Here is a 113432-nt window from a genome sequence, read left to right as displayed (position 1 = left end):
CGCAGGCCCTGTCTGCGTCGCCAGCTCCGTGCCCTTGCGCCGGAGCTTTTTTCTTGCCCGGTGGTCGAGGCGCACATCGCCTCCGCGGTGTGCGACGCAAACATAGAGGAGTAGGCCATGGCGAACAAGGAAGCCACGGTTGCCGAGCTTGAAGATCTCTTCAAGACCTCGACGGCCGTTCTGCTGACCGAGTACCGCGGTCTCACTGTCGCTCAGCTCAAGCAGCTGCGCACTTCGATCAGTGAGCACGCTACGTACGCCGTGGTGAAGAACACGCTGACCAAGATCGCCGCGAACAACGCGGGGATCTCGTCGTTCGATGACGAGCTCGTCGGCCCGTCCGCGATCGCATTCGTGAGCGGCGACCCCGTCGCCGTCGCGAAGTCGCTGCGTGACTTCACCAAGGCAAACCCTCTCCTGGTGGTCAAGGGTGGTTACTTCGACGGTAACCCGCTGACCGCAGAAGAGGTAGGCAAGCTCGCCGACCTCGAGTCTCGTGAAGTTCTGCTGGCGAAGCTCGCCGGCGCCTTCAAGGCCTCGCTGTTCGGAGCCGCATATCTGTTCAACGCACCGCTGTCGCAGGCCGTTCGCACGGTCGACGCGCTGCGTGAGAAGCAGGAGTCCGCTGCGTAGTCCATCCCCCGGGATGACTGCCACGCGGTTGAGTACACGAAAACACTAAGGAGAAAATCATGGCAAAGCTGTCGACTGACGAGCTGCTCGACGCGTTCAAGGAGCTCACGCTCATCGAGCTGAGCGAGTTCGTGAAGAAGTTCGAGGAGACCTTCGAGGTCACCGCCGCCGCCCCCGTCGCCGTTGCCGCCCCGGCTGCCGGTGGCGCTGGCGCCGCTGCCGAAGAGGTCGAGGAGAAGGATTCCTTCGACGTCGTCCTCGAGTCGGCCGGTGAGAAGAAGATCCAGGTCATCAAGGAGGTGCGTGCCCTCACCAGCCTCGGCCTCGGTGAGGCCAAGGCCCTCGTTGACGGTGCACCGAGCAACGTGCTCGAGGGCGCCAACAAGGAGACCGCCGAGAAGGCGAAGGCTCAGCTCGAAGAGGCTGGCGCCACCGTCACCCTCAAGTAGTCAGTGCCCCATCGGGGCTCTTTCTGCCGCAGGTGACATCGCCTGACGCATAGCGCGACGCGGACTCCTTCCTAACCGAAGCATTCCGCGTTGTGAGGGCGTCGCCCCCGCAACGGGGCGACGCCCTCTGTGCGTTAAGAGACGTCGACGACGCGGATGCCCGACTCCGTCCACCGACCGGTGGGCGGTCATCCCGCGTCCGATCGCGCCTGCGTGCGAGTCATCACTTGCGTGCAGCCGGTGTGCAAGGACGCACATCCAGAAAGAACCACGATGAATACCCATCACTGGCGTGACTACGCCGCATACTGGCGACAGCTCGCTGTCGCCGTCTTCTCCGGTGAGGCCAGGGCGCGCGCCGCGCACCCGCCGGATCTCTACCGCAGCGTCGCCCACTTCGGGCCGAACCTGCGGTAGCCTCCATCCTCACGACAGTGCCCCCGGCCGGTAACCGGGGGCACTCGTGCGTTCTGTCGCCCCCCGCCTCTAGGCTCGGTCACATGTCCGAGCACGCCGATGTCGCCGCCACCCGTCTCGCCTACGACACTGTGGCGTCCGACTACGCCGCGCTCCTGCGCGACGAGCTCGCGAGCAAGCCCCTGGACCGGGCGATGCTCTCGGCGTTCGCCGAAGAGGTGCTGGCCGCCGGTGGAGGCGCTGTCGCCGATCTGGGCTGCGGCCCCGGCCGCGTCACCGCGCAGCTCGTCGAGCTGGGGCTCGATGCCTTCGGGATCGACCTGTCGCCCGGCATGATCGACGTGGCGCGCAGCAGCCACCCTGGTCTGCGCTTCGAGGTCGGCAGCATGGCGGCGCTTCCGCTCGGCGGCGACGAGCTCGCCGGCGCCGTCGCCTGGTACTCGGTCATCCACACACCGCCCGAGCGTCAGGGCGAGCTGTTCGCCGAGTTCGCCCGCGTGCTCCGCCCGGGCGGCCTCCTGCTGCTCGCCTTCCAGGTGGGTGACGACGTCGTGCACCTGACGAAGGCGTACGGGCACGACATCGCGCTGGACGCGTACCGTCAGTCGCCGGCGCGCATCCGGATGCTGCTGGCGGAGGCCGGTCTGGTCGAGACCGTGTGGCTCGAGCGAGCGCCACGCGCCCCCGAGAAGGTGCCGCAGGCCTACGTGCTCGCTGCGCTGCCGGAGTAGTCGGACTCCTCCGCCCGCTCCGCCCGCTCCGCGCGAAGCGCCTGCAGCCGACGCACCCGCCCGCGCACCGCGTACCACCCGGCGATCAGGCTCGGAACGACGACGACGATCGCCGCCCCGAAGGTCAGGGTCCCGTTCGGGTAGTCGAACAGGATGAGCACTCCGACGCCGACCAGGAAGGCGAGCGTGAGGTAGCTCGTGAAGGGCGCGCCGGGCATCCGGAACGCCGACCGGGGGAGCTCGCCCCGGTCGGAGCTGCGCCGGAGCCGCAGCTGGCAGAGCACGATGACCGACCAGGTGGTGAGCGTTCCGATCGCGGTCAGGTTGATGCCGATCTCGAAGGCCTCGGCCGGCACGACCGCGTTGAGTCCGACTCCGAGGAGCGCGACCGCGGCGGTCACCCCGATTCCGCCGTACGGGACCCCGGACCGGCTGAGCCGGGCGGTGAAGGCTGGCGCTGCTCCGCGCAGCGCCAGCGACCGCGCGATGCGCCCGGTCGAGTAGAGCCCGGCGTTCAGCGAGGAGAGGGCGGCCGTGAGCACGACCAGGTTCATGATCGTGTCGGCTCCCTCCACCCCGATCGAGGCGAAGAAGGTGACGAACGGGCTCTCGCCGGCGGTGTACGCGTCGAACGGGAGCAGCAGCGACAGCAGCAGCACCGAGCCGACGTAGAAGATGCCGATGCGCAGGATGACCGTGTTGATCGCTCGCGGCAGCGTCTTGCGGGGGTCGGCGGTCTCACCGGCCGCGGTGCCGACGAGCTCGATCGCGCCGTAGGCGAAGACGACGCCCTGCACCACCAGCACCGTCGGCAGCACTCCATTGGGGAACACCCCGCCGTTGTCGCCGATCAGCGAGAACCCGGGGGAGTGGCCGGCGACCGGGGTGCCGAGGACCACGAACAGGATGCCGATCACCAGGAACACGACGAGGGCACCGACCTTGATGGCGGAGAACCAGAACTCGAGCTCCCCGAAGACGACGACGGGCAGCAGGTTCAGCAGCAGCACGGCGACCAGTGCGAACAGGGCGAACGCCCATTGCGGCACGACGGAGAAGAAGGGGACGTAGCGGCCGAAGAACGAGAAGTAGAGGGCGATGGCGGTGACGTCGACGATCGCGACCATCGCCCAGTAGATCCAGTACATCCAGCCGGTGACGAAGGCGAGCTTCTCCCCGTAGAACTCGCGGGCGTACGAGACGAACGAGCCGGAGTCGGGCCGGTGCAGCACGAGCTCGCCGAGCGCCCGGAGGATGAAGAACGCGAAGACCCCGCACACCGCGTAGACGACGAGCAGGCTCGGCCCGGCGGAGGCCAGGCGCCCGCCGGCCCCGAGGAAGAGGCCCGTTCCGATCGCCCCTCCCACCGCGATCATCTGGATATGGCGGCGCTTGAGGCCGGTGTGATAGGCCGGCCCGTCTTCGAGTTCTGCGAGGCGGACGACGGTCTCGTGCTCAGTCGGGCGGCGCATCCGTGTAGTAAAGCATCGAATGAGAAATATCGCAAACAAGAATACGAACGACTGCTTGATTTGCATAGGCTAGCTATATATAATTGATGCATGCCCGACAACGAACTCCATGAGATCCTCGGCGACCTGGTGGTCGCCAGCCATCGCCTCGCGCGCCTCGCCGCGCGGGTCACCGGCAACACCGAGTCGCCCGCCACCTGGCGCACGCTGAGCGTGCTGCAGACCTCCGGCGCCATGCGCCTCGGCGAACTCGCCGCGAACAGCAGGGTGTCGCAGCCGACGATGACCAAGATCGTCCGCAACCTCGTCGAGGCGGAATGGGTCAAGCGCATCGCCGACACCGATGACGCACGGGCCTGGCAGATCGCGATCACGCCCAAGGGCGCCGCCGCGCTCAAGGCCTGGCGCGATCAGCTCTCGGCCGCGCTCGTGCCGCTCTTCGCCGACCTCGGCGACGACGAGGTCGAGGCGCTCCGCAGCGCCGTGCGCATCATCGGCTCCCGCGTCGACCTCTCGGCCGCCGCCACCGAAGCACTCGCCGGCGCCCGCTGACCGCCGTCCGGCTCACTCACCACACCACACCACGAACGCACATCGGAGCACACGCACCTCTATGAGCCACGACAAGCCCAACAACATCCTCAAACAGCCGACCGCCGTCTGGGCGGTCGCCTTCGCGTCCGTCATCGCCTTCATGGGCATCGGGCTCGTCGACCCCATCCTCCCCGCGATCGCCAAGAGCCTCGAGGCCACCCCGACGCAGACCGAGATGCTCTTCACGAGCTACCTGCTCATCACGGGCATCGCCATGTTCTTCAGCAGCTGGATCTCCAGCCGCATCGGCGCCAAGAAGACCCTCCTGATCGGCCTCGCGCTGATCGTCGTCTTCGCCCTCGCGGCCGGCCTCTCGCAGAACGTCGAGTCGATCATCGGCTTCCGCGCCGGCTGGGGCCTCGGCAACGCGCTCTTCATCTCGACCGCGCTGGCGACCATCGTCGGTGCGGCGTCCGGCGGAACCTCGTCGGCGATCATCCTGTACGAGGCGGCGCTCGGCCTCGGCATCGCGATCGGCCCGCTGCTCGGCGGTCTGCTCGGCAGCTGGAGCTGGCGCGGTCCGTTCTTCGGCACCGCGACGCTGATGGCGATCGGCTTCATCGCGATCGTGCTGCTGCTCAAGAAGAACCCGGAGAAGCCGGTACCGACCTCGGTCTCCGCGCCGTTCCGCGCTCTCGCGAAGCCTGCGCTCGGCTTCCTCGCCGCGGCAGCGCTGTTCTACAACATCGGCTTCTTCGTGCTGCTCGCGTACACGCCGTTCGCCCTCGTGCCGCTCGGCGTCGAAGACGCGATCACGCTCGGCCTGATCTTCTTCGGCTGGGGACTCGCGCTCGCCATCACGTCGGTCTGGGGCGCTCCAGTGCTGACGAGCCGGCTGCCCCGCACCCGCGTGCTGCAGATCGTGATGCCGCTGCTCGCCGTCGACCTGCTCGCTGCGGGCCTGCTCATCAGCTCGCTCGCCGGGCTCATCGTCTGCGTCATCGTCGGCGGCCTGCTGCTGGGCATCCTGAACACCGTGCTCACCGAGTGCGTCATGGAGGCGACCGACCTGCCCCGGCCCGTCGCCTCGAGCGCGTACTCCGGCGTGCGGTTCCTCGGCGGTGCGATCGCTCCGCCCACGGCCACGCTCCTCGCCGGCTCGATCTCCCCGTCGACGCCGTTCTTCGCCGGCGCGGTCTCGGTGCTGGTCGCCACCGCCCTGATCATCATCGGCCACAAGCACCTCAAGCGCGTCGACGGCGTCGAGGAGTCCGCGATCGAGGAGGCCGAGGCGCTCTCGGTCGGTGACGCGAGCTGACGCGCGCCTGACCGCTGTGCGGGTCTCCCGTCGTAGCATCGGACGATGGATCTGGTCTTCGTGCACGGTGCCGCTGCTGCGGGAAAGCTGACGGTGGCCCGCGCCCTCGGCGCGCGATTGAACTTCGGCGTCTTCCACAACCATCTCATCGTGGATGCCCTGACGGCCGTCTTCACCTTCGGAACGCCACCGTTCGTGACGTTGCGTGAGGAGTTCTGGATCTCAACCTTCCGCGAAGCCGCACGCGCCGGCACCTCCCTGATCTTCACCCTCGCGCCCGAGCCCACGGTCCCGGCGGGCTTCGCCGACCGGGCGCGCGCCGCGGTCGAGGACCACGGCGGGCGGGTGTCCTTCGTGCAACTCGCGGTCAGCCCGGCGGAGCAGGAGCGACGGATCGGCCGCGCCGACCGGCACGAGTTCGCCAAGCTGACCGACGTCGAGACGCTGCGCCGGCTCCGCAGCGACGAGGCGGACGGCGAGATCCCTCCCGTCGACCTGCGCATCGACACCGAGCAGCTCTCGCCGGAGGAGGCCGCCGACGCGATCATCCGCGCCTTCGCGCTCGCGCCGTCGGGTGAGCACAGCCGGTATCCGTCCGTGTAGAGGCGGGACGACTCCGTCATCGCACGGTCCTGCGGGCCACACGTCTCCGGCCGCCGGTTCGAAGGGGCGAGAGGCCGCCCCTACCCTAATGGGGGCGGCCCCTCCCGCGCCGTGCCGAAGCCCGAGCGGGCAGGCGATTCTGACGGCCGGCGCGTGACCTCGCGGTCGAACGCGCATGACCGCTCCGACGGGATCGTGACTACCCGAAAGTCGCGCTCCCGTCATCGTCTGCCCGACAATCCTCTCAGGCCGAGAGGCTCCTTCTGTGCCGACGGGCCGGGAAAGCGGCGGCAACCCGCTCAGGATGCGCGGATGCGCACGCGCACGTACTGGCCCCCACGCGTCACGAGGCGGTCGTACCCGCTCGGGCGAGAGCAGGCACCGCCGCCGGTGCGGCCGTTGAGGACCGCACGATGAGGGAGGCCGGCATCCGCACCGAGCGGGTGCGCGGTTCTGCGCCGCCGAGCTCGTCGAGCAGGATGCGCGCGGCGACGGCGCCCTGGTCGAACGGGTCCTGCGCCATCGTCGTCAGCCCGAACGACTCGGCGAAATCGTGGTTGTCGATCCCGATCACCGACAGGTCGTCCGGAACGCGCAGTCCGTGGTCGTACGCGGCCAGGATGGCCCCCATCGCCATCTCGTCGGAGCCGGCGAACACCGCCGTCGGTCGCGGCCCCGCGCGATCGAGCAGCGCGTTCATCGCGGCACGGCTCTCCGGCAGCGAGAAGCCGCCGGGGATGATCCACTCCGGTCGGACCGGGAGCCCGGCATCCCGCATCGCGGCCTGGAATCCGTGCAGGCGCCCGATCGGGACCTGCTTGTTGAGGCCTTCTTCGTCTTCGCCGCCGAGGTGGGCGATGTCGCAGTGACCGAGCTGGATCAGGTGCTCGGTCGCCGTCCGCGCCGTGCCCTTCTCGTCGATGCCGACGCTGCGGAGCCCCTTCACCGGTCCGCCGACCACGATGGTCGGGTGCGCGATGGAGGCCAGCTGATGACGCTCATCCGCTGTGAAGTCGAGACAGAGCGCGAGCAGCGCGTCCGTCCTCTTGCGCAGGATCGAGCGGTGGAACACCCGCTCCCTGTCGCCGCGGTGCCCGCCGAGATTGAACAGGATCATGTCGTAGCTCGCGGAGCGCAGCTCGGCGTCGACGCCTTCGAGCACGCTGGTGTAGAACCAGCGGCTCACCGACGGGACGACGACGCCCATCGCGAGGGTGCGCCCGCTGGCAAGTCCGGATGCGCTCGAGGAGGCGACGTAGCCGAGCTCGTCGGCGGCCCGGCGCACCGCCGCCCGCGTCGTTTCGGAGACGTTGGGCAGGCCACGGAGGGCGCGGGACACGGTCGCCGTCGACACCCCCGTCGCGCGCGCGACCTCATCGATCCCCGTCATCGTCGCGCCTGGTCAGGAGTGTCGTTGCGACGTGTCCGCCACGTGCGCGTCCTCCTCGTCCACCGGCCGGCGCGCCGCGACGATGCGGCGGCGCGCCTGCCAGAGGAGGACGAGCACGAGGACGAGCGCGAGCAGCGTGAGCGCCCAGCCCAGGGCGTCGCCGCCGGTGAGCTCGACGACCCCGGTCACGATCAGGAACGCGAACGCGAAGAATCCGGTGATGCCGATACCGACATCGACCAGTTCCAGCGAATCGTCCCAGCGCATGATCAGCCCTTCACGCCACCGGCGGTGAGGCCCGCCACGATCCGGCGCTGGAAGATCAGCACCAGGATCACGAGCGGAACCGTCACGATGGTGCCGGCCGCCATGACGGCGGTGTACGGCTCCTGGTGCGGCTGGCTGCCGGCGAACGAGGCGATGGCCACCGTCACCGGCTGGGTCGCGTCGCTCGACAGCTGACTGGAGATCAGGTACTCGTTCCAGGAGGAGATGAACGCCAGGATCGCCGTGGTGAACACAGCGGGCGCTGCCAGCGGCAGGATGATCCGCCGGAACGCCTGAGCCCTGGTGCAGCCGTCGATGCGGGCGGCCTCCTCCAGGTCCCACGGCATCTCCCGGAAGAAGGAGGTGAGCGTGTAGACCGTGAGCGGCAGCACGAACGAGATCTCCGGGATGATCAGCGCCTGGTACGTCCCCATCCAGCCGATGTTGGTGAACAGCTGGAACAGCGGCGTGATGAGCGCGACGCCGGGGAACATCGACGCGCCGAGGATGATGCCGAGCACGATGCCCTTGAACTTGAAGTCCAGGCGGGCGAGAGCGTACGAGGCGAACGTTCCGACGGCCAGCGCGATGATCGTGACGCAGACACCGATGAACAGAGAGTTCAGCAGTGCCTGGCCGAGGTGGTTGCCGAGCTGCGTCGAGAACGCCGTGACGTAGTTGTCCCAGGTGAAGTGGGTCGGAACCGGAGTGGTCTCGAACGTGTACCCGACGTCGCGGAACGAGGTCACGACCATCCAGTAGAACGGCAGCAGGCACCAGAGGACGATGACCAGCGCGCTCAACCCGGTGCGGATGCCCTGGTTGCGATTGCGGCTCTTGGTCCTGCTCTTGGTCCTGGTGCGGGGAAGCGCGTTCGCCTCGGCGGTGGCGGCAGCGGGGCCGGCGACGGTGGTCATCACTTCGTTCCCTTCTGCTGGGCTTCCTGCGTTCTCACGACGTTCGTTCCGAGGAACCTCACGAAGATGAACGCGACCAGGAAGATGATGATGAAGGTGATGGTCGAGAGGGCGGAGGCGCTGTTGAAGCCCTGCCTGATCTGGTCGACCACCAGGATCGAGAGCGTGGTCGTGGCATTACCGGTGCCACCACCTCCGCCGGTGAGGATGGCGGGCAGGTCGTAGATGCGCAGCGCGTCGAGAACGCGGAACAGCACGGCGACCAGCAGAGCGGGCTTCACGAGCGGCATGGTCACGCGCCAGAAGCGCTGCCACGTGGTGGCGCCGTCGACCTTGGCGGCCTCGTACACCTCTTCCGGGATGATCTGCAGACCGGCCAGGATGAGCAGCGCCATGAACGGCGTGGTCTTCCAGGTGTCGGCGATGATCACCGCGAAGCGCGACGCCCATTCGTCACTGGTCCAGAGGATGTGCGCTCCGAGGACGGCGTTGGCGACACCGGCGACCGAGAAGATGAAGAACCAGAGCTTCGCGGTGACGGCGGTGGGGATGGCCCACGGCACCAGGATGGCGGCGCGGACGAGGCCGCGGCCGCGGAAGGTGCGGTTCATGATGAACGCGAACCACATGCCGAGGATGGTCTCGAACACGACGGTCGTCACCGTGAAGAAGAAGGTGACGAAGACCGCGTTCCAGAACTGCGAGCCGAGGTTGCCCGGCGGGCAGCTGATCGTCTCGCCGTTCGGCCCGGCGCACTGCTGGAACAGCCAGTGCGCGTAGTTCTGGAATCCGGCGAAGCCGCCCTGCACGAACAGGCCGGTGGCCGGGTCGAGGCCGGCGTCCTTCTGGAACGACATGATGATCGCGCTGACCACCGGATAGCCGATGACGATCGCGAGCAGGATGATCGTGGGAATGATCAGGTAGAACGCCCAGCGACTCTCTTGCTGGCGGTTCTTCTTCACCCCGGCGCGCTTCTCGGGCGACTTGGGGTTACTCGTATCAGGCGGGGCGACGACGTTCGACGTTGACATGTGAGGCCTCCGAAGCAGATGGATCGGGTGAGGGTGGACCGGGCGGCGGGAAGGTTCCCGCCGCCCGGTGACCGTTGCCCGTGGGTTATCCGGCGCTCGCCGTCTTGATGGCGGACGCCATGTTCTTCAGCGCCTGGTCGACGCTCACGTCGCCCTTCAGAGCCGTGTACGCGTTGTCCTGAACGGCCTTGGTGATGGCCGGGTAGAACGGCGAGACGGGACGCGGGACCGCGTTCTCGATCGACGTCTTCAGGGTCGACAGGTACGGCAGCTGGGTGTTCAGGCTGGCGTCGTCGTACAGCGACGAGAGCACGGGTGCCAGCGATCCCTGGGTCACGAAGAACTTCTGGGTCTCTTCGCTCTGCAGGAACTTCAGGAACTCGAAGGCGGTCGCCTTGTGCTTGGAGTAGACGCTGATCGCGGCGTTGTGGCCACCCAGGCTGGAGACGCCCGGCTTGTCGGCGGTCACACCCGGCAGCGGAGCGACACCGAAGGTGGTCTTCACCGTCGAGCTTCCGTCGGTCTTCGCCAGGTTGTACACGTACGGCCAGTTGCGCAGGAACAGGAGCTTGCCCGCCTCGAAGGCCTGGCGTCCCTGCTCCTCCTGGTAGGTGATGGCCTCAGCCGGGATCTGCCCGTTCTTGAAGCCGTCGACCAGTCGGGTCAGTCCCGCGTTGGCCTCAGCGCTGTCGACCGTGACGGTCTTGCCGTCGTCGCCGACGATGGTGCCGCCGTTGGTGTTGATGGCCTCAGCCACGTTCACCGTCAGGCCCTCGTACTTCGCGAACTGGCCGGCGTAGCATCCGATGCCCTTGGCCTTGGCGATGTCGCAGTCCTTGATCATCTCGTCCCACGTCTTCGGCGGGGTCGGCACCAGATCCTTGCGGTAGTACAGGATGCCGCCGTCGGAGGTCTGCGGGGCCGCGTACTGCGTTCCGTTGTACGTTCCGGACTTGACGGTCGGCGCCAGGAGCGCCGAGTTGTCCATCTTGAAGGTGTCCTTCAGCGGCTGCAACCAGCCCTTGGCCGCGAACTCGCCGGTCCATACGACGTCGACGTCGACGACGTCGTAGTTCGCATCCTTGGCCTGGAAGTGCTGCACGAGGTCGTCGTGCTGCTGGTCGGCCTGGTCGGACTGCTCCTTGAAGGTGACCTTCTCGTCCGGGTGGGCTGCGTTCCACTTGTCGATGAGCGGTCGCACGACGTTCGAGTTGTCCTTGCCCTGAACGTAGGTGATCGGGCCCTTGCCCGTGAGGTTCTGGCCGGCGTCGCCGCCGCCGCCGCTGCCTCCTGACCCGCCGCCGGTACAACCCGCCAGGGCGATACCGACGATGGCAACTCCGGCAATCACGGAGAGACGTGCTGCTTTCATTTCACTCCTCGTTGAGCGTGAGCTTCTTGGTGCAGGCGCTCGGATGCGCCCGGTCGAGACGCTACCCCGCGTACGGGGGCAATGCAAGCGTTTACGTCAAGCGCTTGCATCACGGTTGGATCACACGATGGGACACCGTCGTTTCGCCCGTAGCGGAGCGAATACGGCGTCGCCCACCGGCGTCACCGGCCGGGGTTACCCTGAACACATGAGCGGGATGCGCGGAGCGGGCGGCGGTGGCGGGGGTCGCGGTCGCGTCAGCGGAGGCGACGTCGCCGCCCAGAAGGCACTCAATGCGACGGCTCCGAAGATCCCCAATCTGCTGCGCCGCATCGGCGGCCTATTCGCACCGCACCGCACCGCGATCATCGTCACGATGGGTCTCGTGCTGATCGGTGCTGCCCTCTCGGTGGTGCCTCCGCTCCTCACCCAGCGCGCCTTCGACGACGGGCTCTTCCCGAAGACCGGCGGCCCCGACATGCCGGTGCTGATCACCATCGTCATCACGATGATCGTGGTCTTCGTCGGCTCGGCGCTGCTCGGCGTGTGGCAGACGTATCTCACCGCCTCCGTCGGCAACAAGGTGATGGGCGCGTTGCGGGTGCGGCTGTTCTCGCACCTGCAGTCGATGGAGCTGAGCTTCTTCACCAAGACGAAGACGGGCATCATCCAGTCGCGCCTGCAGAACGACGTCGGCGGCGTGGCCAACGTGCTCACCAACACCATGTCGAGCATCCTCGGCAACACGGTCACGGTGATCGCCGCGTTCGTCGCGATGCTGCTGCTCAACTGGCAGCTGACCATCGTGGCGGTGGTGCTCATGCCGATCCTGGTGATCGCGCAGCGCCGGGTCGGACAGGTTCGGGCGCGCATCGCGACGAAGACCCAGGAGTCGCTGTCGGACATGACGGCGATCACGCAGGAGACGCTGAGCGTGTCGGGCATCCTGTTGTCGAAGAGCTTCAACCGGCAGGCCACCGAGGTCGGCCGCTACTCCGACGAGAACCAGAACCAGATCCGCCTGCAGGTGTCGCAGGCGATGAGCGGCCAGTGGTTCTTCGCGATGGTCAACATCTTCCTCTCGTCGATCCCCGCCATCGTCTACCTCGTGTCGGGCTGGCTGATCCTCGGCGGCGCGAACGACATCACGGCCGGAACGATCGTCGCCTTCACGACGGTGCAGGCGCGGCTCCTCTTCCCGTTGCTCGGCCTGATGCGTGTCGCGCTCGACCTGCAGACCTCCGGTGCGCTGTTCGCGCGCATCTTCGAGTACCTCGATCTCAAGCCGGCCATCGCGGACCGCCCCGACGCCGTGCCGGTCGACCCGAACCGCGAGCTCGGGCGCATCGAGTTCGATCACGTGGTCTTCCGCTATCCGGATGCGCGCCCCGAGGAGCGCAACACGCTCGACGACGTCTCGTTCGTGATCGAGCCGGGGGAGTTCGCCGCGTTCGTCGGCCCGTCCGGTGCCGGTAAGACGACGGTGTCCTACCTCATCCCGCGCTTCTACGACGCGACGAGCGGGCGCATCCTGTTCGGCGAGACGGAGATCCGCGCCCTGCAGCAGGAGTCGCTGGTGTCGCACATCGGCGTGGTGTCGCAGGAGACGTACCTGTTCCACGCCACCATCGCCGAGAACCTCCGCTACGCGAAACCGGATGCGACGCAGGCCGAGATCGAGGCGGCGACGCGCAACGCCAACATCCACGACACGATCGCAGGCTTCCCCGACGGCTACGACACCGTGGTGGGGGAGCGCGGCTACCGCCTGTCCGGTGGCGAGAAGCAGCGCATCGCGATCGCGCGCGTGCTGCTGAAAAACCCCGAGGTGCTCATCCTCGACGAGGCGACGAGCGCCCTCGACTCGATCTCGGAGCGCGTGGTGCAGCAGGCGCTCGACACCGCCTCCCGCGGACGCACGACCATCGCGATCGCCCACCGCCTCTCGACCATCGTGGCCGCCGACGTGATCTTCGTGATCGACCACGGCCAGGTGGTGGAGCGTGGAACTCACCGCGAGCTGCTCGGGCTCGACGGCGTCTACTCGCGCCTGTACCGCGAGCAGGTGCAGGGCTCCGAGCCCGCCCTCGACAACTGACGCCCCGCCGCCGCGCTGGGCGCCGCGCCGCGCCGCCGCCGCCGCGCCCCCGCCGCCGCGCCGCGCTGCGCGCGCCATCGAGTCGGGGATTAAGCACGCGCAGGGGCCGTGAAGCGTGAATAATCCCCGACTCGATCGCAGGTCCCGGGCGTCGGCCGGCAGTGTTAGGCTCGGCTAACAATTGGATGAGGGGCATCGAATGGCGGTCGAGGTCGCGCGGCGCACGGGTCGGTCGCGCGCGCGCCTGCTCCTGCTGCTCGGACCGGCCTTCGTCGCCGCTATCGCCTACGTCGACCCGGGGAACGTCGCCGCCAATCTCACCGCGGGCGCCCGCTACGGCTACCTGCTGGTCTGGGTGCTGGTCGCCGCGAACGCGATCGCGGTCTTCGTGCAGTACCAATCGGCCAAGCTCGGGATCGTCACCGGCTCGAGCCTTCCGGAGCTGCTCGGTTCCCGGCTCGGCACGGGCACCCGGCGCGCGTTCTGGGCCCAGGCCGAGCTGGTAGCAGCCGCCACGGATCTCGCCGAGGTCATCGGCGGAGCGATCGCGCTCAACCTGCTCTTCGGGCTCCCGCTGCCGATCGGCGGACTGATCGTCGGGCTGGTGGCCATCGGCATCCTCGCGATCCAGACCAGGCGGGGTCAGCGGCCCTTCGAGATGGTCATCCTGGGGCTCCTCGGCGTGATCGCCATCGGCTTCCTCGCCGGCCTCTTCGTGAGCCCGGTCGACTGGCGGGCGGCGGCGGGAGGCCTCGTGCCGCGGTTCGACGGCGCCCCCACCGTGCTGCTCGCGGCGAGCATGCTCGGCGCGACCGTGATGCCGCACGCGATCTACCTGCACTCGGCGCTCGCCCGCGACCGCCACGGCCACTCGATGTCGCCGGGCACCGTCGGCCGCCTGCTGCGTGCGACCAAGATCGACGTGCTCGCAGCCCTCGCGCTCGCCGGAGCGGTCAACATCGCGATGCTCCTGCTGGCCGCGGCCTCCCTCGGCGGCATCGCGGGGACGGACACCATCGAGGGGGCGCACGCGGCCATCGGCGACGCGCTCGGACCGGTCATCGCCGCCGTCTTCGCGGTCGGCCTGCTCGCCTCCGGGCTCGCCTCGACGTCGGTCGGGAGCTACGCCGGGGCGACGATCATGGCCGGGCTGCTGAAGGTGCGCATCCCGTTGCTGACCCGCCGCATCGTCACGCTCATCCCGGCCATCGTCATCCTCGCGCTGGGCGTCGAGCCCACCTGGGCGCTGGTCGTGAGCCAGGTGTTCCTGAGCCTGGGCATCCCGTTCGCGATGATCCCGCTGCTGCGGCTCACCGGGTCACGTGCGGTGATGGGGGAGAGGGCCGACGGCCGCGGGATGCGCGTACTCGGCTTCGGGATCGCCACCCTGGTCGTCGTGCTGAACGTGACGCTCGTGGTGCTGACGATCGCGGGCTGGGTCGGCGGCTGACCGCCCGGGCCGGAACGGTCAGGCGCCGGTGACCCAGACGGCGCCGGCGGCGGTCGCGCCGAGCACGACTTCGCCGTCGTCGAGCCGCAGCGTCACGTCGCCGGCGAACTCGCGGTGCTCGTCGATGCTCAGCCGGGTGTCGAGCCGGATGCCGCGGTCGGCGAGGTAACGGAGCACGGCCGGGTCGGCATCCGAGATGCGCGAGACCACGAGGGGAACACCTGTTTCCGCAGAGATCAGCGGGCGGGCATCCGGGAGGTGCGGGGTGCCGTCGGCGCTGGGGATGGGGTCGCCGTGCGGGTCGCGCGACGGGAAGCCGAGCCGGCGGTCGATGCGCTCGATGAGGTTGTCGGAGACGGCGTGCTCGAGCACCTCGGCCTCGTCATGCACCTCGTCCCAGCCGTAGCCGAGCTCCTCGACCAGGAACGTCTCGATCAGCCGGTGCCTGCGCACCATCGCGACCGCGTGCCGCCGGCCGGTCGCGGTGAGCTCGATGCCGCCGTACGGCTCGTGCACGAGCATCCCCTGGTCGGCGAGCCGCCGGATGCCGTCGGAGATGGTGGCCGCGCGCACGCCGAGGCGCTCGGCGAGCTGCTTGACCGTGATCGGGGTCTCGGACCATTCCGTCGCCGACCAGATGACCTTCAGATAGTCCTGTGCGACGGTCGAGAGCTCAGACACGGGCATGCGTCGATTCTACGGTGGCGGTCTTCCCGGGCATCCGGGACGGAGGTGGCCGCCCTGCGCACCTGAGCGCCGACACGTAACCCACTGAGCGAATCACCGCTGCGCTGTTACGGTTGGTCGCGTGGATTACGCAGAGACCATCATCGATTTGGTCGGCAACACTCCCCTCGTCAAGCTCAACAAGGTTGTCGACGGGATCGCGGCGACGGTGCTCGTCAAGCTCGAGTACCTGAACCCCGGAGGTTCATCGAAAGACCGGATCGCGACGCGCATCATCGATGCCGCGGAGCGGGACGGTCTGCTGAAACCCGGCGGGACGATCGTCGAGCCGACGAGTGGCAACACCGGAGTGGGACTGGCACTGGTCGCGCAGCAGCGCGGCTACCGGTGCGTGTTCGTGCTCCCGGACAAGGTCGGCGAGGACAAGCGCAACGTGCTGACCGCCTACGGCGCCGAGATCGTGGTGACCCCGACCTCGGTCGCCCCGGATCACCCCGACTCCTACTACAGCGTCTCCGACCGCCTGGTGACCGAGATCCCCGGCGCGTTCAAGCCCAACCAGTACGCGAACCCCAACGGACCGCGCAGCCACTACGAGACGACCGGTCCCGAGATCTGGCGCGACACCGACCAGCGCATCACGCACCTGGTCGCCGGCGTCGGCACGGGTGGCACCATCAGCGGCACCGGGCGCTTCCTCAAGGAGGCCTCCGACGGGCGGGTGCGCATCATCGGCGCCGACCCGGAGGGCTCCGTCTACTCGGGCGGCACCGGACGGCCGTATCTCGTCGAGGGCGTCGGCGAGGACTTCTGGCCGTCGGCCTACGACCCCAGCGTCGTCGACGAGGTGATCGCCGTCTCGGACGCCGACTCGTTCGCGATGACCCGCCGGCTGGCGCGCGAAGAGGGCATCCTCGTCGGCGGATCGAGCGGCATGGCCGTCGTCGCCGCGCTGCGTGCGGCGGAGTCCCTGACCGCCGACGACATCGTCGTGGTCATCCTGCCCGACGGCGGGCGCGGCTACCTGGGCAAGATCTTCAACGACAAGTGGATGCGCTCCTACGGCTTCAGCGACGTTCCCGACGAGTCGACGGTGCACGACGTCATCCGTACCAAGCGCCGCGACCTGCCCGACCTGGTTCACGCGCATCCGTCGGACACGGTGCGGGACGCCATCCAGATCATGAACACCTACGGGGTGTCGCAGCTGCCGGTGCTGACCGCCGAGCCGCCCGTGGTGATGGGCGAGGTGGCGGGCGCGCTCGACGAGACGTCTCTGGTCGACGCGGTGTTCAGCGGCCGCGCCCAGATGTCGGACGACGTGGGCGCGTTCCTCGGCGAGCCGCTCGACCTGATCGGGATCAACGAGTCGGTCAGCGCCGCGCGTGCCGCGCTTGCGACGACGAACGCCCTCCTCGTGACCGAGGACGGCAAGCCCGTCGCGGTGCTCACCCGGCAGGACCTCCTCAACTTCCTCAGCGAATGACCGGCACCACGAGAAAGCAGACGATGAACGACAGCAGTCACGGCTTCAGCACGCGCGCGATCCACGCCGGCCAGGAGTTCGACCCGACCACGGGCGCGATCATCCCGCCGATCTACCAGACCTCGACGTTCGTGCAGGACGGCGTCGGAGGGCTGCGGGGCGGCTACGAGTACGGCCGCGCCGGCAACCCGACGCGCAGCTCCCTCGAGACCCAGCTCGCCGCGCTCGAGGGTGGCAAGCGCGCGCTCTCGTTCGCCTCCGGGCTCGCGGCCGAGGATGCCCTGCTGCGCGCGGTACTGCAGCCCGGCGACCACGTGGTGCTCGGCAACGACGTCTACGGCGGCACGCACCGGCTGATCAACCGGATCCACGGCGCGTGGGGCATCCGGAACACGACGGTGGATCTGACGGACCTCGACGCGGTGCGCGGAGCACTCGGCACGGAACGCACCCGCGTGCTCTGGATCGAGACACCGAGCAACCCGCTGATGAAGATCAGCGATGTCGCCGCCCTCGCGGAACTCGGCCGGTCGGTCGGCGCTCTCGTCGTCGTCGACAACACGTTCGCGTCGCCCGCACTGCAGCAGCCGCTGGCGCTCGGCGCCGATGTGGTCGTGCACTCCACGACGAAGTACCTCGGCGGTCACACCGACGTGATCGGCGGCGCTCTCGTCATCGATGACGAGCAGCTCGCCGAGAAGGTGCAGTTCATCCAGTTCGCCGCCGGCGCGGTCTCGGCGCCCCTGGATGCGTGGCTGACCACCCGCGGGATCAAAACACTGGATGTGCGGATGCAGCGCCACTCCGAGAACGCGCAGGCCCTGGCCGAGCGCTTGGTCGGCCATGCCGGCATCGACGCGGTCTACTATCCCGGACTGCCGGAGCACCCGGGCCACGAACTCGCCGCGCGTCAGATGAGCCGGTTCGGCGGGATGCTCTCGGTGGCGCTCGCCGGGGGAGCGGCGGCCGCACGCCGGTTCGCGGAGTCGACGGAGATCTTCCAGCTCGCGGAGTCGCTCGGCGGCGTCGAGTCGCTCATCGGCTACCCGTCGGAGATGACGCACGCCTCGGTGCGCGGCACCGAGCTCGAGGTGCCCGACAACGTCATCCGGCTCTCGGTCGGACTCGAGGACGTGGCGGACCTGCTGGCGGACATCGACCAGGCGCTGGCCCGCTAGCTGCTCGTCGCGCCGGCCGGGTGATCCTCGGCGGCCCCGTGTCGCGGGTCCGGGGTATGGTCGCGGCATGGAACAGCGCATCTCACTTGTCACGTTCGGCGTCGACGATCTGGCGCGGGCGCGCGCCTTCTACGAGGACGGCCTCGGCTGGACCCCTGCCGCGGCCCAGGACGGCGTCTGCTTCTATCAGCTGAACGGGATCGGCCTCTCCCTGTTCGGCCGCTCCGATCTCGAGGAGGACGCACGGCATCCGATCGACGGAACCTTCAGCGGCGTGACCATCGCCCTCAATGAGCGCTCCGTCGAGGATGTCGACGCGGTGTTCGCGCAGGCGGAGGCGGCGGGCGCGCGCATCCTGAAGGCTCCGGAGCACGTGTTCTGGGGCGGCTATTCCGGCTACTTCGCCGACCTGGACGGCCATGTCTGGGAGGTCGCGTACAACCCGTCGTGGGAGATCGCCGACGACGGCTCGATCGCCATCGCATGAGGTACCTGTTCCTCCCCGGTGCAGGAGGGACCGGTTGGATCTGGCACCTCGTCGTCGAGGAGTTGCACCGCCGCGGACACGACGCTGTCGCTGTCGACTTCGCGGTCGGTGGGACGAACGGACTCACCGAGTACACGCGTCAGACGGTCGAGGCCGCGGCCGGTAGCGACGAAGTGGTGCTCGCCTCCCAGTCGATGGGTGCCTTCACCGCCGCGCTCGCCGCGCAGCGGCTCCCCGTGCGGGGTCTGGTGTTCCTCAACGCGATGATCCCCGTGCCGGGCGAGACGGCCGGCGAGTGGTGGGCGGCGACCGGGTATGGCGACGCGGTTCGTCGTAACGACCTCGCAGCCGGTCGGGATCCGGACGCCGGCTTCGACCTGGAGACCTACTTCACCCACGACCTCACCGCCGAGCAGCGCGAGGAGCTCGGCCACCACGAGGGTTCGGAGGCGGAGGAAGCCTTCTCGACACCCTGCGACTTCGAGGCGTGGCCGGCAGTGCCGACCAGAGTCATCTCCGGTCGCGACGACCGCTTCTTCCCCCTGGACTTCCAGCGGCGGGTCGCCCAGGAGCGTCTCGGCCTTCCGATCGACGAGGTGGACGGCGGGCATCTCGCGAACCTCTCGCATCCGGTGCAGGTCGCCGATCTCGTGCTGTCGCCCGGCCGAACGCTCGACCGCTGAGAATGTTCATATCGCGCCGACAAGCAGGGAGCACCGATGACCGACGTCACGACCGAGATCCGCATCCGCAACGCCGCGCCCGCCGACGCTGCAGCGGTGCTCGGGCTGTTCGATGACGCGATCGCCTGGTTCGTCGAGATCGGCAACGATGCGCAGTGGGGGCGCGAGCCGTTCTCGACGCAGCAGCGGCAGGTCGACCGGGTGACGGGCTGGGTGGCGGAGCCGGGAGCGTGGGTGGCGGAGCATCCGGAGGCCGGGGTCGTCGGTGCCCTCATCCTCGGTGACGCGACCGACTATGTGCCGGCGGCGACGGAGCCAGAACTCTACGTGAAGGTGCTGATCGGGTCGCGCGATCCGCGCGCACGGGGCGTGGGGCGTCGCCTGCTCGCCTTCGCGGACGACGAGGCGCGCGCGGCCGGCGTGGACCTGCTGCGGGTCGACTGCTATGCCGGTGGCAACGGGGACCTCGTGCGCTTCTACGAGTCCTGCGGCTACACACGCACCGACACGTTCACCGTCGGCGAGTGGCCCGGTCAGGTGCTCGCGCGTCGCCTTCCCGCCGAGGCCGGTGCGGCCGGGAACAGGTGAGCGCAGTCGGCCGGGCTCAAGCGCGCATGGCCGCGACCCGGGCGTTCGCCCAGCGCAGCTTCCGCTCCTCCTGGAGCAGCTGGCCGCCCTCGTGTCCGTTGAACGGGTACACGATGATCTCCTTCTCGGCGGGATACCTGTTGTGGGCCGCGAAGACGGTAGACGGCGGGACGATCTCGTCCATCAGCGCCACCGAGAAGAGCGCGGGGGCATCGGCGGTTGCGACGAGGTTCACTCCGTCGAAGTTCGAGAGCGTGTCGAGCACGTCCTCCACCTCGTCGCGGTGGACGCGCAGGTAGCTCGCGATCTCGCCGAACGGGTTGGCGTCGGTGATCACGATGGCGCGCTCGAAGTGGCAGAGGAACGGCACGTCGGGCATGACACCGGCAAGACCCGGCGTGAGCCCGGCGACGGCCAGGGCGATGCCGCCGCCCTGGCTTCCCCCGCTCGCGAAGACGAGACCGGGGTCGACGAGGTCGAGGGAGCGCACGGCCTCCACCGCGCGAACGCCATCCGTGAAGAGCCGACGGTAGTAGTAGTGGTCGCGGTTGCGGATGCCGCGGGTCATGAACCCCGGATGCGCGGGGCCGGCAGCGCCGTGCAGCTCGTCGGCCGTGTCGCCGATGCTCCAGCCGGAGCCCTGCCCGCGGGTGTCCATCACGAAGTGCGCATAGCCGGCCTGGGCCCACGCCGACGGCTCGCTGGCGAGACCGCGCCCGCCGCCGTAGCCGACGAACTGCACCACGGCGGGGAGTGTGCCCGGCTCGCTGCCGTGCGGCACCCGCAGCCAGCCGCGGATGCGGTCGCCGGCGAAGCCGCTGAACTCCACGTCGAACGTGTCGACGAGCACGAATCCGGTGTCGACCGGTGTGAGGGTGACGTCGATCGGATGCTCGGCGGCCTCCGCCAGGGTGCGACCCCAGAACGCGTCGAGGTCGGCCGGGCGTCGCACCTCCGGCGTGTAGGTGCGGAGCTCGTCGAGGGGCAGGTCGAAGAAGGCCAAGGCGTCATCCCATCGCGGTGGTCGGCAATTCTCCGCCGAGCCTATCGCTGCTCGACGGCCGCCAATTCACGCGGCAGGCGGTCGACGATCTCGCCGGCCAGAAAGCCGAGCGTCCCGACCTCTGACGCCAGCGCGCGGCCTGCAGCCGCATGCAGAGCGGTTCCCCAGACCGCGGCCTGCACCGGGTCGCACCCTCGGGCGGCGAGTCCGGCGATGGCTCCGGCGAGGGCGTCCCCGCTGCCCGAGGTGCCGAGGCCGGGGCCGCCGTCGAGGATGTGGAACAGGCGGCCGTCGGGAGACGCGATGGTGCTGTGACAGCTGACGACGGCGTCGTACCGGCGGGCGATCTCGGTCACGTCGCGGTCGGCGCCGCGCGTGCCCTCCGCATCCCGCGAACGCGGTCGCCCGAGCAGCAGCTCGGCTTCGTCGAGGTTCGGGGTCAGGATGCGCGAGCGGGCGCGAGCCACGTGCGGACGGCCGGCGATGGCGCCGAGCGCGAACGCGTCGAGCACCACGGTCGCACGGGGCGCCACCAGCCCGCCCGCGACGCGGAGCATCCGTCTGGTCTCCCGGATGTCGTCGAGTCCCGGGCCGAGGAGCATAGCGTCGGCGCCGGCGAGATCGCTCTCGGCCCGGCGGACGGACCGGCCGACGACGTGACCGTCCGATGATTCCTCGAGGGGAACGATCCCGCTCTCGGGCACCTCGACGGCGACGGCGGTCGCGACCGATCCGGCCACCGCCAGGGTCAGGCGTCCTGCGCCGACCCGCAGCGCGGCCCTGCCCGCGAGCATCGCGGCGCCCGGCGAGCGGGGAGCGCCGCCGACGACGAGCACCTCGCCGCGCGAACGCTTCGATCCGCTCGGCTCCGGCAGCGGCCAGCGGCGGAGGAACGCGTCGTCCACCTCGATCGCGGTGTGCGAGTCAGTTCGCTTCGACACGGGCGGCTCCCTGGTGCTCGGTGGTGGGCAGTCCGGCCTCCTGAAGATGCCGGTCGTCTGAGAAGGTTTCGACCCGCCAGACGGCGGATGCATCGAGCAGCATCGTCGTGACGGACGCGTTGGCCACGACGCGCGTGAGGAGGAACTCCTCGAGCTCCTGTTCGGTGTATCCGAGCAGGATGTAGAGCACCAGGCTGACCACCGCGTCGTGCGCGAACACGACGAGCGTGCTCCCCGACCGGGTGGGGGCCGGGCCGCCGGGACCCCCGTCGACGACGTCGGGACGGGTCGGCGTCAGCGCGTCCCGCAGAAAGGAGCGCAGCCGGAGGGAGACGTCCGTCCACGACTCGCCTCCCGGGGGCCGGTAGTAGAACTTGCCGACCCAGCGACGCCGCGCGGCTTCTGCCGGGAGCCGGGCGTCGACACCTCGGCTGGTGAGAGCGTCGAGAATGCCGAGCTCGCGGTCGCGGAGGCGCTCGTCGATGATCAGCGGCACTTCGGCGCCGAGCGCGAGCTGCGCGGTCTCGATCGCGCGCCGGTACGGCGAGCTCCAGATGCGGGGGCTGTCGTCGACGACGGCGGAGAGCCGCTCCGAGAGGGCCGCCGCCTGCTGTCGTCCCAGGGGTGAGAGGGGCACGTCGGCATCCCGCGTCTCGACCGCGATCGTCTCGAGCCCGGCCGCCTCGGCGGCCGTCGCAGCCACGTTCGCCGTGCTTTCTCCGTGTCGTACCAGAATCACCCTGCTGACCGTCATGGCGGGGAGTGTACGCCCGGCGTTGTCCGGGAAAAGGCCGAGGAAAACGAGGATTGCTTGGCGTTTTCGGGCCGTATGGGCATACTGCTCGCATGAGGACATTCGGCGTCGAGGAGGAACTCCTTCTGGTCGATGCGCGGACGGGGGTTCCGCTGGCGCTGGCCGTCGACGCCCTGAACGCCGTGGGCGAGCAGAGCGATGACGGCCCGCAGATCTCGTCGGAGATCAACCAGGAGATGCTGGAGACGCAAAGCCGTCCGCAGACCTCCGCCGCCGCGCTCTTCGCCGACGTGGTCGCCGCCCGCAGCAGTGCTGATGCACTCGTCGTGCCGATGGGCGCGCGGGCGGTCGCTCTCGCGATGTCGCCCATGCGCTTCCGGCCGCACGCGACCGACGACCTGCGGTACAACGCCATGATGGAGCGCTACGGCGCCACCGCGAGCGGGACCCTCGTCTGCGGCCTGCACGTGCACGTCGGCATCGAGTCGCGCGAGGAGGGCGTTGCCGTGCTCGACCGCATCCGCAACTGGCTGCCCGTGCTCCTGGCGCTCAGCGCGAACTCCCCCTTCGCGAACGGCACGGACACCGGATACGCGAGCTTCCGCTTCACCGCGTGGCATCAGTGGCAGAGCGCCGGCCCCACCGACGTGTTCGGCTCGGTCGAGGCCTACGACGCGTTCGAGGAAATACTCGTGAACACCGGTGTGATCCTCGATGCCGGAATGCTCTACCTGGATGCGCGGCTGTCGCACAAGCAGCCCACGATCGAGATCCGCGTCTCCGACGTCTGCCTCGACGCCAGGGACACCGTGACGCTGGCGGTGCTGGTGCGGGCTCTCGTCGAGACGGCGGTGGAGGAGTGGCGCGCCGGCGTCGAGCCGGTCGCTGTGCCGTCGGCCGCGCTGCGGCTCGCGGGGTGGCAGGCGGCGCTGACCGGCGTGAACGGGCGGCTGCCGCATCCGGTGCATTGGCGTGAGACGCAGGCCGCGGACGCCGTGGCGACGCTGCTCGACCACGTGCGTCCCGCCCTCGCGGCGAACGGCGACGAGGAAGAGGCGTGTGAGGGCGTGCGCCGCATCATCGCCGGGGGCGGCGGTGCCGGGCGGCAGCGTGAGGCGTTCGCACGTCGCGGCCGCTTGCGCGACGTCGTCGCCGAGGCTGTGACGGTGACGCATGCGACCAGTGGCGCGGTCACCGGCGACGGTCTGTTCGTGGCCTGAGCGCCGCATCCTGCGCGCCCAGGACGGGATGCGGCGACCCGACCGCTTCACGGAGGGGGCGGACGCGCCTATCCTTGCGCCATGTCGGGCAAGGAGCTGCTCCACCAGCACGCGGTCTACAGCTACGGCGTGCTGCCGCTGACCCTGATGTACAGCCCGACCGCCGCGGCGGCCTGGGAGGTCTACTACGGGGGCGAGTACCTGGGGCTCGTCGAAGAGGTGCGCACGGCGGGAACGGTGTGGCCGCTGTTCCGCGCGCTGCTGCCCGGCGAAGAGGACGGCGGTCAGGGGCAGGAGGTGCGCGACTGGCGTCTCGCGGTGGAGATGCTCGCGACGCAGGCCGGGCTCTGAACAAACTTCTTGCTTGTGCAGACCACTTTGTGTTACAAAGTACACATGAACGAGAAAACCTCCGGCGACGCGCGGGAGATGCTCGACCTCATCGATGGTCAGCAGCGCCGCGTCGACCGTGAAACGCGCCTCCCCGTCGTCTGGCTGTACGCCGTCTGGGCCTTCGCCTGGCTCGTCGGCTTCCTCGCCCTCTATCTCGCGGTGCTGGGGGTCTTCGCCCCGGTGCCGGCCGGGATCGTGTTCGGCGTGCTCATCGTCGGCTCGATCGTCGCATCCGGGCTCATCGGGTCGCGCATCGGCCGTGGCCTGCGCGGACAGTCGCAGTTCGCCGGCACCGTCTACGGCATCTCGTGGTCGGTGTGCTCGGTGGCGTTCGCGCTGCTCGGCATCGGCCTCGTCTCCCAGGGGATGTCCGGCGACCTCGCCGGCCTCTTCTTCCCGAGCGCGTACGCGCTGATGTGCGGAACCCTCTACCTCGCCGGCGCCGCTCTCTGGCACGACAAAGTGCAACTCGTCCTCGGTATCGCCCTGCTGGTCGTCGGAGGTCTGGCGCCTTTCCTCGGGATCGGCCCCAACCTGCTCGTCATGGCGATCGCCGGTCTCGTCATCTACGGCACGGGCGCGATCGTCACGCTGCGCTCCGTGCGGCGGTGACGGGCGTGGACGAACTCGACCCGGTCATCCACGCGGCCGTGCGCCTCAGGATCACGGCCACCCTCGCGACGGTCCCCGGCGACGGGAGCATGTCGTTCCCGCGGCTGCAGGAACTGCTCGACCTCACCGCCGGCAACCTCGCCACCCACCTGCGCAAGCTCGAGGAGGCCGGCTACGTGACGGTCGAGAAGGCGCACCGCGGCCGGGTGCCGGTCACCTATCTCGCGCTGACCACGACCGGCCGGCGCGCGTTCGAGGACTACACGGCGACGCTGCGGAGCATTCTCGACCCGGCCGGCTGACCGCCCTGACCGCCGCTCGGCGAGAGCCGGACACAGTGGGCTGATAGGTTCGCCCCGGGACCGGCCGCCTGCCGCCGGCCGGGAGGAGGAGCGGTGAGCCAGTCGTCGTCGATCGAAGGGGTGCTGCGGCGGCCCGTCGCCACCGCGGAGTCCGTCGAGTCCGTCGCCCTCGTCATCGGTGCTGCCGTGTTCGTCGTGGGCGGGCTGGTGACGCTGTTCGTCGCCTGGGGACGCGACCTGCCGATCTCCGGCCGGGGCTCGCTCGGCGAGATCGTCTCATACGGAGGCGCGGCCGTGGCGGTTGTCGTCTTCGTGCTCGGGCGGGTGCTGGTGCGCATCCGGAGCGGGTCGGGCGATCGCCGGGCGGCCATGCTCGATCTGCACTGGTTCGACATCGCCGCTCTCGCCTTCGCGCACGGGATCATCGCGCTTCTCGGCTGGATCGGCATCGCCGACGTCGTGGAGCGCAGCTTCATCGGCGCCGTGGTGTTCACCATTCCTGCGGCCGTTCTCGCCGGGGTCGCGATGGCGGTGACCGCCTACGTCGTGTTCCTCTCCTCGGTCCAGCTCACGCCGATGCTGCTGTCGTTCGTGCTCGCGCTGTTCCTCGTCGTCGGGGTGTTCGCCAGCATGCTCAGCTCCTCGGATCCCCATTGGTGGCAGAAGAACCTCAGTGCACTCGGGATGACGGACGACGTCTCTGCGTTCGCCTTCAACCTGACGCTGATCGTCGCCGGCGTCATCGTCACCACGATCGCCCACGCGGCGACGGCGCACCTGACCGCGATTACGGCCGCGGAGCAGCGCGGGCGCCGGCTCGTCGGCACGGCACTGGTGCTCATCGGCATCTTCCTCGCGTGCGTCGGGCTGTTCCCGGTCGACCGGTTCTTCGTGCTGCACAACTCCGTGGCGACCGGGATGGCGGCCGTCTTCGGCGCGCTCGTGATCGCTCTGCGCTGGCTCATCCCGGCGATGCCGCGGGTCTTCGTGCTGCTCGGGTACGTCTACCTGGGGGTGATCGTGGTGCTCGCGGTGTTCTTCGCCGTCGGGTATTACAACCTCACCGCGGTCGAACTGGTGGCGGCAGTGTTGATCTTCAGCTGGATCATCGTGTTCCTGCGCAACGCGGGTGCGGTGGGCGGTGACGAGCGGGTCGGCACCGCAGCCGGCGCGCGGATTGACGCCGTGCCCGCCGCCACGCACGCCGAACATCACGCCCAGCTCGCCGGCGCACAGGACTGATGGTCGCAGCCGGCGCGATCCACTCCTTCATCGGTGGGAGCGTCGGGCAGGCGAACGGGGGGAGCAGCGCCTCCCGCTCGATCGCCGCCTGGGTGGAGCAGAACTTCACCGCGAAGACGGTGGATGGGGTGACGCTCTACGACCTCACCGCGTGGTAACGACGACCGCGCGGTGGGCGATGTCGGGGGCCCGCGCCATCATGGTGACATGACGGATCGCGGGCCCTCGCTGGCGCATGCCCCGGGGCTGGTCGACGAGCCGGTTCCCCACGGCCACCTCGGGCTCGCGGGCGGCACGGCGCTCTACATCGCGGCCGTGCTCGGAACCGGCGTGCTCGTGCTTCCCGCGCTCGCCGCCGCAGTCGCCGGTCCCGGTTCCATCCTCGCCGTCGCCGCCCTCGCCCTCATCTCCATCCCGCTCGCGTCGACGTTCGCCGCACTGTCGCGACGGCATCCGGATGCCGGAGGCGTCGCCACCTTCACCCGTCGCGCGTTCGGGCCGACGGCGGCACGCGTGATCGGCTACTGGTTCTTCTTCGGCACCCCCATCGGAGCCCCGATCGCGGCGTTGATGACCGCGCGCTACATCGTGGCGGTGGTCGGTGGCGACGCCCTCACGGCGACCTTGATCGCGATCGGCCTGATGGTGATCCCGGTGATCGTCACGGCGTTCGGGGTGCGCTTCGCCGGCTGGCTGCAGCTCGTGCTCTCGGCGGCGCTCGTGGGCGTGCTGGTGTTCGTGCTGGCCGCCGCAGCGCCGCACAGCGATCCGTCGAACCTCCAGCCGCTCCTCCCGCAGGGCTGGGAGGGCGTCGGGCTCGCGATGAGCCTCTACATCTGGGCGTTCGCGGGCTGGGAGGCCGTCGCGGGCATCGGCGGAGAGTTCCGCAATCCGCGGCGTGACATCCCGCGGGCGACAGCGCTCGCTCTTCTCATCGTCTCCGCCGCCTACCTCGCCATCCAGACCGTCACGGTGCTGGTGCTCGGATCGACCGCGTCGACGAGCCAGGTGCCGCTGCTCGATCTGGTCGTCGTCTCGACCGGAAAGGGCGGCGGGATCATCGTCGCGGTCATCGCCGCGATCGTGGTGACGGGCGTGTTCAACGCGTACCTGGCCGCGTTCAGCAAGCTCGGCGCAGCGATGGGACGCGACGGCGATCTCCCGCGGTGGTTCGGGCGCGGAGCGGAGAACGGCGGGGTCGCCCGGCGCGGCCTGCTGCTCTCGGCGATCGTCATGGCGGCGTACTCCGTGGTGGTGCTGGCGAGCGGGGACCTTCGGCCGTTCATCCTGATCCACACGAGCATCGCCGCAGCGGTCTACGCGGTCGGTGTCGCGTCGGCGTTGGTGCTGCTGCCGCGCTGGTCGCTCGGCTGGTGGATGGCGCTGCTCTCGTGCGTGTTCGCCGCCGGCCTCCTCGTGCTGGCCGGCTGGCATCTCATCGCGCCGATCGCGCTGGCGCTCGTCGCGGTGCTCGTCGGATTGATCGCCCGCACACGCCGGGTCCGCGCCGCGCGCTCGCGCCGGGTCCGCGCCGCGCGCTCGTAGTTCCGGAACTCCGGCGGCGATCGCCCGCAGAGTTCCGGAGTCGTGCGGGACGCGCCGCTGGTCGGGCGCGATGTTCCGGAATTGTGCTGTCTGATCGATCGATCCGATCGATCCCCGGCATAATAAGGGGAATCAGCCGCCCGGGGGCGTGCGCAACCGATCGGACAGGGTGTCGTGACACACGAACAGCCTCAAGGCAGAGCCGCGAGCATGCGCGATGTCGCGCGCCTGGCGGGGGTGTCGCATCAGACCGTCTCGCGCGTGATCAACGGGCATCCGAGCATCCGGGACACCACCCGCGACCGGGTGCTCAGCGCGATGGACGAACTCCGCTACCGGCCGAACCGCGCAGCGCGTGCGCTGGTCACGGCGCGCTCGAACACGATCGGTGTGCTCGCGGCATCGGCGGCGGCGCTCTACGGTCCGGTGTCGAGTATGGGCGCCATCCAGGATGCGGGACGCGAGGCCGGCTACTACGTGACGGTCGCGCACCTCGGCGACCTCTCGGCCGACGGCATCGCCGCCGGGCTCGAACACCTGATCGCGCAGGCCGTCGAGGGCATCATCGTCATCGCGCCGGCCGATCGCGTGCTCGACGAGATCGTCGCCATCGGCGTCGACGTGCCGTACGTCACTCTCCAGGCCGGCACCGCCTACGCGGAGAACGAGCTGTCGGTCGACCAGGTCGCCGGTGCCAGGGCGGCGACGCGGCACCTCATCGATCTCGGCCACACGAACATCGTGCATCTCTCCGGGCCGACCGAATGGATCGAGGCCTTCGCCCGCCTGCGGGGCTACGAACAGGAGATGATCGCCGCCGGGCTGCCCGTCCCGGAGGCGCCGCGCGGCGACTGGACCGCGGCCCGCGGGTACGAGGCCGGGCTCGCGCTCCTCGCCGACCCCGCGGTGACCGCGGTGTTCGCTTCGAACGACCAGATGGCGCTCGGCCTCTACCACGCCGCCCATGAGCTCGGCCGGGACATCCCGGGCGACGTCAGCGTCGTGGGCTTCGACGACATCCCCGAGGCCGCGCACTTCTGGCCCCCGCTGACGACCGTGCGGCAGGACTTCACCGAACTCGCGCGGCGCTGCGTCGCCCGGCTGCTCGCTGAGATCGACGGGCGGACGGAGCCGACCCCCGGCAACATCCAGCCCGAGCTGATCGTGCGGGCGTCGACGCGGGCGCTGCACGCCTAGCCCTCCGCGGACGCTGCCCGCTTAGCAGTCCGCTGCCGCTGCCGCTGCCGCTGCCAGCCATGCCGGCTGACGGCGATGCTCATCCGCTCGTGGGGTCGCCGTCCAGCCAGCGCCGCGGCCCGGGGCCGTCGGCGCCGAGGACATCCGACGGGTTCTGCAGCACGCACGTGCGCAGGCTCAGGCACCCGCATCCGATGCACCCGGTCAGATCGTTGCGCAGATGCTCCAGGTCCCGGATGCGCGCATCCAGCTCGTCGCGCCAGAGCGGGGACAGCCGCGCCCAGTCCTTCTTGGTGGGCGTGCGGCCCTCCGGGAGCGAATCGAGCGCCATCCGGATGTCGGCGAGCGGGACGCCCACGCGTTGCGAGACCCGGATGAACGCCACCCGCCGCAGCACATCGCGCCGATAGCGACGTTGGTTGCCGGCCGTGCGTTCGCTCGCGATGAGCCCCTGACGCTCGTAGAAGTGCAGCGCCGACACGGCGACGCCGCTGCGGGTGGCGACCTCGCCGACGGTGAGAACGGGCGGCGTCGGAGACATTGACCTCAACCATAGTTGAGGTTCTAGGCTCGCACCATGCCCACTGAGAAGAGCGAGAGCACCACTGCCAGCGCGAACGTCGCCGGGAGCCTGGATACTGGGAGCATGGCGACGCAGACCGGAACAGCACCCGCCGACCTCCCGCCCCCTGGCGGAGTGCTGAACCCGCGTTACCGCTGGGTGAGCATCGGGATGTGCGCCCTCATCATGCTCTCGGCGTTCGAGGCGCTCGCTGTCACGACGATCATGCCGACCGTCAGCCGCGAGCTCGACGGCGCCGGTCTCTACGCGTTCGCGTTCGCCGGCCCGCTCGCGGTGAGTGTCGTCGGCATGGTGCTCGCCGGCGCCTGGTCGGATCGCGGGAATCCCCGCAACGCGCTGTTCGCGTCCGTCGGCCTGTTCGTGATCGGCCTGCTGATCGCGGGCACGGCGACCAGCATGGGCGCCTTCGTCGCCGGCCGCCTCGTGCACGGCTTCGGCGGGGGAGCGCTGACCGTCGCGCTCTATGTGATCGTCGCCCGCGTGTACCCGCCGGTGCTGCACGCCCGGATCTTCGCCGGCTTCGCGGCGGCCTGGGTCATCCCGTCGCTGATCGGACCGGTGATCGCCGGACTGCTGTCGGACACGGTCGGCTGGCGCTGGGTGTTCCTCGGTGTCGTCGCACTCGTGGTGCTCGCGATGCTGATGGTGGTGCCGGCGATGCGGGGCGTGCACGCGCCCGACGCGACCAGCGAGCGGCCTCCGTGGGACATCCGGAGGATCGGCTGGGCCGTGCTCGTCGCGGTCGCCGTGCTCGTACTGAACCTCGCCGCCGACGTGCAAGGAGCAGTGCAGTGGATCGCGCCGGTGCTCGGCATCGCCGTCGCCCTGTTCGCGCTCCGCCCCCTCCTGCCGAAGGGGACGCTGCGGGCTGCACGCGGGCTGCCGAGCGTCATCCTGCTGCGCTCGATCGTCGCCGGTACCTTCTTCGCGTCGGAGGTGTACGTGCCGTACCTGCTGGTGAGTCAGCACCAGGTGAGCCCGACGCTCGCCGGTCTGGCGCTGACCGCGGCCGGTCTGAGCTGGTCGGCCGCGTCGTGGGTGCAGGGGCGGTACCCGCAGATCACGCACCGCGTCACGGCGCTCGCCGGGGCGATCGGTCTCAGTATCGCTGTCGCGTCGCTGCTGGCGACGGCGATCCTCGATCTCGCGCCGGCGGTGGTCATCGTCGGCTGGGCCTTCGCAGGCGCCGGGATGGGCATCGTCTATCCGCGGCTCGGTGTGCTGACGCTCGAGTACTCGACGATCGAGAACCAGGGCTTCAACAGCTCGGCCCTGTCGATCGCGGATGCCATCGGCTCGGCGATCGCGCTGGCCGTGGCGGCGATCGTGTTCTCGGCGCTGGGGCCGCTCGGCGGTGGCTGGCCGTTCGCCGGCGCCTTCGCGCTGGCGGCGGTGCTCTGCGTCGCGGCGTTCGTCGCGGGGCCGCGCATCCTCCGCCGCTGAGCGGGACCGGGCGGCGGCGCAGGTCCGCCGCCCGCACAGACTCGCCGCGCCGACGGAGGTCCGGCTCCCGATTCACGGGACTCGAGCGACAGCCGACCGTCGGCGCGGCGATACACCGGGCACGAGGACGACCGCCGCTGGTATCGTAATGGTCTGCGTGGTATACGAATTGTCTTGATGCCGGGAGGGCTCGTGGAATCGGTCGGACGACGTGCGACGGTGCTGGTCGATCATCTGGGCTACGACGCACGGTCTCCGAAGGCCGCGGTGATCGCGACCGCGGGCGCCCACGTCGCATCCGTTGCCGTGGAGACCGAGCGCGGCGACGCCGTCGCGGTCGACCTCCCGCTCGGCACGCCCGCGCGGGTCGACGCCTGGTCGACCGCGGTCTTCCAGCGTGTCGATCTCACCGGGCTCACCGAGCCCGGCCGTTACCGGCTGGTCGCGCAGGTCGACGGAACCCGCGTGGCGAGCGAGGTGTTCGAGGTCGGCGAACACCGCATCCCGTCGCTCGTCGTCTCGGATGTCACCGCCTACTTCCGGTCGCAGCGGTCGAGTGGAGAGATCGAGCGCAAAGACGCGGCAGCGCGGTTCTACGGCGACGACTCCGGTCGCACCGTCGATGCGCGTGGAGGGTGGCTCGATGCCTCTGGCGACTACAGCAAGTTCCTGAGCCACCTCACCTACACCCGCACGATGAGCCCGCAGCAGATCCCGCTGTGCGCCTGGGCGCTGCTCACGGCCGGCGACGAGCTTGGGCGCGCTCATCCGGATTTCGAGACCAGCCAGTATCCCCGGCTGCGCGATGAGGGACTGTTCGGTGCCGACTTCCTGGTGCGCTTCCAAGCTCCGGAAGGCTACTTCTACACCGGCATCTTCGACGCGCTCACCAAGGACCTCGACGAGCGCGTGATCAACGCACCGCTGCAGGACAGCGTGCGCACCCAGCGCTGGCAGGCGGCCTACCGGCACGGTGGCGGGCTCGCGATCGCGGCACTCGCACTCGCCTCGACAGCGGATGCGCGGGGGGACTTCGACGCGGAGACCTACCTGGCCGCAGCAATCCGCGGGTTCGACCACCTGGAGCAGCACAACACGGAGTATCTCTTCGACGGCGAAGAGACAGTGCTCGACGACTACTGCGCATTGCTCGCGGCGGCCGAGCTCGTGCGAGCGAGCCGGATCGCCGGTGCGGACGTCACGCGGTTCGCCGCAGCGGCTCAGCGCAGGGCTCGCGCCCTCGCGGCCCGGGTGCGGCACGACGCAGCGGACGCCGCCTTCCTCGTGGCCGACAGCGAAGGCAGGCCGTTCTTCCACGCGGCTGAGCCCGGGCTCCCGATCGTCGCGCTGCTGCGGTGGGCGGACGTGCTCGACGAGGGCGGCATCGCCGATCGCGTGGACGACGCCCGATCGGCACGGGCGACGGCGATCACCCTGATGGAGGGCATCCTCGCCCGCACCGACGCCGTCGACAATCCGTTCGGCTACCCGCGCCAGCTCGTGCAGCCGCTCGGTGGCGCACTGCACGATTCGTTCTTCTTCCCGCACGACAACGAGACCGGGTACTGGTGGCAGGGGGAGAACGCGGGCATCTCGTCGATCGCCTTCGCCGCGAGCCGATCAGCGGTCCTCGACGACTGCCCGGAGGGGACACGGGACAGACTCGCCCGGCTGAGCGCCGACGTCACGGCCTGGGTCGGCGGCCTGAACCCGTTCGACGTCTGCATGCTGCAGGGTCGCGGACGTGCCAACGTCGAGTACTCCGGCGTCTACCAGAACAGTCCGGGCGGCATCGTCAACGGCATCACGAGCGGATGGGGCGACGAGCGCGGTATAGCGTTCCTGCCGGCGGACGCGCCGGACGGCAACGAGTGGCGCTGGGCCGAGCAGTGGATCCCGCACTCGGCGTGGTTCCTGCTGGCCGTCTGCGCGGGCTGACGTCCGGCGCGCAGGTCACTGCGCGGGGAGCGGTGCCGGGTCCTCTTCGGAGAAGTCCATCACCGGGGGTTTGTGACGGAAGCCGCCGGTGATCAGCGCGAGGATGACGACGCCGGCCAGCACCCAGATGCCGCCGGCGACGAATGTCGTGATCGAGAGGCTCGTCCAGAGCCAGACCGTCAAGGCGAAGCCGATGGCGGGCGCCACGGTGTAGGCGACGACGGCTTTCGGTCCACGCTGCCTGCGGTCGATCACGTAGTGCTTGATGACGGCGAGGTTGACGAAGCTGAAGGCCACCAGCGCCCCGAAGGAGATGACGGAGGCGGCAACATCCAACGGCAGCAGCAGGGCGCCGACCAGGCCGACCGCACCCACCACGAGAACGGCCAGCCAGGGGGTCTTGAAGCGCGCGTGCACGACCCCGAAGACGCGCTTGGGGAGCTGGCCGTCCCGGCCCATCGCGTACAGGATGCGCGCGACGCTCGCCTGCGACGTCATGGCCGACGCGAAGCTGCCGGCGATGTACGCGGCGGTGAAGAAGGTGAAGAGAGCGCTTCCGCCGATACGGGTCATCACATCGAGCGGCGCGGAGTCGAGGTCGGTGAAGTTCGCGTAATCGGGGAAGACCAGGCCGGCGATGTACGCCGTGACGATGAACAGCAGGCCGCCGGCCAGCGTGCAGAGCATGATCGCGCGCGGGATGGACTTCTTCGCGTCCTTCGCCTCCTCCGACAGGGTCGAGACCGCGTCGAAGCCGAGGAAGGCGAGCGCGAGGATGGCCGATCCGGCCGCGATCGCGGACAGCGGGGTGCCGGCGGAGAAGAACGGCGACAGCAGGTCGGGCAGTTGCGCCGCGCCGGTGAGGTAGGCGATGCCGGTGACGACGAAGACCACGATGAAGACGATCTGCACACCGACGAGCGCGAGGTTCGCACTCGAGACGAGGGTGATGCCGATCACGTTCAGCACCGTGACGAGCACGACGGACACCACGACGAACACCCACGCCGGAATGGCGGGGAAGGCCGCGTTCAGATAGATGCCGATCACCAGGTAGTTCAGCAGCGGCAGAGCGAGGTAGTCGAGCAGCAGCGTCCAGCCGGTCAGGAATCCGAGATGGCGGCCGAACGAGCGCTGCGTGTAGGTGTAGGCCGAGCCCGCGACAGGATAGGCGCGCACCATGTTCGCGTAGCTGTATGCGGTGAACAGCATCGCGATCGTTGTCACCAGGTAGGCGCCGGCCAGGTGGCCCTTCGTGGTGTCGGTCACGAGGCCGTAGGTGGTGAAGACTGCGAGCGGGAGCATGTAGGCCAGCCCGAACAGAAGGAGGGCGGGGGTGCCGAGCGCTCGCCGGAGGCGGGGCTGGCCGGGGCCGGCGGAGCCGGTCGCAGAGCCGGTCGCGGAGCCGGGTGCCGAGGCGGCCGTCGATGGCGTCGTGTGGGTCACGGGTATTCCCTTCGTCATTGGTGGGAAAGCGTTTACCCGTGAATGTACAGCTTTGGTCTCCGATTGGTAAAGGAATTCTTTTCGACCGTCGCCGGGAGCCGATCAGGGGGTGACGACGGCCTTGACGAAGCCGGGGTCCCGATCGGACATCAGTGTGTACGCCTCGTCGACGCCGTCGAGTCCGAACCGATGCGTCACCAGGGGCGCGTATGTGAAGCGCCGGCTTGCGACGAGCCCGAGCGCCGCATCCATCGCCTGCATCACGCGGGGGCGGTCGGGGCAGAAGCCGTTCACGACCGTCGCGCCCTTGTACCAGAGCTCCATGTCGAGCATCGCGGTTCCGGCGTGGTGATAGCCGACGATGCAGAGGGTGCCGAAGGGCGCGACCAGCGGGGACGCCGTCTCCAGGCCCGGAGTGACACCAGTCGCTTCGAGCACCACGTCGGCGCGAGGGTCGGCGGAGCCGACGTCCGGTTGCGACGCAACGTACCCCGCCACCTCATCCGGATGCAGCACGACCTGGGCGCCGAGTTCTCGTGCGCGACGACGGGCCTCTGGATTCGGGTCGACGCCGATGATGGTGCGCGGCGCGCGGGTGCGGGCGAGCTGCAGCAGACCGAGGCCCATGAATCCGAGCCCGACGACGGCGACGCGGCTCCCGGCACCGATCGGGGAGCGGCTGGTCGCCTCCTCGAGGGTGGCGATCGGCTCACCGATCGACAGCGCCGGATCGATCCCGGCAGGAACGGGCAGGAGCCACTCGTCGTCGAGCAGGGCATGTGTGGCGAAGCCGGGGCCGCCCAGGCCGGTGACGAGGTCGCCTTCGTGCCACCGGGAGTTCCGGGAACCGACCGCGACCACTCGACCGGCCGTCTCGTGGCCGAGCTCGATGGGGTCATCGCCCTGCGGCCCCCGCAGCCAGGGGCCGAGATCGGATGTGCAGACACCGCTAGCGAGGATCTCCACGAGCACCTCGCCGCGCGCCGGCGTGGGTGTGGGGAGCTCGACGATGCGGGAGGTGCGGGGGGCGACGACGCGACTGATCAGCATGGCATCAGTGTAGGGCGGTGGTGCCTGGTGGTACTACGTGGAACGCGGCCGTATCGGCTCGAAAACAGCCTCCGGAGTCGTCATTCGCCGTTCACCGCACGTTTCCAGCTTGTGAAATTAAGAACCACCTCTTGTTACCGTTCACTTTTCGTCTTACGCTGGCATCAAGTGGTATTAGTTTGGGATACATCCAGTACCGCGCTCGGCTATTCAAGGGAGAAGAAATGCAGACGTATCGTGCGGCGGTGATCGCCGCCGGAGGCCAGGGTCGCGTGCATGCGGCGGCCTACCTCTCGGACGACCGTGTGCGTCTCAGCGCGGTGGCGGACGTGAACCTCCAGACTGCCACAGCTCTGGCCGGAGAGCTGGGCATTCCCGGGATCTACGACGACTACCGCGAGATGCTCGAGGCAGTCAGGCCCGATATCGTCAGCGTCTGCACTCCTCCCGGCTACCACCTCGACGCGGTCGGGACAGCGATCGACGCCGGCGTGCGCGCCATCCATTGCGAGAAACCGATCGCTCTCAGCTACGGCGACGCCGTCGACATGGCCCGTCTCGCCGAGAGCGCCGGCGTGCAGCTCACCGTCAACCTGCAGCGCCGGTTCGAGCCGGTGCACCGTTTCGCCCGCGAGCAGCTCGCCGCCGGCTCCATCGGCGACCTGGTGAGCATCGAGGGATACTGCCCCAACCTGCTCGACTGGGGCAGCCACATCCTCGACCTCATCCTGTTCTACCGGTCGGATGCGCCCGCCGAGTGGGTCATCGGCCAGATCGACGTCACCACCAATCGCTATGTGTACGGAGCCTTCGTCGAGACCTCGTCGATCACCCAGGTGGCGTGGGCGGACGGCGTGCGTGCGGTCGTCTCGACCGGTCGCGAACCGGCGACGCCGGTCCTCAACCGCGAGAACGGCCTCGGGCTGATCGTGCAGGGCACCCGCGGACGCATCGTGGTGCGCGGCTCGGAGTGCATCGTGCACCGCTTCGGAGAGAAGGACCTGCGGTTCGCCTCTCCCTATGACACGAACTCCGATCACTGGGATCACGGCATCGACCCGGCGATCTTCGCGTGCACTGCAGCGGCGGTCGCCGATCTGGTCGACGGGCTGGAGACGGATCGCGAGCCTGAACTGGCGATGCGTCACGGGCTCGCCGGTGCGGAGTTGATCTTCGCGACGTACGAGAGCAGCCGGTCCCGGCGCCGTGTTGCGCTGCCGCTCGAGACGCGGGACAACGCCCTGCTCAGCGGCCTCGAACAGGGACTGTGGGCGCCGACCGGCGAACTGCGGTCGACCTACTGATGCACACGAAGACGATGACAACTTCCGGGATGACCACACGCACGCCGACGCGCACCGCCCAGGTGGTGATCGCGGGCGACGACGTGTACGAAGACCTCTTCACGGCCAGCGTCGAATTGCAGGATATCCTGGCTGCCGCAGGGTTCGTGGCCCGCGTCCGGATCGGGACGGCCTGTCTCGCCGAGCCACTCGACGACGACCTCGTCGTGCTCTATCGCGCTGCCGGAACGTTCACGGCGGCAGAACGAGCGGGGCTCGCCGCCGCGGTGAGCCGGGGGAGCGGGCTGCTCGCCGTGCACTCCACGGCATTCTTCGACGACGACCAGGAGCTGGCCCGCCTGATCGGCGCGCGCTTCGTCGATCACGGACCGCTGCCGTATGAGAGCCGGTTCGGCGTCGAGCTCGCCGGGCACCCGATCACGAGCGCGGTCGCGTCGTTCGAACTGACCCATGAGCACTACCGGCTGTCGCTCGCCGACGGTGTCGAGGTGGTTGCCGATCGCGTGTCGGCGGACGGGCGCGAACCGCTCGTGACGGCCCACCGTTTCGGGCGGGGGCGCGTGTGCTTCGTGCAGTTCGGTCATGACATGCGCGTCTGGGCAGAGCCAGGGGTGCGCGCCATCCTCACGGGCGCCGCCGACTGGCTCGCCCCCACCAGCATCCACCACACCGAGAGCGAGGATCGAACCGCATGAGAGTGCTTCTGCGGAGAGCCGTCTTCTATGTCATTACGGCATGGGCGGCGATCAGCCTGAACTTCCTGCTGCCGCGCATCATGCCGGGCAGCCCGGCGGACGCACTGATCGCGAAGTTCCACGGCAAGCTGTCACCGCAGGCCATCGAGGCGCTGCGCGTGCTCTTCGGTCAGAGCGACGCGAGCCTGTGGCAGCAGTACCTCGACTACTGGCGCAACCTGTTCTCCGGCAACTTCGGCATCTCGTACGCCTACTACCCGACGCCGGTCGCCGACGTGCTCGCGAGCAGCATCGGGTGGACGCTGATCCTGATCACGGTCTGCACCGTGCTCGGCTTCGTCGTCGGCACCGGGCTCGGCATGATCGTCGGCTGGAAGCGGGGGAGCTGGCTGGACGGCCTCATCCCCGTGACGACCCTGCTCTCGTCGATCCCGTACTTCTGGTTCGCGATCTGCGTCGTCCTGATCTTCTCCATCATTCTGCGGTGGTTCCCGCTCTCCGGTGGCTACTCGGTGACGGAGACGATCGGACTCAACTGGGGATTCATCGGGAGTTCGGTCTATTACGCGACCCTGCCCGCGCTCACGATCGTTGTCGCGAGCATCGGCGGCTGGCTGATCGGGATGCGCAACATGATGGTCACCACCGTCAGTGAGGACTACGTGCGGTTGGCCGAGGCGAAGGGGCTGTCCAAGCGTCGGGTCATGTACACGTACGCGGCTCGCAACGCCATCCTGCCGTCGTTCTCGAGTTTCGCGATGTCGCTCGGCTTCGTGGTCGGCGGCTCGATCGTCACCGAGGTGGTCTTCAACTATCCGGGAATCGGCACCGTGCTGTTCAAGGCGGCCCAGGCCCAGGACTACCCGCTGATGCAGGGCATCTTCCTGGTGATCACGATCACCGTGCTGATCGCGAACATGCTCGCCGACATCCTCTACGTCTTCCTCGACCCACGCACACGAGAGGGCTGACCCATGGCCATCACCACCACGACCGTCGCCGAGGCCGAATCGTCGGAACCCCTCGAGGCCTCCTCCCGGTTCGCCTGGCTGCGCGCGTTCCGGCGTCCGTGGACACTGACCGGCGTCATCGTCGTCTTCATCTTCTGCGTGCTGGCGGTCATCGGTCCGTGGATCGCCCCGTACGACCCCTCGGCGGTGAGCAAGCAGACCCTGATGCCGCCGAGCCCGGAGCACTGGCTCGGAACGACCCAGACCGGGCAGGACATCCTCTCGCAGATGCTCTACGGCACGCAGGTCTCGATGCTCGTCGGTGTCGGCGCGGCGATCGTCGCCACGGTGCTGTCGGTGCTGGTCGGACTCGCCGCCGGCTACCTCGGCGGTCTCACCGACGAGCTGCTGTCGCTGCTGGCGAACGTGTTCCTCGTCATCCCGGCCCTGCCCCTGACGGTGATCCTCGCGTCGTACCTGCCGAAGACCGGCTCGCTCGGCATCATCCTGGTGATCTCCATCACGGGGTGGGCGTGGGGCGCACGCGTCTTGCGTGCGCAGACGCTGTCGCTGCGCAAGCGCGACTTCGTCGAGGCGGCACGGGCGACGGGCGAGCGGACGTCGAGGATCATCTTCCGCGACATCTTCCCGAACCAGATCGCCATCATCGCCGCGTCGTTCCTCGGCACAGTGACGGGTGCGATCCTCACCCAGGCGAGCCTCGCGTTCCTCGGCCTCACGAACGTCACCGAGTGGTCGTGGGGAACGATCCTCTACTGGGCGCAGGTGTCGAGCGCGATGCTCACCGGTGCGTGGTGGTGGTTCGTGCCTGCCGGCCTCGCGATCGCGCTCCTCGGCACCGGGCTCTCGCTGGTGAACTTCGGCATCGACGAGTTCATCAACCCGCGGCTGCGGCAGGCGGGCATCGGGACGAAGAAGGCCCAGAGGGCGCAGGCGAAGGCCAAGCGCCAGGCGATCGTGAAGCGCCCGCAGCGCAAGCGCGGCGAGCGATCGGCGCCGGTGCCGTTCGACCCGGTCACGAGCGATGTGATCCTCGAGGTGCGCAACCTCACGGTCGACTACATCGGCGAGAACTCGGTGACGCCGGCGGTGAACGATGTGTCGCTGACTCTTCGTCGCGGCGAGGTGCTCGGTATCGCCGGGGAGTCGGGAAGCGGCAAGTCGACTCTGGCCTACGCGATCACCCGGCTGCACAAGCCGCCCGCGCAGATCAGCGGTGGTGAGATGCTCTATACGAACGCCGACGGAACGAAGACCGACATCCTCTCGATGAGCGACTCGGAGCTGCGCGACTTCCGCTGGGAGGAGCTGTCGATCGTTTTCCAGTCCGCGATGCACGCCCTCAATCCCATCCTGACGATCGGCGCGCAGCTCGACGACTCGTTGCGGGCGCACCGACCCGACATGACCAAGCAGGAACGGGCCGCCAGGGTGATCGAGCTGCTCGGGCTCGTCGGCATCCAGACCGACCGGGTGAACGCCTACCCGCACGAGCTCTCCGGCGGCATGCGGCAGAGGGCCATGATCGCGGTCGGCCTCGCGCTCGACCCTGAGATCATCGTGATGGACGAGCCGACCACCGCCCTCGATGTGGTGATCCAGCGCCAGATCATCGAGAAGATCATCGAGCTGAAGGAGCGTCTCGGCTTCTCGGTGATCTTCATCACGCACGATCTCTCGCTGCTGATCGAGCTCTCCGACACCATCGCGGTGATGTACGCCGGACGCGTGGTGGAGCTGGCCGATGCCAAGGAGTTCTACCGGAATCCCCGCCACCCGTACAGCCAGGGGCTGCTCGCGTCGTTCCCGACGCTCTCCGGTCCGAAGCACGAGCTCACCGGCATCCCCGGTTCACCACCCGACCTTCGCAGGCTTCCGGCCGGATGCGCCTTCGCCGACCGCTGCCCACTCGCCTTCGACCGCTGCACGACAGTGGTGCCCCCGCTGATCCCGCTCGCCGGGCCCGCGGAATGGCGTCAGCCGGAGGCCGCGTGCCTGCTCTACGAGGGCGACGGTGCAGCCGCTTCCGCTCTCAGCGCCGACGATTCCGACTTCGCCGAACTGGAGGACGCTCGATGAGCGCTGTCGACGCCATGACGAATGCTGCCAGCTCCGAGAGGGGCGATGTGCCCGTGCTGGAGGCCGTGCACGTCACCAAGCACTTCGCGGTGCGAGGGTCGCTCTTCCGGCGGGGCCCGCGCCGCGTGGTGCACGCGGTCGACGACGTCTCGCTGAGCCTGCACGCCGGACGCATCATGGCGCTGGTGGGGGAGTCGGGGTCGGGCAAGTCGACGTTCGCGCGCCTGCTCGCGCAGCTCTATCCGCTCACCGGCGGTGAAGTCCGTTACCGCGGCACGGCGGTGCGCGTGCGAGGAGGCAAGGCGCTCCGCGCTCACGTGAGCCGGGTGCAGTTGATCCTGCAGGACCCGTTCGGGTCATTCAACCCGGTCGCGACCATCGCGCGAACGCTGTCGCGCGCCGTGCGCATCCATCACCCGGCGAAGACGGCGAGAGAGCAGAAGGCCGTGATCGAGGACTTGCTGGCACAGGTCAACCTGCGGCCGGCGCGGCAGTTCACCGAGAAGTTCCCGCACGAGCTCTCGGGCGGTCAGCTCCAGCGGATCTCGATCGCGCGAGCGCTCGCGGCCAACCCGGATGTGTTCCTCGCCGACGAGCCCGTCTCGAGCCTCGACGTCTCCATCCGGCTCGGCGTGCTCAACCTGCTGCGCCGGCTGGTGGAGGATCGCGGAGTCGCGCTGCTCTATGTGACGCACGACATCGCGTCCGCCCGTTACTTCGCCGAGGACACCACGGTGATGTACGCCGGGCAGCTCGTCGAGGCCGGTCCGAGCGAGCAGGTCACCCAGAACGCGGCGCATCCGTACACGCAGCTGCTCATCTCGTCGGCGCCGGATCCGTCGCGCGACGACGATGCCGCACCGCGCGACATCGGTCAGCCACCGAGTCTCATCGATCCGCCCGCCGGGTGCCGGTTCCATCCCCGATGCCCGTTCGCTATGGAGCGCTGCGCGACGCAGGCGCCTCCCCGTTTCGAGCTCGAGAACGGCCAGTGGGCGAACTGCTGGCTCTACGCCGACGACGCGGAGGCCGCCGAAGGGCGCGCCGAGAACGCCGCCGTATACCGCCGCACCGAGGTGCGGCCGGCCGGGCGCATCGTGCGCACCGGCCCCGCGAACGCTCCAACACACACAACACGTACCAAGGGAGAACAGCAATGAAACGCAGAAAGGCAACGCTCGCCCGCACCATCATCGGTGCGACGCTGGCCGCCGGACTGATCGTCCCGCTCGCCGCGTGCTCGTCGAGCAGTGGCGGGTCGGGTGACGGACTGATCCTCAACGTCGCGAGTCAGGCGGACTCGCTGACCCAGTCGTTCAACCCCTACCTGCCGAACACGGCGCAGGGGGCGACCTATACCAACCAGGGCGCCGGCGGGTTCATCTACGAGCCGCTCGTGCAGATCAACAACGTCGACATCGGCAAAGACATCCCGTGGCTCGCGAAGAAGTGGACCTGGTCGAACAGCAACAAGACACTGACGCTCGACCTGCAGCAGGGCGTGAAGTGGACCGACGGCAAGCCGTTCTCGGCAGACGACGTCGTGTTCACCTACGAGCTGCTCAAAAAGTATCCGGCTCTCAACGTCGGAGGCGTCGACTTCGACACCATCACGGCGAAAGACGCGAACACGGTCGTGATGACGTTCAAGGATCCGTCGGAGACGAAGTTCACCTCGCTGGTCTCGGCCGCGATCGTCTCGAAACACATCTGGTCGAAGGTCGGCGACCCGACCACCTATGTCGACAAGAACCCGGTCGGCACCGGCCCGTTCGAGCTCGACACCTTCTCGCCCCAGAGCTTCGTGCTGAAGACGAACAAGGACTACTGGCAGGCTCCGGCCAAAATCGCCGGCATCCGGTTCATCCCGTACAAGGACAACCAGGGTCAGACCAACGCGCTCGTACAGGGTCAGGCCGACTGGAGCGGCACATACATCGCCGACGCCGAGAAGACCTACACCTCGAAGAGCAAGGACAACCACTACTGGGCTCCCGTGGTGGGCTCTGACGGCCTCATCCCGAACCTCGAGAAGTGGCCGCTCAGCGACATCGCCGTGCGGCGGGCGATCAGCCTCGGCGTCGACCGGGAGCAGGTCGGAGCGGCGACGGACTCCCCGGCGGCCACGAGCCAGACCGGCCTGCCGATGCCCGCGTTCGAGAGCGAGGTGGCGAGCAAGTACAAAGACCTGGTCTTCAAGCAGGACAAGCCCGCCGCCGAGAAGCAGCTGACGGATGCCGGCTACACCAAGGGCAGCGACGGGTACTACGAGAAGGGCGGCAAGCGGGTCGAGTTCTCCGTCAGCTTCCCGGCGTCGTACACCGATATCGCGTCCCGCGCCCAGGTGCTCGTGTCGCAGCTGAAGGACCTCGGCATCAAGCTCGACATCGACACCACGTCGGTGAACGACATCAACAAGATCACCGCCGACGGCACCTTCCAGTCGACCATCGGCTACCCCGTCGGGCCGGCGCCGCGCGCGTTCAACATCTACGACTCGATGATGAACCCGAACAAGTACTACCCCATCGGCAAAGCGACGCCGACGTTCGAGAACATCGAGCGGTTCAACGACCCGGTCGCCAAGGAGCTGTTCGCCAAGTACCCGCTCGCCACCTCGGATGCGGAGCGCGCGCAGATCCTGGAGCAGATCGAGGGCATCTGGATCGACCAGCTGCCGATGATCGTCATGTTCTACTGGGGCAACTACGGCGACTGGAGTTCGGCGAAGGTCACCGGCTGGCCGAGCGAGCAGGACCCGTACTTCGCGCCGTACCCCAACCCGGTGGTCGCGCTGAAGCTCAAGCCGATCGCCTGATCGACTGAGACCGACGGCGGGCCGGACGCGAGGGCCGGTCCGCCGTCGGTGCGCCTTACCCTCCCCGCGACGATGAAGAAGAACGAGAGATGAGCGACACGCGCAACGCACTGGTCGTCGTGAACGGCGACGACATCCACCACGACCTCCTCACCGCATCGCAGGTGTTCCAGCAGCTCGGAATCGAGGCGGGTCTGGTGACCCGCCGGGCGATGGGGATGAACCGCTTCGTCGAACCGCGGCCGGAGACGGCCGATGCCGACGTCTATCTGCTGTATTCGGCCGGCGGGCAGTTCCCCACCGCTCAGCAGGAGGCGCTCGCCGCGTCCGTCGCCGCCGGCACGGGGCTGGTCGGCGTGCACGGGGCGAACATCCTGGGCTGGGAGGGCGACCGCATCGATCCCGCCGACCGGCCGATGTTCGAGCTCCTGGGCAACCGCTACCTCTCGCACGGCCCTGGGCATCATGAGGGGCGCCACACGATCGAGATCGTCGCCGAGCATCCGATCACCGACGGTCTCGACGACTTCGATCTGTTCGACGAGTACTACGAGTTCGAGCTCGCCGACGATGGCGTGCACGTGCTCGCGCAGCGTCATCGCGCCGACGGTGCGGTGATCCCGGTGCTGTACACGCGCACCGTCGGAGCCGGCCGCGTGGTGTACCTCGCCCTCGGACACGACATGCGCTCGTGGGGAGAACCGTCGGTGCGCACGCTCGTGCGTCGGGCCATCGCCTGGGCGGCGGGCGCGCTGTGACCGCTCCGATCGCCGTGATGGGCTACACCGTGCTCGAACACGCACTGGCCGACCTCGAGGGCACCCTCGCACGGGTTGCGGGGATCGGCTACCTCGGCCTCGAGACCTATGGGCTCGTCGAGCGATACGGCCCGTCGCGCGTGCGGGAGGCCGCGGCAGCCGCGGGGCTCGCGATCACCAGCGCGCACACGCCGTTCCCGGCCGGCACCGATGCGCAGCGCATCCTGGACGACGCCGAGGAGCTCGGCGCCGACACGCTGATCTGGTCGATGGAGCGCGAGGAGTTCGACAGCCCGTCAGCCATCGAGCGCGGGGTGCAGCGGGTCAACGCGGCCGCCGAGAACGCCGCGGGCCGGGGACTCGGCGTCGCGTACCACAATCATTTCGCCGAGTTCACGAACGCGTTCGACGGGCGGCAGGCGTACGACATCCTGCTCGGCCTGCTCGACCCCCGCGTGACGGTCGAGCTCGACGCCTACTGGGCGCGGATGGGTGGTGCGGATCCGGCCGAGGTGCTCACCCGGCTGGGCGACCGAGCGCAGCGGGTGCACATCAAAGACGGACCCGCACACAGCTACGACGACGACGTGATGACGCCGATCGGGGACGGACGGATGGACTGGTCCGCCATCCTCACCGCGTCGTCCGGTCTGCGTTGGCACATCGTCGAACTCGAACGACTGGACGTCGACACCTTCGACGCACTCGAAACCAGCTACCGCTACCTCGTCGGCAGCGGTCTTTCCCAGGGGAGAACCGCATGAGCACCAGAATCCTTTTCCTCGGCGGAAACGGCATGATCGGCTCGGCGGCCGCGGAAGAGGCCGCCGCTCAGGGCGCCGAGGTGACGATCGTCACCCGGTCAGAGCCGCGTCGCACCGTTCGCGATGGTGTGCGGGCGCTGCACGGCGATGTGCGGGATCCGGAGTCCCTCGGCAAACTGCTCGGTGACGAGACCTGGGACGCCGTGGTCAACTGGGTGGCCTTCACCCCGCGCGACCTCGAGGGGCAGGTCGAACTGTTCCGCGACCGCGCCTCGCAGTACGTGTTCATCAGCACCTGCTCGGTGTTCGGCCGCCCGGTGCCGAGCCTGCCGATCACCGAGTCGAGCCCGCGCAGGCAGCCGGTGTTCGGCTACGGGCGCGACAAGGTCGCGTGCGAGCTTTTCCTCGAAGAGGCCTATCGCGAGAGCGACTTCCCGCTGACGATCGTGCGGCCGTTCCACACCTACGACCGCACGGCCATCCCCGTACTGTCGGGGTGGACGGCCATCGAACGGATGCGCACGGGGCGACCGGTGATCGTGCACGGCGACGGCACTTCGTTGTGGACGTTGATGCACTCCAGCGATTTCGCCAGGGCCTTCTACCCACTGCTCGGCAACCAGCACGCCGTCGGGGAGAGCGTCAATGTGGTCAGCGGTGACATCCTCACGTGGGACCAGATCCATGTCGAGCTCGCGGCCGCGGCAGGGGTGCGCTCGCCGCGGCTCGTGCACCGGTCGAGCGAGTCGATCGCAGCGCAGTGGCCGGGCTGGGGCGAGGTGCTCGAGCACGACTTCCGGCACAGCATGCTCTTCGATACGGCCAAGCTGCGCCGGCTCGTCCCCGGATTCGCTCCCCGGGTGAGCTTCTCGCAGGGTGCCAGGGAGATCATCGCCCACCACGACGCCACCCCGGATGCTCGCGGCGTGAGCGAGGAGCTGTCGGCGGCGTTCGACCGCCTGATCGCGCGCCCGTGAGCGGGACATCGGAATATTCCGAACCGGTTCGGCTCGGCATCGGCTCGAAAAGGTAACGAGTGGTATGAATGAGGCGTGCATGGGGACAGTGGAGGGTGGAACCGATGAGTGAAGCCAGCGGGGGAGCCGCCGTCGCGGCGATCCGTCCTGACTACCCGGAGCCGCTCTGGATCCAGGCCGTGAACCTGATCACGCACGAGATCGCCACCGGCGTGCTGAAGCCGGGCATGCGCCTGCCTCCCGAGCGGGAGCTCTGCCAGCAGCTCAGCATCTCCCGTGTCACTCTGCGCAAAGCGCTCGGGCAGCTCGTCGAGGATGGCGTGCTGAGCGCGTCGCACGGCCGGGGCTGGTACGTGGCGCAGGCGCCGAGTGTCGGCAAGGAGTTCCCCAACAGCCTGGAGTCGTTCACCGAGACCGCCACGAGGATGGGGCTGGTCGCCTCGTCCCGGGTGCTGCGCGCCGTGACCAAGTCCGCGACGCTCGACGAGGCCGAGGAACTGTCCGTCGCCCCCGGCACGCCCCTCTTCCACCTCGAGCGCGTTCGGCTGCTCGACGAGGTGCCGATCGCCGTCGACATCACGCGCATCCCGGCCGCTCTCGCGCCCGACCTGGCCTCGGCCGACTTCGCCGTCGACTCGCTCTACCAGCGCCTCGCCGACGCCGGTGTCGAGCCCTTGCGAGCGGACGCGACGATCGAGGCGCGGAGTGCCCAGGCCGACGTCGCCGCCCATCTCGGGCTGGAGCCGGGGCAGCCGGTGCTTGTCATGCGTCAGGTCGCGGTCGACCGCGCAGAGCACCCGCTGTTCGTCTCGACGATCACCTACGCGGGCGATCGCTACCGCCTCCGCACCTTCTTCGCGCGCACGCGCTGATCACACCGAGGCGAGCAGTTCCGCGACCGCCGGGTCGTCGGTCCAGGCGCGAGCCCAGTGCGATGCGTCGGGTGTCGGCCCGGGGTCGATGTCGGTGATGAGTACCTCGGGGGAGAGGCGGAACCGTTCCTCGTCGATCTCGAAGATCTCCGAGTGCGGGTCGGGCGCTGCGCGCACCAGCAGCTGTGTATAGGGGTGGATCGGGTTCAGGATCACGTCGCCCGATGCCCCGCGCTCGACCACCCGGCCGTGGCGCATGACCACGATCTGCGACGAGAAGTGCCGCGCCGTGGCCAGGTCGTGCGTGATGTAGAGCACCGCCAGATTGCGCTCCCGCTTCAGGTCGTCCAGCAGCTGCAGGATCTCCAGCCGGATGGAGACGTCGAGCATCGACACCGGCTCGTCGGCGATCAGCACCTCGGGACGGGGCGCGAGGGCGCGCGCGATCGCGACGCGTTGGCGCTGGCCGCCGGAGAGTTCGTGCGGGTATTTCGCCAGCACGGCCGCCGCCGGACCGAGGTTCACGGATTCGAGCAGACGGCGCAGCTCGCGCTCCTCCTCCGCCCGGTTCCTCACGATGCCGTGGATGCGCAGCGGGCGCGTGAGATGGTGCCGGATGGTAAGCGACGGGTTGAGCGACGAGAATGGATCCTGGAACACCATCTGCACGCGCGAGCGGTAGCGCGTGGTGGCGGCGCGGCCTCGACCGATGCGCTCGCCGTCGAGCGTGATGTCTCCTGCGGTCGGCTCGATCAGACGGATGAGCATCTTGGCGATGGTCGACTTCCCGCTGCCCGACTCGCCTACGAGGGCGACCGACTCGCCCGGGCGCACCACGATCGACACGTCGTCGACCGCCTTGAGGATCTTGTTCTTCAGGCCGGTTCCTCTGATCTCGTAGTTCTTGCGCAGATGGAGGGCTTCGAGGGTGGTCATGCGGTGACCTCTTCTCCGCTGTCGATGTAGCGGGATCCGGTGAGCGGCACGTCGCCGCGCAGGCTGGGGAAGGAACGGAGCAGGTGCCGCGTGTACTCGTGCGAGGGGTTCTCCAGCAGCACGTCCGGTGTGTTCTGCTCGACCAGGCGACCGGACAGCATCACACCGACGCGGTCGCTGATCTCGAGCAGCAGCCCGAGGTCGTGGGTGATGAACAGTACGGCGAAGCCGAACTCCGTTCGCAGGCGGTCGATCTCCTCGAGGATGTTGCGCTGTACGACGACGTCGAGCGCGGTGGTCGGCTCGTCCATGATGATCAGGCGCGGCCGAAGGGCGAGCGCCATCGCGATCATGACCCGCTGCCGCATGCCGCCCGAGAGTTCGTGCGGATAGCTGCGTAGACGGTCGGCGGGGATGCCGACCGTGCGCAGCAGCTCGGCGGCGCGTTCGCGGCGCTCGCGGCGGTTGAGCCCGCTGCGGTGGTCGATGAAGACGTCCTCGATCTGCGATCCGATGCGGTGAACGGGGTTCAAGGCGCTCATCGCCCCCTGGAAGACCATCGAGATCTCCTGCCAGCGGAATGCCCGCAGGTCCGGCCCGTCGAGCGAGAGCACGTCGGTGATCCCGCCGTCGTCGCGTCGCCACTCGATCGAGCCGCCGGTGATCTCGGCCGGTGCCTGGAGCAGCCGGGTGACGGTGTACGCGAGCGTCGACTTGCCGCATCCGGACTCGCCGGCGAGTCCGACGATCTCGCCGGGGCGGATGTCGAGGGACACGTTGTTCACGGCACGCACGGGAGAGTCCGTCTGGTAGTCGACGGTCAGGTTGCGGATGCTCAGCAGCGGCGCGCTCATGCGGTCGCCCCCTTTCTGCGTGCGCGCTTCACGATGGCGGCGGTGCGCAGGCGCGGGTTGATGCGCTCGTCGATGCTGAAGTTGATCAGGCCGAGTGCCGCGCCGAGGATGGCGATGCAGAGGCCGGGCGGCACGAACCACCACCAGGCGCCCAGAGTGATCGCCTGCGCGTTCTGGGCGAAGAACAGGATGCTTCCCCACGATTTGCCGCCGGGCGCACCGAGCCCGAGGAACGACAGACCGGCCTCGGCAAGGATGGCGCCGAGCGCGCCGAAGACGAACTGCGACGCGATGATGGGCATCAGGTTCGGGAGGATCTCCCGCAGCATGATGCGCCAGTTGGACTCGCTGGCGACGCGGGCCGCGTCCACGTAGTCGCGCGACCTCACGGAGAGGGTCTGCGCCCGCAGCACACGGGCAGCGCCGGCCCAGGAGACGAGGGCGATCACGACCGAGATCACGATGATGTCACGCGACTCGACGTAGTCGGTGACGATGATCAGCAGCGGCAGGCCCGGGATGACGAGGAACACGTTGCTGACCAGCGACGACAGGTTGTCCCAGATCCCGCCGAGGAATGCGCCGCCGATGCCGAAGATCATCGACAGCAGCACGGTGATCGCACCGGCCACCACGCCGATCACGACGGAGCCGGTGGTGCCCGCGATCACCTGGCCGAGCACATCCTGACCGATGTTGGTGGTCCCGAACCAGTGCTCGGCGCTCGGCGGCTGGAGACCGACCGGGCTCGACTGGTTCGGGTTCGGCACAAGGAACGGCGCGATGACGGCCAGCACGGCGAAGAAGGCGCAGATGCCGATGCCGACCCAGAACTTCCAGCCGCGCGAGGTGCTGCGCCTGCCGGATGCGCGCCCCGAGGCGCGGAAGAAGCCGGTGCGGGGCGGGCCGTCGTCGGCAAGGTCCGGTTCGGACCCCGACAGCTCGGGGTCGGCGAGCTCTTGCTGGGTGAAACTCATGGTGCTCTCCTTGGTCGCCTCTCGGCTCAGTTCGCCAGGCGGGTGCGGGGGTCGATGAAGCCGTAGATCAGGTCGACGACGAGGTTGGCGCCGAGCACGGCGAGCGTGATGACGAGGAACAGAGCCTGCATCAGCGGGTAGTCGTTGTTCTGCACGGCGGTGAGGAGGGTGAAGCCGACGCCCGGATACCCGAACACGCTCTCGGTCACGACGGAGCCGTTCACGATGAAGCCGAGCGACATCGCGAAGCCGGCCACCGATGGCAGGAGGGCGTTGCGCATGGCGTACGAGCCGAAGACGCGGCGCGGCCGGAGGCCCTTGGCGCGGGCTGTGACCACGTAGTCCTCCGCCATCGTCGACACCATCATGTTGCGGGTGCCGAGCAGCTGACCCGAGACCGACGCGAGGATGATCGTGATGGCGGGCAGCATGCCGTAGAGGATGACGGACCCGATGAACTCGGGTGTGAAACCGGGGGTGATGGTGAAGTCGTAGCCGCCGCTCACCGGGAACCAGTGCAGGATCGACCCGAAGATGTACACCAGCACCAGGGCGAGCCAGAAGTACGGGATGGCCGAGAAGAAGGTCGAAGCCGGCAGGATCGAATCGGTCCACGTGCCTCGGCGCCACCCGAGCCAGGAGCCGAACACGATGCCGATGACGTAGCTGATCACGGTGGCGAGACCGACGAGGGCGACGGTCCACGGCAGCGCCTGCATCACGACGTCGATGGCGGGGGTGGGGTAGTAACTCACCGAGAGGCCGAAGTCTCCAGTGAAGAGGTTGTGGAGGTACTGGCCGTACTGAACGATCAAGGGCTCGTGGGAGACGCCGAACTGCAGCTCGAGCGCGTGCCGCGCCTCGGGCGGCATCGGGCCGACGCCCTGGGTCTTCGCGAGGATCACGTCGACCGGGCTGCCCTTGACGAGCCGGGGGAGCAGGAAGTTGAGGGTGATCGCGATCCAGCCGGCGATCAGGTAGAAGCCGAGCTTGTTCAGGTAGTAGCGCATAGGTGCTTTCCGCCGGTGTCGGGGCGGGTGGCGGACCGATCGGATCGGTCCGCCACCCGCACGCTGGTTACTTGACTGGTTTCAGCGACTTGGCGACGTAGCCGATGTTGCCCGACAGCCAGTTGGACGGTGTCGCCCAGAGGTTGTCGGTGGTGGGCATCCCGGTGAAGTACTGGTCGCGGTAGGTCGTGACCGCGCCGTTCTGGCTGAGGATGATGTACGGCTGGTTCTCGGCGAAGTACGTGCCGAGGCCCTGGTAAGCGGCGGTGAGCTTCGCCGGGTCGTTGGTGCTGCCGGCTTCGGCGATCAGCTTGTCGACCGCCGGGTCGTTGAAACGCACGAAGTTCGCATTGGCAGGTTTGCCGACGGGCGCCGTCTTGGCGGAGTCCAGGCTGTCGCTGAACTGCTGGAACGGGTTGGGACCGGTGGGGATGCGGTCGTCGAGCAGGTCGAACGTGCCGTTCTGCCGTTCGGTCGAGTACGCGCCGAGCGAGAGCTCCTCCGGTGTGGCTTTCACGCCGATCTTGGCGAAGTCCTGCACCAGCAGCTGGTTGGCCGTGATGGTGTCGGTGTAGCCCGTGACCGTCGTGATCTTGAACGCGACGGGCTTGCCGTCTTTGCCGAGCAGGTCGCCCGATCCGTTGTAGCTGTAGCCGGCTCCGGTGAGGATCTTCTTGGCCTCGTCGACGTTCTGATCGAGCGTCTTGCCCTTGTAGGCGGCGGGGATGTACGCCTCGTCGCGGGGCTGCAGCAGGCTGGTCGGGTTGCCGGGCGTGTCCGTGCCGCCGAACGCCTGCTTGATGATCGAGTCGCGGTCGATCGACAGGCTCAGCGCCTTGCGGAACTCGACGTCGTTGAACGGCGCCTTCGTGAGGTTCGGCAGCAGAGCCTTGATGTCGGCGGGGATGGATGTGTACTTGTTGTGCTTCGGGTCCTTGTCGACGAACGACTTCTGCACATCCTGCAGGGCGATGCCCGCCCAGTCGATCTGTCCGGCATTGAGCGAGTTGAGCGCAGCCGCGTTGCCGGTGGAGGTCACGAGGCGGATTCCGGGGATAGCCGGCTCACCCTTCTCGTAGTACGACTTGTTCGCGGTGAGGGTGACCGACTGCGGAGTGAACTGGCCGAACGAGAAGGCTCCGGTGCCGATGGGCTTCTGGTTCGTGGTCTTCTCCGGGTCGGGGATCGACTTCCAGATGTGCTCGGGGACGATGAACGTCAGGCCCAGCAGGCGGTACTCGTTGGGGTAGTCCGGCTGCGTGAGCGTGATGGTGACATGCGTGTCGTCAACGGCCGTCGCCTCCGCGATCTTGAGGCCGTAGAGGTTGAGGGCCGGCTTCTCCTTGAGCAGGTTGTACGTGTAGGCGACGTCGGCGGCGGTGAACGGCTTGCCGTCCTGCCATTTCACGCCGTCTTTGAGAGTCACCGAGTAGGTGAGCCCGTCGGGCGACACCGTGTACTCGGTGCCCAGCCAGGGGTGCGGCTTCTCGTTCTTGGCGGAGTTGAAGTAGAAGAGCGGCTCGTAGACCGCGCCCAGCACGGCGCCGTTTGCGCCGTAGGCGACGTCGCTGACGAAGGGGTTGAAGTTGTCGGTCAGGTTGCCGGGGTTGCCGGAGAACACGTTGATGTAACGGGAGCTGCTGGAGCTGCTCGCGCCCGAGGCGGAGCATCCGGTGATGATGAGCGTGGCGGCGGCCACGGTGGCGAGTGTTGCGGCGACTCGCATCCTCATTGACTTGCGTGGTTGCACTGCACTTCTCCTCGAATCGGGTGTGGTGGTTGACCGAGAGCATACATAGAGGTCCATAGAGGTAGCAAGAGGTATTTATTTCAGCAAGATTAACTCTGTTGGTGTAGACCAATTGCGTACCACATGGCTACTATGTGGAACACACGAGGTCAAACAGGAGGAAATGTGATTCGAGTCGGTCTTCTCGGTTCCGGATTCATCAGCGACACCTATGCGGATGCGCTGCAGGACGTCCGGAACGCCGAGATCGTCGCCAACTACTCGCGCGACCTCGGGCGGGCCGAGGCCTTCGCGGCGAAATGGGGCCCGATCGCACGTCAGTACGACTCGATCGAGCAGCTCTGCGCCGACCCCGAGGTCGACCTCGTCGTCATCGCGCTGCCGAACGAGGCGCACGTCGAGGCTGTGCGCATCGCCGCCGCCGCTGGCAAGGGGATCGTCTGCACCAAGCCGCTCGCCCGCACAGGCGCAGAGGCGGCCGAGATCCTGCGCATCGTGACGGAGGCGGGGGTGTGGCACGGCTACGCCGAGAGCTCGGTCTTCTCGCCCAACATCGCCAAAGCGCACCAGATGGTCGCAGCCGGGGCGATCGGCGACGTGCTCACCATGCGCGCCAGAGAGGCCCACTCCGGCCCGCACGCTCCGCACTTCTGGGACGCGGAGACGGCCGGTGGAGGCGCCCTGCTCGACATGGGCTGCCACACCGTCGAGTCCGCCAGGCATTTCTTCGGCAAGCACAACCCGGTGGCGGAGGTTTTCGCGTGGGGAGCGACGATGGTGCACGGTGACAAGACGAGCGGAGAGGACACCGCCATCGCGCTCCTCAAGTTCGCCGGCGGGCAGCTCGCGCAGATCGAGTCGTCGTGGATCGAGAAGGGCGGCATGCAGTTGCGCCACGAACTCGTCGGCAGCGCCGGTCGCATCGTCACCGACACGTCGCAGACGCCGGTGTGGGGCTTCATCGAGAACCCCGCCGGCTATCTGGTCGAGAAGGCGGACGCCGACACGGGCTGGGTCTATCCGGTGCCGGAGGAGGCGCGTGCGTACGGCTTCAGCCAGGAGATGCGGCACTTCGTCGACCGCTTCGCGGCGGGCGAGGAACCCATCGAGACCTTCGATGACGGGTTCGTCGTCAACTGCATCCTCGACGCCTGCTACGCCTCGATGAAGAGCGGCGTGTGGGAGACGGTGAGCGTCGAGCGATGACCGTCAACGACACCACGATCCGCACGGACTACCCGGACCCGCTCTGGGTGCAGGCCGCCGACTCCCTCCGCGAGCAGATCGCAGGTGGAACTCTGCGTGCCGGTTCCCGCCTCCCGCCGGAGCGGGAGCTCTGTCTCACCCTCGGCATCAGCCGGGTCACACTGCGGAAAGCGCTGCAGGCGCTCGTCGACGACGGCGCGATCGCGCCGTCGCACGGCCGCGGCTGGTACGTCTCCGGGCACGCCGACGAGCGCAACGAGTGGCCGAACAGCCTCGAATCGTTCAGCGAGACGGCCGAGCGGATGGGGCTGCTCGCCACCTCCCGCGTGCTCACCGCAGAGGTCTCCGCGTCGACGATCGATGAGGCCGAGAAGCTGGGGATCGCCCCGGGCACGCCGCTCTTCCGGCTCGGCCGGGTGCGGATGCTCGGCGGCGTGCCGATCGCCCTCGACTGGGCGCTCATCCCCGCCCTGCTGCTGCCGCAGCCGGAGCGCTTCGACTTCACGACCGACTCTCTCTACCAGGCCCTGGCCGACGGAGGCAACGAGCTGGCCAACGCGGAGACCACGATCGAGGCGCGCGAGGCCAGCGCCGACGTCGCTTCGGCGCTCGACGTCGAAGCCGGTACCCCCACTCTCGTCATGCACCAGGTCGTCCGCGGCCGTGGCGAACGCCCCGTGCTCGCCTCGACGGTGCAGTACGCCGGCGACCGCTACCGCCTGCGCACCTATTTCGCCCGCCACAACCGAACGGAGCTCTAAGTGACCGACACCGCCGCATCCATCGGCACCTCCACCGTCGCCGCGGCGCTCGCCTCATTGCGCCCGGACGAGATCGCGGCTGCGCGCCGGATCCTCGTGCGCGATGGCCTGCTCGGCGAACAGACCCATGTGTCGTACTTCGGACTGCTCGAGCAGGACAAGCGCACGCTGCTGGCCGACGGGGCGCGGCCGGAGGCGCGGCGGTTCCGCGCGATGCTGGTCGACTTCGCCTCGGGCGCCTCCCACGATGTCGTCGTCTGCCCGGCAGAAGACCGGATCGTCAGCGCACTCGAGCTCGATCCCGCCGAGGGACAGGTGCCCGTCGTGCTCGCCGAGTTCGGGCTGGTCGAGGAGATCGTGCACCAGGACGAGCGCTGGCTCGCGGCCATGCGCAAGCGCGGCCTCACCGACCTCTCCACCCTCCGCGTCAATCCTCTGTCCGCTGGGGTGCTCGCCCCGGATGAGGCGGGTCGCCGCATCCAGCGCTGCTTCACGTTCCTGCAGAAGACACCGGACGACCTCGGCTGGGCGCATCCGGTCGACGGAGTCACCGTGATGGTCGACGTCGTGACGCGCGAGGTGCTCGACGTGATCGACTACGTCGAGCTGCCGGTGCCGCAGGAGGACGGCAACTTCCACCTGGCCGACTGGGTCGGGAAGCCTCAGCGCACCGGCCTGAAGCCGATCGAGATCACCCAGCCCCAGGGCCCGAGCTTCAGCATCGACGACGACGGCGTGCTCTCCTGGGCAGGATGGCAGCTGCAGGTGTCGTTCGATCAGCGCGAGGGGCTCGTCTTCCACAACATCTCGATCGCCGACGACGGGGTGCAGCGTCCCGTCGTCTACCGGGCATCCATCGCCGAGATGATGGTGCCGTACGGCGACCCGAGTCCGCAGCGCTGGTTCCAGAACTTCTTCGACTGCGGCGAGTACCTGCTCGGCGGCTTCGCCAACTCCCTCGAGCTGGGTTGCGATTGCGTCGGCGACATCACCTACCTGGATGCGACGCTGGCCGACAATGCCGGAAACGTGCGCGTCATCCCGCAGGCGATCTGCATCCACGAAGAAGACACCGGCATCCTCTGGAAGCACTTCGACAACTGGAACGGCTCGAGCGACTCCCGTCGCAACCGCCGGCTGGTGGTCAGCTTCTTCGTGACCGTCGGCAACTACGACTACGGGTTCTACTGGTACTTCTCGCTCGACGGCAACATCGAGCTCGAGGTGAAGGCGACCGGTGTGGTGTTCACCTCGGCCTATCCCGGCGCCGGATACGCCTATGCCTCCGAGTTGGCCCCCGGGCTCGGCGCCCCGTATCACCAGCACCTGTTCTCGGCCCGCCTCGATATGGCCGTCGACGGACCGGTGAACGCGGTCGACGAGCTCGAGGCCGTGCTCGTTCCGCGCGGCCCGGCGAACCCGACGGGCACGGGGATCACGCAGACCGTGACGCGCCTGCGCACGGAGAAGGAGGCGCAGCGGCTGGCCGACAACGCTCGCGGGCGTGTGTGGTTGGTGTCCAACCCCGGAGTGCAGAACCGTCTGGGCCGGGATGTCGGCTACGTGCTCTACCCCGAGGGCAAACCCGCCCTCTTGGCCGACGAACAGTCGGACATCCATCAGCGTGCGACGTATGCCGCCAAGCATCTCTGGGTGACGGCGTACGAGCCGGACGAACTCTATCCGGCCGGCGACTTCGTCAACATGCATCCGGGGGGCGCGGGGCTTCCCGCCTGGACCGCGGCCGACCGTGCCGTCGACGGTACCGACATCGTGCTCTGGCACACTTTCGGCCTCACCCACTTCCCGCGCATCGAGGACTGGCCGATCATGCCGGTCGACTCCGCCGGCTTCGTGCTCAAGCCGCACGGCTTCTTCGGCGCGAACCCCACCCTGGACATCCCTGAGACCACCAGCGACCACTGCGCGCCGGGCGGTTCCCACCACGAACAGCACAGCGGCGAGCACGCCGCCCTCGGCCACGAAGGACACCACTGATGACGAGCCCCCTGGGCGTACAGCTCTACAGCGTGCGCGACGACATCGGCCCGGATGCGCTGCCGCAGACGCTCGCACGCCTCGCCGGCTTCGGGTTCACGCATGTGGAGCCGTACGACATCCTCACGGATACAGACGGTCTGGCAGCGGCTCTCGCCGCCTCCGGGCTGTCCGCGACGACCGCGCACGCGAAGATCACGGAGCTCGACAGAGACCGGGTGCTCGACGCCGCCGAACGCCTCGGAGTGCGTACGGTCGTCGTGCCCTTCGTCCCTCCGGCGTCGATCGCCGATCGTGCCGGGATCGAAGCGCTGGCCGAGGCGATCAACGAGGCGAGCGCGTACGCGGCGGCGCGCGGCATCCGGATCGGTTACCACAACCACGACTTCGAGTTCGCGCAGACGGTCGGGGGGAGGCCGGTGTACGAACTCCTCGTCGAACGGCTCGACCCCGCCGTCGTGCTCGAGCTGGATACGTACTGGGCCGCCGTCGGGGGTGCCGACGTGTACGAGCTCGTGCCGCGCCTCGGAGACCGCGTGCGGCTGCTCCACGTGAAGTACGACGCCGGCAACCCCTTCGACATCGCCGACGTGCTGCCTCTCGCCGCGAGCCTCGAGCTCCCGGTGGTCGAGGTCGTCGTGCACGAGGGCGACGTCTTCCCCCTGGTGGAGCAGAATGCGCACTACTTCGGCGGGCTGGTGCGGGCATGACCGGCGTCGGCATCATCGGGGCCGGGAACATCTCCGACGAGTACCTGCGGTCGCTGGGCACCTATCCGGATGTGCAGGTCGTCGGCATCGCCGACCTCGATGTGCAGAGGGCGCGAGCGCAGGCCGAGGCCTACGGCGTACCGTTCGCCGGCACGGTCGACGAGCTGCTCGCGCTCGACGCGGTGCAGATCGTCGTCAACCTGACGATCCCCGCTGCGCACGCCGACGTGGCGCTCGCCGCGATCGCGGCCGGCAAGCACGTCTGGGGGGAGAAGCCCCTCACCCTGGACCTCGCCGCTGCTCGCGCCGTGCTCGATGCTGCTGCCGCCGCCGGGGTGGTCGTGGCCAACGCTCCGGACACCATCCTGGGCGAGGGGATCCAGAACGCGCACCGGCTCCTGGCCGAGGGCGCGATCGGAACGCCCCAGACCCTGCTCACCCTGATGCAGGGGCCGGGGCCGGACTCGTGGCATCCGCGCCCGCAGTTCCTGTTCGCCCGGGGGGCGGGCCCGCTGTTCGACATCGGCCCGTACTACGTCAGCACGATGGTGCAGCTGCTGGGCCCCGTCGCCTCGGTCGAAGCGCTCGGCCAGACGCCGCGCACCGAGCGCGTCATCGGCTCAGGTCCGGACGCCGGTACCGTCTTCCCCGTGGATGTGAGCACGCACGTGAGCGTCCTCACTCGCTTCCGCTCCGGAGTCGTCGGCACCTCGGTCTACAGCTTCGACTCGGCTCTGCGACGTCAGACCTTCGAGATCACGGGTTCCGCCGGGGTCCTGGAGGTGCCCGTCAGCGGCTTCGACGGCGCGACCAGAGTGCTCGCCGGCGATGACCGCCTCGCCGACTGGACCGAGATCCCGCCGCCGGGCGTCCACCGCGAGCGCGGGGTCGGAGTGCTCGAGATGGCGCGGGCCATCAGGGACGGCCGCACTCCCCGAGCCTCGGGGGAGCTCGCCTACCACGCGCTCGAGGTGATGCTGGCGATCGAGGAGTCGATCGACTCCGGCGTCCCCGTCGCGATCTCGAGCACCGCTCGACCGGTCGACCCGCTCCCCATCGAGTGGGATCCGACCGCACCAACGGCCCTGGCGGCCACCACCACACCATCGAGGGGAAACCGATGATCGGGTACATCACTTTCGCGGCAGCCCGCGCGACTCAGGCCGACGAGCTCGGCCGGGCCATCCCGCGCATCGCCGACCGCATCGAGGAGCGAAAGGAGGCCGGGGTGCTGAGTGGTCCCGGGCCGATCTTCGTCGGCATCGGGGCGAGCCTCGCCGCCGCGTGCGCGCCGGTCTGGAGCCTTCGCTCACGCGGCATCCACTCGTGGCGCCTGGGGGCCGGCGATCTCCCTCTCCCGTTCCCGGAGAGCGTGCATCCGATCGTCGGCATCTCGCAGAGCGGCCGGAGTGCGGAGACGCTCGCCGTGCTCGAGTCGGTCGCTCCGGAGCTGCGGTTGGCGGTCGTCAACTCCGAGCCCTCGCCGATCGCGCAGCTCGCGTCGACGATCTCGCTCGGCAACCTCTCCGACAGCTACGCCTCCACCCTCGGCTACACGGCCACCGTCGCCGCCCTGGGGATGCTCGCCGATGCGTGGGACGGCGGCCGGATCGACCCGGGGTGGACGACCCTGCACGAGACCTTCGCATCGGTCGAGGACGGGGTCACCGACCAGGTGGTGGGGCTCGCCGGGCTGTTCCGCACCGTCGCCTCCTGCGACTTCGTCGGGGCCGGTCCGGCCGTGGGATCGGCGGAGGCCGGGGCGCTGCTGTTCCGCGAGGTGGCACGCATTCCAGCGACGGCCATGAGCACCCGGCAGTACCTGCACGGGTCGATGGAGTCCGCAGGCGACGGGGTGCACGTCGTGCTCGGCGACAGCCGCGAGATCGACCTCGCGACGACCCTTTCCGATGCCGGCCACCACGTCATCCTGATCACGGGGGAGGATGTCGAGCCGTCGGCGACGCTCCACCCCGTGCGGCTGCCCAAGCTCCCCGCGTCGCAGCGCGCGGTGCTCGAAGCCCTCGTGCTGCAGATCCTCGTCGGGGCGGTCGCCGACGTGCGCGGTGTGGAGATCGAGGAGTTCGTCTTCCACAACGCGGATACGAAGGTTCCGGTCGACGCGGCAGGGGGAGCGGCGTGACCGATGTGATCGTGGGCTTGGATGCCGGTGGCACCAAGCTCGGCGTGCGGGTCGACACTCTCGACGGCTCGCGTATCGCCGACGTCTCCCTGCCGGCCGAAGACTGGAGCGCTTCGCCGGCAGGGAGCGCCGCTCGCTGGCTTGCCGACCGCATCCGCCGCGCGGTGCCGGAGGGTGCGCGCGTGCTCGCCGTCGGTGTCGGCGCGCAGGGCTGCGACACCGTCGAGCACTGTCGTGAGCTCGAGCACGAGTTCGAGCTACTGGGCTACCCGGCCACCGTCGTCAACGACGCCGAACTGCTGGTGCCCGCTGCGGGCATCGAGCGGGGCATCGGCATCATCGCTGGCACCGGATCGATCGCCGTCGGGCGCGACGCCGCCGGCGAGACGCTGTTCTCCGGAGGCTGGGGCTGGGTGATCGGCGACGAAGGGGGCGCGCCGGCCATCGTGCGCGATGCGACCATCGCGGCCCTGCTCGCCCGCGACGAGGGGCTCCCCGACGACGGACTGCTCAACGCGCTGCAGCTCGCCTTCGGAGTGTCCTCGGCGCCCACCCTCGCGCGCGCCGTCAACGACACCCCCACCGCAGAGAACTGGGGGCCGCGCGCCATCGCGGTCTTCGCCGCGGCCGATGCGGGATCCGCCCGGGCGGCGCGCGTCATCGACCGCTCGGCCCAACGGCTCGCCGCCCTGGTCGACCAGCTCGTCCGCCGCGGAGCAGTCGCGGATGCCGTCGTCGCCGCCGGCAGCGTGATCGCGAACCAGCCCCGGCTCTTCTCGGCACTGTCGGCGCGGATCACGCGCGCGCATCCGGCACTCGCGGTGGTGCTGCTCGACGACGCACCCGTCAGCGGCGGCATCGAGCTCGCACGACGCCGCGCGACCGGCTAGTCCTCCGCAGCAGAGACTCGACCGCAGAACACGCCAACCGCAGAACACGCCAACCGCAGAACAAAGGAGTCAGCACATGGCCATCGCCACCGTCAATCCCGCCACGGGCGAGACCCTCAAGACCTTCCAGCCGCACACCGCGGACGAGGTCGAGAGCATCGTCGCCGCCGCCCACGCCACCTACGCGGAGCTCGCCGCGACCACCTTCGCCGAACGCGCGGCCTGGATGCGCGCGGCCGCGGACCTCCTGGACGCCGAGCTCGACGAGGTCGCGTCCCTCGTCTCCACCGAGATGGGGAAGACGATCGGCACCGCGAAGTACGAGGTCGCCAAGTCGGCCCGTGGGATGCGCTGGTACGCCGACCACGCCGAGCAGTACCTCGCCGACGAGCACCCGGTCGAGCCGGGTGACGTCGGGGCCTCGGCGGTGAGCGTGCGCTACCAGCCGATCGGCACCGTGCTCGCGGTGATGCCGTGGAACTACCCCTTCTGGCAGGTGATCCGCTTCGCCGCGCCCGCACTGATGGCCGGCAACACCGGCATCCTCAAGCACGCGTCCAGCGTTCCGCAGAGCGCCCTGTACCTCGGGTCGCTGTTCGCGCGCGGCGGGTTCCCTGCGGGGGCGTTTCAGACCCTGCTGCTCGAAGGCGGTGCGGTGGCGCCTCTGCTGGACGACCCGCGCATCCGCGCCGTGACGCTCACGGGATCGGTCGGGGCGGGCTCATCTATCGCCGAAGCCGCGGGCCGCAACATCAAGAAGTCGGTGCTCGAGCTCGGTGGCACCGACGTGTTCGTGGTGATGCCTTCCGCCGACGTGGCTGCTGCGGCCGCCGCCGGCGTGAACGCCCGGGTGCAGAACTCCGGTCAGAGCTGCATCGCGGCCAAACGGTACTACGTGCACGACGACGTCTACGGTGCGTTCGAGGAGGCGTTCGTCGCCGGCATGGCTGCCCAGAAGGCCGGCGATCCGTTCGACGAGTCCAGTTCGTTCGGCCCTCTCGCCACGGAGCAGGGCAGGCGCGACGCGCACGCGCTGGTCGAGGATGCTCTGGCCAAGGGGGCGACCGCGCTCGTGGGCGGCGAGATCCCGGACGGACCGGGATGGTTCTATCCGGCCACCGTGCTCACCGGCGTCACGCCCGAGATGCGGATCTACCGCGAGGAGTGCTTCGGCCCCGTCGCGTGCCTGTACCCCGTGGCCAGCGCCGAGGAGGCGGTCGAGCGCTCGAACGACTCCGACTTCGGACTCAGCTCCAGCGTGTGGACGAACGACGACGGCGAGGCGGAGCTCTTCCAGAACGGGATCGATGCCGGCGGCGTGTTCGTGAACGGTCTCACCGCGTCGTTCCCGCAGCTGCCGTTCGGCGGTGTCAAGGACTCCGGTTACGGCCGTGAGCTGTCGGCGCTGGGGATCCGCGAGTTCACGAACATCAAGACCGTCTGGCGCGCGTGAGCGCGGCGCTCGGGCGCGCACCGCGATCGGTGCGAGAAGAAGGGTTCGGGCGCGCGAACACCTTCGTCTCGCCCGCATCGTTGGGCGGTGCAGCCCGGGCGCTCGCGCACGAGGCGGTGCCGGCGGGCGTGATGGCGGCCGCGGTGCTGGGAGGGCACACCGCCGGCGCGATGGTCGCGGCAGCGGGCGCCCTGGTGCTGCTCTCGTTCGGCTACGCGCCGCTCGCGCGAACGAAGCACTGGGCGCGCGAGCATCTCGCCGACCTGTGGGCGATGCTGCTCGTCATGGCGACGATGGCGTTCATGGCCACCGGCACGCTGCCGGGCTCGGCGGGCACAGCCGCCCACGCACACCGGATGGGCGGATCCCCAGGGAGTCTCGCGCTGTCGGCTGCGGCCCCTGGCGCCATGCTCGTGGTCGTCGTCGGGTGGATCGCGGTGCGGGCGCTTCTCGCACGACGTGGCTGGCACATCCACTCGGCGGTGTCGGCAGGCGCCTGCGGCGCGGGCCTCGCGTGGATGCTGATGCTGTGACCGCGGTGTCGAAGTCGAGGTGAGACACGCTCGGCATCCGCATTCCCGGCGGTCTGCCCGTTCGCTAGGCTGGAGCGGTGAGCGAACCGCAGAGCGACGAGGGTCCGCGCAGGCCCGTCACGCTCGACGACGTCGCACTGCGCGCCGGGGTGTCCCAGCCGACCGCCTCCCGGGTGCTGAACGGCAGTGCGCGCAAAGTGGCGGAGAGCTACCGGACGAAGGTCTTGGCGGCCGCTCGCGAGCTCGGCTACACACCCAATCTCGCCGCGCAGGTCATCGCCCGCGGCTCCTCCCGCACGGTCGCCCTGATCATCAGCGGAATCTCCGATCCCTACTTCTCGGCGATGGCCGCCGCGATCATGCGGCAGGCCGAGGCCAACGACCTGCGCGTCTCGATCGCCGTCACCGACCGCCGCGTCGACCGCGAGCTCGACCTCGTGCGCGAGCTGCGCGGACAACAGCCGCAGGCGATCATCCTGGCCGGAACCGGCTATGTCGACCCGCCGAGCGGCGGCGAGCTGATCGCCGAACTCCAGCGCTACGAGGAGACCGGCGGCCGGGTGGTGCTGATCAGCCGCACCGACCTCCCGTTCGAGACGGTGACGTTCGACAACCACGAGGGGGCGCGAGAACTCGCCGCCGCACTCGCCGGGCTCGGCTACCGGCGCAGCCTGGTGCTCGGCAGCGCGACGCCGCTGCTCTCGATGCAGCAGCGCGTCGAGGGGTTCGTGGCCGGCATGGCGCAGTCGTCGGCCGGCGATGCCGTGACCGAGGTCGCGTATCCCGAGTTCACCTGGGAGGGCGCGCGGGACCACATCCTGGCGCTCTCCGATGACGAGCTCGACCGGTTGGAGCTGGTGTTCGCGATCACCGACGACATGGCACTCGGCGCGATCGCCGGCCTGCGCGCACGTGGGCTGCGCATCCCCGACGACATCGCCGTCGCCGGGTTCGACGACATCACGACGTTGCGGGATGTGGTGCCGCCCCTGACGACGGTGCACATCGCGCTCGACACGGTGGCCGAGGAGGCGATCAAGCGGGCGCTCAGTCCCGACGGCGACGTGCGCACCGTGCCGGCCTACCCGGTCGTCCGCGCCTCGACTCCGCGTCTTCACGGCTGATCGCCGATGAGCGGGCCGGATAGGGTGACGGTGTGACCGACAACGCCCCCACCCTCGCGCAGGTGGCCGACCACGCCGGAGTGTCGCTGGCCACCGCATCCCGCGCTCTCAACGGGAGCACGCGCAAGGTGAACCCGGAGCTCCAGGCGCGCGTCCTGGAGTCGGCCAGCGCCCTCGGCTACAGCGCCAACACGCAGGCGCAGGCGATGGCCCGCGGCACCAGCAACACGGTGGCCGTGGTGGTCGGTGACATCGCGGACCCGTACTTCTCCTCGATCGCGTCGGGGGTCATCCGGGTGGCCGATGACCGCGGTCTCGTCGTCACGCTCACGGCGACCGGGGTGGAGCCGTCGCGCGAGAAGGCGGCCCTCGCCGCACTCCGGGGACAGCGGCCCCGTGCCGTGATCCTCGCCGGAAGCCGTGTCGTGGACGCGGCCGCAGCGGACCTCGGGGCGCTCGACCGGGTCGCCGTGATCGGCTCGGCGGTCGACGGCGTGCGGTCCGTCGCCGTGCTCAACGCGGAGGGGGCCGCCGACCTCGCCCGTGCGCTCGTCTCGCGGGGCTACTCCGACTTCGTCGTGCTCGCCGGGCCGGAGAACCTCGTGACCGCGCGTGAGCGGACCGCGGGCTTCCTGAGCGTCGCACCGGATGCGCGGGTGCGGCACGGCGCGTTCTCCCGCGACGGCGGTTACGAGGCGATGGCCTCGGTGCTCGCCGAGGACGCCCGGCCGGGATGCGTGTTCGCGGTCACCGACGTGATGGCGGTCGGCGCGATGGCCGCCATGCGTGAGGCCGGAGTGCGCCCGGGCGACGACATCGCGATCGCCGGGTTCGACGACATCCCCCTGGTGCAGGATGTGACGCCATCCCTGACGACGGTCACCCTGCCGCTCGCCGAGATCGGCGCACGCGCACTCGAGCTCGCCCTCGCCGACGATGCGGGCGAGTCGCTCACCGAGCCCGTCGCCGGCGTGGTGACGCTGCGCGCATCGACACCGCTCCGTCCGTAGCCGCGGCGTCCGTCACGGTCGCCGTATCGGCCGGCCCCGCTCGGGCTCAGTGCCCCGCTGCGCCACGTCCGCTCCCTCGCCCTCCGTGCTGGATCGATGGGTTGACACCCCGTTCGATCGGTCTACGGTAACCGTTTGGTAAGCGCTTTCTCGCTAGCGCATCCTGATCACCGTCGATCGAAAGGGCTCTCTCGTGGCTGCAACCGACACCGCACCCACCCGTCTCAACGCCGACCAGCGCAACGCGTTCGTGGCGTCGCTGCTCGGCTGGATGATGGACGCATTCGACTACTTCATCATCGTGCTCGTCTACGCCGACATCGGCGCCGAGTTCGGGGTGCCGCTCGAGCAGATGGCATTCCTCACGACGATCACTCTCGTCATGAGACCCGTCGGCGCGTACCTGTTCGGGCTGTGGGCCGACCGGATCGGGCGCCGCGTCCCCTTGATGGTGGACGTCTGCTTCTACTCGGTCGTCGGCTTCCTCTGCGCGTTTGCGCCCAACTTCACCGTTCTGTTCATCCTGCGCCTGCTCTACGGCATCGGGATGGGCGGCGAGTGGGGTCTGGGCGCCGCACTCACCATGGAGAAGGTGCCGCGGCAGCGTCGCGGGTTCTACTCGGGCATCCTCTAGGCGGGGTACTCGGCCGGCTATCTGCTCGCCGCGCTCGCCTTCCTGCTCGTGCACTCCGTGTTCGGCCTGAGCTGGCGCTGGCTGTTCGCCCTGAGCATCCTGCCTGCGCTCATCACGCTCATCATCCGCTCGCGGGTGAAGGAGTCCGAGGTGTGGGAGAACACGCAGGACAAGATGCGCAAGGCGAACACCTCGATCCGCCGGGTGTTCTTCGACGGCCGGGTGCTCCGCCGGTTCGTGTACCTGGTGCTGCTGATGGCAGCGTTCAACTGGATGAGCCACGGTACGCAGGACATCTACCCGACGTTCCTGAAGGCGACGGATCACGGGGGAGCCGGGCTGGATGCGGCGACCGCCGGCTGGATCGTCGTGATCTACAACATCGGGGCGATCGTCGGTTGCATCACCCTCGGGTCGTTGTCCGACCGCTGGGGGCGCAAGGCGACGATCATCCTGGGCGCTGCGCTGACCCTGCCGATCATCCCGATCTTCGCCTTCTCGACGACGGCCGGTCTGCTCTGCCTGGGCTCCGCGCTCATCCAGTTCACCACCCAGGGAGCCTGGGGAGCGATCCCGGCGCACCTCAATGAGATGTCGCCGAACGCGATCCGCGGGTTCTATCCCGGAGTGACGTATCAGCTCGGCAATGTGATCGCCGCGTTCAACCTGCCGATCCAGCAGGCCCTGGCGCCGCAGCTCGGGTACGGATGGGCGATGGCGTCGACCGTGGGGATCGCGGCCATCGCGGTGATCGTGCTCACCGCGCTCGGACGGCAGGCGAAGGGGATCGACTTCCACGCGGCCGACGCGGTGGAGACGCCCGCCCGCGCCCGAGGTTGACGATCTCCGCAGGCGATGGCTACCATCGGGTAAGCGCTTTCCCGAATCGGGGAACACGCGAACCTGCGGCAGCATCGCCGGCACCCAGAACGAGGGAGTTCCCGTGGCAGAGACCACCACCATCGGCATCATCATGAACGGCGTCTCCGGGCGCATGGGATATCGGCAGCACCTGCTGCGGTCGATCCTGGCGATCCGCGACCAGGGCGGGGTGAGGTTGTCCGACGGCAGCCGGGTGCAGGTCGAGCCGCTCCTGGTCGGGCGCAGTGAGGCCAAGCTGGCCGAACTCGCCGCTCGGCACGGGATCGAGAACTACACGACCGACCTGGATGCGGCCCTGGCCGACGACCGCTGGCAGATCTACTCCGACTTCCTCGTGACCAAGGCGCGCGTTCCTGCCATCACGAAGGCCATCGCCGCCGGCAAGGCGATCTACACCGAGAAGCCGACCGCTGAGAGCTACGAGGACGCCCTCGAGCTGGCGAGGCTCGCGCAGTCCGCCGGAGTCAAGAACGGCGTGGTGCACGACAAGCTCTATCTGCCCGGGCTGCGCAAGCTCAAGCGGCTCATCGACTCCGGATTCTTCGGCCGCATCCTCTCGGTTCGCGGGGAGTTCGGGTACTGGGTGTTCGAGGGCGACTGGCAGGCCGCGCAGCGCCCGAGCTGGAACTACCGCGCGGAAGACGGCGGCGGGATCGTGGTCGACATGTTCCCGCACTGGAGCTACGTGCTCGAGAACCTCTTCGGCCGTGTCGAGTCCGTCTACGCCCGCGCCGTCACCGAGATCCCGCAGCGCGTCGACGAGAACGGTGACACGTACGCGGCGACGGCCGACGACGCCGCCTACGCGATCTTCGAGCTCGCCGGCGGAATCACGGCCCAGCTCAACTCCAGCTGGACCACGCGCGTGAACAGGGACGAGCTGGTCGAGTTCCAGGTCGACGGCACGCTCGGCAGCGCGGTCGTCGGGCTCTTCGGCTGCAAGATCCAGCCGCGGAACGCGACGCCCAAGCCCGTGTGGAACCCCGACATCGCCGACGAGCACGACTACGACGCCGACTGGATCGAGTCGCCGGCGAACGACGTGTTCGAGAACGGGTTCAAGACCCAGTGGGAGGAGTTCATCCGCCACGTGGCCGAAGACGGACCCAATGCCTTCGACTTCCTGGCCGGAGCGCGCGGCGTGCTGCTGGCGGAGGAGGGCCTCCGCTCGTCGCGCGAGGGTCGCCGCATCGAGCTGCCCGAGGTGACCCTGTGACGGCTGACGACCGGCTCGTCCTCCTGCACGCCGACGGAACCACGGGGTCGGCCGCACTCGCCGCAGCGCCCTCCTTCAGTCGTCCCACCACGCCTCTCGCCTCCCGCACCGCCTATGCGGCCGCGCACGTGGTGCCGAAGCCCTGGGCCGAGAACGTGCCGGGCGCGCCGGCCGACATCGACTGGGATGCGACGCTCGCGTTCCGCCGCCACGTCTGGTCGTGGGGACTCGGCGTCGCCGACGCGATGGACACGGCGCAGCGCAACATGGGCCTGGATGCCCGCGCTACGCGCGAACTGATCACGCGGAGCGCGGCGGAGGCGAAGGCCGCCGGCGGTGCGCTGGTGGTCGGCGTCAACACCGATCACGTCGACGACGAGGTCATCTCCCTCGACGCCGTGATCGACGCCTACGTCGAGCAACTGCAGTTCACGGAGGACGCCGGTGCCGGCGTCGTGCTCATGGCCAGCCGGCATCTCGCCCGGGCGGCGTCGTCGGCCTCGGACTACGAACGCGTCTACCGCTCGGTGCTCGAGCGGGCCTCGACGCCGGTCGTGCTGCACTGGCTCGGCGCCGCGTTCGATCCGGTACTCGCCGGGTACTTCGGCTCGACCGACTCCGCGACCGCCGGCGAGACCGTGCTGCGCATCATCGGCGAGAACGCCGATCGGGTGAGCGGCATCAAGATGAGCCTGCTGGATGCCGGGGCCGAGATCGCACTGCGTTCGCGCCTCCCGCAGACCGCGCGGATGTTCACCGGCGACGACTTCAACTATGTCGGGCTGATCGCGGGCGACGAGCGCGGGCACTCGGATGCGCTGCTCGGCGCGTTCGCTGCGCTCGCGCCCACTGCGTCCGCGGCGATCCAGGCTCTCGATGCCGGCGACACCGGACGCTACCGCGAGGTGCTCGGTCCGACCGAGGAGCTCTCCCGCCAGATCTTCGCGGCGCCCACCTTCTATTACAAGACGGGAGTCGCCTTCCTCTCCTGGCTCAACGGGCATCAGGCGTCGTTCACCATGATCGGCGGTCTGCATGCCGCGCGGAGCCTGCCGCATCTCTCCGAGATCGTGCGCCTCGCGAATGCGTCCGGTGCGCTGGAGCGTCCCGAGCTCGCTGCCGGCCGCTGGCATGCGCTGCTGCGGCTGAACGGTGTCGAGGCATGACCGCGCATCCTCGTCTCTCGATCAATCAGGCGACGATCAAGTACGCCGGCCTCGACGAGGCGCTGCGGCTGACCCGCGACGCCGGCGTGCAGAGCATCGGGCTCTGGCGGGAGCCGGTGGCCGAGGTGGGACTCGCCGAGGCGGCCGCGCGGGTCGCGGACTCCGGGCTGCGCGTCTCGAGCCATTGCCGGTCGGGCTTCTTCACCGCTGTGGAGGGACCGGAGCGCCGCGCTTCGATCGACGACAACCGCCGCGCGATCGAGGAGGCGGCGACGCTCGCTGCCGCCGGTGCGCCGGGATCGGTCGCTGTGCTCGTGCTCGTCGCGGGCGGTCTTCCCGAGGGATCGACCGACATCGTCGCGGCCCGCGAGCGCGTGCGCGACGCGATCGGCGAGCTGGAGCCGGCCGCGCGCGCCGCCGGGGTGACTCTCGCACTGGAGGCGCTGCATCCCATGTACGCCGCCGACCGGGCCGTGCTCTCGACCCTCGGTCAAGCGCTCGACCTGGCGGAGCAGTTCCCGGCGGAGTCGGTCGGCGTGGTGGTCGACACCTTCCATGTGTGGTGGGATCCCCAGGTGCTGGAGCAGATCGCCCGGGCGGGGGCCGGCGGCCGCATCGCGAGCTACCAGGTGTGCGACTGGGTCACCCCGCTCGCCGCCGACGTCCTGCTCTCGCGCGGCATGATGGGCGACGGGCACATCGACTTCGGCTCGCTCACGCGCGCGGTCGCCGACGCGGGTTACACCGGCGACGTCGAGGTCGAGATCTTCAACCAGCAGCTCTGGGACGCCGACCGGGCGGCCGTCGTCGACCGCACGGTGAGGGCGTTCGCCGAGAACGTGCCACTGTAGTCGCATGCCGCACACCGTCGTCATCGCACCCGACTCGTTCAAGGGGTCGGCGTCGGCCGCCGCGATCGCCTCGGCGGTCGCCGACGGCTGGGCGTCGGTTCGGCCCGACGACCGGCTGGTCCTCGCGCCGATGGCAGACGGCGGTGAGGGCACGCTCGACGCGTTCGAGCTGGCCGTGCCGGGTTCCGTGCGCCACCGGTTGAGCGTGCTCGGTCCGGACGGCGCGGAGGTCGAGGCGTCGTGGCTGCAACTGCCCGACGGAACCGGCGTCGTCGAACTCGCCGAGACCAGCGGCCTGGCGCTGATGCCGGTGCTCGCACCGCTGGAGGCGCACACGTTCGGATTCGGGCAGGCCATCGCGGCGGCGCTCGCCGCCGGAGTGCCGCGCCTGCTGCTCGCCATCGGCGGAAGCGCCTCCACCGACGGGGGTGTCGGCGCCCTGGCCGCACTGGGCGCGCACTTCGTGGATGCCTCGGGGCGACCCATCCGGCTCGGCAACCGCGGGCTCGGTACGCTCGCCCGCGCCGACCTCAGCGGCCTGCCGCCCCTGCCGCCGGAAGGCGTGCGGATCCTGAGCGATGTGACCAACCCACTGCTCGGGCCGACCGGCGCCGCCGCCGTCTTCGGGCCGCAAAAGGGCGCGGACCCCGCACAGGTGACCGGCCTCGAGTCCGGTCTCGCGCGACTCGCGCGCGCGGTCGGCCGACGACCGTATGCGGTGGGCGCCGGGGCGGCGGGAGGAACCGGCTACGGCCTCCTCGCGTGGGGCGCCACGCTGGCGCCAGGCGCGGCCGCAGTGGGGGAGGCGTTGGGGCTCCCGGCCCTCGTGGCGAACGCGGATGCGGTGGTCACCGGCGAAGGGCGGTTCGATTCGCAGTCGGCCGCGGGCAAGGTGCCGGAGTACGTGTCCGGGCTGGCCGCGGCCGCAAGGGTTCCCGCGCTGCTGGTCGCGGGTGCGATCGACGCACCGGCCGACGCCTTCGTCGCGACGGCGTCACTGAGCGAACGGGCGGGAGGTTCGGCGGCGGCGATCGCCGACGCGCCGCACTGGGCGCGGGCGGCCGGCGCCGCCCTCGCTACCGGATTCTCGGACTGACCGTCAGGCGCGCGCGGCCGCGTACTGCTCGCGGATCACGGGACGCACATCCACCGCGAGCTCCGTGGTGAGCTCGACCGCCCACGACGGCCGCTCGCCCGTGAGCGCCCACGCCGCCTGAACCGCGCCGCCGTCGGCGACGTACTCGCCGGGTGCTGGGACCACGATCGGCGCGTCGAACACCTGGGCGGCAACGCTCTGCACGGCCGGGTTGAGCGCGGCGCCGCCGATCAGCAGGATGCGCTGCTCCTTCACCCCGACCGACCGCACGGCGTCGAGGCCGTCGGCGAGTCCGCAGAGCATCCCCTCGATGGCGGCGCGCGCGAGGTTCGCCGGCCGGGTCGAGGCGATCGTCAGCCCGTGGATACTGGCCGTCGCGTCGGGCAGGTTGGGCGTGCGCTCGCCCTCGAAGTACGGCACGAGCACCACGCCGCCGGCGCCGGGCTCGGCCTCGAGAGCCAGGGCGGCGAGGCCGTCGTGGTCGAGCGAGAGCAGGTCGGCGATCGAGCTGAGCACGCGCGCCGCGTTGAGGGTCGCGATGAGGGGGAGGCTGAGGCCGCTGGCGTCGGCGAAGCCGGCGACCGTTCCCGAGCTGTCGGCGACGGGTGCATCGGTGACCGCGAAGACCGTTCCGCTGGTGCCGATCGACACCACCACGTCGCCGTCGGTCGCACCGAGCCCGAGCGCCGCACCCGCGTTGTCGCCGGCGCCGGGGCCGACGAGCACACCGTCGGGCGTCCGGCCGGCGGCCTCCGACGGGCCGAGCACGCGCGGCAGCACGACGGGCGCTTCGCCGGCCCCGTCGGCGCCGTCGGCGGCACGGGACCCGGCCTCACGCCCGGCGCGCCCGAGCGCCAGCTCGAACAGCTCGGCGTCGTACGCGCCCGAGACGGCGCTCCAGTAGGCCGTGCCGCTCGCGTCGGAGCGGTCGGTCGTCAGCGCTTCGAGGTCGGGACCGAGCGGGCTCTCGCCCGCCGGACCGTAACCGAGCAGTCGCCAGGTGAGCCAGTCGTGGGGGAGTGCGACGGCCGCCACCTTCGCCGCGTTCGCCGGTTCCGCATCCCGGAGCCAGCGGAGCTTGGTCGCGGTGAACGAGGCCACCGGCACCACACCGACACGTCGGGCGTAGTCGGATGCTCCCACCGCGTCGATGAGGTCGAGCGCGGCCTGGGCGCTGCGCGTGTCGTTCCAGAGCAGGGCGTCGCGGATGACGCGACCCTCCGCATCCAGCACGACCATGCCGTGCTGCTGCCCGGCGATCGAGATCGCTGCGACGTCGTCGAGGCCGCCGGCCGCCGCGATCGCGGACTGCAGGGCGTCCCACCACGCCGACGGAGCGACCTCCGTGCCGTCCGGATGCGCGGCGCGCCCCGAGCGCACCAGCGCGCCGGTCTCGAGGTCGCGCACGACCACCTTGCAACTCTGGGTCGACGAGTCGACTCCGGCCACGAGTGTCATCGGGGCTCACTCCTCAGGATCGAAGAAACGTCGTCGAGGGGCGGCGAACGCACCGGATCACTCCGGTGGAAGGTGCGTTCGCCGCCCCTCAACGACAGGGGGAACAGCAGGGGAAAAGCAGGGTCAGCCGCGGGCGCCGATGAGGTGCTCGAGGGCGAGCTGCTGCAGGCGCACGAAGCCGAAGCCCTTGCCGCCGAAGTACGCGTCCGCGTCGAACTCCTCGTAGGCCGAGGTGTCGGCCAGCAGGTCGTCGTAGCTCTCGCCGTCGTTCAGCGTGTTCACCGACAGCTGGGTGACGCGCGACGCTTCGAGAGCCTCCTGCACCTCGGGGTCGGCGCGGAACGCCTGCGCACGCTCCTTGAGCAGCAGGTAGGTGCGCATGTTGGCCGCGGCGGAGTCCCACACGCCGGTGATGTCCTCGGTGCGCGACGGCTTGTAGTCGAAGTGACGCGGACCCTCGTAGGACGGGCCGCCGTTGGGGCCGCCGTTCTCGAGCAGGTCGACGAGGGCGAACGCGTTCTGCAGGTCGCCGTGGCCGAACACGAGGTCCTGGTCGTACTTGATGCCGCGCTGGCCGTTGAGGTCGATGTGGAACAGCTTGCCCTGGTAGAGGGCCTGGGCGATGCCGGCGGCGAAGTTGAGGCCGGCCATCTGCTCGTGCCCGACCTCGGGGTTCACACCGACGAGCTCGGGGCGCTCGAGCGTCTCGATGAAGGCGAGCGCGTGGCCGACGGTCGGCAGCAGGATGTCGCCGCGGGGCTCGTTGGGCTTGGGCTCGATCGCGAACTTGATGTCGTAGCGTTTGTCGGTCACGTACTGGCCGAGCAGGTTCACGGCCTCGCGGTAGCGCTCGAGCGCGGCCCGGATGTCCTTGGCGGCGTCGTACTCGGCGCCCTCGCGGCCGCCCCACATCACGAACGTCTTGGCGCCGAGCTCGGCGGCCAGGTCGAGGTTGCGGAGCACCTTGCGCAGGGCGAACCGGCGGACGGCGCGGTCGTTCGAGGTAAAGCCGCCGTCTTTGAAGACCGGGGCGCTGAACAGGTTCGTGGTGACCATCGGCACGATGACGCCGGTGTCGCTGAGGACCTGCTTGAGGCGGTCGATCTGCTTCTGCCGCTCGGCGTCGGTGGAGCCGAACGCGAAGAGATCGTCGTCGTGGAAGGTCAGACCGTATGCGCCCAGCTCGTTGAGCTTGGTGACGGCCTCGACCACGTCGAGCTGGGGGCGGGTGGGGCCACCGAACGGGTCGGTGCCGTTGTATCCGATGGTCCAGAGTCCGAACGAGAACTTGTCGGCGCGGGTCGGTGTCGTAGTCATGGGTGTTCCTTCAGCGGCGTTGGTGAATGCAGCGATGATTTGTTGCGTGACTCAACATATCATCCGATCGCCCATTCCGAAACCCCGATCGGCGCGACTCATCCCTGACTCGCGTCTCAGCGCGGGTCGCGCGTGCCCGCCCACCTCGTCGAGTCGGGGATTAAGCACGCGAATCCGCCGATCCGCGTGATTAATCCCCGACTCGCGTGCCAGCGGTTGGGCGCGGCCCCGAGCACGCGCACAGCGCGCACGACTTGCGCGGCCGCGCGGGGCGAGGCTACGGTGCAGACCGCCGACGACTGCGAAGGAGCATCACATGAACCGCACAACGAAGCCGACCCTCGGGGTCGCGATGGTGGGCTACGGATTCATGGGAGCCGCCCACTCGCAGGGCTGGCGCGTGGCTCCGCGCTTCTTCGACCTCGACGCCGAGCCCGTGATGCGCACGATCGTCGGCCGGGACGCCGAGCGGGTCGAGGATGCGCGGGTGCGATTCGGGTGGGAGCGCGCGGAGACCGACTGGCGGCGCGTCATCGAGGATCCGGACATCGACATCGTCGACATCTGCACGCCGGGCGACTCCCATGCGGAGATCGCGATCGCTGCGCTCGAAGCGGGCAAGCACGTGCTGTGCGAGAAGCCGCTCGCGAACTCGGTCGACGAGGCCGAGCGCATGGCCGAGGCCGCGGACGCCGCGCGAGCCAGGGGCATCCGGTCGATGGTCGGCTTCAGCTACCGCCGCGTTCCAGCGATCGGCTTCGCCAGGAAGCTCGTTCAGGATGGCCGTCTCGGCGACATCCGGCAGGTGCGCGCGGCGTATCTGCAGGACTGGCTCACCGACGAGGACGGCCCGATGACCTGGCGGCTCGACAAGACGCTCGCCGGCTCGGGTGCACTCGGCGATATCGGCGCACACGCGATCGACCTCGTCGAGCACCTCACCGGATCGCGGCTCGCGACGGTGAGCGGGACGCTCGAGACCTTCGTCACCGAGCGCCCGCTGCTCGGGGAGACCGTCGGCCTCTCGGGGACCGCGTCGGAGGAGCGCGGGCGCGTCACCGTGGACGATGCAGCGTGGTTCACGGCGCGGCTCGCGGGCGGTCACGCCGATCGCGCCGTCGGATCGTTCGAGGCGACGCGCTATGCGACCGGACGCAAGAACGCGCTGCGCGTCGAGCTGAGCGGCTCCCGCGGCGCGATCGCCTTCGACCTCGAGGCGATGAACGAACTGCAGTTCTACGACGCGACCGCGCCGGCGGGGGAGCAGGGGTTCACGCGCATCATCGTGACCGAGCCCGAGCATCCGTACATGGCCAACTGGTGGCCGACCGGGCACGCGATCGGCTACGAGCACGCGTTCTCGCACGAGGTGGTCGACTTCGTCGGAGCCATCACCTCCGGCTCCGACCCTGAGCCGTCGTTCGACGACGGGCTCCACGTTCAGCGCGTGCTCGCGGCCGTCGAGCGCAGTGCCGCCGATGGAAGCTCATGGACGCCGACCGCGCCGTGAGCGATCAGTCGGCGATGCCGGTCGTCACGCCCGGAGGCCGACCCGGCGATCGCCGGTGTTGGCGAGCGCCCCCCGCTCGCTCCCCAGCGTGAACGCACCCGATCCGATGCCGGCACGCACCTCGTAGTCGCCCGCGAAACCGGCGACCGCGATCCGGCCGTCGTCGTCCGTCGTGGCGGTGGTCGGCGACATCCACCACTCGTCCTTCACGAGCCGGCGCAGCGCGTGATAGGCGGGCTTCGGTGTTCCGTCGGCGCGCACCAGCCCGATCGGAGCGCCCAGCCACGCGCCGACGTCGGTGATGCCCCAGTAGGTGATGGCCTCGACGGCGGGATGCCCGACGAGTGAGCGGTAGTGCCGCTCGAGTTCGTCGGCCTGACGGGCCTCGCCGTCGGGTGTGGATGGCCACTGCTCGACCTGGTAATCGTTCAGGTCGACGATGTGCGCAGGCATCAGCTCGCCGGAGACGAGCGAGGTCTCGGTCAGCTGCAGCGGCAGACCGTACCGGGCGAACCGGTCCACGACACCGAGAACCTCGTCTTCGCCTCGGTAGCCCTGGTGCATGTGCGTCTGCAGCCCGATGGCGTCGATCCGGATGCCCGCCTCGAGCACTTCCTCGATCAGGCACTCGTAGGCGCTCGACAGGTCGAAGTCGTTGAGCACGAGGCGCGCCGCCGGATTCGCAGCGCGCGCCTCCTCGAACGCCATCCGGACCATCGGGATGCGCCCCTTCGCGCGGGCGAGCGGGGTGATCGCGTTGTCGCCGTTGTCGAACACCGGCATGATGACGACCTCGTTGATCGCGTCCCAGGTGTCGATGAGGCCGGCGAAGCCGCCCACTTCGCGACGGATGCGCTCGCGCTGCAGGCTCTCGACCTCGTCGAGCGGCAGTCCGAGCAGCCAGTCGGGCTGCACGGTGTGCCAGACGAGCGGATGACCCTTCAGTTCGACGCCGCGCTCACGGAACCAGCGTGCCGTCTGCACCAGCCGCGCCGTGTCCGGCCTGCCCCGCACCGCCTCGAAGCGGGCCCAGTAGAACGGCAGGGTGGCGGTGTTGAAGACGTCGACGAAGAGCTCGGCCAGCTCCGGAGTGCCGACGTCGTCGGGTTCGCCGTTCGCCGCCGCGATGAAGTCGAAACCGATGTTCCCGAAACGGAAGGCGTGCGCGGTCTGCGCGACGACCACCTCGGTGCCGGGCAACGGCGAACCCGCGGGATCCGTGACCGTGATGACGTTCTCGCAGAGCCTGTTCGCCGGCGCCGAGCGTGCGCCGAGCGTGACCTTCTGCATGCGTGCGGAGGGCTTCCTGCTCAGCGGACCGGTGCCGGGCCGGTGCTGCCGCGGACGACCAGCTCGGCGGGGAGATGCACCCGGCTCGGGACATCGCGGCCGTCGAGCAGCTCGATGAGCATTTGCAGGGCCTGCGCGCCGATGTCGTGCAGCGGCTGGGCGAGGGTGGTCAGCGGGGGCGTCGACGTCCTCGCCTCGGGGATGTCGTCGAAGCCGACGATCGACAGGTCGTCCGGCACGCGCAGCCCGAGCTCGTCCGCCGCCCGGATGACGCCGAGCGCCGACATGTCGTTCGCGGCGAAGACGGCGGTCGGCCGATCGGCACGTGTGAGCAGCTCTCGTGCCGCCTCCGCGGTCTGGACGGTCTGGTAGCCGCCGTCGACGACCAGGGCGGGGTCGAACGGGATGCCGGCCTCGGCGAGCGAATCGCGATACCCCGATTCGCGCAGCTGGGCGGATGCGAGATCGCGACGGCCCCTGATGTGCGCGATGCGACGGTGCCCCAGCTCGATGAGGTGGCGGGTCGCCACGCGTGCTCCGCCGAGATTGTCGGAGTCGATCGTCGACGGGCCGCCCTGCCCGGTGTGCGGGTCGATCGCGACGACGGGGATGGAGCTCGTGGGGATCAGCACGGTCGGCGTCACGATGATGGCGCCGTCGATGAGGGTGCCGGCCAGCCGGGACAGCGATCGGCGCTCCCAGCCGACGGGACTGTTGCCGGCGACGAGCCCGGAATACGCGAGCAGTTCATAGCCCGCGTCAGCGGCCGCCGTCGACGCGCCCTTGAGGAGCTCGACGGAGAACGACTCGAACTCGGCGACCAGGATCCCGATGACGTTCGTGCGCTGCCGGCGCAGGCTGCTGGCGACGAGAGAGGTCTCATAGCCGAGAGCGGCCACGACGTCGAGCACGCGCTTCGAGGTGGCCGGCGCGACGCCGTAGCGGCCGTTGACGACCTTCGACACCGTGGGGATGGAGACGCCCGCCTCACGAGCCACATCGCTGATGGTCACTCGCCCCAGCGGCAGCGAGGAATTGACGGGCGCGGACATGTTGTCACAATACAGTGCAGACGCCCGCGCGCCAGGGACCCGGCCGCATTTCGACATCGATATCGATAACGGTATTGAAATCGTTATCGATATCGATGTCGATATCGATTGACAAACAACATATCCGGATGGGAGGCTCTGTCTCGCGGCAGTCGGCTGCCGTGTGTCTCCAATCACTACCAGGGAGTTTCCACAATGAAGAGGAAAATTCGAGTCGCGAGCCTGCTCGCCCTCGCAGCGGGTACAGCATTGCTCGCCACGGGCTGCAGCGGCAGCGGCGACAACAGCGCATCGAGTGACGGCAAAGTCACCATGACCTTCTGGCACAACTCGACGACCGGTCCCGGCGCTGAGTTCTGGAAGACGACCGTTGCGGACTTCGAGAAGGCCAACCCGAACGTCACGATCAAGATCCAGGCGATCCAGAACGAGGACCTCGACGGAAAGCTCCAGACGGCGCTCAACTCCGGCGATGCTCCCGACATCTTCCTGCAGCGCGGTGGCGGCAAGATGGCGGCGATGGCCGACGCCGGCCAGCTGATGGACATCACGGATTCGATCGCAGCAGAGACCAAGTCGGCCGTCGGCGCCGGGGCGTTCAAGGGCGAGTCGTACGACGGCAAGGTCTACGCCATGCCGGTGGACGTGCTCCCCGAGGGGATCTACTACAGCCAGGATCTCTTCAAGGCCGCCGGCATCACCACGCCTCCGACGAGCATGGACGAGCTCAACGCCGCCATCACGAAGCTCAAGTCGACCGGCGTCGCTCCTGTCGCCGTCGGCGCGAAAGACGCGTGGCCCGCGGCTCACTGGTACTACAACTTCGCCCTTCGCGAGTGCAGCGAGGACACCCTCGCCAAGTCGGCCAAAGATCTGAAGTTCGACGCCGACTGCTGGAAGAAGGCCGGTGACGACGTCGCGGCGTTCAACGCCACGAAGCCGTTCAACAACGGCTTCCTCACCACCTCGGCACAGCAGGGTGCCGGAAGCTCGGCCGGGCTCGTGGCCAACCACAAGGCGGCGATGGAGCTCATGGGCGCGTGGGATCCGGGAGTGATCGCATCGCTCACGCCTGACGAGAAGCCGCTGCCCGACCTCGGCTGGTTCCCGTTCCCGACCATCTCCGGTGGCGAGGGCGACGCCCAGGCGATGATGGGTGGAATCGACGGATTCTCGTGCTCGGCCAAGGCTCCGAAGAAGGAGTGCACGGCGTTCCTGAACTACATCACGACCAAGAGCGTGCAGGAGGCGTACTACAAGGCCTTCAACGCGATCCCCGTCAACAAGGACGCTCAGGCCCTCATCACCGAGCCCTACCTCAAGTCCGTTCTCGAGGCCTACAACAAGGCTCCGTACGTGTCGCAGTTCCTCGACACGCTGCTCGGCCAGAACGTCGGAAACGCGATGAACACCGCGGTCGTCGACCTCCTCGCCGGTAAGGGCACCTCGGACGACATCGTCAAGGCTGTCAACCAAGCCGCGGCCAAGGGATAACAAGCACCATGAGCAGTTCCCTCGGCGCGACGTCGTTCACCGAAGACCCATCGCCGCGGGGCCAGCAGAAGGACGGGGACGACGCAGTCACTGCGTCGTCCCCGGCCCGACCGCGGCCCAAGCGAGGCAAGGCGGACTGGCGACAGCGCTTCGAGATCACGATCCTCTCCGGACCGGCGATCATCATGTTCGTCGCGTTCGTGATCTTCCCGGTCGTGCTGGCCGCGTACTACGGCTTCTTCCGCTGGAAGGGCTACGGGGCGCCGACCGATTTCATCGGTCTAGGTAACTACGCCGTCATCTTCACCGACAGCGCTTTCCACGATGCGGTTATGCACAACGGAATCATCGTCGTCCTCTCGCTGGTCATCCAGGGCCCGGTGGCACTCCTGCTGGCGCTTCTCCTGAACCAGAAGATCCGCGGGCGCACCATCATCCGCATCCTGATCTTCGTGCCGTACGTGATCGCCGAGGTGATCGTGGGCACCGGCTGGAGCCTGATGCTCCAGACGAACGGCGCCGTCAACGATCTGCTGCAGACCATCGGCCTGGGCGCGTTGCGCGCCGACTGGCTCTCCGACCCGAACATCGCCATCTGGTCGCTTATGGTCATCATCTCCTGGAAGTACATCGGCTTCGCCGTCATCCTCTTCCTGGCAGGCATGCAGTCCATTCCGGACGAGCTCTTCGAGGCCGCCGCGATCGACGGCGCGAGCTACTGGCAGATCCAGCGACGCATCACCCTTCCGCTTCTCGGTCCGACCGTGCGGATCTGGGCGTTCCTGTCGATCATCGGTTCCCTGCAGCTGTTCGACCTGGTGTACATCATCTGGGGTCAGTACGTCGCCTCCACGGCCGGCACCTCCACCATGGCGACCTACATGGTCGCCAACGGGCGCACCTCGGGCAACTACGGCTACGGCAACGCCGTCGCCGTGGTCATGTTCGTGATCTCGCTCGTGATCGCACTGATTTACCAGCGCTTCGTGTTGCGACGCGACATGGTGGGCGCTGTGACCGAGAGGCAGAAGTAATGTCAGCGACAACCGTCGGAATCGCGCCAACCCCGCTGCGCAAGGCCCGAAAGGGCGAGAAGTGGGGCAGCCCGCTCACCTACTTCATCGCGCTCGTCTTCATCGCGCTCTGCCTCGCCCCTGTGCTCTACATCGTGCTCGGCGGGTTCCGCTCGAACTCGCAGATCACGTCGTCGCCGGCCGGGCTGCCCGACCCCTGGAAGTTCCAGAACTACGTCGACGTGCTCACCGGGTCGACCTTCTGGGTCGAGGTCGGCAACTCGGCGATCGTCGGCATCGTCACCACCGCGGTGGTGGTCGTGCTCGGGCTCATGGTGAGCTTCGTGCTGGCCCGCTACGAGTTCCGCGGCAAGGGCGCGATGTACGCGCTGTTCGCCGCCGGGCTCATGTTCCCGCTCACGGTCGCCATCACGCCGCTGTACATCCTGGTGAAAGATCTCGGGCTGACCAACAACCTGGCCGGCGTCATCCTGCCGCAGATCGGCTTCGCGCTCCCCACCACCGTGATCATCCTGGTGCCGTTCATCAAGGCGATCCCGGTGGAACTGGAGGAGGCAGCGGCCCTCGACGGCGCGAGCAGGCTCGGATTCTTCTTCCGGATGGTGATGCCGTTGTCGATCCCCGGCGTGGTGACCACGGGAATCCTCGCGTTCATCGCGAGCTGGAACAACTACCTGCTTCCCCTGTTCATCCTCAACGACCAGTCGACGTTCACGCTGCCGCTCGGCGTCCAGGCGTTCTCGTCGCAGTATTCGGTGGACACCGCCAAAGTGCTGGCGTTCACCTCGCTCTCCATGATTCCCGCGCTGATCTTCTTCGCGCTGTTCCAGCGCCAGATCGTGGGTGGACTGACCGGGGCCGTGAAGGGGTGAGATCGTGCGTCGCGCACGCGCCGTCCGGCACGCGCGTTCCGTACGGCGCCGCCGTCTCTCGTACCCAACGATGAAAGTGATGATCCCGTGACCGCTGCTGTCCCACCCCTGCCCGACGTGTCCGAGCGTGTCCGCGCACTCCACGCCCGGATGACGCTGGAGGAGAAGCTCGCCCAGCTCGTCGGCTACTGGCTCGACCAGAACGGCGTCGTCGCTCCCATGCAGAGCGAGATGGCCGCCGGGCAGAAGTCCGCGGATGCGCTCGCCGACGTGACCCGCGACGGAATCGGGCACTACACCCGGGTCTACGGCACACGTCCCGTGGATCCGGCGGAGCGCGCCGCGTGGCTCTGGACCGAACAACGACGGCTGAAGCGCGAGACCCGGCTGGGAATCCCGGCGCTGGTGCACGAGGAGTGCCTGACCGGACTGGCGGCCTGGCAGGCCGCGACCTTCCCGACGCCGCTCGCCTGGGGCGCCTCGTTCGACCCGGAGCTCGTCGAGGAGATGGCCGCGGCCATCGGCGGCTCGATGAAGCAGCTCGGCATCCACCAGGGCCTGGCCCCCGTGCTCGACGTCGTACGCGACCCCCGCTGGGGCCGGGTCGACGAATGCATCGGAGAAGACCCCTACCTCGTCGGCACGGTCGGCACGGCCTACGTGCGCGGGCTGCAGGGGGCGGGCGTGCATGCCACCCTCAAGCACTTCCTCGGCTACTCCGGCTCCGCCGCCGGGCGCAACCACGCCCCGGTGCACGCCGGACCCCGCGAGATCGCGGACGTCTTCCTGCCTCCGTTCGAGATGGCGATCCTCGACGGCGGTGCCCGTTCGGTGATGAACTCGTACGCCGAGATCGATGGCGTACCGATGGCGGCCAGCGCCGAGTACCTCACCGGGGTGCTCCGCGAGAAGCTCGGGTTCGAGGGCGTCGTCGTGGCGGACTACTTCGCCGTCGCGTTCCTCGAGGTCATGCACGCCGTCGCCGCCGATCGCGGGGAGGCGGCCGCGCTCGCCCTCGAGGCGGGCATCGACATCGAGCTCCCGACGGGCGACGCGTACCTGCAGCCGCTGGCCGACCGCATCCGGTCAGGGGAGTTCGACGAAGCGTACGTCGACCGCTCCGTTCTGCGTGCACTCGCCCAGAAGGAGGAGCTCGGCCTGCTCGACGCCGACGCCTTCGAAGACGAGCCGCCCACCGACATCGACCTCGACTCGCCGCGGCATCGCGCGCTGGCGCGCCGTCTCGCCGAGGAGTCGGTCGTGCTGCTGTCCAACGACGGTGTGCTTCCGCTCGGCAGCGGTCCGCGTCCGCTCTCCACGGTCGCCGTGCTCGGGCCGAATGCGCACCGGGCCGAGGCGCTGCAGGGCTGCTACTCCTTCGCCAACCATGTGCTCGCCGGCTATCCGGAGCTGCCGTTGGGCTTCGAGATCCCGACTGTGCTCGACGCGCTGCCGGGCGCGTTCGCGTCGGCGGGGCTGACCGTGCCGGAGTTCCGCTATGCGGAGGGCTGCTCGGTCGAAGGGGACGACGAGTCGGGCATCGCGGTGGCTGTCGACGCAGCGGCGGACTCTGACCTCGCGGTCGTCGTCGTCGGGGACCAGGCGGGTCTCTTCGGCCGCGGAACGGTCGGCGAGGGCAACGACTCCGAGTCGCTCGAACTCCCCGGTGTGCAGCGACGGCTGGTCGAGGCCGTCGTCGCGACGGGCACGCCGGTCGTGCTCGTGCTCCTCACCGGCCGGCCGTACGCCGTCGACTGGGCGTTCGGTGGCGGCGATGCCGTGCCCGGCGCTGTGCTGCAGGCCTTCTTCCCCGGCGAGGGCGGCGGGCTCGCGATCGCCGACGTCATCACCGGCGTGGTGAATCCGTCCGGCCGTCTCCCCGTCTCGATGCCCCGGTCCGCCGGCGCGCAGCCGTACTCGTACCTGCACCCGATCCTCGGCGCCCCCTCCGACGTCACCGCCACGGATTCGACGCCCCTGCTCCCGTTCGGGTTCGGGCTCTCCTACACCTCGTTCGAATACTCCGACCTCACCGTCGATCTGAATGCCGCCACCGGCGATTCGTTCGCCGTCTCGGTGACCGTGACCAACACGGGCGACGTGCGCGGTGCGGATGTGGTGCAGCTCTACGGCCACGACGTGCAGGGCACGGTGACCCGCCCGGTGGCGCAGCTGCTCGGTTACAGCCGGGTCGAGCTGGCGCCCGACGACTCGCTGCGCGTGACGTTCTCGGTGCCGACGACCCGCTTCGCGTTCAGCGACCGCCGGATGCGGCGCGTCGTCGAGCCCGGTGACGTCGAGATCTGGGTCGCTTCGCACGTGGCGGCGTCGCGCATCGACCTCGGGGTGGAAGGTACGACCGGAGGGGCGACCAACGGCGCGATCGTCAGCGAGAAGCAGGCGACTCTGCGTCGGCTGCCCGGCTCGTCGACGCCGCGGGCCGCGGTCGAGCTCACGGGTTCGATCTACGAGGTGACCACCGCCGACGCGCGCGTGGTCACGGTGCGCCACGAAGTCCCGGCACGTCTGCCGGCCTGAGCCGGCGACCGTTCGCCGTCCCACGGGGAGGATGCCGTCAGCGGAGGTCCCAGCCGTCGGCGATGGCGAGGGGTTGCCCGGGCAGTGGGGACCAGGCATCCCAATCGGCGTCGAACGGGAAGGCGTGCGCTTCGATCGCCGCGATCGCGTCGCGCTGGGCGGCTTCGACGGCGGACACGTGCTCCGCGCTGAACTTTCCGCTGGCTTGCGCCCACTCGAGTTCGTCCTCGTCTTTGAGCGAGTACGACCCGTCGGGTTCCGCGATCACGTCGAGGATCCAGTCGGCCGTGTCGAAGCCGAGGCGCGTGCGCGTCCAGGGCGCCTCGAGATTGACGTAGGCATGCGTCGTCCACCCGTCGGCCGTGAGCCAGCGCCAGGTCGACCACGGCTGGCCGGGCACGTACACGCGCAGCACGCCGTCGCCGGTCCACGTGTGCTCGACGAAACCGCCGTCCCAGCCGCCCGGCACCATGTTGCGGCCGCGGGGCCCGCCGCGCTCTCCGGTCGCGACGCGTCCGATCGTCCCGGCAGGCTGCCAGAGGGCGATGCATCGTTCGGAGTCTTCGAGGACGTAGTGCTCGTAGGCGCTGCTGATGCGCCCATCCGAGATCCAGCGCAGGAGAGTCGAGGGCGGGTCGAGCTGCGGCATCTCTGCAGTCTAGAACGAGCGGGCGCGGTGCTCGGCGCCGGCAAGCGGGCCGGCGCGGGTCGTGCCGACCGGCCGAACGGATAGTGTTCAAGTGATCATGATGACGTCGAACGAGCGGGGAACCGCGGGCACGAACCTCGACACGGTGCGCCGTCACAACCTGTCGACGGTGCTCGGTCTGGTGCACCGCGGCGGACCAGCAGCGCGCTCTGCGCTGACGCAGGCGACCGGCCTCAACCGGTCGACCGTCGGCGCGCTCGTCGCCGAGCTCGTCGAGCTCGGCCTGGTGACCGAGCGCGAGCCGGAGACCAGCAACAGGGTCGGTCGGCCGAGCCCGGTCGTCGTGGCCGATCCCCGGGTGGTGGCGATCGCCGTGAACCCCGAGGTCGACGCCGTGACGGTCGGCGTCGTCGGGCTGGACGGCACCCTGCATCGCCGGGTCCGTTACCCGACCGGTCACGTGCCGTCGGCCGAGGAAGCGGTGGCGATCGCCTCCGCGGTCATCGACGGGCTCCGCCCCGACCTCGCCCAGGCGACCCGCGTCGCCGGCATCGGCGTCGCCGTGCCGGGACTCGTGCGTGAGAGCGACGGCGTGGTGCGCCTCGCCCCGCACCTGGAGTGGGCGGACGAACCCTTCGCCGCCGAACTCGCCGCAGCCACCGGGTTCCCCGTGCACGCCGCCAACGACGCCAGCCTCGGAGCCAACGCCGAACGCCTCTACGGCGCCGGGCGCGGGGCGAGCGATCTCGTGTACCTGAACGGTGGCGCATCCGGTATCGGTGCCGGGGTGATCGTGGGCGGCAGACCACTGACCGGCATCTCCGGCTACGCGGGCGAGCTCGGTCACACGCTGGTGAACTCGTCGGGCATCCGGTGCCATTGCGGGGCGATCGGCTGCCTGGAGACCGAGGTCAGTCAGCGCGCGCTGCTCCGCGTGCTCGGGCTGGAGGAGGCGGACACCGACGAGCTCGATCGTGCGCTCGCCGCGGCCGTCGCGGCAGGCGATCCCGCCGTGCTCGCGGAGATCGAGCGGCAGCTGGGCTTCCTGGTGGTCGCGCTGCGCAATGCGACCAACGTGTTCAACCCGCAGCTGATCGTGCTCGGCGGGTTCCTCGGGTCGCTGCACGCGCTGGCCCCGGAGCGGCTGGGGCCGCTCGTGGCGGCGCAGGCGCTCGCGGCGTCGGGGGAGCAGCTGGCGATCGCGCGCGCGGAGCTGGGCTCGCGCATCCTGATGATCGGCGCGGCCGAGCTGGCCTTCGCGCCGTTGCTGGCGGCACCCTCCGCCTGAGCGCCGCGCTGCGCGCTGCCGCGCCGCGCTTCGCGCTGCCGCGCCGCGCTGGCGCCACGGTTGCCGCCGAAAGGTGCGATATCTCGCTCATTCGGCCCCATGGCGAACATCTCGCACCTCTCGCGTGCGAGCCTGGCCGACCACAGGTCTGCCACCCGAAGAGGCGACAATGTGCACGGTAACATCGCGGCCGGATTTCCGATAGGATTGCAGCGGCTTGGTTCTCGAATCGATTCGATCGCCCCGAATCGCCAGAGCCGGCCAGCTCCGCCTCTTCCGGCACCGTCCCACATTTCGCACCGCGGCCCCGTCCGCGGTGTTCGCTTTCTCCTGCAACGAATCAAGGAATCCGTACGTGACTACCGTCGTCCACCCTGGTGACTCCCTCACCGGCCGCCAGCGGCTGACCTACATCCTCGTGCTCGGCGCGCTCACCGCACTCGGACCGTTCACGATCGACATGTACCTCCCGGCGCTGCCGACGCTCGAGAACGAGTTCAGCGTCTCGACCGCCGCCATCCAGCTCACGCTCACCGCCACCACGATCGGCTTCGGTCTCGGTCAGCTCATCGTCGGCCCGTGGAGCGACAAGGTCGGTCGCCGGCTGCCGCTCATCCTGGCCACGATCGTGCACATCCTGTCGTGCTTGGCGGCAGCCGTCGCCCCGAACGTCGAACTCCTCGGGGTCGCCCGTGCCTTCCAGGGCATCGGCGCCGCGGCCGGCGGTGTGGTCGCCATGGCCATGGTCCGCGACCTCTTCGGCGGGCGCCCGCTGGTCCGGATGCTCAGCCGCCTGGCCCTCGTCAACGGGCTCGCCCCCGTGCTCGCCCCGGTGGTCGGCTCGCAGCTGCTGCTCGTGATGCCGTGGCGCGGCATCTTCGTCGTGCTCGCCGTCTACGGGCTGTTCGTCGTCGTCTGCGTGTCGCTCTTCATCGTGGAGACGCTGCCCAAAGCCCGCCGCCACGACGCCGGGCACTCGACGGTCGGCCAGCGCTACAAGGCGGTGCTGAGCGACCGCGTCTTCGTCGGCATCGCGATCGTCGGCGCCATGAACTTCACCGGACTGTTCTCGTATCTGTCGTCGAGTTCGTTCGTCTTCCAGGACATCTACAACTTCGACGCCCAGCAATACGGGCTGCTGTTCGCGGTGAACTCGATCGGCATCATCATCGGTGTGCAGTCGTCCGCGCGGCTCACGAAATACTTCGGACCGCAGTGGATCCTCGCGGTCTCGACCATCGTGATGTTCGTCTCGGCGGTGACGATCGTCGTGCTCGACCAGTCGCACGCCGGGCTGTGGGGAACGGTCATCCCGCTCTGGTTCTTCATCGCGGCCTGCGGCTTCGGATTCCCCTGCGTGCAGGTGATCGCGCTGAACGGTCACGGACACGAAGCCGGCACGGCGGCGTCACTGCTCGGCGCGCTCAACTTCGGCATCGCGGGCATCATCTCGCCGGTCGTCGGCATCCTCGGTGTCGGAAGTGCCGCTCCGATGGGCTTCGTGATGGCCATCTGCGCGGCGGTCAGCATCGCCGCGCTGTGGCTCATCGTGCGCCCGAAGACCGTTCCCGAACTCGCCCACTGAGCCGGATGCCCGCGCGCGGGCACCGCGCAAGCCCCCTCGCAGAATCCCGCGATTGGGTACGGTGAACGGATGGAGCACCAGACCGACGTCCACCAGGCCGCCCGGATCGCCCGCCGCTGGCCGGTGGTCTCCGCGTCGGTCGCCGTCGCGGTCGTGATCGTCCTCGGCGCCCTGATCGCCTTCCGGCCGACCGAGCCGTTCGCGATCGATCGCGAGTGGATGGGCGAGATCGTCGAGCACCGTTCGCCGCTCTGGCTCGTCCCCGCCCTCACCTTCAACAACGTCGGCGGCGGCATCCTCGGCTCGGTGATCATCCCATTGCTGATCGTGCTGGTGCTGCTCGCCTTCCGAAGGCCGTGGGGAGCCCTGTACTTCGCGATCGCCAGCATCGCATCCGTCACGCTGGTGCAGGTCATCAAGCACACCGTCGGACGCGCGCGGCCGTCGGAGATTCTCGTGCAATCCGACACCGGTTCATTCCCGTCGGGGCATACAGCGAACGCGGCGACGATGGTCGTGGTGCTCGGCATCCTGTTCCCGCGGGTGTGGGTGTGGATCGCGGGCGTGCTGTACGCGGTGCTGATGGCCCTGAGTCGCACCTACCTCGGCGCGCACTGGCTGAGCGACACCATCGGAGGGCTGATCCTCGGGGCCGGCGTCGCCGTCATCGTGTGGGCGCCGCTCGCCTACCGCCTCGCACGCGAGAAGACCGTGCCGCATCCGTTCGTGCTGCGGCGTGGCCCTGCCACGCCTGCCGGGCCTCCGCCGGCCTCGTAGCGGCGCCGGCGACACCGCCGGCAACCGGGCGGGCGGTCGCTGCCGCCACCATAAGATGACTGCATGAGCGAGAGTGTCGCGTCGAAAGAAAGTCGCGAGGCCGCCATCGCCCAGGGCAGCGCCGGGCGCGTGATGCTCGAGATCCTGATCCACGGTCCCCTCTCGCGCGTCGAGCTCGCCGAGCGCCTCGGCCTCTCCGGGCCGAGCCTCACGCGCATCACCAAGAGCCTGCTCGCCGACGGCCGGCTGTTCGAGGGCGAGCCCCGGCTGCGCGCGACCGGCCGGCCGCCGCAGCCCCTCGAGCTGGATCCCTCAGCCGAGCATTTCGCCGGGGTGAAGCTCACGGCCGACACGGTCTACAGCGTCGTCACCGACCTGCGCGGAACCGTGCGGGCCGAGCACGAAGAGACCCTCGCCGGCCATGCTCCCGCACTCGTGGCGGATGCCATCGCCCGCAGCGTGCGCAGTCTCGCCGGGTCGTTCGCGTCCATCGACGGTGTCGGCATCAGCCTCGGCGGCAACAGCGCCGACGGCCTCGTCGTGACCGAGTCGCACTTTCTCGAGTGGACGGATGTCCCGCTGGCGCGTCTTGTGCACGACCGGCTCGCCGTCCCGGTCGTCGTCGCCAACGATGTCACCGCCCTCACTCAGGCGCAGCACTGGTTCGGCGCCGGGCGCGGCCTGGACAGTCTCGCCGTCGTCACCATCGGGGCCGGCATCGGCATGGGCCTGGTCGCCGAGGGTCGCCTCATCATCGGTGCTCACGGGGCGCTGGGCAGCATCGGCCATCAGCTGCTGCTCCCGTCCGAGGCCGTGTGCTGGCGCGGGCATCACGGCTGCGCCAGTGCGCTCCTGACGACCGGCGCGGTCGAGCAGGCGGCGCGGCGGGCATCCGGTGGTGCGTTGTCGTTCAGTGACGTGCTGCACGATGCCGAGCAGGGCGACCCGTCGCTGCGCGCGGTGGTCGACGAAGCGGGTGCGGCGCTCGGCGCGCTCCTGGCCGGAGTGACGAACCTGATCGATCCGCAGAAGATCGTGCTCGCCGGCGAGGGGGCGCGTCTCGGCGAGGTCGCGGAGCCGGCGATGAGCGCGGCCTTCGCCGATACGGTGGCCTGGCGGACCGTCTGGGCGCCGATCGACGTGCAGCCGTTCGCGTTCAACGAATGGGCGCGCGGCGCGGCCGCCATGGCCATCCGCGCCCGGATGCTCCGCTGACCGTCAGATCGAGATCACAGCGCGGTCAGGTCGCGGTCAGATCGCGGTCACCTCGATCAGCCAGGACTGCTCCGGATACGACTGGGGCGCCTGCACCCCAGCGGTCGCCAGCGCTCGCCCGCTGAGCACGATGCCCTCCGGCTCGTTCCCGGCCGCGATGGCAAGAGACCGCGGTGTCACGCCGTCCGAGCCCAGCTGCGCGCCGCCGGCTCGGTCACCGAACCCGAACCAGGGCGGAACGTGGTAGCCGTGCGCGGGGTTGCCGATCGTCAGCGGGCGCACCAGGTAGCGACGCTCCGGATCGAGCCCGCGCAGGGTGATCCGGCCGGCGGATTCCGTGTCGGAACGTGCCACGTAGACGAGGGAGAAGAGCGCCGCCGACTGGTCTGCGGCAACGACCCCGCTCACCCACAGTGTTGGATCGACCTGGTCCATCCGCACCAGATCGCCGGTGTGCAGCAGCGAGCGGCGCGACCGGTAGAGCTCGATCCACGCGGCGAGCTCGTCGAGCTCCGCCGGCGTGGCCTTCGCCAGGTCCCACTCGATTCCGAAGTGCCCGAAGAAGGCGGTGGCCGCGCGGAAGCCGAGGTCGTGCACGCGCCTGGTGGTGTGCGAGCGCCCGGAGGCGACGTGCGCGCCGAGCAGTTCCGGCGGCAGCAGCTGCTGGGTCCAGCGCTGCATCTGCTGGCGTTCGAGGGGATCGTTGCAGTCGGAGACCCACACCCGGTCTGTACGCTCGATCACCCCGAGGTCCACGCGGGCGCCCCCGGAGGAGCACGACTCGATCTCCAGGGCGGGGAACCGTTCCTTGAGCTCGTCCATCAGCCGGTACGTCGCGAGCGTCTGCACGTGCACGCCCGGTTCGCCGCCCGGCGCGGTGCCCGCATCCACCAGGTCGCGGTTGTGGTCCCACTTGATGTACGCGATGTCGTTGGCAGTCAGGATGTCGGTCATCCGGTCGCGGACGTAGGCGTACGCCTCCGGGATCCCGAGGTTCAGCACCTGCTGGTGACGCGACGGCAGCGGGAGGCGGCCGCCCGTCTGCATCACCCATTCCGGATGCGCGCGGGCGAAGTCCGAATCGAGGTTGACCATCTCGGGTTCGAACCAGAGACCGAATTCCATGTCGAGTGCGCGCACGCGATCGATCAGGGGCGTCAGCCCGTCGGGCCACACGTCGTCGTCGACGTACCAGTCGCCGAGTCCCGCCCTGTCGTTGCGGCGGTGCCGGAACCAGCCGTCGTCGAGCACGAAGCGCTCCACGCCGATGGCGGCGGCCGTCTCCGCGAGGGCGAGGAGGCGGTCCAGATCGTGGTCGAAGTACACGGCCTCCCACACGTTCAGGGTGACCGGCCGCGGGGATGACGGATGCTGCGGCCGTGCGCGCAGGTGACGGTGCAACCGCTGCGCCTGGTCGTCGAGACCGATGCCGTAGACGCCGTAGACCCACGGCGTCTCGTACGACTGATCCGTGCTCAGAGCGATCTCGCCGGGCAGGAACAGCTCGCCGCCGCCGATGACCTGCTCTCCGCCGGTGCTGCGCTCGGCGTAGTGCCGGTGGTTGCCGCTGAAGCCGACGTGGAGCCCCCACACTTCGCCGGATGCGAAGCCGAATCCCGGCTCGCCGACGGTCAGCAGCAGGGCGGCATCGGCTCCGGTGCGGCCGCGCCTGCCCTCGCGGAGGTGGGTGCCGACGGTGAGGGGCCGGCGCTGCGGAGTGCGCTCCTTGCTCCAGCGACCCGCGAAGTCGAGCACCTCGCCGGCACGGGCCGGCACCGGCAGGGCGAGCGAGAGCTCTTCGAGCCGGTAGGTGTCTCCCCGGTTGGTGAGAGCGGCGGATGCCCGAAGCACCCCGGCCGCCGAGAGCTCGATGGTCACCACGAGGTCGAGCTGCGCCTCGGGGTCGGCCGCCGCCACCCGGATGCTGCCGCCTCCGTCGATGGTCGTGAACGCGTCGTCCGCGATCGTGGTGGTGCTGGCGAGCGCGTCGGCGCCGGCGGTGGCCGTGGCGGCGAGCTCCGTCGCGCGGAACCAGGGCGACCACGCCCGGCCGTCTCTGCTGCCGCTGAGTCCCGGGCGCCCGAGCCATCCCGTGCGCTGCTCCGGCAGGATCGCCAGTCGCAGCGGCTCGTCCACCGTATTGTTCGCCTGGGGCGCGACGCCCGCGACCGCCAGGGCGATCGCCTCGTCGGCGCCGATGCCGCCGAGGTCGGCTCCCCAGTGGACGATCGAGGGCAACAGCCCGCCACGAAGATCGAGCAGGACGCTGACACCGGATGCGCGCAGATGCACGAGACGATCGGCGGCCAGCCGGGTCGGCTGGACGGTCGGGGATGGCGTGTTCACAGCGGGCATCGGCGCTCCTGATCGGTTACTTTCTGTGCAGAAGTATTGCACGCGCTGGTCGCTGTCGGCCGGGGCGTATAGCGTGTCCCGCATGAGAATCCTGCTCGTCGGCGCCGGCGGAGTCGGCGACGCCATCGCCAAGATCGCGGCGCGGCGCTCGTTCTACGAGACCATCATCGTCACCGACTACGACGTCAGCCGGGCGGAGCGGACCATCGCCTGGATCGCTGCCAAGCACGGCGACGACGTCGCAGCGCGGTTCACCGCGGCCTCGATCGACGCCTCCGATCCGGATGCCGTCGCGGCCGTCGCCCGTGAGCACCGTGCCACGCACGTGATGAACGCCGTCGAGCCGAAGTTCGTGCCCACCATCTTCGCCGGCGCGCTCGCCGCGGGAGCCGACTACCTCGACATGGCGATGAGCCTCTCGGAGCCGCATCCCACCGATCCGTACGCCAAGACCGGCGTGAAGCTGGGCGACGACCAGTTCGCGCTCCGGGGCGACTGGGAGTCCGCCGGGCGGCTCGCCCTCGTCGGCATGGGCGTCGAGCCCGGCCTCAGCGATGTGTTCGCGCGCTACGCCGCCGACGAGCTGTTCTCCCAGATCGACGAACTCGGCACACGCGACGGCGCCAACCTCGTGGTGCGCGACTCCGACGGCAACGAGATCTTCGCACCCTCGTTCAGCATCTGGACCACCATCGAGGAGTGCCTCAACCCGCCGGTCATCTTCGAGAAGGAGGCCGGCTGGTACACGACCCCGCCGTTCAGCGAGCCGGAGGTATTCGACTTCCCGGAGGGGATCGGCCCCGTCGAGTGCGTCAACGTCGAGCACGAGGAAGTGCTCCTGATGCCGCGCTGGATCGACGCCGAACGGGTCACGTTCAAGTACGGCCTGGGCGAGGAGTTCATCGGGATCCTTCGCACCCTGCACCGCCTCGGACTCGATTCGACGACGCCGCTGCGCGTACGCAGCGCGAACGGACCGGTCGAGGTCGCACCGCGCGACGTGGTCGCGGCGGCGCTGCCCGACCCCGCGACGATCGGCCCCCTGATGTCGGGCAAGACCTGCGCCGGCGTGTGGGTGACCGGCACCGGCGTCGACGGGTCTCCGCGCGAGGTCTACCTGTACCACGTGAGCGACAACGACTGGACGATGCGCGAGTACGAGAGTCAGTGCGTCGTCTGGCAGACGGCGCTGAACCCGGTCATCGCGCTCGAGCTGCTGGCGACCGGCGTGTGGTCGGGCACCGGCGTGCTCGGTCCGGAGGCGTTCGAGGCGGCACCGTACCTCGAGCTGATGGCGCGTCCGGAGGCGGACGGCGGTTACGGCCAGCCCTGGGGTCTGCGCGAGGGCTGAGGGCCTTCGCCCTCCCCCCACCCCTACTCGCGAGCGGTGCGATATGTCGTTCATTCGGGGTGAATGAGCGACATTCCGCACCTTTCGACGCGAGCGGGGCGCTCACTAGAGTGAGCGCATGAGCGACGACGCGGATGCCCTTGCGAAAGCCCAAGCGGATGCGCAAGCCGCCGTCGAGAACGCCGCGAGACTGCAGGCCGAGGCCGCCGAAGCGCTGAAGAAGGCCCAGGATGCGGCCGCCGCGGCCCAGGCGCAGGCCGACGCCGCGCAGGCCGCCGTGGCGGCTGCGGCAGCTACCGCGGCTGCGGCACCGGCTACGGCCCCGGCCGCGGCTGCGCCGGCTGACGTGGCTGCGCCCGCCGCGGCAGCGCCTGCAGCCCCGGCGACACCCGCCCCGACCGCCGGACCGCTCGACGCGGCCGCCGTCACCGCCATCCGCGACGGCTACGCCTTCACCGGAGCCGCGCTCGAGATGGGCGCCCTGCTCAACGGCGACCCGCAGCCCGACGTCCCGGTGCGCATCCCGTTGGCGATGACCAACCGCCACGGCCTCGTCGCCGGCGCGACCGGCACCGGCAAGACGAAGACGCTGCAGGTGCTCGCCGAGCAGCTCGCCGCGAACGGCGTGCCGGTGTTCGCCGCGGACATCAAGGGGGACCTCTCCGGCATCGCCAGCCCAGGCGAGCCGAACGACAAGCTGCTCGAGCGCACCGCCGGCATCGGCCAGGACTGGGCGCCGCACGCGACCGTGACCGAGTACTTCTCGCTCGGCGGCATCGGCAAGGGCGTGCCGATCCGCGCCACCGTCGCGGGCTTCGGGCCGCTGCTGCTCTCGAAGGTTCTCGGACTCAACGACACCCAGGAGTCGAGCCTCGGGCTCGTCTTCCACTACGCCGACAGCGCTGGGCTCCCGCTGCTCGATCTGAGCGACCTCCGCGCCGTGCTCACCTTCTTGAACAGCGCCGACGACAAGGCCGAACTCGCCGGGCTCGGCGGTCTGTCGAGCGCGACCGTCGGCGTCATCCTGCGCGAGCTCATCGCGTTCGCCGACCAGGGCGCCGACGCGTTCTTCGGCGAGCCCGAGATCGACACGGCCGAGTTCCTGAAACTCGCCCCGGACGGCAGCGGCATCGTCAGCCTGCTCGAGGTGCCGGGGGTGCAGGACAGACCCGCCCTGTTCTCCACGTTCCTCATGTGGCTGCTCGCCGACCTCTTCAACGACCTGCCCGAGGTCGGCGACCTCGACAAGCCCAAGCTCGTCTTCTTCTTCGACGAGGCCCACCTGCTGTTCAAGGACGCGTCGAAAGACTTCCTCGCCTCGATCACGCAGACGGTCCGCCTCATCCGGTCGAAGGGGGTCGGCATCTTCTTCGTGACGCAGACGCCCAAGGACGTGCCGTCGGATGTGCTCGCCCAGCTCGGCTCCCGCGTGCAGCATCAGCTGCGGGCGTTCACGCCCGACGACGCGAAGGCGCTGCGTGCGACGGTGTCGACCTATCCGAAGTCGGGCTACGACCTGGCGGAGGTGCTGCAGTCGCTCGGCACGGGTGAGGCCATCGTCACCGTGATGAACGAGAAGGGTGCGCCGACCCCGGTCGCGTGGACGCGCCTGCGCGCTCCGCAGGGGTCGATGTCGCCGACGCCCGAGACGCAGATCGACGCGACCGTCGCCGCGTCACCGTTGTTCGCGACGTACGGCACGGCGATCGACCGAGACTCCGCGCGCGAGATGCTCACCCGCAAGCTGGATGCAGCTGCCGCGGCCGCAGAAGAGCAGGAGCGCGTGATGGCGCAGGCGAAAGCGGCCGTCGATGCGCAGAATGCCGCCGAGAAGGCGGCGGCCGCTCAGGCGAAGGCGCAGAAGGCCGCCGACGCCGAGTACGACCGGCTCATCAAGGCCACCGGTCCGTCCAGCGGCGGCCGACGCACGACCGCGAAGCAGCAGCCGAACCTCCTCGAACAGGTGCTCGGCTCCAAGGCGACGGCGTCGATCCTCACCGGCGTCGTCGAGGGGATCTTCGGCACCCGTCGCCGGCGCTGAGCGTCCCGCGCTCCCGCTCAGAGCAGGTCGCGTGCGCGCAGTCCGACCTGCAGCGTGTGACCGGGATCCTCGTCCGACCGTTCCATCCAGCACGACGACAGGCCCGCCCAGGCCAGCGTCCAGCGGAGCATGCGCGCCCGGTCGATCCCGGCCTCCTCGGCGATCACGGCGACCTGCCGCTCCAGGCGACCCGGCGCCAGTGCCACAGCGGCGGTGGGGTTGCACAGGATGTTGGCGAAGTCGAAGCCGGGGTCGCCGAACACCTGCTTCGGGTCGATCGCGAGCCAGCCGTCGGATCCGAAGTCGAGCACGTTCCCGTGGTGCACATCGACGTGCAGCACGACCTCTCCGGTAGGCGCCGCCAGGAGCTCACGGGCCGTGGCGGCCGCCAGCGCGTAGAACCCGCCGTGGGCATCCGGATGCTCGAGCGCATGCGCGAACAGCTCGCGGAACCATTCCGGCAGACCCACGAGTCCGTCGGGGAGCGGCCGATCGTCGACGGCGTGCAGCCGCCGCGCGGTGCGGCACAGGATGCGCGTCGCGTCGTCGTCGCCGGCGGATCCGTCCTGCGCCATCCGGGCCAGGTCGCCGTCGCCGACCGCACGCTCCAGCACCAGCGCGTCGCCGTCGTGGGCCAGGACGGGCGCGGCACCGCGCCCGTCCCACCACACCATGACGCGCCCTCCGACCGCTTCTTCCTCCACGGTCGCGATCTTGAGGAACGCCGGGCGGGAGCGGAACAGCACGGGCTGCAGCACGCTGCTCGGTGTCGCGAAGGCGGGACCATCCGGGGTGAGCGCCCACTGACGCAGCCGGGGAGCCGTCAGCGCGGTGAGGTCGTCCGTCATGCAGCACCCGACTGGTACGCGCCGGGGGTCTGCCCGACGACGGCCTTGAACTCGCGGCCGAAGTGGGCCTGATCGGCGTAGCCGAGCGCCGACGCGAGCTCGGCGAGCGGGGGAGCGTCGTCCGAACGCAGCGCGGCCGCCGCCTCCTGCAGCCGGTAGCGCTGGATGAGCCATTTCGGGCTGAACCCGATGTGGCCGGCGATGAGCCGTTGCAGGCGCCGCACGCCGATCCCGAACCGGTCGGCGAGCTGCTCGACCCGCACGATGTCCCTGTCGTTCTCGACCGCGTCGACGATCTCGGCCACGAGCAGGCCGTCCGGCCCGGGTGGGGGTACGGCCGCGGTCAACCAGGCCTCGAACGCCTCGACCGCTCCGCTGTCGTCCCCGTCGCGCATCCGGTCGCGCACACGGGTGACCAGCTCGCCCGTACCGGGGACTGGCAGCGCGCTGAGGGGGACCGAGACCGGCAGCGTGCGGACACTCACGCCCGCCAGTCCGCGCGCGACGCCCGGGTGCAGAAGCACGCCGAACGCCCAGCCCTCGCCGGCCAGGATGCGCGTGCTGCGGCCGCGGCGGGCGCGATGCAGCGACAACTCCTCCGGTTCGATCACGAGGTTGCTCGTCGGGTACTCGAGCACCTCCTGCCGGAGGCTCTCGCCCGCGGGCAACGACCAGCGGGGGAGCCAGTAGTGACGGACGCAGCAGGCCGCGGCGTCGCCCGGCCAGAGGCGCGAGATCCGCACGGGCGCGCCCGGATCCTCGGGGGTCAGCAGCCCCTTGCTGCGCGGCCCGGCCGACGTGGCGGCCGAGGCGGCTGCCGACGTGGCGGCGGAGGTGGCGGTCACACTGCAATACTTTCACGGTGAGCGTGATCCGTCCCTACCGAGCCAGCGACAGAGACGACGTCTACGAGATCTGCGTCCGAACCGGCGACAGCGGCGGTGACGCCACCGGAAAGTACAGCTCAGACGACCTGCTGCCCGACATCTTCGCGGGTCCGTACCTCGCGTACCAGCCCGACCTCGCGTTCGTGGTGGACACCGGCGAGCACGTCGCCGGATACGTCATCGGCGTCGCAGACAGCCGTGCGTACGCCGACTGGTACGACGAGGCCTGGCTTCCGGGGTTCGTGGCCCATCACCCTCTCGACGCCGCGTCCTCCGATGACGAGCGGTCGATCATCGGAATCGGTCTGGACCCGCGCGGTTCGATCGTTCCCGAAGTCGAGGACTACCCCGCCCATCTGCACATCGATCTGCTTCCGGAGCTGCAGGGTCAGGGCTTCGGCCGTGCCCTCATCCGCCGGATGCTCGGCGAGCTCCGCGTGCGCGGCGTACCCGGCCTGTACCTCACGATGTCGTCGTCGAACCGGTCGGCCCGCGCCTTCTACGACCGACTCGGATTCCGCGACCTGCCGTCGAGCAGCTCTGACGGCCCGGCGCTCGCGATCGCGACGGACGCCGAAGTCTGACGCCTCTGCCGTCGTGCCGTCGTGCCCGACGGCTGCGCTCAGCGCCTGCCCTCGGCGGTTGCGCTCAGCCGCCGCCCCGACGGCTGCCTCAGCGGCCGACGTGCGGAAAACGCTCGAACCAGTAGAGCAGCTCCGGCGAACTGCGACGGAGCTCGGTGAGCGTCATGGACTCGGCACGCCGGGTGATCGGCACATCGAGCTCCTCGGCGACCCGCTCCATGTCCTCCACCGCCCAGAACTGGCCGCGCATCCGGATGAGCACCCGTCCGTCTGTACCGGTCACGAACAGCTGCGGCTGGGTGTCGAGCGTGCTGCCCTCGTAGAGGTCGATCAGCTGCACCGTGCCGACGGCGCCGGGCCGCACCTCAACGGTGCGCCCGAAGAACCCGCGCTCGCGCACGCCGTCGGGGCCGAGCTGGATGACCGTGCTGAAGAACGCGAGCACGGCGAGGGTGGTCGCCACGATGACGGCGATGTGGATGCCGAGCACCAGCGGCCATCCGCCGTCCGGGATGGTCAGCCAGTAGAGCACGGCGAAGACGGGTGTGGTGAGCGCGAGGACCGCGATGATGCCCCGCGTGAACAGGTGCGGGTGCGGACGCAGCACGACTTTCTGCTGCGTCACGACCATCTCCTGTCTCAGCTCATGCTGCCCCTCCATGCTTTCGAGCCTGACGCACGAATGTCCTGCCCGGTAGCGGCATTTTGGGGGACACGAGGCGTTTTGAACGGTCGAAAGCCGTCGAAAGCGCCCCCAAAGCGGGTGGCAGGCACCGTTTCCCGCCGCGCGCTCGGTGTCGGGCGGCATAACGATCGTCGTCCGCGCTCTATAAGGTGGCGATCATGACTGTCGAATCGCCGAACCTCACGTGGCGCCCGCTGGCCGTGTCCGACGGCGCCGCGATGGCGGACCTCCTGAACGCGGTCGACACGGAGGACCGCGTCTGGGGGCAGTACACCGTGGAGGACGCGACGGAGGAGCTGGACTCGCCGGTCGACGATCTGCCGACGTCCACTCTGGCGGTGTTCGACGGGCCGACCATGCTCGGCTTCTCGGCGGTCCACTACAAGCCGGCAGCCGAGATCGTCCACCGGGTGCATGCCGCCGGCGCCGTGCGCCCCACCCATCGTCGCCAGGGGCTCGGGACGATGCTCATGCAACACGGGGTGGCGACGGCCGAGGAACTGCATACGCTTCATCACCCCACGCTCCGCCTGGTCGTCGAATCCGTCTACGGCGAGCATGTCGACGGCGCCGTCGCCCTGTACCGTGCGGCAGGCATGACGGCGACGAAGTGGAGCCGGCACATGCGGCATCCGCTCGGCACCGCCATTCCTGACGTCCCCGTCCCCGACGGCTTGCAGATCGAGGGCTATACAGCCGCGACCGACGAGGAATTCCGCGCGGTCCGCAATGAGGCCGCCCACGACGCCGGCTCGTCGCAGCTCAGCGCCGAGGAGTGGAAGGTCTGGGCCGTGAACGCGAACTTCCGGCCCGAGTCGAGCTTCCTGCTCCGCGACGTCGAGACCGGGACCGCCGCCGGGGTCCTGCTGGTGGTCTCGTGGGAGGCGGAAACGGCGGCGACCGGTATCCGTGACGCGTACTTCAGGGTCATCGCCACGCGGCCGGCATACGAAGATCGCGGCGTGGCCGAAGCCTTGATCGCACACACGCTCCGGGTGGTGCAGGAGCAGGGCTACGGACGGGCCAGCGTCAGGGTCGATGCCGGCGGTTCGAGCACGGAGTTCGGAGTCTACGAGAGCGCCGGGTTCGTCACCCACGACACCCAGGTCCACTATTGCATCGAGCCCTTCGGCAGGTCGTTGTAGATTTCCGTGATTCCCGGCGGGTAGACCGTCAAACGCACGCGGTGCCCGACGCCTCGGCTCGCGGGGGAGACGTCGAGGGTGCCCAGAGGAACGGCCTCGGGTAGTCGCAGCACCATCATCGCCACCGGCCGCATCCCGTCGCGGGCCGGAGGAAAAGCGTTAGGACTCCGGTCGACACCGTATTGATTGCGTTAGGACCGGCATTCGGCGGGTTTCAGTCCACTTGTATGGACCCCGTGGTTCTGGCAGAGCGCCAGATCCCATCGCTTCGCCGGAGCCGGCGAGGCGGATGACCCGGATGGAGAAGTTCCGTGTTGGACCTCATTTGCGTTGTGGGGATTCTCGCGCTCGGCGCGATCGTCGCCCTGGTCGGACGAGGGGTGGAGAAGCTGTGATCTTCTTCAACCTGCTGGCGGCGGCGCTGGCTGTCGCGTCGATCGCCTACCTCGTGTACGCCCTGTTGAAGCCGGAGAGATTCTAGAAATGTTCTGGCTGTTCGTGGCCTTCCTCGCCACCCTCGTTCTGCTTCTCGGCCTTTCGTACCGCCCGCTGGGCGATTACATGGCCGCGACCTTCACCACGCGCAAGGACCTGAAGGTCGAGCGCGGCTTCTACCGGATCATCGGCGTCGACTCCCGCGTCGCGCAGAGCTGGCCGGTGTATCTGCGCAGCGTGCTCGCGTTCTCGGTCCTCGGCGTGCTGCTGGTGTACGCGCTGCAACGGGCACAGGCGATCCTTCCCTATTCGCTCGGTCTGCCCGCGGTGCCGGAGGGACTGTCATTCAACACGGCGATCTCGTTCGTGACGAACACCAACTGGCAGTCGTACTCGCCGGAGGTCACCGTCGGCTACACGGTGCAGATAGCGGGACTGGCGGTGCAGAACTTCCTCTCCGCCGCGGTCGGAATCGCCGTCGCCATCGCCCTCGTACGCGGTTTCGCGGCGCACCGCTCCGGCACGATCGGCAACTTCTGGGTCGACCTGACCCGGGCCACCCTGCGCATCCTGCTGCCGCTCGCCGTGATCTTCACGATCATCCTGATCGTCGGCGGCGCTATCCAGAACTTCAACGGATTCACCAGTGTGAGCACGCTCACCGGCGGAACGGCGACGATCCCCGGGGGTCCGGTGGCGTCGCAGGAGACCATCAAGCTGCTGGGCAACAACGGCGGCGGATTCTTCAACGTCAACTCCGCGCATCCGTTCGAGAACCCCACCGCCTGGACGACCCTGATCGAGATCTACCTGATGCTCCTGATCCCGTTCTCGCTGCCTCGCACGTTCGGCAGAATGGTCGGCGACAACCGGCAGGGCTACGCCATCCTGGGCGCGATGTCCACGATCTTCATCGTGTCCCTGGTCGCGCTGACCCTCTTCGAACTGCAGGGCGGAGGCACGGCCACCCAGGCAGCAGGGGGCGCGCTCGAGGGCAAGGAGCAACGGTTCGGGATCCTCGGTTCCACCTTCTTCGGAACGACCAGCACTCTGACGTCCACCGGCGCGGTCAACTCGATGCATGACAGCTTCACGCCATTGGGCGGGATGATGACCATGCTGAACATGATGACCGGCGAGGTCGCTCCCGGCGGTATCGGCGCCGGCCTCTACGGCATCCTGATCATCGCGATCATCTCGGTGTTCCTGGCCGGTCTGATGGTCGGCCGCACCCCGGAGTACCTCGGCAAGAAGATCGCGTCGCGAGAGATCAAGCTGGCGAGCCTGTACATCTTGATGACGCCGACGCTGGTGCTGCTGGGCACGGGGCTCAGCTTCGCGATCCCGGCGATCAAGGACAACATCGAGAAGGTCTCGATCTGGAACCCCGGCCAGCACGGCTTCTCGGAGGTCCTCTACGCGTTCACGTCAGCGGCGAACAACAACGGTTCGGCATTCGCCGGGCTCACGGCGAACACCCCGTGGCTGAACGCGGCACTCGGCACGACCATGTTCCTCGGCAGGTTCCTGCCGATCGTGTTCGTCCTCGCGCTCGCCGGTTCGTTGGCGGCACAGGACAAAGTGCCCGCCACCTCCGGAACCCTTCCGACGCATCGACCCCTGTTCGTCGCCTTCGTGGTCGGCGTCGTGGTCATCGTCGCCGCACTCACCTACTTTCCCGTTCTCGCGCTGGGTCCCCTGGCGGAAGGGCTTCACTGATCATGTCCACTCTCACCGACACCGCGGACAGCCGCGGTCAGCACCGGCCTCATGGAGGCAAAGCGCCGACAGGTGCGTTCAACGGGCGCCAGCTTTGGGCGGGCCTACCGGGGGCCTTTCGCAAACTCGACCCGCGGGACATGTGGCACAACCCGGTCATGTTCATCGTCGAGGTCGGCGCCGCGCTGACCACCATCCTCGCGATCGCGGAGCCGTTCCTCGGTCAGCAGAAGTCCGGCGGAACGGTCACGACGATCGCCTTCACCTGGTCGATCGCCGTATGGCTGTGGCTCACCGTGCTCTTCGCCACGCTCGCCGAGTCGGTCGCGGAGGGCCGCGGTAAGGCGCAGGCCGCCAGCCTGCGGAAGACCCGGACGACGACCGTCGCCAACCGCGTCCCCGACTACGACCCGCAGACGGATGCGTCGGCCACCGGCGCGACCGTCGCTCAGGTCGCCTCGGCGGACCTCCGGCTCGGAGATGTCGTGGTCGTGACTGCGGGTGAACTGATCCCTGGTGACGGCGACATCGTCTGGGGCATCGCCTCTGTCGACGAGTCCGCCATCACGGGCGAGTCAGCGCCGGTGGTGCGGGAGTCAGGCGGTGACCGCAGTGCGGTGACCGGTGGCACCCGTGTGCTCTCCGACCGCATCGTCGTGCGGATCACCAGCAAGCCGGGCGAGACCTTCGTCGACCGGATGATCAAGCTGGTCGAGGGCGCATCGCGGCAGAAGACGCCGAACGAGATCGCCCTGAACATCCTGTTGGCCGCGCTGACGATCATCTTCGTCGTCGTCGTGCTGGTGCTCGGCCCGACGGCCGGATTCGCGAATGCCGCCCCGAGTGTCACGGTGCTCGTTGCCCTGCTGGTCTGTCTGATTCCGACCACGATCGGCGCGCTTCTGTCGGCGATCGGCATCGCCGGCATGGACCGCCTGGTCCAGCACAACGTGCTGGCCATGTCCGGGCGCGCGGTCGAGGCGGCCGGTGACGTGACGACGCTGCTGCTCGATAAGACCGGAACGATCACCTACGGCAACCGCCAAGCAGCGGAGTTCACCGCCGGGCAGGGTGTCGACCAGGCCGAACTCGTGAGGGCGGCGGCCTTGGCGTCGCTGAGCGACCCCACCCCGGAAGGCTCCTCGGTGGTCGCGCTGGCCGGGCAACAGGGCTTCGTGCACGAGGGGACACTCGACGGGGAGGTGGTGCCGTTCACGGCGCAGACCCGGATGAGCGGTGTCGACTTCGCCGACGGCTCGCAGGTTCGCAAGGGCGCCGCATCGATGGTCGTCGCCTGGGCGCAGGAGTCCTCGCCTGTGGCCTCCTCGATCCTGAGCGACCTCGACGAGAAGGTGCTGCAGATCTCCGAAGCTGGCGGAACGCCGCTGGCGGTCGCCACCAGGTCGGCGACAGGAGAGGCCACCATCCTCGGAGTCATCTACCTGAAGGACATCGTCAAGACCGGTCTCACCGAGCGGTTCGCCGACATGCGACGGATGGGCATCCGCACCGTGATGATCACCGGCGACAACCCGGTCACCGCGAAGGCGATCGCCGCCGAGGCCGGAGTCGACGACTTCCTCGCCGAGGCGACCCCGGAGGACAAGCTCGCGCTGATCCGCAAGGAGCAGGAGGGCGGCAACCTGGTCGCGATGACCGGTGACGGCACGAACGACGCCCCGGCCCTCGCCCAGGCGGATGTCGGAGTCGCGATGAACACCGGTACCTCCGCGGCCAAGGAGGCGGGCAACATGGTCGACCTCGACTCCGACCCGACCAAGCTGATCGACATCGTCAGCATCGGCAAGCAGCTGCTGATCACCCGTGGAGCCCTGACCACGTTCTCCATCGCGAACGACGTGGCCAAGTACTTCGCGATCATCCCGGCGATGTTCGTCGGCGTCTTCCCCGGTCTGCAGGCGATCAACATCATGCAGCTGCACTCGTCGTCCTCGGCGATCCTGTCGGCGGTGATCTTCAACGCGATCATCATCGTGATCCTGATCCCGCTCGCCCTGCGCGGCGTCCGCTACCGGGCCACCTCGGCGTCGTTGTTGCTGCGCAGCAACCTGCTGATCTACGGACTCGGCGGAATCATCGCTCCCTTCATCGGCATCAAGCTGATCGACCTGCTCATCAGCCTGATCCCCGGATTCTAGAAACCAGAACGGAACTCATCATGAATGCTTCGGCACGTGGAACCGGGCGCCAGTACTGGGTGGCCCTGCGGGCGCTGCTCATCTTCACCGTCGTCCTCGGCGTCGCCTACCCGCTGGTGCTGACCGGGATCGGCCAGCTCGCCCTCCCCGGCCAGTCGAACGGGTCGACGGTCAGCTCGCACGGGACGGTCGTCGGATCCAGCCTGATCGGGCAGTCCTTCACCGACAAGAAGGGGAACCCGCTGCCGCAATGGTTCCAGTCCCGTCCCTCCGCGGCCGGTGACGGGTACGACGGCGGCGCATCCAGCGGCAGCAACCTCGGCCCGAACAACCCCGATCTTGTGAAGGCGATCCAGGAGCGCAAGCAGACGATCGAGAAGGCCGACGGCGTCAGCGCCGCACAGATCCCCGCCGACGCGCTGACCGCCTCCGGATCAGGGCTGGACCCGCACATCTCGCCCGCTTACGCACAGCTCCAAGTGGATGCCGTCGCCAAGGCACGGGGGATCAGCGCCGACTCGGTCCGCACGCTGGTCGACACTCACACCCAGCAGCGTGACCTCGGCTACCTGGGCGAGCCCACCGTCAACGTGCTGCAGTTGAACATCGCCCTGGCGGCGATGGACCCCGACGGCAACCAGTAGGCCGCGAGGATGGCAGTTCGAGGCCGGCTCCGGGTGCTGCTTGGCGCAGCACCCGGGGTCGGCAAGACCTACATGATGCTCGAAGAGGGGCATCGCCTGCATGATCTCGGCAAGGACGTGGTCATCGGGGTCGTGGAGAGCCACGATCGCGAGGCCACCGCCGCCCTCCTGGACGGCCTCGAACTCGTCCCGCGCAGAACGGTCGAGCACCGCGGCATCACTTTGACGGAGATGGACCTCGACGCTGTCATCGCACGCCATGCGCAGATCGCCCTGGTCGACGAACTCGCCCACACCAACGCACCGGGCGCCGCCAATGCGAAGCGATGGCAGGACGTGGAGGCGATCCTCGCGGCGGGCATCGATGTGATCTCGACCGTCAATGTCCAGCACATCGAGTCGCTCAACGACGTGGTCGAACAGATCACCGGCGTCCCGCAGCGGGAGACCATCCCGGACTCCATCGTGCGAAGCGCCGACCAGATCGAGGTCGTCGACCTCACCCCCCAATCGCTCCGCGATCGCCTGGCCGACGGGCAGGTCTACCCGGCCACCCGGATCGACGCCGCTCTCTCGAATTACTTCCGCCTCGGCAACCTCACCGCGCTTCGCGAACTCACGCTGGTGTGGCTGGCCGACGAGGTCGACAGCTCCCTGCAGCGATACCGTGCCGAACACGGCATCGAGGAGAAATGGGAGGCGCGCGAGCGCGTGGTCGTCGCATTGACCGGCGGCCCGGAAGGAGAGACGCTGCTTCGCCGCGGTGCGCGGGTGGCCGCACGTTCCGGCAGCGGCGAGCTGCTCGCCGTGCACGTCGCGAGCCAGGACGGGCTCCGCGAGGCCGACCCTGCGTCGCTGGCCGCTCAGCGCAAGCTGGTCGAGGAACTCGGCGGCAGCTATCACCAGGTGATCGGCACCGACATCCCCGAGGCGCTGGTCGCTTTCGCCCGGGCCAGCAATGCGACCCAGCTGGTCATCGGCGTCTCCCGCCGCAGCAGGCTCACCGCGTTCCTCACCGGGTCGGGGGTCGGCGCCACGGTCATCCGCGCGTCCGGCGACATCGACGTGCACATCGTCTCGCACGCGTCCGCCGGCGGCCGGAACCTCCCCAAGTTCCGACGCACCGGCGCCCTGAGCGTGCGACGCCGGGTCTACGGTTTCGCGCTCGCCCTGATCGCCGGGCCCGTCCTCACGCTGCTGCTGACCCAGATCCGCAGCAGCGACTCCCTCACCGCCGAAGCCCTCAGCTACCAGTTGCTGGTCGTCGTGGTGGCCCTGGTGGGCGGGATCTGGCCGGCGTTGTTCGCCGCTGTGCTCTCCGGGCTCACCCTCGACTTCGTCTTCGTCAGCCCGTACAACACCCTCACCATCGGCCGACCGACGCATCTGATCGCGCTCGGCCTGTACATCGTCATCGCGGTGCTGGTCAGCGTGGTCGTGGACCAGTCCGCGCGCCGAACGCGCAGCGCCGCACGGGCGGCAGCCGAGTCCGAGCTTCTGGTGACCATCGCCGGCAGTGTCATCCGCGGGGGAGACGCCGTGCAATCCCTGGTGTCGCGGACCCGGGAGGCATTCGGGCTGCAAGCGGTCCGCTTCACCGCCGACGACGGCAAAGTCGAGAGTGTCGACGGCGAACCGCGACCCGACGCCGTGCCGACACGCATCCCCGTCGGATCGCGGGGGACCCTGGAGCTCTTCGGTGACGATCTGCAGGCAGCGGACCGTCGGTTGCTCTCGGTCATCGTCATCCAGCTCGAGGCCGCGCTCGAACACGCCGACCTGAGCACCGCGGCGCAGGAGGTGGGCCCTCTGGAGGCGACGGACAGGGTCCGCACCGCACTGCTGGCCGCCGTCGGCCACGACCTGCGGCGCCCTCTGGCGGCCGCGACCGCCGCCGTGACGAGCCTCCGCTCCGCAGGGAGCCGGCTCTCCGCCAAAGACAAGACGGAACTTCTGGATACCGCCGAGGTCAGCCTCCGTAATCTCGCCGACCTCCTGACCAACCTTCTGGACGTGAGCCGCGTGCAGGCCGGCGTCCTCGCCGTCTCGCCGCAGCCGGTGGATCTGGAGGATCTGATCCCGCCGGTCCTCGACGAGCTGTCCGTGAAACCCGGCGAGGTCATCGTCGACGTCTCCGACACGCTTCCGCCCGTCACGGCCGACCCGGTGCTGCTGCGACGAGCGATCGTCAACCTCCTCAGCAATGCACTGCGATACTCCCCGCCCGGGCGCCCGCCGCGGGTGAGCGCCAGCACGTTCAGCGGACACGTCGAACTCCGCGTGTCCGACCACGGCCCCGGGGTCCCCGACGACCGCAAGGAAGAGATCTTCCATCCGTTCCAGAGGATGGGTGACACCGACAACACTGCCGGCATCGGCCTGGGGCTTGCGCTGACGAAGGGGTTCGTCGAGGGGATGGGCGGAACGCTCGCCGCGGAGGACACCCCCGCCGGCGGCCTCACGATGGTGCTCGCCCTCCCGATCGATCCCAGCGGTCAACCGGAGGATTCCTCGGACGCCGCTGCACGGGACGTGTGAGATGAAGCTCGTCGTCGCCGACGATGATCCACAGATGCTGGGCGCATTGCGGATCATGCTGAGCGCACACGGCTACAGCGTCTCCCTCGCCCGCAACGGCAAAGAAGCGCTCGACCTCATCGTCAATGAGCATCCCGACCTGGTCGTCCTCGACCTCGGCATGCCACGGCTGAGCGGCATCGAGGTCATCGAAGCCATCCGTGGCTGGAACACGGTGCCCATCCTGGTCGTCTCCGGCCGCACCGACTCGGCGGACAAGGTCGGGGCGCTGGATGCCGGCGCCGACGACTACGTCGCAAAGCCGTTCTCCGCGGACGAGCTTCTCGCTCGCATCCGGGCCCTCACCCGTCGTGCGGCCGGCGCGGTGGACATCCCGGTCGTGCGATTCGCCGACGTGTCCGTCGATCTCGGCAACAAGATCGTCCTCATCCGCACAGATGCCGGCGAGCATCCGGTGCGACTCACGCCCACGGAGTGGCAGATACTCACGCTGCTGCTCCGCAACCCGCGCAAGCTGATCACCCAGCGGACCATCCTCACCGATATCCGTGGCCCACAGCACGTCGGCGATTCAGGCTACCTGCGCCTCTACATCGCGCAACTGCGGAAGAAACTCGAGCCCGACCCGAGCCGCCCGCAGTTCATCCTCACCGAGCCCGGAATGGGCTACCGGTTCCAGCCCGACCCGGAGCACGAAGGGGACGCCGGGGCGCCGTCGGAGTGAGGCGCTGAGAGGACCGACGATCGGCGCGAGCACCGTGCAGGACGCCTCAGGTCGACGGTGGTTCAGACGGTGGGCCGCGTTCGCAGCGTACGAAACCGTGCACCGCGCGCGCGTGAAGCGCGCAGAGCAGACGGCAGCCGCGACGTCCCATTTCCTCGTGCCGGCCACCCGATTCGGTCTGAGCGTGCGCAATCGATCGATCGGCCTCATCCCCCCACCCCTCCGCCTGGGCGACCGGTTAACGTCCGCACCAGACCCGCGTACCGTGTCGCGGAAAGCACGGATGCATGAGCACCGGCAAAGGAGGATGTCATGGGTATCGAGGACAAGTTCGACGCGGCCGGGGACAAGGTGAAGGGCAAGGTAGACGAAGTCATCGGCAAGGTCACCAACGACGAGTCGCGCGTGATCAAAGGCAAAGCGGAGCAGGCAAAGGGCGATGTCAAGGACACGGTCGCCGACGTGAAAGCGCACGTGAAGGACAGCGCGGAGAAGGCGGACGACGATCGTCTCGATGGCAAGGGCGTTTGAGCGCGGCCACCAGCGCAGACCGCTGAGCGAGCCCTCGGATCCGGATGAACCGGCAGGACGCGCGACAGCGCGTGTCAGTCGACGTCAGGCGCCGATCCAGACGACACGGACGTGAGCGCCGCCGTCGACCCGTTCTGCGGCCCCATCCACCGCGGCTGGAGTTCCGCCTCGGCCTGCCGGCTGACGCGGAACTCCAGGCGGTGGTGGGCCACGTCATCGCTGGTTTGCGCTCGTATCGTCGGACCGCCGCGCGCGTTGGCACGGCGTAGCCCACACTGGGTCTCCCCGTACCCCGGCGACGCGAAGATCTACGGCCCGGACGACGTGCCGGGGATCGCGCCAGGGTCAATCGACCACGACGATCAGTGATCGGCTGACCAGACGGCGGCTCCGGCAGGGAAACGACATCCTGCCGGAGCCGCTTCACGCGTTTTCAGCGTCATCATCCCTGTGGCCGAACACCTCCTTGGCGACGGTCATGGCGGACATCGCCTTGGGCCAGCCGGTGTAGAAGGCGAGGTGGGTGATCGCCTCGATCAGCTCCTGCTCGGTCACGCCGTTGTCGCGGGCGAAGGGCAGGTGGAAGCGGAGTTGATCGACGTTGCCGCCGGCGACCAGGGCGGTCACGGTGATGAGGCTGCGGTCGCGTTTTGACAGCTCGGGCCGCTCCCACACCTCGTCGAAGAGCACCTCGTCGGTGTAGTGAACGAGCCCGGGGGCGAAGTCGCCGAACGCGCGGCGCCCGCCCGTCCATCCTTTCTGCTCGTCGCTCATGCTGTCCTCCCGTTGTACTCGTCGTCGGTGATGTGTTCTTTCCACACGGTGGTCGCGGTGGGGTCGTCGGCGTTCTCGAGCATGGCGATGTGCTCCATGAAGCAGCCCGGTGCCGCCGCGTGCCAGTGGTCCTGGCCGGGCGGCGTGTAGAGGGTCTCGCCGGCACGGACCTCGATGATGTTGCCATCGCGGTCGCCGAATCGCGCCACGCCCTGGGTGACGCGCAGATACTGGCCGCGGGCGTGGCTGTGCCAGGCCGTGCGGGCGCCGGGCGCGAATCGCACGGTTGCGACGACCATCCGCTGATCCGCGTCGTGCGGGACGGAGATGGGGTCGAGCCAGACGTCGCCGGCGAACTGCTCCGGCGGGTTCTTGCTGGTGGGGATGCGCGGTTCGATGTTCATGCTGTCTCCGTCTGCAGAAGTACCTTCGTGGCCCGGCGTTCGTCCATGGCTTTGTATCCCTCGGCGGCGTCATCGAGGGGAAGTGTGAGGTCGAACACGGCGCCAGGGTCGATCACGCCATCCATGATGAGCCCGATCAGCTCGGGAAGGAACCGGCGCACGGGTGCGGGTCCGCCATGCAGGTGCACGCCGGAGAAGAACAGCTCGAGACCGGGCAGTTCGACGTCGTGCGAGACCCCGACGTAACCGACGTGACCGCCGGGGCGGGTGGCGCGGATGGCCTGCATCATCGATTCCTGGGTGCCGACGGCTTCGATCGTGGAGTGGGCGCCGAGCCCGCCGGTGAGCTCCTTGATGCTCTCGACGCCGGCGTCGCCGCGCTGGTCGACGATGTCGGTCGCGCCGAAGCGGCGGGCGAGAGCCTGACGATCGGAATGGCGGCTCATCGCGATGATGCGCTCGGCGCCGAGGCGCCTCGCGGCGAGGATGCCGAGCAGCCCGACCGCGCCGTCGCCGACGACGGTGACAGTCTTGCCTGGTCCGGCTTCGGCTGCCACCGCGGCGAACCATCCCGTTCCGAGAACGTCGGAGGCAGCTAGCAGTCCCGGAATTTCCTCGGGTTTCGGCTGCCGCGGTGTTGCGACGAGGGTGCCGTCGGCGAGCGGGACACGCAACCGCTCCGCCTGGGTGCCGAACGACCCCATCCCGATCGCGTGGATGCAGCGCGACTGGTAGCCCGCTTGGCAGATCTCGCAGGTGTTGTCGGAGGCGAAGAACGAGCCGACGACGAAGTCTCCGACCCTGATGTCCTTCACGTCGTCGCCGACCTGTTCGACGACGCCGACGTACTCGTGGCCCATCGGCGTCGGGCCGTTCACCGGCTCGATCCCGCGGTAGGGCCAGAGGTCGGAGCCGCAGATGCAGGCAGCCGACACCCGGATGATCGCGTCGGTGGGCTTCTCGATGACGGGGTCTTCGCGTCGCTCGACCCGGATGTCTCCGGGGGCGTACATGACTACTCCACGCATGTGGGTGTTCCTTCCGTTGTCGGGGTGGGGGACGAATCGGCGTCGGTCGTGGTGGTTCGGCGGGTGAGGAAGATGATTCCGGCGATAGCGGCCAGGCCGATGGACGTCGTGGTGACGATGCCGAGAGGCAGGATGCTGAAGGCTCCGGCGACACCGACGAGCGGGGCGGCGATCCCGCCGAACGCGAACCGGGCTGCTCCGAGGAGCGAGGAGGCGGTGCCGGCGATGTGCGGGTAGTCGGACAATGCCAGCGTGGTCGAGGGAGGGCTTGTGATCGCGGTTCCGCTGACCAGCAGCAGCAACGACACGATCACGATGATCAGCGGCAGGTGTGCGAGTCCGGCGGCCAGCAGCCCGGCGGCGCCGACGCCGGCCAGGATGAGGCCGATGACGAGGGTGCCGATGACACTCCATCGTTCGCTGCTACGCCCGGCGAGGTAGCCGAAGACCATGAATCCGGCGGAGTTCAGTCCGAACGCCAGCGCGTACTGCTGCGGTGTCAGCCCGTACACACCTTGCAGCACATAGGTGGCCCCGCTCAGGTAGGCGAACAGGGCCGCGTAGACGAAGCCCTGCGCCAATACGGCGCCGACGAACCGACGGTCGCGGAACAGGAAGCGCATGTCCTGTCCGACGCGGGTGAAACCGCCGGTCGTGCGCTCCCCTGCTGGCAGTGTCTCCGGGAAGCCGAACGCGGCCCAGGCGAGGATGGCGGCGCCGATCACGGCCAGGACGAGGAACAGACCACGCCAATCCATCAAGGCGGTGAGCGCACCGCCGAGCAGGGGGCCGACGATCGCGGCGAGGCCGCCGATCACCGTGAGCCGACCGTAGAACCGGATCAGTCGCCCGCCCTCATAGACGTCGCGCCCGGCGGCCTGCGCGATCACAATGCCGACACCGCCGGCCAGCCCCTGCACCAGGCGGGCCACGATCAGTATCTCGACCGTGGGGCTGGCGGCACACAACGCCGACACGACCACGTACGCGGTGACCCCGACCAGCAGGGGTAAGCGGCGGCCGAATCGGTCGGAGAGCGGCCCGGCGATCAGTTGGCCGCCGGCGAGGCCGATCAGGCATGCGGTCACCGTCAGCTGCGCCAGCGAGGTCGCAGCGCCGAGCTCTGACGTGAGCGCGGGAAGCGCGGGGAGGTAGAGGTCCATCGAGATCGGGCCGAACACGGTCAACACGAGCAGGAGGGTCGACAACCAGCGGCCGGCCCGAGACCGGTCATCAGAGGGAGCAAGTGAAACTGTCACATGACAACCAAAGCGCGCTTCGCGGAGCCGGGGGAGTCTCTGACGAGAGGTGTACCGACAGGGAACCCCTCAGTCGCGCTGACGGACGTAGCCTCGTTTGCATGGATAACCGAGCCGAGGTCCGTGAGTTCTTGATGTCGCGACGCGCCAGGCTCACCCCCGAGCTCGCCGGCATCCCCGCCGGCCCAAACCGGCGGGTGAGCGGGTTGCGTCGTTCCGAGGTCGCCATGCTCGCCGGCGTCAGCGTCGAGTATTACGCCAAGCTCGAACGAGGTGCCATCGCCGGCGCCTCCGCCTCTGTCCTCGACGCGGTCTCCCAAGCCCTCCAATTCGACGACACCGAACGCGCCCATCTGCTCGACCTCGCCCGGGCAGCAGACGGTATCCCCGCCTCCGGCCGGGGCCGCCGCCGCACCGCCCGTAACCCGGCGACCCGACCGTCGCTGCACTGGGCGCTCGGCGCGATCACCGACGGCATCGCAATCGTCCGCAACGCCCAGTCGGACGTGATCGCGTTCAACGATCTCGGCCGCGCCTTCTACTCGCCGGTCATCGGCGACGGCGGACGCACCCCCAACCTCGCCCGGTTCCAGTTCCTCGACCCCGCCTCCCACGAGTTCTACCCCGACTGGGAACTCTTCGCCGAGATGTGTGTCGCCGTCATGCGAGCCGAGGCAGGACGGGATCCGCACAACCGGGCCATCCAAGACCTCGTCGGCGAACTCTCCACCCGCAGCGCGACCTTTCGACAGCTCTGGGGAGCCCACAACGTGCGTACCCACGGGGCGGGCACGAAACGCTTCCACCACCCGATCGTCGGGGACCTCACCCTCGCCTACGAAGAACTCGCCATCACCGCCGAACCCGGACACATCCTCCTCATCTACACCGCAGAACCCGCCTCTACCTCCGCTGAGAACCTTCGCTTGCTGGCTTCTTGGGCCGCCGACCGTACGGGCATCGTCGCTTCCCCGCCGGAGCGGAAGGAAGTACGACTGATTGGGATGCTCGGTCCACGAATTGATGCTGCACCAACGGCGACAGCCGTTTGGTCATCCACATAGAACACTCTGAGGGAGTCTCCGCATGACTGAGAACAACGTATGGTTCATCACCGGCGCCGGTCGCGGGATGGGGGTCGACATTGCTCGAGCCGCGCTGGCCGCTGGCTGCGAAGTCGTGGCGACAGCACGCGACGCGGCGAAAGCAGCAGCGGCCGTCGGGGAGGACGAGAACCTGCTGACCGTGCCGCTCGACATTACCGACACCGCTTCTGTTGACGCCGCGGTACGGGCCGCAATGGATCGTTTCGGCCGAATCGATGTCCTCGTGAACAACGCCGGAAACTTCCAGCCCGGATTCTTCGAAGAGGTCAGCCCGGAGCAGTTCCGCGCGCAGATCGAGACCAACTTCTTCGGCCCCCTGAACGTGACCCGCGCCGTGCTGCCCATGATGCGCGCCCAGCGTTCGGGTCACATCATCACCATCACCTCAACGGCGGGCATCGTCTCCGGTGGTTTCGGCAGCGCGTATGGGGCGTCGAAGTTCGCTTTGGAAGGCTGGACCGAGTCGCTACGCGAAGAGGTCGAGCAGTTCGGCATCCACGTCACCGCCGTCGAACCGGGATTCTTCCGCACCGAACTCCTGGTCGAGGGATCCTCCACCATCTGGCCTGACCTGTCGATCGATGACTACGCGGTGGAGACCTCAAAGACCGTCGCCGAGTGGAAATCGATGAACGGCCAGCAGAGCGGCGACCCCGCTAAGCTCGCCGCGAACCTTGTCAAGGTCGTCGAGCTGGACCCGGCACCGGCACGTTGGGCAGCCGGCGCAGACGCCGTCGAAGCCATCACGCAAAAGGGCAAGACCCTCATCGACCAGGCGAAAGCACACCTCGACCTCTCCACCGGCCTGGACCACTAGAGAATTCTGATGGGACCGCTATTTGACCGCGGGTGGTGTTGGAAATGCGACTGCTTTGAGGCCGCTGGCGGCGACTGACCAAACACAGTGGCCCAGGGATCGAATATCCAAGCTGGGCCACTGCCACTAACCAGGCAGAATCCCAGACGTTCCCGATCCGACCTGGGCGCGCCTTCCGGCTAGTACGCCCAACCTACTCCCGCATTGTCGGCCGCAAGGGTACAGTCCAGGTGTCGGGTCTGGACCCCGCTCGACGGCTCTGCCGTCGCGACCCGACGCGTTCAGCAGGGCCGTCGGTCCCGTCCAGACTCGGCGCTGGGTCAGTTTGTCAGCGATCCGTCCATTCCACGATGGCACTGTCCGCCCGCTGAGCGATCCTTGTCTGACCGATCGTCTAACGGCCGAGGTCGTTCAACTCTCGCCGCAGATACTTCGGTGCCTGTACACGCCACGCCTCCGTCACGAGCTCGGCAAGATGGTCTTCGTCGATGGCGGCCATCCGGAAGGCGACCTTCGGCTGACCCCAGGGGGTCGTGGTGCGCAGGAACACGTCGGGCGCCATTTCGACAAGAGCGAGCGCGTCCATTTGGTCGGCGACTTTCACCCCGACGACGAGCTCGGCCGCGACTATCTCGCGCATGTCAGCGGGGACGCTCGGCCAGGGATGGCACTCCCATGCATACAGCTTGCCGCGAACGAACCATGCAGCACCGCCCGTCGTCGCTCGCTCCTCGCTACCGGGCAACGCAGCGGCAGTCCGGCGCAGGTCGTTGAGAGTTGCCACGGCTTGACCGTAATCCGCACCACCGACACGAAAGCACAAGGCATCTGTTGGTGATCCCAAACCGGCGGGCGGGGGGGGCGACGCCAGGCGTGCTCGACGAACCGGCCTCTCCCGTCAGGGTTGAACGTAGGCAGCGACCTCACGCCGTCGCAAAATCAGTGACCATCGGCGGACAGGGGGCGCTCATGGGTCCAGACCTTATCGGCCTCTCGCGCGTATTCATCACCCACGGACGCATCCGTCAAAGAGCGATCGCATGATGTGCCACCGAGCCACCACGCGTCGCAGCGGCCACACGGCACACCCCGAGTCCGGCCAGACAACGCCACGCTCTTCGCCTTGCGTCGCGGGGCGGTCTACTGCGCGAAGAGTTCGGTTCCGCGACGCCAGACCTGTTGGATGTCGAGCGTGCTGGAGATGGAAACGGTGGGATCCCCGTCAACGAGGACGAGATCCGCGCGGAGGCCCTCTGCGATCCGCCCGCGGTCGGTGAGGCCGAATCGGCGGGCCGGAACGGACGTGGCGGCGCGGAGCGCTTCGATCGGCGTGAGGCCGGCTCGGACAAGGAACTGGAGCTCGTGGTGGACGCTGGCACCGTGTGCCATCCCGCCGAGAGTCGGAAGCGGGAACGACA

105 protein-coding genes and 1 pseudogene (1 of these 106 only partly in view) are annotated in these 113432 nt (G+C 69.1%); 73 read left to right on the top strand and 33 right to left on the bottom strand.

Annotated elements, in window-relative coordinates; all coding sequences use genetic code 11:
• Nucleotides 1-117 precede the first annotated feature (117 nt).
• The 4 genes from rplJ (at nt 118) to AC1DB1_RS01030 (ending at nt 2230) form a co-directional block, all read left to right on the top strand.
• Nucleotides 118-633 (top strand): 50S ribosomal protein L10, encoded by a 516-nt coding sequence (rplJ, locus tag AC1DB1_RS01045; RefSeq protein WP_271177341.1) that lies wholly within the window; start codon nt 118-120, stop codon nt 631-633.
• A gap of 59 nt (nt 634-692) precedes the next feature.
• Nucleotides 693-1082 carry a 50S ribosomal protein L7/L12 gene (gene rplL / locus AC1DB1_RS01040; RefSeq protein ID WP_271177340.1) on the top strand — a complete coding sequence of 130 codons (390 nt, stop codon included), beginning with the start codon at nt 693-695 and terminating at the stop codon, nt 1080-1082.
• 273 nt (nt 1083-1355) lie between these two features.
• Nucleotides 1356-1499, top strand: coding sequence for a hypothetical protein (locus tag AC1DB1_RS01035; RefSeq protein ID WP_271177339.1), 144 nt, complete (start codon nt 1356-1358; stop codon nt 1497-1499).
• A gap of 83 nt (nt 1500-1582) precedes the next feature.
• Nucleotides 1583-2230 (top strand): class I SAM-dependent DNA methyltransferase, encoded by a 648-nt coding sequence (locus tag AC1DB1_RS01030; protein WP_271177338.1) that lies wholly within the window; start codon nt 1583-1585, stop codon nt 2228-2230.
• On the opposite strand, the gene AC1DB1_RS01025 is transcribed toward AC1DB1_RS01030, so the two are convergent.
• Nucleotides 2203-3702, bottom strand: a complete 1500-nt coding sequence (locus AC1DB1_RS01025; protein WP_477199463.1) for an amino acid permease — start codon at nt 3700-3702, stop codon at nt 2203-2205. The genes AC1DB1_RS01030 and AC1DB1_RS01025 overlap by 28 nt on opposite strands.
• A gap of 90 nt (nt 3703-3792) precedes the next feature.
• Between AC1DB1_RS01025 and AC1DB1_RS01020 the strand changes: the two genes are divergently transcribed.
• The 3 genes from AC1DB1_RS01020 to AC1DB1_RS01010 all read left to right on the top strand — a co-directional run bounded on the left by AC1DB1_RS01020 (nt 3793) and on the right by AC1DB1_RS01010 (nt 6157).
• A complete protein-coding gene (locus AC1DB1_RS01020) occupies nt 3793-4254 on the top strand; it encodes a MarR family winged helix-turn-helix transcriptional regulator (protein ID WP_271177336.1) in 462 nt (153 codons plus the stop codon).
• Nucleotides 4255-4315: 61 nt separating this feature from the next.
• Complete coding sequence (locus AC1DB1_RS01015; protein WP_477199462.1) at nt 4316-5554, top strand: MFS transporter; 1239 nt, start codon at nt 4316-4318, stop codon at nt 5552-5554.
• A gap of 45 nt (nt 5555-5599) precedes the next feature.
• Nucleotides 5600-6157 carry a P-loop nucleotide/nucleoside kinase family protein gene (locus AC1DB1_RS01010; RefSeq protein WP_477199461.1) on the top strand — a complete coding sequence of 186 codons (558 nt, stop codon included), beginning with the start codon at nt 5600-5602 and terminating at the stop codon, nt 6155-6157.
• Between the two features lie 343 nt (nt 6158-6500).
• On the opposite strand, the gene AC1DB1_RS01005 is transcribed toward AC1DB1_RS01010, so the two are convergent.
• The 5 genes from AC1DB1_RS01005 to AC1DB1_RS00985 form a co-directional block, all read right to left on the bottom strand.
• Nucleotides 6501-7547 carry a LacI family DNA-binding transcriptional regulator gene (locus AC1DB1_RS01005; protein WP_477199460.1) on the bottom strand — a complete coding sequence of 349 codons (1047 nt, stop codon included), beginning with the start codon at nt 7545-7547 and terminating at the stop codon, nt 6501-6503.
• A 12-nt stretch (nt 7548-7559) separates the two neighbouring features.
• On the bottom strand, nt 7560-7814 hold the full coding sequence (locus tag AC1DB1_RS01000; RefSeq protein ID WP_271177332.1) for a hypothetical protein: 255 nt from the start codon (nt 7812-7814) through the stop codon (nt 7560-7562).
• 2 nt (nt 7815-7816) lie between these two features.
• Complete coding sequence (locus AC1DB1_RS00995; RefSeq protein WP_271177331.1) at nt 7817-8731, bottom strand: carbohydrate ABC transporter permease; 915 nt, start codon at nt 8729-8731, stop codon at nt 7817-7819.
• A complete protein-coding gene (locus tag AC1DB1_RS00990; RefSeq protein WP_477199459.1) occupies nt 8731-9765 on the bottom strand; it encodes a carbohydrate ABC transporter permease in 1035 nt (344 codons plus the stop codon). Before AC1DB1_RS00990 ends, AC1DB1_RS00995 begins: the two co-directional genes overlap by 1 nt.
• Before the next feature lie 85 nt (nt 9766-9850).
• A complete protein-coding gene (locus AC1DB1_RS00985; protein ID WP_271177329.1) occupies nt 9851-11137 on the bottom strand; it encodes an ABC transporter substrate-binding protein in 1287 nt (428 codons plus the stop codon).
• Between the two features lie 208 nt (nt 11138-11345).
• Between AC1DB1_RS00985 and AC1DB1_RS00980 the strand changes: the two genes are divergently transcribed.
• Nucleotides 11346-13235, top strand: coding sequence for an ABC transporter ATP-binding protein (locus tag AC1DB1_RS00980; protein WP_271177328.1), 1890 nt, complete (start codon nt 11346-11348; stop codon nt 13233-13235).
• Nucleotides 13236-13434: 199 nt separating this feature from the next.
• The gene (locus AC1DB1_RS00975) at nt 13435-14685 is read left to right on the top strand and encodes an Nramp family divalent metal transporter (protein WP_477199458.1); all 1251 of its coding nucleotides are present in this window, start codon (nt 13435-13437) and stop codon (nt 14683-14685) included.
• A gap of 18 nt (nt 14686-14703) precedes the next feature.
• On the opposite strand, the gene AC1DB1_RS00970 is transcribed toward AC1DB1_RS00975, so the two are convergent.
• Nucleotides 14704-15372 carry a metal-dependent transcriptional regulator gene (locus tag AC1DB1_RS00970; RefSeq protein WP_271177326.1) on the bottom strand — a complete coding sequence of 223 codons (669 nt, stop codon included), beginning with the start codon at nt 15370-15372 and terminating at the stop codon, nt 14704-14706.
• A gap of 121 nt (nt 15373-15493) precedes the next feature.
• Here AC1DB1_RS00970 and AC1DB1_RS00965 point away from each other — a divergent pair, with 121 nt between their 5' ends.
• From AC1DB1_RS00965 to AC1DB1_RS00945, 5 genes are all read left to right on the top strand, one after another.
• A complete protein-coding gene (locus tag AC1DB1_RS00965; RefSeq protein ID WP_271177325.1) occupies nt 15494-16858 on the top strand; it encodes a cystathionine beta-synthase in 1365 nt (454 codons plus the stop codon).
• A 23-nt stretch (nt 16859-16881) separates the two neighbouring features.
• Nucleotides 16882-18036 carry a cystathionine gamma-synthase gene (locus tag AC1DB1_RS00960; protein WP_477199457.1) on the top strand — a complete coding sequence of 385 codons (1155 nt, stop codon included), beginning with the start codon at nt 16882-16884 and terminating at the stop codon, nt 18034-18036.
• A 67-nt stretch (nt 18037-18103) separates the two neighbouring features.
• Nucleotides 18104-18523 carry a VOC family protein gene (locus tag AC1DB1_RS00955; RefSeq protein WP_477199456.1) on the top strand — a complete coding sequence of 140 codons (420 nt, stop codon included), beginning with the start codon at nt 18104-18106 and terminating at the stop codon, nt 18521-18523.
• Entirely contained in the window at nt 18520-19206 is a 687-nt protein-coding gene (locus AC1DB1_RS00950) for an alpha/beta fold hydrolase (RefSeq protein ID WP_477199455.1), read from the top strand. The genes AC1DB1_RS00955 and AC1DB1_RS00950 overlap by 4 nt, the downstream gene beginning before the upstream one ends.
• Nucleotides 19207-19242: 36 nt before the next feature.
• A complete protein-coding gene (locus AC1DB1_RS00945; RefSeq protein WP_477199454.1) occupies nt 19243-19794 on the top strand; it encodes a GNAT family N-acetyltransferase in 552 nt (183 codons plus the stop codon).
• Nucleotides 19795-19810: 16 nt separating this feature from the next.
• On the opposite strand, the gene AC1DB1_RS00940 is transcribed toward AC1DB1_RS00945, so the two are convergent.
• Genes AC1DB1_RS00940 through AC1DB1_RS00930 form a run of 3 tightly spaced genes read right to left on the bottom strand, consistent with a single transcriptional unit; the run spans nt 19811 to nt 22492 of the window.
• Nucleotides 19811-20797: an acetylxylan esterase gene (locus AC1DB1_RS00940; protein WP_477199453.1), complete on the bottom strand. Its 987-nt coding sequence runs from the start codon at nt 20795-20797 to the stop codon at nt 19811-19813.
• A 41-nt stretch (nt 20798-20838) separates the two neighbouring features.
• Nucleotides 20839-21738 (bottom strand): NAD(P)H-hydrate dehydratase, encoded by a 900-nt coding sequence (locus tag AC1DB1_RS00935; protein ID WP_477199452.1) that lies wholly within the window; start codon nt 21736-21738, stop codon nt 20839-20841.
• A complete protein-coding gene (locus AC1DB1_RS00930; RefSeq protein ID WP_477199451.1) occupies nt 21722-22492 on the bottom strand; it encodes a histidine phosphatase family protein in 771 nt (256 codons plus the stop codon). Before AC1DB1_RS00930 ends, AC1DB1_RS00935 begins: the two co-directional genes overlap by 17 nt.
• 92 nt (nt 22493-22584) lie before the next feature.
• Here AC1DB1_RS00930 and AC1DB1_RS00925 point away from each other — a divergent pair, with 92 nt between their 5' ends.
• The 8 genes from AC1DB1_RS00925 to AC1DB1_RS00890 all read left to right on the top strand — a co-directional run bounded on the left by AC1DB1_RS00925 (nt 22585) and on the right by AC1DB1_RS00890 (nt 29003).
• Nucleotides 22585-23712, top strand: a complete 1128-nt coding sequence (locus AC1DB1_RS00925) for a carboxylate-amine ligase (RefSeq protein ID WP_477199450.1) — start codon at nt 22585-22587, stop codon at nt 23710-23712.
• Nucleotides 23713-23793: 81 nt separating this feature from the next.
• On the top strand, nt 23794-24063 hold the full coding sequence (locus AC1DB1_RS00920) for a hypothetical protein (protein ID WP_271177316.1): 270 nt from the start codon (nt 23794-23796) through the stop codon (nt 24061-24063).
• A gap of 45 nt (nt 24064-24108) precedes the next feature.
• A complete protein-coding gene (locus tag AC1DB1_RS00915; RefSeq protein WP_477199449.1) occupies nt 24109-24717 on the top strand; it encodes a hypothetical protein in 609 nt (202 codons plus the stop codon).
• A 5-nt stretch (nt 24718-24722) separates the two neighbouring features.
• Nucleotides 24723-25019 (top strand): transcriptional regulator, encoded by a 297-nt coding sequence (locus AC1DB1_RS00910; protein WP_271177314.1) that lies wholly within the window; start codon nt 24723-24725, stop codon nt 25017-25019.
• A 93-nt stretch (nt 25020-25112) separates the two neighbouring features.
• Nucleotides 25113-26261 carry a DUF998 domain-containing protein gene (locus AC1DB1_RS00905; protein WP_477199448.1) on the top strand — a complete coding sequence of 383 codons (1149 nt, stop codon included), beginning with the start codon at nt 25113-25115 and terminating at the stop codon, nt 26259-26261.
• Nucleotides 26261-26419 (top strand): hypothetical protein, encoded by a 159-nt coding sequence (locus AC1DB1_RS00900; RefSeq protein ID WP_477199447.1) that lies wholly within the window; start codon nt 26261-26263, stop codon nt 26417-26419. The genes AC1DB1_RS00905 and AC1DB1_RS00900 overlap by 1 nt, the downstream gene beginning before the upstream one ends.
• A 49-nt stretch (nt 26420-26468) precedes the next feature.
• Nucleotides 26469-27806, top strand: coding sequence for an APC family permease (locus tag AC1DB1_RS00895; protein ID WP_477199446.1), 1338 nt, complete (start codon nt 26469-26471; stop codon nt 27804-27806).
• A 210-nt stretch (nt 27807-28016) separates the two neighbouring features.
• On the top strand, nt 28017-29003 hold the full coding sequence (locus AC1DB1_RS00890; RefSeq protein WP_271177309.1) for a LacI family DNA-binding transcriptional regulator: 987 nt from the start codon (nt 28017-28019) through the stop codon (nt 29001-29003).
• A 79-nt stretch (nt 29004-29082) separates the two neighbouring features.
• Here the strand turns inward: AC1DB1_RS00890 and soxR are convergent, their stop codons facing one another.
• A complete protein-coding gene (gene soxR, locus AC1DB1_RS00885) occupies nt 29083-29544 on the bottom strand; it encodes a redox-sensitive transcriptional activator SoxR (protein WP_477199445.1) in 462 nt (153 codons plus the stop codon).
• A gap of 105 nt (nt 29545-29649) precedes the next feature.
• Between soxR and AC1DB1_RS00880 the strand changes: the two genes are divergently transcribed.
• Nucleotides 29650-31029 (top strand): MFS transporter, encoded by a 1380-nt coding sequence (locus tag AC1DB1_RS00880; RefSeq protein ID WP_477200067.1) that lies wholly within the window; start codon nt 29650-29652, stop codon nt 31027-31029.
• Nucleotides 31030-31206: 177 nt separating this feature from the next.
• The gene (locus AC1DB1_RS00875; RefSeq protein WP_477199444.1) at nt 31207-32967 is read left to right on the top strand and encodes a cellulase N-terminal Ig-like domain-containing protein; all 1761 of its coding nucleotides are present in this window, start codon (nt 31207-31209) and stop codon (nt 32965-32967) included.
• Nucleotides 32968-32982: 15 nt separating this feature from the next.
• Here AC1DB1_RS00875 and AC1DB1_RS00870 read toward each other — a convergent pair whose 3' ends face one another.
• Both AC1DB1_RS00870 and AC1DB1_RS00865 read right to left on the bottom strand, forming a co-directional pair.
• A complete protein-coding gene (locus tag AC1DB1_RS00870; protein ID WP_477200066.1) occupies nt 32983-34290 on the bottom strand; it encodes an APC family permease in 1308 nt (435 codons plus the stop codon).
• Nucleotides 34291-34515: 225 nt separating this feature from the next.
• Nucleotides 34516-35463, bottom strand: coding sequence for a zinc-binding dehydrogenase (locus AC1DB1_RS00865; protein ID WP_477199443.1), 948 nt, complete (start codon nt 35461-35463; stop codon nt 34516-34518).
• Nucleotides 35464-35687: 224 nt separating this feature from the next.
• On the opposite strand from AC1DB1_RS00865, the gene AC1DB1_RS00860 reads away from it, so the two are divergent.
• From AC1DB1_RS00860 to AC1DB1_RS00815, 10 genes are all read left to right on the top strand, one after another.
• The gene (locus AC1DB1_RS00860) at nt 35688-36767 is read left to right on the top strand and encodes a Gfo/Idh/MocA family protein (RefSeq protein WP_477199442.1); all 1080 of its coding nucleotides are present in this window, start codon (nt 35688-35690) and stop codon (nt 36765-36767) included.
• 29 nt (nt 36768-36796) lie between these two features.
• Nucleotides 36797-37462 (top strand): ThuA domain-containing protein, encoded by a 666-nt coding sequence (locus tag AC1DB1_RS00855; RefSeq protein WP_477199441.1) that lies wholly within the window; start codon nt 36797-36799, stop codon nt 37460-37462.
• Nucleotides 37459-38433 (top strand): ABC transporter permease, encoded by a 975-nt coding sequence (locus AC1DB1_RS00850; RefSeq protein WP_477199440.1) that lies wholly within the window; start codon nt 37459-37461, stop codon nt 38431-38433. The genes AC1DB1_RS00855 and AC1DB1_RS00850 overlap by 4 nt, the downstream gene beginning before the upstream one ends.
• Before the next feature lie 3 nt (nt 38434-38436).
• On the top strand, nt 38437-40512 hold the full coding sequence (locus AC1DB1_RS00845) for a dipeptide/oligopeptide/nickel ABC transporter permease/ATP-binding protein (RefSeq protein WP_271177301.1): 2076 nt from the start codon (nt 38437-38439) through the stop codon (nt 40510-40512).
• A complete protein-coding gene (locus AC1DB1_RS00840) occupies nt 40509-41672 on the top strand; it encodes an ABC transporter ATP-binding protein (protein WP_271177300.1) in 1164 nt (387 codons plus the stop codon). Before AC1DB1_RS00845 ends, AC1DB1_RS00840 begins: the two co-directional genes overlap by 4 nt.
• Entirely contained in the window at nt 41669-43330 is a 1662-nt protein-coding gene (locus tag AC1DB1_RS00835; RefSeq protein ID WP_477199439.1) for an ABC transporter substrate-binding protein, read from the top strand. The genes AC1DB1_RS00840 and AC1DB1_RS00835 overlap by 4 nt, the downstream gene beginning before the upstream one ends.
• Before the next feature lie 89 nt (nt 43331-43419).
• Nucleotides 43420-44088, top strand: a complete 669-nt coding sequence (locus AC1DB1_RS00830) for a ThuA domain-containing protein (protein WP_477199438.1) — start codon at nt 43420-43422, stop codon at nt 44086-44088.
• Nucleotides 44085-44852, top strand: coding sequence for a sugar phosphate isomerase/epimerase family protein (locus tag AC1DB1_RS00825; RefSeq protein WP_477199437.1), 768 nt, complete (start codon nt 44085-44087; stop codon nt 44850-44852). The genes AC1DB1_RS00830 and AC1DB1_RS00825 overlap by 4 nt, the downstream gene beginning before the upstream one ends.
• On the top strand, nt 44849-45829 hold the full coding sequence (locus AC1DB1_RS00820) for an NAD-dependent epimerase/dehydratase family protein (RefSeq protein ID WP_477199436.1): 981 nt from the start codon (nt 44849-44851) through the stop codon (nt 45827-45829). The genes AC1DB1_RS00825 and AC1DB1_RS00820 overlap by 4 nt, the downstream gene beginning before the upstream one ends.
• Nucleotides 45830-45933: 104 nt before the next feature.
• A complete protein-coding gene (locus AC1DB1_RS00815; protein ID WP_477199435.1) occupies nt 45934-46701 on the top strand; it encodes a GntR family transcriptional regulator in 768 nt (255 codons plus the stop codon).
• Here AC1DB1_RS00815 and AC1DB1_RS00810 read toward each other — a convergent pair whose 3' ends face one another.
• The 5 genes from AC1DB1_RS00810 to AC1DB1_RS00790 form a co-directional block, all read right to left on the bottom strand.
• Nucleotides 46702-47637: an ABC transporter ATP-binding protein gene (locus tag AC1DB1_RS00810; RefSeq protein ID WP_477199434.1), complete on the bottom strand. Its 936-nt coding sequence runs from the start codon at nt 47635-47637 to the stop codon at nt 46702-46704.
• Nucleotides 47634-48491: an ABC transporter ATP-binding protein gene (locus AC1DB1_RS00805; protein WP_477199433.1), complete on the bottom strand. Its 858-nt coding sequence runs from the start codon at nt 48489-48491 to the stop codon at nt 47634-47636. Before AC1DB1_RS00805 ends, AC1DB1_RS00810 begins: the two co-directional genes overlap by 4 nt.
• The gene (locus AC1DB1_RS00800; protein WP_477199432.1) at nt 48488-49468 is read right to left on the bottom strand and encodes an ABC transporter permease; all 981 of its coding nucleotides are present in this window, start codon (nt 49466-49468) and stop codon (nt 48488-48490) included. Before AC1DB1_RS00800 ends, AC1DB1_RS00805 begins: the two co-directional genes overlap by 4 nt.
• A gap of 26 nt (nt 49469-49494) precedes the next feature.
• Entirely contained in the window at nt 49495-50478 is a 984-nt protein-coding gene (locus tag AC1DB1_RS00795; protein WP_271177291.1) for an ABC transporter permease, read from the bottom strand.
• 67 nt (nt 50479-50545) lie between these two features.
• A complete protein-coding gene (locus tag AC1DB1_RS00790) occupies nt 50546-52177 on the bottom strand; it encodes an ABC transporter substrate-binding protein (protein WP_477199431.1) in 1632 nt (543 codons plus the stop codon).
• Between the two features lie 216 nt (nt 52178-52393).
• Between AC1DB1_RS00790 and AC1DB1_RS00785 the strand changes: the two genes are divergently transcribed.
• The 17 genes and pseudogenes from AC1DB1_RS00785 to AC1DB1_RS00705 all read left to right on the top strand — a co-directional run bounded on the left by AC1DB1_RS00785 (nt 52394) and on the right by AC1DB1_RS00705 (nt 69901).
• Complete coding sequence (locus AC1DB1_RS00785; protein ID WP_477199430.1) at nt 52394-53434, top strand: Gfo/Idh/MocA family protein; 1041 nt, start codon at nt 52394-52396, stop codon at nt 53432-53434.
• Complete coding sequence (locus AC1DB1_RS00780) at nt 53431-54195, top strand: GntR family transcriptional regulator (protein WP_271177288.1); 765 nt, start codon at nt 53431-53433, stop codon at nt 54193-54195. Before AC1DB1_RS00785 ends, AC1DB1_RS00780 begins: the two co-directional genes overlap by 4 nt.
• Nucleotides 54196-56193 carry a primary-amine oxidase gene (locus AC1DB1_RS00775; protein WP_477199429.1) on the top strand — a complete coding sequence of 666 codons (1998 nt, stop codon included), beginning with the start codon at nt 54196-54198 and terminating at the stop codon, nt 56191-56193.
• The gene (locus tag AC1DB1_RS00770; protein ID WP_477199428.1) at nt 56193-56903 is read left to right on the top strand and encodes a sugar phosphate isomerase/epimerase family protein; all 711 of its coding nucleotides are present in this window, start codon (nt 56193-56195) and stop codon (nt 56901-56903) included. Before AC1DB1_RS00775 ends, AC1DB1_RS00770 begins: the two co-directional genes overlap by 1 nt.
• Nucleotides 56900-58027 (top strand): Gfo/Idh/MocA family protein, encoded by a 1128-nt coding sequence (locus AC1DB1_RS00765; RefSeq protein ID WP_477199427.1) that lies wholly within the window; start codon nt 56900-56902, stop codon nt 58025-58027. Before AC1DB1_RS00770 ends, AC1DB1_RS00765 begins: the two co-directional genes overlap by 4 nt.
• Nucleotides 58024-59046: an SIS domain-containing protein gene (locus tag AC1DB1_RS00760; RefSeq protein WP_477199426.1), complete on the top strand. Its 1023-nt coding sequence runs from the start codon at nt 58024-58026 to the stop codon at nt 59044-59046. Before AC1DB1_RS00765 ends, AC1DB1_RS00760 begins: the two co-directional genes overlap by 4 nt.
• Nucleotides 59043-59936, top strand: a complete 894-nt coding sequence (locus tag AC1DB1_RS00755; protein WP_477199425.1) for a BadF/BadG/BcrA/BcrD ATPase family protein — start codon at nt 59043-59045, stop codon at nt 59934-59936. Before AC1DB1_RS00760 ends, AC1DB1_RS00755 begins: the two co-directional genes overlap by 4 nt.
• A 76-nt stretch (nt 59937-60012) precedes the next feature.
• Entirely contained in the window at nt 60013-61389 is a 1377-nt protein-coding gene (aldh, locus tag AC1DB1_RS00750) for an aldehyde dehydrogenase AldH (RefSeq protein ID WP_477199424.1), read from the top strand.
• The gene (locus tag AC1DB1_RS00745) at nt 61386-61922 is read left to right on the top strand and encodes a hypothetical protein (RefSeq protein ID WP_477199423.1); all 537 of its coding nucleotides are present in this window, start codon (nt 61386-61388) and stop codon (nt 61920-61922) included. Before aldh ends, AC1DB1_RS00745 begins: the two co-directional genes overlap by 4 nt.
• 77 nt (nt 61923-61999) lie before the next feature.
• Nucleotides 62000-63046: a LacI family DNA-binding transcriptional regulator gene (locus tag AC1DB1_RS00740; protein WP_477199422.1), complete on the top strand. Its 1047-nt coding sequence runs from the start codon at nt 62000-62002 to the stop codon at nt 63044-63046.
• A gap of 32 nt (nt 63047-63078) precedes the next feature.
• Nucleotides 63079-64056 (top strand): LacI family DNA-binding transcriptional regulator, encoded by a 978-nt coding sequence (locus AC1DB1_RS00735; RefSeq protein ID WP_477199421.1) that lies wholly within the window; start codon nt 63079-63081, stop codon nt 64054-64056.
• A 193-nt stretch (nt 64057-64249) separates the two neighbouring features.
• A pseudogene (locus AC1DB1_RS00730) lies at nt 64250-64882 on the top strand (MFS transporter); the annotation flags it as partial.
• Complete coding sequence (locus AC1DB1_RS00725; protein ID WP_477200065.1) at nt 64865-65530, top strand: MFS transporter; 666 nt, start codon at nt 64865-64867, stop codon at nt 65528-65530. The pseudogene AC1DB1_RS00730 and the gene AC1DB1_RS00725, both read left to right, overlap by 18 nt.
• A 133-nt stretch (nt 65531-65663) precedes the next feature.
• Nucleotides 65664-66788, top strand: a complete 1125-nt coding sequence (locus AC1DB1_RS00720; RefSeq protein ID WP_477200064.1) for a Gfo/Idh/MocA family protein — start codon at nt 65664-65666, stop codon at nt 66786-66788.
• On the top strand, nt 66785-67954 hold the full coding sequence (locus tag AC1DB1_RS00715; protein WP_477199420.1) for a dihydrodipicolinate synthase family protein: 1170 nt from the start codon (nt 66785-66787) through the stop codon (nt 67952-67954). Before AC1DB1_RS00720 ends, AC1DB1_RS00715 begins: the two co-directional genes overlap by 4 nt.
• The gene (locus AC1DB1_RS00710) at nt 67951-68805 is read left to right on the top strand and encodes a sugar phosphate isomerase/epimerase family protein (protein ID WP_477199419.1); all 855 of its coding nucleotides are present in this window, start codon (nt 67951-67953) and stop codon (nt 68803-68805) included. Before AC1DB1_RS00715 ends, AC1DB1_RS00710 begins: the two co-directional genes overlap by 4 nt.
• A 4-nt stretch (nt 68806-68809) precedes the next feature.
• Nucleotides 68810-69901 (top strand): glycerate kinase, encoded by a 1092-nt coding sequence (locus AC1DB1_RS00705; RefSeq protein ID WP_477199418.1) that lies wholly within the window; start codon nt 68810-68812, stop codon nt 69899-69901.
• A 3-nt stretch (nt 69902-69904) separates the two neighbouring features.
• On the opposite strand, the gene AC1DB1_RS00700 is transcribed toward AC1DB1_RS00705, so the two are convergent.
• Nucleotides 69905-71359: a xylulokinase gene (locus AC1DB1_RS00700; protein WP_477199417.1), complete on the bottom strand. Its 1455-nt coding sequence runs from the start codon at nt 71357-71359 to the stop codon at nt 69905-69907.
• Between the two features lie 123 nt (nt 71360-71482).
• Complete coding sequence (xylA, locus tag AC1DB1_RS00695) at nt 71483-72676, bottom strand: xylose isomerase (protein WP_477199416.1); 1194 nt, start codon at nt 72674-72676, stop codon at nt 71483-71485.
• Between the two features lie 352 nt (nt 72677-73028).
• Between xylA and AC1DB1_RS00690 the strand changes: the two genes are divergently transcribed.
• Nucleotides 73029-74186 carry a Gfo/Idh/MocA family protein gene (locus AC1DB1_RS00690; protein ID WP_477200063.1) on the top strand — a complete coding sequence of 386 codons (1158 nt, stop codon included), beginning with the start codon at nt 73029-73031 and terminating at the stop codon, nt 74184-74186.
• A gap of 24 nt (nt 74187-74210) precedes the next feature.
• Here AC1DB1_RS00690 and AC1DB1_RS00685 read toward each other — a convergent pair whose 3' ends face one another.
• Together AC1DB1_RS00685 and AC1DB1_RS00680 are read right to left on the bottom strand one after the other, a co-directional pair.
• Nucleotides 74211-75476, bottom strand: coding sequence for an endo-1,4-beta-xylanase (locus AC1DB1_RS00685; RefSeq protein WP_477199415.1), 1266 nt, complete (start codon nt 75474-75476; stop codon nt 74211-74213).
• Nucleotides 75477-75496: 20 nt separating this feature from the next.
• Nucleotides 75497-76528 (bottom strand): LacI family DNA-binding transcriptional regulator, encoded by a 1032-nt coding sequence (locus tag AC1DB1_RS00680; RefSeq protein ID WP_271177272.1) that lies wholly within the window; start codon nt 76526-76528, stop codon nt 75497-75499.
• 195 nt (nt 76529-76723) lie between these two features.
• Between AC1DB1_RS00680 and AC1DB1_RS00675 the strand changes: the two genes are divergently transcribed.
• The 4 genes from AC1DB1_RS00675 to AC1DB1_RS00660 all read left to right on the top strand — a co-directional run bounded on the left by AC1DB1_RS00675 (nt 76724) and on the right by AC1DB1_RS00660 (nt 82466).
• The gene (locus AC1DB1_RS00675; RefSeq protein WP_271177271.1) at nt 76724-78022 is read left to right on the top strand and encodes an ABC transporter substrate-binding protein; all 1299 of its coding nucleotides are present in this window, start codon (nt 76724-76726) and stop codon (nt 78020-78022) included.
• 8 nt (nt 78023-78030) lie between these two features.
• Nucleotides 78031-79056: a carbohydrate ABC transporter permease gene (locus tag AC1DB1_RS00670; RefSeq protein ID WP_477199414.1), complete on the top strand. Its 1026-nt coding sequence runs from the start codon at nt 78031-78033 to the stop codon at nt 79054-79056.
• Entirely contained in the window at nt 79056-79928 is an 873-nt protein-coding gene (locus AC1DB1_RS00665; RefSeq protein WP_477199413.1) for a carbohydrate ABC transporter permease, read from the top strand. The genes AC1DB1_RS00670 and AC1DB1_RS00665 overlap by 1 nt, the downstream gene beginning before the upstream one ends.
• A gap of 87 nt (nt 79929-80015) precedes the next feature.
• Nucleotides 80016-82466 carry a beta-xylosidase/alpha-l-arabinosidase gene (locus AC1DB1_RS00660; protein WP_477199412.1) on the top strand — a complete coding sequence of 817 codons (2451 nt, stop codon included), beginning with the start codon at nt 80016-80018 and terminating at the stop codon, nt 82464-82466.
• A 37-nt stretch (nt 82467-82503) separates the two neighbouring features.
• Here AC1DB1_RS00660 and AC1DB1_RS00655 read toward each other — a convergent pair whose 3' ends face one another.
• Nucleotides 82504-83115: a ribonuclease FAU-1 family protein gene (locus AC1DB1_RS00655; protein WP_477199411.1), complete on the bottom strand. Its 612-nt coding sequence runs from the start codon at nt 83113-83115 to the stop codon at nt 82504-82506.
• Nucleotides 83116-83212: 97 nt separating this feature from the next.
• Between AC1DB1_RS00655 and AC1DB1_RS00650 the strand changes: the two genes are divergently transcribed.
• The 4 genes from AC1DB1_RS00650 to AC1DB1_RS00635 all read left to right on the top strand — a co-directional run bounded on the left by AC1DB1_RS00650 (nt 83213) and on the right by AC1DB1_RS00635 (nt 87980).
• Nucleotides 83213-84403 carry an ROK family transcriptional regulator gene (locus AC1DB1_RS00650; protein ID WP_271177266.1) on the top strand — a complete coding sequence of 397 codons (1191 nt, stop codon included), beginning with the start codon at nt 83213-83215 and terminating at the stop codon, nt 84401-84403.
• Nucleotides 84404-84758: 355 nt separating this feature from the next.
• The gene (locus AC1DB1_RS00645; RefSeq protein ID WP_477199410.1) at nt 84759-85988 is read left to right on the top strand and encodes a multidrug effflux MFS transporter; all 1230 of its coding nucleotides are present in this window, start codon (nt 84759-84761) and stop codon (nt 85986-85988) included.
• A gap of 69 nt (nt 85989-86057) precedes the next feature.
• Nucleotides 86058-86765, top strand: a complete 708-nt coding sequence (locus tag AC1DB1_RS00640) for a phosphatase PAP2 family protein (protein WP_477199409.1) — start codon at nt 86058-86060, stop codon at nt 86763-86765.
• Nucleotides 86766-86828: 63 nt separating this feature from the next.
• Nucleotides 86829-87980, top strand: a complete 1152-nt coding sequence (locus AC1DB1_RS00635; protein ID WP_477199408.1) for an ROK family protein — start codon at nt 86829-86831, stop codon at nt 87978-87980.
• Between the two features lie 36 nt (nt 87981-88016).
• On the opposite strand, the gene AC1DB1_RS00630 is transcribed toward AC1DB1_RS00635, so the two are convergent.
• Nucleotides 88017-90335, bottom strand: coding sequence for an alpha-galactosidase (locus AC1DB1_RS00630; protein WP_477199407.1), 2319 nt, complete (start codon nt 90333-90335; stop codon nt 88017-88019).
• A gap of 82 nt (nt 90336-90417) precedes the next feature.
• On the opposite strand from AC1DB1_RS00630, the gene AC1DB1_RS00625 reads away from it, so the two are divergent.
• Nucleotides 90418-91686 carry a saccharopine dehydrogenase family protein gene (locus tag AC1DB1_RS00625; RefSeq protein WP_271177257.1) on the top strand — a complete coding sequence of 423 codons (1269 nt, stop codon included), beginning with the start codon at nt 90418-90420 and terminating at the stop codon, nt 91684-91686.
• A 118-nt stretch (nt 91687-91804) separates the two neighbouring features.
• Nucleotides 91805-93727 (top strand): helicase HerA-like domain-containing protein, encoded by a 1923-nt coding sequence (locus AC1DB1_RS00620; protein ID WP_477199406.1) that lies wholly within the window; start codon nt 91805-91807, stop codon nt 93725-93727.
• 17 nt (nt 93728-93744) lie between these two features.
• Here the strand turns inward: AC1DB1_RS00620 and AC1DB1_RS00615 are convergent, their stop codons facing one another.
• Together AC1DB1_RS00615 and AC1DB1_RS00610 are read right to left on the bottom strand one after the other, a co-directional pair.
• A complete protein-coding gene (locus AC1DB1_RS00615; RefSeq protein ID WP_477199405.1) occupies nt 93745-94575 on the bottom strand; it encodes an aminoglycoside phosphotransferase family protein in 831 nt (276 codons plus the stop codon).
• Nucleotides 94572-95420: an AraC family transcriptional regulator gene (locus AC1DB1_RS00610; RefSeq protein ID WP_477199404.1), complete on the bottom strand. Its 849-nt coding sequence runs from the start codon at nt 95418-95420 to the stop codon at nt 94572-94574. Before AC1DB1_RS00610 ends, AC1DB1_RS00615 begins: the two co-directional genes overlap by 4 nt.
• 17 nt (nt 95421-95437) lie before the next feature.
• Between AC1DB1_RS00610 and AC1DB1_RS00605 the strand changes: the two genes are divergently transcribed.
• Nucleotides 95438-96046 carry a GNAT family N-acetyltransferase gene (locus AC1DB1_RS00605; protein ID WP_271177253.1) on the top strand — a complete coding sequence of 203 codons (609 nt, stop codon included), beginning with the start codon at nt 95438-95440 and terminating at the stop codon, nt 96044-96046.
• An 88-nt stretch (nt 96047-96134) separates the two neighbouring features.
• Here the strand turns inward: AC1DB1_RS00605 and AC1DB1_RS00600 are convergent, their stop codons facing one another.
• Nucleotides 96135-96677, bottom strand: coding sequence for a hypothetical protein (locus AC1DB1_RS00600; protein ID WP_477200062.1), 543 nt, complete (start codon nt 96675-96677; stop codon nt 96135-96137).
• 212 nt (nt 96678-96889) lie between these two features.
• Here AC1DB1_RS00600 and AC1DB1_RS00595 point away from each other — a divergent pair, with 212 nt between their 5' ends.
• The 8 genes from AC1DB1_RS00595 (at nt 96890) to AC1DB1_RS00560 (ending at nt 106626) form a co-directional block, all read left to right on the top strand.
• A complete protein-coding gene (locus tag AC1DB1_RS00595) occupies nt 96890-97876 on the top strand; it encodes a GNAT family N-acetyltransferase (RefSeq protein ID WP_477199403.1) in 987 nt (328 codons plus the stop codon).
• Between the two features lie 391 nt (nt 97877-98267).
• The gene (kdpF, locus tag AC1DB1_RS00590; RefSeq protein WP_064110145.1) at nt 98268-98357 is read left to right on the top strand and encodes a K(+)-transporting ATPase subunit F; all 90 of its coding nucleotides are present in this window, start codon (nt 98268-98270) and stop codon (nt 98355-98357) included.
• A gap of 2 nt (nt 98358-98359) precedes the next feature.
• Nucleotides 98360-100030: a potassium-transporting ATPase subunit KdpA gene (gene kdpA / locus AC1DB1_RS00585; protein ID WP_477199402.1), complete on the top strand. Its 1671-nt coding sequence runs from the start codon at nt 98360-98362 to the stop codon at nt 100028-100030.
• A 2-nt stretch (nt 100031-100032) separates the two neighbouring features.
• Nucleotides 100033-102189 (top strand): potassium-transporting ATPase subunit KdpB, encoded by a 2157-nt coding sequence (kdpB, locus tag AC1DB1_RS00580; protein WP_477199401.1) that lies wholly within the window; start codon nt 100033-100035, stop codon nt 102187-102189.
• A 20-nt stretch (nt 102190-102209) separates the two neighbouring features.
• Nucleotides 102210-102833: a K(+)-transporting ATPase subunit C gene (gene kdpC, locus AC1DB1_RS00575; RefSeq protein WP_477199400.1), complete on the top strand. Its 624-nt coding sequence runs from the start codon at nt 102210-102212 to the stop codon at nt 102831-102833.
• Nucleotides 102834-102842: 9 nt separating this feature from the next.
• Nucleotides 102843-105371, top strand: a complete 2529-nt coding sequence (locus AC1DB1_RS00570) for a DUF4118 domain-containing protein (RefSeq protein ID WP_477199399.1) — start codon at nt 102843-102845, stop codon at nt 105369-105371.
• Between the two features lies 1 nt (nt 105372).
• Entirely contained in the window at nt 105373-106095 is a 723-nt protein-coding gene (locus AC1DB1_RS00565; protein WP_477199398.1) for a response regulator, read from the top strand.
• Between the two features lie 312 nt (nt 106096-106407).
• Nucleotides 106408-106626, top strand: coding sequence for a CsbD family protein (locus AC1DB1_RS00560; RefSeq protein ID WP_271177246.1), 219 nt, complete (start codon nt 106408-106410; stop codon nt 106624-106626).
• 423 nt (nt 106627-107049) lie between these two features.
• Here the strand turns inward: AC1DB1_RS00560 and AC1DB1_RS00555 are convergent, their stop codons facing one another.
• The 4 genes from AC1DB1_RS00555 to AC1DB1_RS00540 are packed head-to-tail and all read right to left on the bottom strand — an operon-like array spanning nt 107050 to nt 110091.
• Nucleotides 107050-107400, bottom strand: coding sequence for a carboxymuconolactone decarboxylase family protein (locus tag AC1DB1_RS00555; RefSeq protein WP_477199397.1), 351 nt, complete (start codon nt 107398-107400; stop codon nt 107050-107052).
• Nucleotides 107397-107804 (bottom strand): (R)-mandelonitrile lyase, encoded by a 408-nt coding sequence (locus tag AC1DB1_RS00550; RefSeq protein WP_477199396.1) that lies wholly within the window; start codon nt 107802-107804, stop codon nt 107397-107399. The genes AC1DB1_RS00555 and AC1DB1_RS00550 overlap by 4 nt, the downstream gene beginning before the upstream one ends.
• Nucleotides 107801-108832, bottom strand: coding sequence for a zinc-dependent alcohol dehydrogenase family protein (locus AC1DB1_RS00545; protein ID WP_477199395.1), 1032 nt, complete (start codon nt 108830-108832; stop codon nt 107801-107803). Before AC1DB1_RS00545 ends, AC1DB1_RS00550 begins: the two co-directional genes overlap by 4 nt.
• The gene (locus AC1DB1_RS00540) at nt 108820-110091 is read right to left on the bottom strand and encodes a multidrug effflux MFS transporter (protein WP_477199394.1); all 1272 of its coding nucleotides are present in this window, start codon (nt 110089-110091) and stop codon (nt 108820-108822) included. Before AC1DB1_RS00540 ends, AC1DB1_RS00545 begins: the two co-directional genes overlap by 13 nt.
• 101 nt (nt 110092-110192) lie before the next feature.
• On the opposite strand from AC1DB1_RS00540, the gene AC1DB1_RS00535 reads away from it, so the two are divergent.
• Both AC1DB1_RS00535 and AC1DB1_RS00530 read left to right on the top strand, forming a co-directional pair.
• Nucleotides 110193-111155, top strand: coding sequence for a helix-turn-helix transcriptional regulator (locus AC1DB1_RS00535; RefSeq protein ID WP_477199393.1), 963 nt, complete (start codon nt 110193-110195; stop codon nt 111153-111155).
• A 22-nt stretch (nt 111156-111177) separates the two neighbouring features.
• The gene (locus AC1DB1_RS00530) at nt 111178-112014 is read left to right on the top strand and encodes an SDR family oxidoreductase (protein WP_477199392.1); all 837 of its coding nucleotides are present in this window, start codon (nt 111178-111180) and stop codon (nt 112012-112014) included.
• 394 nt (nt 112015-112408) lie between these two features.
• On the opposite strand, the gene AC1DB1_RS00525 is transcribed toward AC1DB1_RS00530, so the two are convergent.
• Together AC1DB1_RS00525 and AC1DB1_RS00520 are read right to left on the bottom strand one after the other, a co-directional pair.
• Entirely contained in the window at nt 112409-112798 is a 390-nt protein-coding gene (locus AC1DB1_RS00525; protein ID WP_477199391.1) for an MmcQ/YjbR family DNA-binding protein, read from the bottom strand.
• A gap of 356 nt (nt 112799-113154) precedes the next feature.
• A protein-coding gene (locus AC1DB1_RS00520) for an amidohydrolase family protein (RefSeq protein WP_477199390.1) crosses the window boundary here: on the bottom strand, nt 113155-113432 show its 3' portion. It continues 967 nt past the right edge of the window; the window shows 278 of its 1245 coding nt (coding positions 968-1245); the start codon falls outside the window, past its right edge; it ends in the stop codon at nt 113155-113157.

The sequence above is a fragment of the Leifsonia sp. 10N434 genome (genome assembly GCF_056394405.1).
This window is presented reverse-complemented; position numbering and strand designations above follow the sequence as displayed.

Bases quoted from the DNA above. Each gene is read 5' to 3' on its own strand.
- AC1DB1_RS00840 (WP_271177300.1), top strand. From the start codon at position 40,509: ATGAGCGCTGTCGACGCCATGACGAATGCTGCCAGCTCCGAGAGGGGC.
- AC1DB1_RS00945 (WP_477199454.1), top strand. From the start codon at position 19,243: ATGACCGACGTCACGACCGAGATCCGCATCCGCAACGCCGCGCCCGCC.
- AC1DB1_RS00920 (WP_271177316.1), top strand. From the start codon at position 23,794: ATGTCGGGCAAGGAGCTGCTCCACCAGCACGCGGTCTACAGCTACGGC.
- AC1DB1_RS00820 (WP_477199436.1), top strand. From the start codon at position 44,849: ATGAGCACCAGAATCCTTTTCCTCGGCGGAAACGGCATGATCGGCTCG.
- AC1DB1_RS00950 (WP_477199455.1), top strand. From the start codon at position 18,520: ATGAGGTACCTGTTCCTCCCCGGTGCAGGAGGGACCGGTTGGATCTGG.
- AC1DB1_RS00765 (WP_477199427.1), top strand. From the start codon at position 56,900: ATGACCGGCGTCGGCATCATCGGGGCCGGGAACATCTCCGACGAGTAC.
- AC1DB1_RS01015 (WP_477199462.1), top strand. From the start codon at position 4,316: ATGAGCCACGACAAGCCCAACAACATCCTCAAACAGCCGACCGCCGTC.
- AC1DB1_RS00845 (WP_271177301.1), top strand. From the start codon at position 38,437: ATGGCCATCACCACCACGACCGTCGCCGAGGCCGAATCGTCGGAACCC.
- kdpA (WP_477199402.1), top strand. From the start codon at position 98,360: ATGTTCTGGCTGTTCGTGGCCTTCCTCGCCACCCTCGTTCTGCTTCTC.
- AC1DB1_RS00710 (WP_477199419.1), top strand. From the start codon at position 67,951: ATGACCGCGCATCCTCGTCTCTCGATCAATCAGGCGACGATCAAGTAC.
- AC1DB1_RS00810 (WP_477199434.1), bottom strand. From the start codon at position 47,637: ATGACCACCCTCGAAGCCCTCCATCTGCGCAAGAACTACGAGATCAGA.
- AC1DB1_RS00960 (WP_477199457.1), top strand. From the start codon at position 16,882: ATGAACGACAGCAGTCACGGCTTCAGCACGCGCGCGATCCACGCCGGC.
- AC1DB1_RS00560 (WP_271177246.1), top strand. From the start codon at position 106,408: ATGGGTATCGAGGACAAGTTCGACGCGGCCGGGGACAAGGTGAAGGGC.
- AC1DB1_RS01030 (WP_271177338.1), top strand. From the start codon at position 1,583: ATGTCCGAGCACGCCGATGTCGCCGCCACCCGTCTCGCCTACGACACT.
- AC1DB1_RS00550 (WP_477199396.1), bottom strand. From the start codon at position 107,804: ATGAACATCGAACCGCGCATCCCCACCAGCAAGAACCCGCCGGAGCAG.
- AC1DB1_RS00915 (WP_477199449.1), top strand. From the start codon at position 24,109: ATGAACGAGAAAACCTCCGGCGACGCGCGGGAGATGCTCGACCTCATC.
- AC1DB1_RS00675 (WP_271177271.1), top strand. From the start codon at position 76,724: ATGAAGAGGAAAATTCGAGTCGCGAGCCTGCTCGCCCTCGCAGCGGGT.
- AC1DB1_RS00795 (WP_271177291.1), bottom strand. From the start codon at position 50,478: ATGCGCTACTACCTGAACAAGCTCGGCTTCTACCTGATCGCCGGCTGG.
- rplJ (WP_271177341.1), top strand. From the start codon at position 118: ATGGCGAACAAGGAAGCCACGGTTGCCGAGCTTGAAGATCTCTTCAAG.
- AC1DB1_RS00725 (WP_477200065.1), top strand. From the start codon at position 64,865: ATGCGCAAGGCGAACACCTCGATCCGCCGGGTGTTCTTCGACGGCCGG.
- AC1DB1_RS00980 (WP_271177328.1), top strand. From the start codon at position 11,346: ATGAGCGGGATGCGCGGAGCGGGCGGCGGTGGCGGGGGTCGCGGTCGC.
- AC1DB1_RS00830 (WP_477199438.1), top strand. From the start codon at position 43,420: ATGAGCGACACGCGCAACGCACTGGTCGTCGTGAACGGCGACGACATC.
- AC1DB1_RS00705 (WP_477199418.1), top strand. From the start codon at position 68,810: ATGCCGCACACCGTCGTCATCGCACCCGACTCGTTCAAGGGGTCGGCG.
- AC1DB1_RS00545 (WP_477199395.1), bottom strand. From the start codon at position 108,832: ATGCGTGGAGTAGTCATGTACGCCCCCGGAGACATCCGGGTCGAGCGA.
- AC1DB1_RS00720 (WP_477200064.1), top strand. From the start codon at position 65,664: ATGAACGGCGTCTCCGGGCGCATGGGATATCGGCAGCACCTGCTGCGG.
- AC1DB1_RS00800 (WP_477199432.1), bottom strand. From the start codon at position 49,468: ATGAGTTTCACCCAGCAAGAGCTCGCCGACCCCGAGCTGTCGGGGTCC.
- AC1DB1_RS00815 (WP_477199435.1), top strand. From the start codon at position 45,934: ATGAGTGAAGCCAGCGGGGGAGCCGCCGTCGCGGCGATCCGTCCTGAC.
- AC1DB1_RS00985 (WP_271177329.1), bottom strand. From the start codon at position 11,137: ATGAAAGCAGCACGTCTCTCCGTGATTGCCGGAGTTGCCATCGTCGGT.
- AC1DB1_RS00995 (WP_271177331.1), bottom strand. From the start codon at position 8,731: ATGACCACCGTCGCCGGCCCCGCTGCCGCCACCGCCGAGGCGAACGCG.
- AC1DB1_RS00855 (WP_477199441.1), top strand. From the start codon at position 36,797: ATGACCACACGCACGCCGACGCGCACCGCCCAGGTGGTGATCGCGGGC.
- AC1DB1_RS00975 (WP_477199458.1), top strand. From the start codon at position 13,435: ATGGCGGTCGAGGTCGCGCGGCGCACGGGTCGGTCGCGCGCGCGCCTG.
- AC1DB1_RS00570 (WP_477199399.1), top strand. From the start codon at position 102,843: ATGGCAGTTCGAGGCCGGCTCCGGGTGCTGCTTGGCGCAGCACCCGGG.
- AC1DB1_RS01010 (WP_477199461.1), top strand. From the start codon at position 5,600: ATGGATCTGGTCTTCGTGCACGGTGCCGCTGCTGCGGGAAAGCTGACG.
- kdpC (WP_477199400.1), top strand. From the start codon at position 102,210: ATGAATGCTTCGGCACGTGGAACCGGGCGCCAGTACTGGGTGGCCCTG.
- AC1DB1_RS00665 (WP_477199413.1), top strand. From the start codon at position 79,056: ATGTCAGCGACAACCGTCGGAATCGCGCCAACCCCGCTGCGCAAGGCC.
- AC1DB1_RS00670 (WP_477199414.1), top strand. From the start codon at position 78,031: ATGAGCAGTTCCCTCGGCGCGACGTCGTTCACCGAAGACCCATCGCCG.
- AC1DB1_RS00805 (WP_477199433.1), bottom strand. From the start codon at position 48,491: ATGAGCGCGCCGCTGCTGAGCATCCGCAACCTGACCGTCGACTACCAG.
- AC1DB1_RS00835 (WP_477199439.1), top strand. From the start codon at position 41,669: ATGAAACGCAGAAAGGCAACGCTCGCCCGCACCATCATCGGTGCGACG.
- AC1DB1_RS00655 (WP_477199411.1), bottom strand. From the start codon at position 83,115: ATGCCGCAGCTCGACCCGCCCTCGACTCTCCTGCGCTGGATCTCGGAT.
- AC1DB1_RS00930 (WP_477199451.1), bottom strand. From the start codon at position 22,492: ATGACGGTCAGCAGGGTGATTCTGGTACGACACGGAGAAAGCACGGCG.
- AC1DB1_RS00955 (WP_477199456.1), top strand. From the start codon at position 18,104: ATGGAACAGCGCATCTCACTTGTCACGTTCGGCGTCGACGATCTGGCG.
- AC1DB1_RS00875 (WP_477199444.1), top strand. From the start codon at position 31,207: ATGCCGGGAGGGCTCGTGGAATCGGTCGGACGACGTGCGACGGTGCTG.
- soxR (WP_477199445.1), bottom strand. From the start codon at position 29,544: ATGTCTCCGACGCCGCCCGTTCTCACCGTCGGCGAGGTCGCCACCCGC.
- AC1DB1_RS00890 (WP_271177309.1), top strand. From the start codon at position 28,017: ATGCGCGATGTCGCGCGCCTGGCGGGGGTGTCGCATCAGACCGTCTCG.
- AC1DB1_RS01000 (WP_271177332.1), bottom strand. From the start codon at position 7,814: ATGCGCTGGGACGATTCGCTGGAACTGGTCGATGTCGGTATCGGCATC.
- AC1DB1_RS00635 (WP_477199408.1), top strand. From the start codon at position 86,829: ATGAGCGAGAGTGTCGCGTCGAAAGAAAGTCGCGAGGCCGCCATCGCC.
- AC1DB1_RS00850 (WP_477199440.1), top strand. From the start codon at position 37,459: ATGAGAGTGCTTCTGCGGAGAGCCGTCTTCTATGTCATTACGGCATGG.
- AC1DB1_RS00880 (WP_477200067.1), top strand. From the start codon at position 29,650: ATGGCGACGCAGACCGGAACAGCACCCGCCGACCTCCCGCCCCCTGGC.
- AC1DB1_RS00535 (WP_477199393.1), top strand. From the start codon at position 110,193: ATGGATAACCGAGCCGAGGTCCGTGAGTTCTTGATGTCGCGACGCGCC.
- AC1DB1_RS00760 (WP_477199426.1), top strand. From the start codon at position 58,024: ATGATCGGGTACATCACTTTCGCGGCAGCCCGCGCGACTCAGGCCGAC.
- AC1DB1_RS01035 (WP_271177339.1), top strand. From the start codon at position 1,356: ATGAATACCCATCACTGGCGTGACTACGCCGCATACTGGCGACAGCTC.
- AC1DB1_RS00555 (WP_477199397.1), bottom strand. From the start codon at position 107,400: ATGAGCGACGAGCAGAAAGGATGGACGGGCGGGCGCCGCGCGTTCGGC.
- AC1DB1_RS00600 (WP_477200062.1), bottom strand. From the start codon at position 96,677: ATGGTCGTGACGCAGCAGAAAGTCGTGCTGCGTCCGCACCCGCACCTG.
- AC1DB1_RS00685 (WP_477199415.1), bottom strand. From the start codon at position 75,476: ATGCAGAAGGTCACGCTCGGCGCACGCTCGGCGCCGGCGAACAGGCTC.
- AC1DB1_RS00630 (WP_477199407.1), bottom strand. From the start codon at position 90,335: ATGCCCGCTGTGAACACGCCATCCCCGACCGTCCAGCCGACCCGGCTG.
- AC1DB1_RS00895 (WP_477199446.1), top strand. From the start codon at position 26,469: ATGACGGATCGCGGGCCCTCGCTGGCGCATGCCCCGGGGCTGGTCGAC.
- AC1DB1_RS00615 (WP_477199405.1), bottom strand. From the start codon at position 94,575: ATGACGGACGACCTCACCGCGCTGACGGCTCCCCGGCTGCGTCAGTGG.
- rplL (WP_271177340.1), top strand. From the start codon at position 693: ATGGCAAAGCTGTCGACTGACGAGCTGCTCGACGCGTTCAAGGAGCTC.
- AC1DB1_RS00770 (WP_477199428.1), top strand. From the start codon at position 56,193: ATGACGAGCCCCCTGGGCGTACAGCTCTACAGCGTGCGCGACGACATC.
- AC1DB1_RS00530 (WP_477199392.1), top strand. From the start codon at position 111,178: ATGACTGAGAACAACGTATGGTTCATCACCGGCGCCGGTCGCGGGATG.
- AC1DB1_RS00865 (WP_477199443.1), bottom strand. From the start codon at position 35,463: ATGCTGATCAGTCGCGTCGTCGCCCCCCGCACCTCCCGCATCGTCGAG.
- AC1DB1_RS00700 (WP_477199417.1), bottom strand. From the start codon at position 71,359: ATGACACTCGTGGCCGGAGTCGACTCGTCGACCCAGAGTTGCAAGGTG.
- AC1DB1_RS00640 (WP_477199409.1), top strand. From the start codon at position 86,058: ATGGAGCACCAGACCGACGTCCACCAGGCCGCCCGGATCGCCCGCCGC.
- AC1DB1_RS00925 (WP_477199450.1), top strand. From the start codon at position 22,585: ATGAGGACATTCGGCGTCGAGGAGGAACTCCTTCTGGTCGATGCGCGG.
- AC1DB1_RS00620 (WP_477199406.1), top strand. From the start codon at position 91,805: ATGAGCGACGACGCGGATGCCCTTGCGAAAGCCCAAGCGGATGCGCAA.
- AC1DB1_RS00625 (WP_271177257.1), top strand. From the start codon at position 90,418: ATGAGAATCCTGCTCGTCGGCGCCGGCGGAGTCGGCGACGCCATCGCC.
- AC1DB1_RS00780 (WP_271177288.1), top strand. From the start codon at position 53,431: ATGACCGTCAACGACACCACGATCCGCACGGACTACCCGGACCCGCTC.
- AC1DB1_RS00565 (WP_477199398.1), top strand. From the start codon at position 105,373: ATGAAGCTCGTCGTCGCCGACGATGATCCACAGATGCTGGGCGCATTG.
- aldh (WP_477199424.1), top strand. From the start codon at position 60,013: ATGGCCATCGCCACCGTCAATCCCGCCACGGGCGAGACCCTCAAGACC.
- AC1DB1_RS01020 (WP_271177336.1), top strand. From the start codon at position 3,793: ATGCCCGACAACGAACTCCATGAGATCCTCGGCGACCTGGTGGTCGCC.
- AC1DB1_RS00680 (WP_271177272.1), bottom strand. From the start codon at position 76,528: ATGTCCGCGCCCGTCAATTCCTCGCTGCCGCTGGGGCGAGTGACCATC.
- AC1DB1_RS00970 (WP_271177326.1), bottom strand. From the start codon at position 15,372: ATGCCCGTGTCTGAGCTCTCGACCGTCGCACAGGACTATCTGAAGGTC.
- AC1DB1_RS00860 (WP_477199442.1), top strand. From the start codon at position 35,688: ATGCAGACGTATCGTGCGGCGGTGATCGCCGCCGGAGGCCAGGGTCGC.
- AC1DB1_RS00650 (WP_271177266.1), top strand. From the start codon at position 83,213: ATGATGACGTCGAACGAGCGGGGAACCGCGGGCACGAACCTCGACACG.
- kdpB (WP_477199401.1), top strand. From the start codon at position 100,033: ATGTCCACTCTCACCGACACCGCGGACAGCCGCGGTCAGCACCGGCCT.
- AC1DB1_RS00900 (WP_477199447.1), top strand. From the start codon at position 26,261: ATGGTCGCAGCCGGCGCGATCCACTCCTTCATCGGTGGGAGCGTCGGG.
- AC1DB1_RS01005 (WP_477199460.1), bottom strand. From the start codon at position 7,547: ATGACGGGGATCGATGAGGTCGCGCGCGCGACGGGGGTGTCGACGGCG.
- AC1DB1_RS01025 (WP_477199463.1), bottom strand. From the start codon at position 3,702: ATGCGCCGCCCGACTGAGCACGAGACCGTCGTCCGCCTCGCAGAACTC.
- AC1DB1_RS00690 (WP_477200063.1), top strand. From the start codon at position 73,029: ATGGTGGGCTACGGATTCATGGGAGCCGCCCACTCGCAGGGCTGGCGC.
- AC1DB1_RS00595 (WP_477199403.1), top strand. From the start codon at position 96,890: ATGACTGTCGAATCGCCGAACCTCACGTGGCGCCCGCTGGCCGTGTCC.
- xylA (WP_477199416.1), bottom strand. From the start codon at position 72,676: ATGACTACGACACCGACCCGCGCCGACAAGTTCTCGTTCGGACTCTGG.
- AC1DB1_RS00990 (WP_477199459.1), bottom strand. From the start codon at position 9,765: ATGTCAACGTCGAACGTCGTCGCCCCGCCTGATACGAGTAACCCCAAG.